This window comes from Nostoc sp. DSM 114159 (assembly GCF_053470285.1).
Genome location: NZ_JBPFEH010000001.1, coordinates 6,623,186 through 6,738,528, shown reverse-complemented (window position 1 = coordinate 6,738,528; position 115,343 = coordinate 6,623,186). Strand labels below are relative to the sequence as shown.

At 42.1% G+C, this 115,343-nt stretch carries 98 protein-coding genes, 2 pseudogenes and 1 CRISPR repeat array (2 of these 101 running past the window's edge); of the genes and pseudogenes, 50 read left to right on the top strand and 50 right to left on the bottom strand.

The annotated features are described in order from the left end of the window. A protein-coding gene (locus ACR5KR_RS28490) for a response regulator (RefSeq protein WP_448268831.1) crosses the window boundary here: on the top strand, window positions 1-155 show its 3' end. 526 nt of this gene lie to the left of the window's left edge; only the last 155 of its 681 coding nucleotides appear in the window; its start codon lies off the left edge, out of view; the stop codon is at window positions 153-155. 2 nt (window positions 156-157) lie between these two features. On the opposite strand, the gene ACR5KR_RS28485 is transcribed toward ACR5KR_RS28490, so the two are convergent. Together ACR5KR_RS28485 and ACR5KR_RS28480 are read right to left on the bottom strand one after the other, a co-directional pair. After that, complete coding sequence (locus tag ACR5KR_RS28485; protein ID WP_448268830.1) at window positions 158-451, bottom strand: hypothetical protein; 294 nt, start codon at window positions 449-451, stop codon at window positions 158-160. Window positions 452-485: 34 nt separating this feature from the next. Further along, complete coding sequence (locus ACR5KR_RS28480; RefSeq protein ID WP_448268828.1) at window positions 486-620, bottom strand: hypothetical protein; 135 nt, start codon at window positions 618-620, stop codon at window positions 486-488. Between the two features lie 828 nt (window positions 621-1,448). Between ACR5KR_RS28480 and ACR5KR_RS28475 the strand changes: the two genes are divergently transcribed. The 4 genes from ACR5KR_RS28475 to ACR5KR_RS28460 all read left to right on the top strand — a co-directional run bounded on the left by ACR5KR_RS28475 (window position 1,449) and on the right by ACR5KR_RS28460 (window position 3,751). Continuing rightward, window positions 1,449-2,264, top strand: coding sequence for a WecB/TagA/CpsF family glycosyltransferase (locus ACR5KR_RS28475; protein ID WP_445628578.1), 816 nt, complete (start codon window positions 1,449-1,451; stop codon window positions 2,262-2,264). A gap of 118 nt (window positions 2,265-2,382) precedes the next feature. After that, the gene (locus ACR5KR_RS28470; protein WP_445628577.1) at window positions 2,383-3,057 is read left to right on the top strand and encodes a sugar transferase; all 675 of its coding nucleotides are present in this window, start codon (window positions 2,383-2,385) and stop codon (window positions 3,055-3,057) included. A 20-nt stretch (window positions 3,058-3,077) separates the two neighbouring features. Continuing rightward, complete coding sequence (locus tag ACR5KR_RS28465) at window positions 3,078-3,200, top strand: hypothetical protein (RefSeq protein ID WP_448268827.1); 123 nt, start codon at window positions 3,078-3,080, stop codon at window positions 3,198-3,200. 80 nt (window positions 3,201-3,280) lie between these two features. Further along, the gene (locus ACR5KR_RS28460; protein ID WP_448268826.1) at window positions 3,281-3,751 is read left to right on the top strand and encodes a GNAT family N-acetyltransferase; all 471 of its coding nucleotides are present in this window, start codon (window positions 3,281-3,283) and stop codon (window positions 3,749-3,751) included. A 155-nt stretch (window positions 3,752-3,906) separates the two neighbouring features. Here the strand turns inward: ACR5KR_RS28460 and ACR5KR_RS28455 are convergent, their stop codons facing one another. Then, window positions 3,907-4,704 carry a hypothetical protein gene (locus tag ACR5KR_RS28455; protein ID WP_094352776.1) on the bottom strand — a complete coding sequence of 266 codons (798 nt, stop codon included), beginning with the start codon at window positions 4,702-4,704 and terminating at the stop codon, window positions 3,907-3,909. A 357-nt stretch (window positions 4,705-5,061) separates the two neighbouring features. On the opposite strand from ACR5KR_RS28455, the gene ACR5KR_RS28450 reads away from it, so the two are divergent. Next, a complete protein-coding gene (locus ACR5KR_RS28450; protein ID WP_445628574.1) occupies window positions 5,062-5,508 on the top strand; it encodes a TOBE domain-containing protein in 447 nt (148 codons plus the stop codon). A 365-nt stretch (window positions 5,509-5,873) separates the two neighbouring features. Here the strand turns inward: ACR5KR_RS28450 and ACR5KR_RS28445 are convergent, their stop codons facing one another. The 3 genes from ACR5KR_RS28445 to shc form a co-directional block, all read right to left on the bottom strand. Beyond that, the gene (locus tag ACR5KR_RS28445) at window positions 5,874-8,972 is read right to left on the bottom strand and encodes a beta strand repeat-containing protein (protein WP_445628573.1); all 3,099 of its coding nucleotides are present in this window, start codon (window positions 8,970-8,972) and stop codon (window positions 5,874-5,876) included. 396 nt (window positions 8,973-9,368) lie between these two features. Then, a complete protein-coding gene (locus ACR5KR_RS28440) occupies window positions 9,369-9,572 on the bottom strand; it encodes a hypothetical protein (protein WP_448268825.1) in 204 nt (67 codons plus the stop codon). 114 nt (window positions 9,573-9,686) lie between these two features. After that, window positions 9,687-11,603 (bottom strand): squalene--hopene cyclase, encoded by a 1,917-nt coding sequence (shc, locus tag ACR5KR_RS28435; RefSeq protein WP_448268824.1) that lies wholly within the window; start codon window positions 11,601-11,603, stop codon window positions 9,687-9,689. A gap of 124 nt (window positions 11,604-11,727) precedes the next feature. On the opposite strand from shc, the gene ACR5KR_RS28430 reads away from it, so the two are divergent. After that, the gene (locus ACR5KR_RS28430; RefSeq protein WP_448268823.1) at window positions 11,728-12,963 is read left to right on the top strand and encodes a glycosyltransferase; all 1,236 of its coding nucleotides are present in this window, start codon (window positions 11,728-11,730) and stop codon (window positions 12,961-12,963) included. Between the two features lie 157 nt (window positions 12,964-13,120). Here the strand turns inward: ACR5KR_RS28430 and ACR5KR_RS28425 are convergent, their stop codons facing one another. Next, entirely contained in the window at window positions 13,121-13,735 is a 615-nt protein-coding gene (locus ACR5KR_RS28425; RefSeq protein WP_448268822.1) for a pentapeptide repeat-containing protein, read from the bottom strand. A 129-nt stretch (window positions 13,736-13,864) separates the two neighbouring features. Here ACR5KR_RS28425 and ACR5KR_RS28420 point away from each other — a divergent pair, with 129 nt between their 5' ends. Together ACR5KR_RS28420 and ACR5KR_RS28415 are read left to right on the top strand one after the other, a co-directional pair. Then, window positions 13,865-14,101 carry a hypothetical protein gene (locus ACR5KR_RS28420; protein WP_448268821.1) on the top strand — a complete coding sequence of 79 codons (237 nt, stop codon included), beginning with the start codon at window positions 13,865-13,867 and terminating at the stop codon, window positions 14,099-14,101. Beyond that, window positions 14,098-14,673, top strand: coding sequence for a nucleotidyl transferase AbiEii/AbiGii toxin family protein (locus ACR5KR_RS28415; protein ID WP_448268820.1), 576 nt, complete (start codon window positions 14,098-14,100; stop codon window positions 14,671-14,673). The genes ACR5KR_RS28420 and ACR5KR_RS28415 overlap by 4 nt, the downstream gene beginning before the upstream one ends. A 248-nt stretch (window positions 14,674-14,921) precedes the next feature. Here ACR5KR_RS28415 and ACR5KR_RS28410 read toward each other — a convergent pair whose 3' ends face one another. Next, window positions 14,922-15,272, bottom strand: a complete 351-nt coding sequence (locus ACR5KR_RS28410; RefSeq protein ID WP_094352782.1) for an ArsR/SmtB family transcription factor — start codon at window positions 15,270-15,272, stop codon at window positions 14,922-14,924. 80 nt (window positions 15,273-15,352) lie between these two features. On the opposite strand from ACR5KR_RS28410, the gene trxA reads away from it, so the two are divergent. From trxA to ACR5KR_RS28380, 6 genes are all read left to right on the top strand, one after another. Continuing rightward, window positions 15,353-15,676 (top strand): thioredoxin, encoded by a 324-nt coding sequence (trxA, locus tag ACR5KR_RS28405; protein ID WP_292829099.1) that lies wholly within the window; start codon window positions 15,353-15,355, stop codon window positions 15,674-15,676. Window positions 15,677-15,897: 221 nt separating this feature from the next. Further along, a complete protein-coding gene (locus ACR5KR_RS28400) occupies window positions 15,898-16,692 on the top strand; it encodes an SDR family NAD(P)-dependent oxidoreductase (protein ID WP_445628566.1) in 795 nt (264 codons plus the stop codon). Window positions 16,693-16,989: 297 nt separating this feature from the next. Beyond that, window positions 16,990-18,102, top strand: coding sequence for an alkene reductase (locus tag ACR5KR_RS28395; RefSeq protein ID WP_448268819.1), 1,113 nt, complete (start codon window positions 16,990-16,992; stop codon window positions 18,100-18,102). A 124-nt stretch (window positions 18,103-18,226) separates the two neighbouring features. Continuing rightward, window positions 18,227-18,658, top strand: a complete 432-nt coding sequence (locus tag ACR5KR_RS28390; protein ID WP_445628564.1) for a YybH family protein — start codon at window positions 18,227-18,229, stop codon at window positions 18,656-18,658. Between the two features lie 98 nt (window positions 18,659-18,756). After that, window positions 18,757-19,422, top strand: a complete 666-nt coding sequence (locus tag ACR5KR_RS28385; RefSeq protein WP_445628563.1) for a nitroreductase family protein — start codon at window positions 18,757-18,759, stop codon at window positions 19,420-19,422. Window positions 19,423-19,585: 163 nt separating this feature from the next. Then, entirely contained in the window at window positions 19,586-20,875 is a 1,290-nt protein-coding gene (locus ACR5KR_RS28380) for an MFS transporter (protein ID WP_448268818.1), read from the top strand. 15 nt (window positions 20,876-20,890) lie between these two features. Here ACR5KR_RS28380 and ACR5KR_RS28375 read toward each other — a convergent pair whose 3' ends face one another. After that, window positions 20,891-21,787, bottom strand: a complete 897-nt coding sequence (locus ACR5KR_RS28375) for an ATP adenylyltransferase family protein (protein ID WP_448270360.1) — start codon at window positions 21,785-21,787, stop codon at window positions 20,891-20,893. 324 nt (window positions 21,788-22,111) lie between these two features. Here ACR5KR_RS28375 and ACR5KR_RS28370 point away from each other — a divergent pair, with 324 nt between their 5' ends. Further along, window positions 22,112-23,374: an HhoA/HhoB/HtrA family serine endopeptidase gene (locus ACR5KR_RS28370; RefSeq protein WP_445628557.1), complete on the top strand. Its 1,263-nt coding sequence runs from the start codon at window positions 22,112-22,114 to the stop codon at window positions 23,372-23,374. 356 nt (window positions 23,375-23,730) lie between these two features. Continuing rightward, window positions 23,731-23,982, top strand: a complete 252-nt coding sequence (locus ACR5KR_RS28365; protein ID WP_445628556.1) for a hypothetical protein — start codon at window positions 23,731-23,733, stop codon at window positions 23,980-23,982. A 389-nt stretch (window positions 23,983-24,371) separates the two neighbouring features. On the opposite strand, the gene aroF (ACR5KR_RS28360) is transcribed toward ACR5KR_RS28365, so the two are convergent. The 3 genes from aroF (ACR5KR_RS28360) to rpsO form a co-directional block, all read right to left on the bottom strand. After that, on the bottom strand, window positions 24,372-25,430 hold the full coding sequence (gene aroF, locus ACR5KR_RS28360) for a 3-deoxy-7-phosphoheptulonate synthase (RefSeq protein ID WP_445628555.1): 1,059 nt from the start codon (window positions 25,428-25,430) through the stop codon (window positions 24,372-24,374). Between the two features lie 286 nt (window positions 25,431-25,716). Continuing rightward, entirely contained in the window at window positions 25,717-26,187 is a 471-nt protein-coding gene (locus ACR5KR_RS28355) for a photosystem II biosynthesis protein (protein WP_448268817.1), read from the bottom strand. Between the two features lie 11 nt (window positions 26,188-26,198). After that, window positions 26,199-26,468, bottom strand: coding sequence for a 30S ribosomal protein S15 (gene rpsO, locus ACR5KR_RS28350; protein WP_322693329.1), 270 nt, complete (start codon window positions 26,466-26,468; stop codon window positions 26,199-26,201). Between the two features lie 394 nt (window positions 26,469-26,862). On the opposite strand from rpsO, the gene ACR5KR_RS28345 reads away from it, so the two are divergent. Further along, window positions 26,863-27,645 (top strand): hypothetical protein, encoded by a 783-nt coding sequence (locus ACR5KR_RS28345; protein WP_445628554.1) that lies wholly within the window; start codon window positions 26,863-26,865, stop codon window positions 27,643-27,645. 164 nt (window positions 27,646-27,809) lie between these two features. Further along, a CRISPR array of direct repeats spans window positions 27,810-30,093; the repeat unit is 37 nt; unit sequence GTTTCAATCCCTAATAGGGATTTTAGTTGATTGCAAT. 357 nt (window positions 30,094-30,450) lie between these two features. Here the strand turns inward: ACR5KR_RS28345 and ACR5KR_RS28340 are convergent. The 4 genes from ACR5KR_RS28340 to ldpA form a co-directional block, all read right to left on the bottom strand. Next, window positions 30,451-30,774, bottom strand: coding sequence for a hypothetical protein (locus tag ACR5KR_RS28340; RefSeq protein ID WP_194046858.1), 324 nt, complete (start codon window positions 30,772-30,774; stop codon window positions 30,451-30,453). A 179-nt stretch (window positions 30,775-30,953) separates the two neighbouring features. Continuing rightward, window positions 30,954-31,133, bottom strand: coding sequence for a chlorophyll a/b-binding protein (locus tag ACR5KR_RS28335; protein ID WP_322693332.1), 180 nt, complete (start codon window positions 31,131-31,133; stop codon window positions 30,954-30,956). A 426-nt stretch (window positions 31,134-31,559) separates the two neighbouring features. After that, the gene (locus tag ACR5KR_RS28330) at window positions 31,560-33,293 is read right to left on the bottom strand and encodes a R3H domain-containing nucleic acid-binding protein (RefSeq protein WP_322693385.1); all 1,734 of its coding nucleotides are present in this window, start codon (window positions 33,291-33,293) and stop codon (window positions 31,560-31,562) included. 83 nt (window positions 33,294-33,376) lie between these two features. Next, window positions 33,377-34,537: a circadian clock protein LdpA gene (ldpA, locus tag ACR5KR_RS28325; RefSeq protein ID WP_448268814.1), complete on the bottom strand. Its 1,161-nt coding sequence runs from the start codon at window positions 34,535-34,537 to the stop codon at window positions 33,377-33,379. A gap of 344 nt (window positions 34,538-34,881) precedes the next feature. Between ldpA and ACR5KR_RS28320 the strand changes: the two genes are divergently transcribed. The 3 genes from ACR5KR_RS28320 to ACR5KR_RS28310 all read left to right on the top strand — a co-directional run bounded on the left by ACR5KR_RS28320 (window position 34,882) and on the right by ACR5KR_RS28310 (window position 41,747). Continuing rightward, on the top strand, window positions 34,882-39,612 hold the full coding sequence (locus ACR5KR_RS28320) for a PAS domain S-box protein (RefSeq protein ID WP_448268812.1): 4,731 nt from the start codon (window positions 34,882-34,884) through the stop codon (window positions 39,610-39,612). Next, complete coding sequence (locus ACR5KR_RS28315; RefSeq protein WP_448268810.1) at window positions 39,609-41,234, top strand: response regulator; 1,626 nt, start codon at window positions 39,609-39,611, stop codon at window positions 41,232-41,234. The genes ACR5KR_RS28320 and ACR5KR_RS28315 overlap by 4 nt, the downstream gene beginning before the upstream one ends. Window positions 41,235-41,387: 153 nt before the next feature. Then, entirely contained in the window at window positions 41,388-41,747 is a 360-nt protein-coding gene (locus ACR5KR_RS28310) for a VOC family protein (protein ID WP_448268809.1), read from the top strand. A 323-nt stretch (window positions 41,748-42,070) separates the two neighbouring features. On the opposite strand, the gene ACR5KR_RS28305 is transcribed toward ACR5KR_RS28310, so the two are convergent. The 3 genes from ACR5KR_RS28305 to ACR5KR_RS28295 all read right to left on the bottom strand — a co-directional run bounded on the left by ACR5KR_RS28305 (window position 42,071) and on the right by ACR5KR_RS28295 (window position 44,998). Further along, on the bottom strand, window positions 42,071-43,264 hold the full coding sequence (locus ACR5KR_RS28305) for a Coenzyme F420 hydrogenase/dehydrogenase, beta subunit C-terminal domain (protein ID WP_448268807.1): 1,194 nt from the start codon (window positions 43,262-43,264) through the stop codon (window positions 42,071-42,073). A 209-nt stretch (window positions 43,265-43,473) separates the two neighbouring features. Further along, complete coding sequence (locus tag ACR5KR_RS28300) at window positions 43,474-44,448, bottom strand: DNA polymerase III subunit delta' (protein WP_448270358.1); 975 nt, start codon at window positions 44,446-44,448, stop codon at window positions 43,474-43,476. A gap of 136 nt (window positions 44,449-44,584) precedes the next feature. After that, window positions 44,585-44,998: a hypothetical protein gene (locus ACR5KR_RS28295; protein WP_445628548.1), complete on the bottom strand. Its 414-nt coding sequence runs from the start codon at window positions 44,996-44,998 to the stop codon at window positions 44,585-44,587. A gap of 406 nt (window positions 44,999-45,404) precedes the next feature. Between ACR5KR_RS28295 and ACR5KR_RS28290 the strand changes: the two are divergent. From ACR5KR_RS28290 to ACR5KR_RS28265, 6 genes and pseudogenes are all read left to right on the top strand, one after another. Next, window positions 45,405-45,938: pseudogene (locus ACR5KR_RS28290) on the top strand (PadR family transcriptional regulator); the annotation flags it as partial. Window positions 45,939-46,063: 125 nt separating this feature from the next. Beyond that, a complete protein-coding gene (locus tag ACR5KR_RS28285) occupies window positions 46,064-46,921 on the top strand; it encodes a sugar kinase (RefSeq protein ID WP_448268805.1) in 858 nt (285 codons plus the stop codon). 82 nt (window positions 46,922-47,003) lie between these two features. Further along, the gene (locus tag ACR5KR_RS28280) at window positions 47,004-47,864 is read left to right on the top strand and encodes a 3'(2'),5'-bisphosphate nucleotidase CysQ family protein (RefSeq protein ID WP_445628546.1); all 861 of its coding nucleotides are present in this window, start codon (window positions 47,004-47,006) and stop codon (window positions 47,862-47,864) included. 405 nt (window positions 47,865-48,269) lie between these two features. After that, window positions 48,270-48,584 (top strand): RNA recognition motif domain-containing protein, encoded by a 315-nt coding sequence (locus ACR5KR_RS28275; RefSeq protein ID WP_194047264.1) that lies wholly within the window; start codon window positions 48,270-48,272, stop codon window positions 48,582-48,584. Between the two features lie 123 nt (window positions 48,585-48,707). After that, the gene (rpsU, locus tag ACR5KR_RS28270; protein WP_292717212.1) at window positions 48,708-48,902 is read left to right on the top strand and encodes a 30S ribosomal protein S21; all 195 of its coding nucleotides are present in this window, start codon (window positions 48,708-48,710) and stop codon (window positions 48,900-48,902) included. A gap of 711 nt (window positions 48,903-49,613) precedes the next feature. Beyond that, on the top strand, window positions 49,614-50,543 hold the full coding sequence (locus tag ACR5KR_RS28265) for a polysaccharide deacetylase family protein (RefSeq protein ID WP_445628545.1): 930 nt from the start codon (window positions 49,614-49,616) through the stop codon (window positions 50,541-50,543). A 385-nt stretch (window positions 50,544-50,928) separates the two neighbouring features. Here the strand turns inward: ACR5KR_RS28265 and ACR5KR_RS28260 are convergent, their stop codons facing one another. Beyond that, a complete protein-coding gene (locus ACR5KR_RS28260; protein WP_448268803.1) occupies window positions 50,929-56,379 on the bottom strand; it encodes a translocation/assembly module TamB domain-containing protein in 5,451 nt (1,816 codons plus the stop codon). A gap of 784 nt (window positions 56,380-57,163) precedes the next feature. Between ACR5KR_RS28260 and ACR5KR_RS28255 the strand changes: the two genes are divergently transcribed. Further along, a complete protein-coding gene (locus ACR5KR_RS28255; protein WP_448270096.1) occupies window positions 57,164-58,492 on the top strand; it encodes an IS4 family transposase in 1,329 nt (442 codons plus the stop codon). A gap of 282 nt (window positions 58,493-58,774) precedes the next feature. Here the strand turns inward: ACR5KR_RS28255 and ACR5KR_RS28250 are convergent, their stop codons facing one another. Next, window positions 58,775-58,975 (bottom strand): hypothetical protein, encoded by a 201-nt coding sequence (locus ACR5KR_RS28250; protein WP_335007072.1) that lies wholly within the window; start codon window positions 58,973-58,975, stop codon window positions 58,775-58,777. A gap of 652 nt (window positions 58,976-59,627) precedes the next feature. Here ACR5KR_RS28250 and ACR5KR_RS28245 point away from each other — a divergent pair. Further along, window positions 59,628-60,884 (top strand): DUF4912 domain-containing protein, encoded by a 1,257-nt coding sequence (locus ACR5KR_RS28245; protein WP_448268801.1) that lies wholly within the window; start codon window positions 59,628-59,630, stop codon window positions 60,882-60,884. Window positions 60,885-60,968: 84 nt separating this feature from the next. Beyond that, a complete protein-coding gene (locus ACR5KR_RS28240; protein WP_448268799.1) occupies window positions 60,969-61,895 on the top strand; it encodes a phosphodiester glycosidase family protein in 927 nt (308 codons plus the stop codon). 265 nt (window positions 61,896-62,160) lie between these two features. Here ACR5KR_RS28240 and crtR read toward each other — a convergent pair whose 3' ends face one another. Together crtR and ACR5KR_RS28230 are read right to left on the bottom strand one after the other, a co-directional pair. Next, the gene (gene crtR, locus ACR5KR_RS28235; protein ID WP_448268797.1) at window positions 62,161-63,210 is read right to left on the bottom strand and encodes a beta-carotene hydroxylase; all 1,050 of its coding nucleotides are present in this window, start codon (window positions 63,208-63,210) and stop codon (window positions 62,161-62,163) included. Between the two features lie 547 nt (window positions 63,211-63,757). Continuing rightward, window positions 63,758-63,892 carry a hypothetical protein gene (locus ACR5KR_RS28230; protein ID WP_445628540.1) on the bottom strand — a complete coding sequence of 45 codons (135 nt, stop codon included), beginning with the start codon at window positions 63,890-63,892 and terminating at the stop codon, window positions 63,758-63,760. A gap of 80 nt (window positions 63,893-63,972) precedes the next feature. On the opposite strand from ACR5KR_RS28230, the gene ACR5KR_RS28225 reads away from it, so the two are divergent. Next, window positions 63,973-64,395, top strand: a complete 423-nt coding sequence (locus ACR5KR_RS28225; protein ID WP_445628539.1) for a lysozyme inhibitor LprI family protein — start codon at window positions 63,973-63,975, stop codon at window positions 64,393-64,395. Between the two features lie 438 nt (window positions 64,396-64,833). Here ACR5KR_RS28225 and ACR5KR_RS28220 read toward each other — a convergent pair whose 3' ends face one another. The 4 genes from ACR5KR_RS28220 to ACR5KR_RS28205 form a co-directional block, all read right to left on the bottom strand. Further along, entirely contained in the window at window positions 64,834-65,541 is a 708-nt protein-coding gene (locus tag ACR5KR_RS28220; RefSeq protein WP_322710812.1) for an actin-binding WH2 domain-containing protein, read from the bottom strand. Window positions 65,542-65,583: 42 nt separating this feature from the next. Beyond that, complete coding sequence (locus ACR5KR_RS28215) at window positions 65,584-66,288, bottom strand: actin-binding WH2 domain-containing protein (protein ID WP_322691306.1); 705 nt, start codon at window positions 66,286-66,288, stop codon at window positions 65,584-65,586. 23 nt (window positions 66,289-66,311) lie between these two features. After that, window positions 66,312-67,859 carry an FAD-dependent oxidoreductase gene (locus tag ACR5KR_RS28210; protein WP_448268796.1) on the bottom strand — a complete coding sequence of 516 codons (1,548 nt, stop codon included), beginning with the start codon at window positions 67,857-67,859 and terminating at the stop codon, window positions 66,312-66,314. 474 nt (window positions 67,860-68,333) lie between these two features. Continuing rightward, window positions 68,334-68,762 carry a hypothetical protein gene (locus ACR5KR_RS28205; RefSeq protein ID WP_448268795.1) on the bottom strand — a complete coding sequence of 143 codons (429 nt, stop codon included), beginning with the start codon at window positions 68,760-68,762 and terminating at the stop codon, window positions 68,334-68,336. A gap of 208 nt (window positions 68,763-68,970) precedes the next feature. On the opposite strand from ACR5KR_RS28205, the gene ACR5KR_RS28200 reads away from it, so the two are divergent. Further along, on the top strand, window positions 68,971-69,144 hold the full coding sequence (locus tag ACR5KR_RS28200; protein WP_448268794.1) for a hypothetical protein: 174 nt from the start codon (window positions 68,971-68,973) through the stop codon (window positions 69,142-69,144). Window positions 69,145-69,191: 47 nt separating this feature from the next. On the opposite strand, the gene ACR5KR_RS28195 is transcribed toward ACR5KR_RS28200, so the two are convergent. From ACR5KR_RS28195 to ACR5KR_RS28185, 3 genes are all read right to left on the bottom strand, one after another. Continuing rightward, window positions 69,192-69,725, bottom strand: coding sequence for a hypothetical protein (locus ACR5KR_RS28195; protein ID WP_448268793.1), 534 nt, complete (start codon window positions 69,723-69,725; stop codon window positions 69,192-69,194). Window positions 69,726-69,895: 170 nt separating this feature from the next. Continuing rightward, window positions 69,896-71,785, bottom strand: coding sequence for a pentapeptide repeat-containing protein (locus tag ACR5KR_RS28190; RefSeq protein WP_448268792.1), 1,890 nt, complete (start codon window positions 71,783-71,785; stop codon window positions 69,896-69,898). A 75-nt stretch (window positions 71,786-71,860) separates the two neighbouring features. Further along, window positions 71,861-72,106 carry a hypothetical protein gene (locus tag ACR5KR_RS28185; RefSeq protein ID WP_448268791.1) on the bottom strand — a complete coding sequence of 82 codons (246 nt, stop codon included), beginning with the start codon at window positions 72,104-72,106 and terminating at the stop codon, window positions 71,861-71,863. Window positions 72,107-72,893: 787 nt separating this feature from the next. Between ACR5KR_RS28185 and ACR5KR_RS28180 the strand changes: the two genes are divergently transcribed. The 5 genes from ACR5KR_RS28180 (at window position 72,894) to ACR5KR_RS28160 (ending at window position 79,378) form a co-directional block, all read left to right on the top strand. Continuing rightward, window positions 72,894-73,079, top strand: a complete 186-nt coding sequence (locus ACR5KR_RS28180) for a hypothetical protein (RefSeq protein WP_322674485.1) — start codon at window positions 72,894-72,896, stop codon at window positions 73,077-73,079. Window positions 73,080-73,448: 369 nt separating this feature from the next. Then, window positions 73,449-75,326: an NAD(P)H-quinone oxidoreductase subunit F gene (locus ACR5KR_RS28175; protein WP_445628529.1), complete on the top strand. Its 1,878-nt coding sequence runs from the start codon at window positions 73,449-73,451 to the stop codon at window positions 75,324-75,326. Window positions 75,327-75,377: 51 nt separating this feature from the next. Beyond that, complete coding sequence (locus ACR5KR_RS28170) at window positions 75,378-76,091, top strand: carbonic anhydrase (protein ID WP_448268790.1); 714 nt, start codon at window positions 75,378-75,380, stop codon at window positions 76,089-76,091. 356 nt (window positions 76,092-76,447) lie between these two features. After that, window positions 76,448-77,944, top strand: a complete 1,497-nt coding sequence (locus tag ACR5KR_RS28165; RefSeq protein WP_448268789.1) for an NADH-quinone oxidoreductase subunit M — start codon at window positions 76,448-76,450, stop codon at window positions 77,942-77,944. A gap of 126 nt (window positions 77,945-78,070) precedes the next feature. Then, window positions 78,071-79,378, top strand: a complete 1,308-nt coding sequence (locus ACR5KR_RS28160; RefSeq protein WP_445632223.1) for a CO2 hydration protein — start codon at window positions 78,071-78,073, stop codon at window positions 79,376-79,378. Window positions 79,379-79,621: 243 nt separating this feature from the next. Here the strand turns inward: ACR5KR_RS28160 and chrA are convergent, their stop codons facing one another. The 3 genes from chrA to ACR5KR_RS28145 all read right to left on the bottom strand — a co-directional run bounded on the left by chrA (window position 79,622) and on the right by ACR5KR_RS28145 (window position 82,936). Further along, window positions 79,622-80,842, bottom strand: coding sequence for a chromate efflux transporter (gene chrA, locus ACR5KR_RS28155; protein WP_448268788.1), 1,221 nt, complete (start codon window positions 80,840-80,842; stop codon window positions 79,622-79,624). Beyond that, a complete protein-coding gene (locus ACR5KR_RS28150; protein ID WP_445628525.1) occupies window positions 80,839-81,279 on the bottom strand; it encodes a beta-lactamase hydrolase domain-containing protein in 441 nt (146 codons plus the stop codon). Before ACR5KR_RS28150 ends, chrA begins: the two co-directional genes overlap by 4 nt. Before the next feature lie 403 nt (window positions 81,280-81,682). Then, window positions 81,683-82,936, bottom strand: a complete 1,254-nt coding sequence (locus ACR5KR_RS28145) for an RNA polymerase sigma factor (protein WP_448268787.1) — start codon at window positions 82,934-82,936, stop codon at window positions 81,683-81,685. 258 nt (window positions 82,937-83,194) lie between these two features. Between ACR5KR_RS28145 and ACR5KR_RS28140 the strand changes: the two genes are divergently transcribed. The 4 genes from ACR5KR_RS28140 to ACR5KR_RS28125 all read left to right on the top strand — a co-directional run bounded on the left by ACR5KR_RS28140 (window position 83,195) and on the right by ACR5KR_RS28125 (window position 84,969). Continuing rightward, the gene (locus tag ACR5KR_RS28140) at window positions 83,195-83,554 is read left to right on the top strand and encodes a YciI family protein (protein WP_448268785.1); all 360 of its coding nucleotides are present in this window, start codon (window positions 83,195-83,197) and stop codon (window positions 83,552-83,554) included. Window positions 83,555-83,589: 35 nt separating this feature from the next. Next, window positions 83,590-84,033 carry a YybH family protein gene (locus tag ACR5KR_RS28135; protein WP_448268784.1) on the top strand — a complete coding sequence of 148 codons (444 nt, stop codon included), beginning with the start codon at window positions 83,590-83,592 and terminating at the stop codon, window positions 84,031-84,033. Window positions 84,034-84,055: 22 nt separating this feature from the next. Continuing rightward, on the top strand, window positions 84,056-84,466 hold the full coding sequence (locus tag ACR5KR_RS28130) for a VOC family protein (protein ID WP_448268782.1): 411 nt from the start codon (window positions 84,056-84,058) through the stop codon (window positions 84,464-84,466). 95 nt (window positions 84,467-84,561) lie between these two features. After that, entirely contained in the window at window positions 84,562-84,969 is a 408-nt protein-coding gene (locus ACR5KR_RS28125; protein ID WP_445628519.1) for a VOC family protein, read from the top strand. A 357-nt stretch (window positions 84,970-85,326) separates the two neighbouring features. Here the strand turns inward: ACR5KR_RS28125 and ACR5KR_RS28120 are convergent, their stop codons facing one another. The 3 genes from ACR5KR_RS28120 to ACR5KR_RS28110 all read right to left on the bottom strand — a co-directional run bounded on the left by ACR5KR_RS28120 (window position 85,327) and on the right by ACR5KR_RS28110 (window position 87,155). Beyond that, window positions 85,327-85,767, bottom strand: a complete 441-nt coding sequence (locus tag ACR5KR_RS28120) for a hypothetical protein (protein WP_448268781.1) — start codon at window positions 85,765-85,767, stop codon at window positions 85,327-85,329. A gap of 63 nt (window positions 85,768-85,830) precedes the next feature. Then, window positions 85,831-86,706 (bottom strand): DUF72 domain-containing protein, encoded by an 876-nt coding sequence (locus ACR5KR_RS28115; RefSeq protein ID WP_448268780.1) that lies wholly within the window; start codon window positions 86,704-86,706, stop codon window positions 85,831-85,833. A gap of 95 nt (window positions 86,707-86,801) precedes the next feature. Further along, window positions 86,802-87,155 carry a hypothetical protein gene (locus tag ACR5KR_RS28110; protein WP_445628516.1) on the bottom strand — a complete coding sequence of 118 codons (354 nt, stop codon included), beginning with the start codon at window positions 87,153-87,155 and terminating at the stop codon, window positions 86,802-86,804. A gap of 327 nt (window positions 87,156-87,482) precedes the next feature. Here ACR5KR_RS28110 and ACR5KR_RS28105 point away from each other — a divergent pair, with 327 nt between their 5' ends. Continuing rightward, window positions 87,483-89,150 (top strand): IS1634 family transposase, encoded by a 1,668-nt coding sequence (locus ACR5KR_RS28105; protein ID WP_448270067.1) that lies wholly within the window; start codon window positions 87,483-87,485, stop codon window positions 89,148-89,150. Window positions 89,151-89,529: 379 nt separating this feature from the next. Here the strand turns inward: ACR5KR_RS28105 and ACR5KR_RS28100 are convergent, their stop codons facing one another. Beyond that, complete coding sequence (locus tag ACR5KR_RS28100) at window positions 89,530-90,186, bottom strand: pentapeptide repeat-containing protein (protein ID WP_448268779.1); 657 nt, start codon at window positions 90,184-90,186, stop codon at window positions 89,530-89,532. Window positions 90,187-90,216: 30 nt separating this feature from the next. Here ACR5KR_RS28100 and ACR5KR_RS28095 point away from each other — a divergent pair, with 30 nt between their 5' ends. Then, window positions 90,217-90,342: a hypothetical protein gene (locus ACR5KR_RS28095; RefSeq protein ID WP_448268777.1), complete on the top strand. Its 126-nt coding sequence runs from the start codon at window positions 90,217-90,219 to the stop codon at window positions 90,340-90,342. A 161-nt stretch (window positions 90,343-90,503) separates the two neighbouring features. On the opposite strand, the gene ACR5KR_RS28090 is transcribed toward ACR5KR_RS28095, so the two are convergent. Beyond that, entirely contained in the window at window positions 90,504-90,998 is a 495-nt protein-coding gene (locus ACR5KR_RS28090; RefSeq protein WP_094347731.1) for a hypothetical protein, read from the bottom strand. Between the two features lie 1,091 nt (window positions 90,999-92,089). Here ACR5KR_RS28090 and aroF (ACR5KR_RS28085) point away from each other — a divergent pair. After that, complete coding sequence (gene aroF / locus ACR5KR_RS28085; protein ID WP_448268775.1) at window positions 92,090-92,959, top strand: 3-deoxy-7-phosphoheptulonate synthase; 870 nt, start codon at window positions 92,090-92,092, stop codon at window positions 92,957-92,959. Between the two features lie 357 nt (window positions 92,960-93,316). Continuing rightward, a complete protein-coding gene (locus ACR5KR_RS28080; RefSeq protein ID WP_448268773.1) occupies window positions 93,317-93,625 on the top strand; it encodes a hypothetical protein in 309 nt (102 codons plus the stop codon). A gap of 145 nt (window positions 93,626-93,770) precedes the next feature. On the opposite strand, the gene ACR5KR_RS28075 is transcribed toward ACR5KR_RS28080, so the two are convergent. The 3 genes from ACR5KR_RS28075 to ACR5KR_RS28065 all read right to left on the bottom strand — a co-directional run bounded on the left by ACR5KR_RS28075 (window position 93,771) and on the right by ACR5KR_RS28065 (window position 98,532). Further along, window positions 93,771-94,529 carry a sterol desaturase family protein gene (locus tag ACR5KR_RS28075; protein WP_448268772.1) on the bottom strand — a complete coding sequence of 253 codons (759 nt, stop codon included), beginning with the start codon at window positions 94,527-94,529 and terminating at the stop codon, window positions 93,771-93,773. 543 nt (window positions 94,530-95,072) lie between these two features. Then, a complete protein-coding gene (locus tag ACR5KR_RS28070; protein WP_448268771.1) occupies window positions 95,073-95,459 on the bottom strand; it encodes a response regulator in 387 nt (128 codons plus the stop codon). Continuing rightward, window positions 95,431-98,532 carry a response regulator gene (locus ACR5KR_RS28065; RefSeq protein ID WP_448268770.1) on the bottom strand — a complete coding sequence of 1,034 codons (3,102 nt, stop codon included), beginning with the start codon at window positions 98,530-98,532 and terminating at the stop codon, window positions 95,431-95,433. Before ACR5KR_RS28065 ends, ACR5KR_RS28070 begins: the two co-directional genes overlap by 29 nt. Window positions 98,533-99,069: 537 nt before the next feature. Here ACR5KR_RS28065 and ACR5KR_RS28060 point away from each other — a divergent pair. Further along, the gene (locus ACR5KR_RS28060; protein ID WP_094347724.1) at window positions 99,070-99,474 is read left to right on the top strand and encodes an NIL domain-containing protein; all 405 of its coding nucleotides are present in this window, start codon (window positions 99,070-99,072) and stop codon (window positions 99,472-99,474) included. 30 nt (window positions 99,475-99,504) lie between these two features. Here ACR5KR_RS28060 and ACR5KR_RS28055 read toward each other — a convergent pair whose 3' ends face one another. After that, the gene (locus tag ACR5KR_RS28055; protein WP_445628509.1) at window positions 99,505-100,572 is read right to left on the bottom strand and encodes a DUF3616 domain-containing protein; all 1,068 of its coding nucleotides are present in this window, start codon (window positions 100,570-100,572) and stop codon (window positions 99,505-99,507) included. 287 nt (window positions 100,573-100,859) lie between these two features. On the opposite strand from ACR5KR_RS28055, the gene ACR5KR_RS28050 reads away from it, so the two are divergent. Continuing rightward, entirely contained in the window at window positions 100,860-101,843 is a 984-nt protein-coding gene (locus tag ACR5KR_RS28050; protein WP_448268769.1) for a CHAD domain-containing protein, read from the top strand. Window positions 101,844-102,390: 547 nt separating this feature from the next. Here the strand turns inward: ACR5KR_RS28050 and ACR5KR_RS28045 are convergent. Next, window positions 102,391-103,530, bottom strand: a complete 1,140-nt coding sequence (locus tag ACR5KR_RS28045) for a phosphatase PAP2 family protein (protein WP_448268768.1) — start codon at window positions 103,528-103,530, stop codon at window positions 102,391-102,393. Between the two features lie 131 nt (window positions 103,531-103,661). Then, window positions 103,662-104,303 carry an HMA2 domain-containing protein gene (locus tag ACR5KR_RS28040; RefSeq protein ID WP_445628506.1) on the bottom strand — a complete coding sequence of 214 codons (642 nt, stop codon included), beginning with the start codon at window positions 104,301-104,303 and terminating at the stop codon, window positions 103,662-103,664. Between the two features lie 344 nt (window positions 104,304-104,647). Here ACR5KR_RS28040 and ACR5KR_RS28035 point away from each other — a divergent pair, with 344 nt between their 5' ends. Next, window positions 104,648-106,993, top strand: coding sequence for a WD40 repeat domain-containing protein (locus tag ACR5KR_RS28035; protein WP_448268767.1), 2,346 nt, complete (start codon window positions 104,648-104,650; stop codon window positions 106,991-106,993). A gap of 9 nt (window positions 106,994-107,002) precedes the next feature. Here ACR5KR_RS28035 and ACR5KR_RS28030 read toward each other — a convergent pair whose 3' ends face one another. The 6 genes and pseudogenes from ACR5KR_RS28030 to ACR5KR_RS28005 form a co-directional block, all read right to left on the bottom strand. Next, on the bottom strand, window positions 107,003-107,548 hold the full coding sequence (locus tag ACR5KR_RS28030) for an HMA2 domain-containing protein (protein WP_448268766.1): 546 nt from the start codon (window positions 107,546-107,548) through the stop codon (window positions 107,003-107,005). A gap of 331 nt (window positions 107,549-107,879) precedes the next feature. Then, complete coding sequence (locus tag ACR5KR_RS28025) at window positions 107,880-108,188, bottom strand: DUF5132 domain-containing protein (protein WP_445628503.1); 309 nt, start codon at window positions 108,186-108,188, stop codon at window positions 107,880-107,882. A gap of 68 nt (window positions 108,189-108,256) precedes the next feature. After that, window positions 108,257-110,509, bottom strand: coding sequence for a heavy metal translocating P-type ATPase (locus tag ACR5KR_RS28020; protein WP_448268765.1), 2,253 nt, complete (start codon window positions 110,507-110,509; stop codon window positions 108,257-108,259). A gap of 296 nt (window positions 110,510-110,805) precedes the next feature. Next, window positions 110,806-111,909, bottom strand: coding sequence for an HMA2 domain-containing protein (locus ACR5KR_RS28015; RefSeq protein WP_448268764.1), 1,104 nt, complete (start codon window positions 111,907-111,909; stop codon window positions 110,806-110,808). Window positions 111,910-112,219: 310 nt separating this feature from the next. Then, a pseudogene (locus tag ACR5KR_RS28010) lies at window positions 112,220-112,333 on the bottom strand (IS982 family transposase); the annotation flags it as partial. A gap of 472 nt (window positions 112,334-112,805) precedes the next feature. Beyond that, the gene (locus ACR5KR_RS28005; protein ID WP_448268763.1) at window positions 112,806-112,982 is read right to left on the bottom strand and encodes a hypothetical protein; all 177 of its coding nucleotides are present in this window, start codon (window positions 112,980-112,982) and stop codon (window positions 112,806-112,808) included. A gap of 145 nt (window positions 112,983-113,127) precedes the next feature. Between ACR5KR_RS28005 and ACR5KR_RS28000 the strand changes: the two genes are divergently transcribed. Then, a complete protein-coding gene (locus ACR5KR_RS28000; RefSeq protein ID WP_448268762.1) occupies window positions 113,128-114,492 on the top strand; it encodes an LLM class flavin-dependent oxidoreductase in 1,365 nt (454 codons plus the stop codon). Between the two features lie 287 nt (window positions 114,493-114,779). After that, a protein-coding gene (locus ACR5KR_RS27995; RefSeq protein ID WP_448268761.1) for an amidohydrolase family protein crosses the window boundary here: on the top strand, window positions 114,780-115,343 show its 5' portion. The gene runs 975 nt beyond the window's last position; the window shows 564 of its 1,539 coding nt (coding positions 1-564); its start codon is at window positions 114,780-114,782; its stop codon lies beyond the right edge, outside the window.

The following is a 115,343-nucleotide window of genomic DNA, read 5'->3' as shown; positions in this document are numbered from 1 at the left end:
TTATTGCACAGGGGCGCTCAAACCAGCAGATTGCAAACCAACTCTACCTCTCACTCGGAACCGTTAAGTCTTATGTACGTATGATTCTCAACAAACTTAGCGTTGACGATCGCGTTCAAGCAGCAGCTTTAGCTGTACGCCAAGGGCTGATTTAAGCTTAGAGGAATTTATGTAAACAGTCAGATAATTCTGTCAAAGTGGTAGCCAGTGGTGAGATGTTATTCACAAGTTGTTCTGACCACAAAATGTAAGGCTGAAGTAGTTGATGCTGGAAGTGCTCAGGTATGGGTAGACATAGTACTAATACATGAGGTTTAAACAAAGCGATCTCTTCCGGCGTGGGAATACAATAATATGGAAAAACTTCTGCATTTTGTTTGAGGCAATGACTGCTGACGCGTTGCACGGTCATAACATTTTTACCAATAACCATAATTCGGTGTCTTTTCATATATCTACACTTATCTGCAAATGGAAAATTCCTACTAGAAAATGGTTTTAGCGATCGCAAAGGAAGTGCGATGGCGTAACCGTCCAGCGTAGCCGATCGTCAGCGTTGAATAAACGTAACAATAAGGCTTTGGGCGAATAAGTTGAGCTAAATCATCAGTTAAGAGCAAAAAGATAGAAAGAAGAAAGATTTATTTTTCTCAAAGAGGCTCAAGTCATTAACAGATAAGAAGCATAAGCAATTAAATGGCAATCTTACAACTTTACAGACTGCCATTATTACTTGACTATGGCAATGACAAGATAAACAAAACTTCTCACTCATTACTGGAAATATTTTCACTCAACATATCATCTGTTTAACATCAATTCTGTGTGGCAATAATTGTTGGTTATTTTATTTCTTTACTTGTCAAAGCTCTGATTTTTTTGGTTTTTATGTCCTGTAGTCAGTCAATCGGCGTTAAAAAACAAAGCTATGTAAAGAAATGTAACTTCACCGAATAGCTTAGAAATTGGTTATTGTATAGGTTTGAAAAAATTAAACATACCTTTGCTTTATTGTACCTACTTACCTGATTATGAAATTTAGATTATCTGTACGCCACAGCCAAACGGATAGTTAGCTGGATAATTTTATTCCTCATTAGGACACTGTATAAAAAATAATTTAAGTAGCCATCAGATAGTATTTTGCATCGGTATTTGCGTACGAAAGTATACGTAGGTTTCGCGAGGTTTTGACTCAACCTTGTGAATAAACTCTCAATTCGGATCGAATGTTTTATGGTACTTACACATTAAAAAGTTAAGTATCTCAAAAGGCCTAATCGATCAAAAGTTTCAGTTTTGTTGCAGGTAATGTTCGCTTAGCAGCAGTCATAATTCTTTGTGTCAATTAATGTATAACCTGTCAGTAAATTTCCGGTGAGCAGAAAATATGGGCAATGCTCTGAATTCTACTATTTTGCAACTCTAGATGGCGAGCATTAAATTATATGGCAGACCGAGTTAATTTTCTCGATACTGATTTTGATCGTATGCCTTTATATGAGGCAATTGAACTATTACTGATGCAGTTGCTGAAGCGGCAGGGTGGTCGAGTGTATTATGCTAACGCCCACACGATGGTAACTGCTGCCAAAAACCCAGCATTGGCAAAAGCCTTAGAGCAGAGTGATTTGTTGTTGGCAGATGGGAGCGGAGTTCGTTGGGGTAGCGCTTTGTTGGGTACACCATTGGTGCATAATCTCAATGGCACTGATTTAGTTCCGGCTTTGTGCAAAGAAGGGGCAGCAAAAGGTTTATCAGTTTATTTTCTCGGTGGTAAGCCAGGTGTCGCTGAAGAAGCGGCAGCTAACCTCAAGAAAGCCTATTCTGGGTTGATAATTGCCGGAACTCAGCACGGCTATTTTCCTGAATCACAAACGCAGCAAGTATTAGAAGCTATTCGGATAGCCCGCCCCCACCTGCTGTTAGTGGCGATGGGCGTACCCCTACAGGAAATTTGGATTAACCAATACGCTAGTCAATTGCCTCGTATCACTTGTATGGGTGTGGGGGGTCTGTTCGATTTTATGGCTGAACGTGTGGCCCGTGCCCCCTATCCAATTCGTTCTGTTGGTATGGAGTGGCTGTGGCGACTGGCAATGGAACCGACTCGACTTTGGCAGCGCTATCTTCTAGGCAACTTTATCTTTTTACGTTTAGTACTAACCTACGCGTTTGCTCGACGCCAAAGTGAAGAACAAAGTAGCCAAATCACATTAGCTACAAGAAATAAGTCTGGATTTGAAAACGATTTGAACTTTTAATTCATCACCAAGACTGATTAAAAGTTGCTTGTAACACTACTCTTTGGGTGATTCATCTAGTCAAAGTAAATTTTATAAATAGTTCAAGCTTAACCGCTTTACTTAAGGGGGTTTTGATATGCAAGTTGATATGCAAGTTTTAGATGATATCCATACTCTTCCTAAAGTTAAAGTTCCAGTTCATCCTTCTGTAATCAGTAAAGCCAAGCGAATGATTGACATCTTAGGTGCTGTTATTGGGCTATCGATTACACTATTCTTAGCAATTCCGATTGCGATCGCGATTAAGTTAGATAGCCCAGGCTCTATATTTTACAGTCAAATTCGCTGTGGTTTGAATGGGCATCACTTCCGAATTTGGAAGTTCCGTTCGATGTCAGTTGGAGCTGACCAACTTAAGCATCTAGTTAAGAATGAAGCTCAAAGCGATCGGATATTCAAAAATGAGAATGATCCCCGCATTACCTGTGTAGGAAAGTTTCTTCGCCGCACTAGCTTAGATGAACTTCCTCAGTTTTGGAACGTGCTGCTGGGGGAAATGAGTCTAGTCGGTACCCGCCCTCCTACTCCTAATGAAGTAATACACTACTCAAAGCACCACTGGGAACGTTTGAATGTCAAGCCGGGTATGACTGGTGAATGGCAGGCTCATGGTCGCTCCAGTATTAAAGACTTTGAAGATATTGTTCACATGGACTTAGACTACCAACGTAAGTGGTCTATCGTTTATGATATTAGTTTAATCTTCAAAACTTTAAAAGTTGTGTCATCAAATAAGAGCAGTGCTTGCTAACGTACTGCGATCTACTTCTAGTGCTAAATAAAAACTTACTTCTTGTGATTGATGAGGCGATGCGGCTGCTGTCATTATTAAAAGAGAGCGATCGCACCTGGGCAATTAAACGACGTTTGACAGCAGATTGTGACTTTTCCTGATGGCGAGAGGCTGTTGGTCAATAACGAGAAGAAGTATACTTTTAGCAGAAGGTACAGGATGAGCGGTTGGGAGTATGTCAATGCACTTTTGCTTTGAACCGATGAATGCGGCTGAGGCAGAAAAACTTACTCGCTGGCATTATCAGCCACCTTACCAAAGGTATAACAGTACATCTGATGAAACACTAATTGGGTCGTTTATAGACCCTGAAAACGCTTACTATAGCATTCTTGACAATGGGGAACTGGTTGGTTTTTGCTGCTTTGGTAAGGAGGCTGAAGTCCCAGGAGGTGATTATGCAAAGGACTCACTCGACTTTGGTTTGGGAGTGCGCCCCGACCTCACGGGTCAGGGAAGGGGACAGATGTATATTGCAGATGTCCTCAATTTTGCACGTTCAAAGTTTAATCCCACCCTATTTCGCATTACAGTGGCAGCATTTAATAAACGTGCGATCAAAGCATGGAAAAAAGCCGGATTCCGACAGGTACAATCATTTCAAGCACTAGATGATAAGGAACTATTTATTATACTGGTGCGGCATATTTGAGAAGTCTACTGTAGAACGACGAATTATTTGACCAGAATGGCAGATTGTTTGTCATCAATCTAAATTTTTCTAGGTTTCTTGTTCCAGCAATTTCTATAACTTCATGCCAGAAATCCTAAAAATTAGATACTGAATGCTTACGCGACTTGACTACTTTACTCAACTTCCTCACAATGAATTAACAGCTTTTCCATCGCTTCTGCTAGAGAAATCAATTCTGTCCAAGAGGAACCACTAACTAAACTTTGGGCGTGAGCTAATCGGTTTCGCAACTGTTCAGCAGACTTGAGGAAACGTTCTCCAAACCGTTTTGATTTTAGTCCTAGTTGCTGAAGAAGTTCTGGTTGATTTAAAATCAACTCTCGCTTATCACAGAATTGCAGATAATCTAACAAATCGGTGGCTTCGTTTCTTTCCTGACTCTCTCGCCATAATCGTTGAGCAACTTCTAAGCGTTCAGGTTTAAGGACTTTTTGCCAAGAATCTTGAGGATAGTAAATCCGCACCAGCCGCAGCAAATTCATTTCTAGCAGCGTTACTAAGCCAAACAGTAGCATTCGCACGGGTGCTTTCTGCAAATCACCACAGGTAACAATACCACTTACTTGATTGCAATCCAAGACAAACAATCGCGGAGTTTGCTGCAAAATGGGTAGCAACTTGATCAGTGGAGTGGAAATGGCAATTAGTTCTTTGGGATGAAACACCCGTTGATAGTCGCTACATTTACCTTTTTTGCCTGGGATCAAACTAGAGCGTTCTACATAACCGCTAATAATATCTCCCGTCTCCACGCCGATAACATCAAAATTTTGTGCTTGCATCCAATGCAGCACTTCTTTCGCCTCCGCATCAGCTGGCATAGCTTTTAGGGGTTCTGCTACGTATTCAATGGTGATATTGTTCTCAAATAAACTCCGCAGGTCTTGAGAACGTGATTTTAGGTGTTTCATCCCCCAGCTGTGAACTCAGGTTAAATAATCCTACGACACTCACGCGATGTCTGCGACGGGCTACGCCTACGCCAGTGGAATTTTCTGTTAGATTATCCTTGCGTAAGCGTAGCTACCCCAACAAATACCATCTTAGTTGGTATCATTTTAGTGATGATTTAGACAATCTCAAGTAACAAAATATTTCGCATCTAGAAAAAAATAAATATATATGTAGTTAACTATATGAGAATAGTTGATTAATTGCGGTAAAAATGCCGAAAATCCCGACAAAAAAATGTTATTACTAAAACGACGTATCGAATTGATACTTGATAGAATTTTACCAAGATAACCAAAATTGATAATAATATTATTATGCCAAGAAAAGAACAAGGATGGGTTACATTTCAAACCTCAGAGGACGAGCGGAAGATTCTAGAGGAGTTCTGCGAACAGTCTCAACGCACTAAGACTGAGATTCTGCGGGAACTGGTGCGTAGTCTCACTCAGCAAAGCTTGGTACCAATATCACCACCAACTCACCAAGAACAACAGGAAGATATCTACTACACTCAAAAGCCTGACATAGAAAGTAGTATTCAAAAGAAATCACTAAAAGTTAGCTCTCGCAATATTCTTAAAGGTGTAATTAAACGAGTTGTTTATGGAGCAGTTAATAGTGAGGTTACTCTGGAGATTATTCACAAAGTAGAATTAACTTCGATTATCACCAGAGCTTCCGCAGAAGAGTTGGAATTATCTGAGGGAAAAGAAGCTTATGCAGTTATTAAATCTAACGATATTGTCATTGCTAGGGAATAGAAATACATTGATTATGGGTGTTATATCAGGTTTGGTTAAACACTTATAATATCTGTATGTTGGGTTTCGTTCTTCAACCCAACATTAATTGTTTCGTTATTTATGTTGGGTTTCACTGTCGTACCCCTACGGAGAAGCAAGCTACAGCCCAACCTACATTGATAGGTTTTATTATAACTAATCACCCAAACTTGATATTAGATATTAAGAGAATAAGCTTTATTCACTAAGATTTTAAAGAATTGAGTATATATAGTTGATGCGATCGCTGATGTAATAGCTCTTTTTGTGTAAATGTAATACAGCATAGGGTAGCACAGTTATTCTACCCTACTGAAGTTGACACTGATAACAGATGTGCCATCCTACCCTTGCACCACGAAATCTGATGCACTGAGAGTTGGCGCACTAGTCAGAGTTGCAAATAGACCGCCATTGCCAAAACCAGCCGCACTACCATTTTGGTTGTAGAACAACTGCCCACTCACAGCGTCGTAGATAATTTTTGCTGTGCTGGTCGCGACTGAAGAAGTAATTTTAAAATCACTGGCATGACTAAAACCCGTTCCTGCAGTTGAAGCGATCGCACTAAAAGTAGTTTTATCTAGAATAATCTTATCGCCTTGGGAATGCTTGAAATCAGCGATCGCATCTACACCAACAGCAACACTGGCAAAAGCAGCATTGGTGTTGTACAGGAAAGAGTCGGCACCCGCACCACCTGTAAGAATATCATCGCCAGCACCACCGATGAGAATATCATCGCCAGCACCACCCCGCAGCAAGTCGTTGCCACTCAAGCCGTCGATAGTGTCGTTACCCCCCTGAGCATTAATCACATCAGCGGAGTTGTCAAAACCCGTGATGTTATTGTTAAGGTCATTGAGGAATGTCACACTGTTGCTGTTAAAGATACTACTAAAATTCCAGTTGGCATTGAAGACATCATAACTGTCCCTGATAAAAACTTCTTCGTCAAACGATATATTACCAATGCCTACTAATATTCTAGGAGATTCGGGCGGAAGATTTTCCAAGTTTTCCAACTGAAAGTTTTCCAGGGTGACTTTGGTATTTGCAACGTCTTCAAAGGTGAGTTCCAAGTTATTACCATTTTGAGTTAGTTGCAGATTCCGGGCAGTTAAGCCAGCGCCGATAAATTGCAACGTGTCTGAAGAGGCAGTCATCAACAGTGACCCAGTGCCCACACCACCAAAGTCAGTGATGGTCTTATTGCCATCGCCGACTCGGACAACAAAAGAATCATTGTCAGTACCACCAACAAGAGTATCATCGCCAGTACCACCAACAAGAGTGTCATAGCCACTACCACCAACAAGAGTGTCATCACCAGTACCACCCCGCAGCAGGTCGTTGCCACTCAAGCCGTCGATGCTGTCATTACCTCCTTGGGCATTAATCACATCATTGGAATCGTCAAAACCTGTAATGTTGTTATTCAAGTCATTGAGGAAAGTGACGGTGTTTTTGTTGAATAACGTAGTTTGAGTGGAATTAGCATTAATCACATCAAAGCTGTCGTGGATAAATGGTTGTTCGTCAAATTCCCCAAATAGAATATTACCGATAGCAGGTCTTGCTGTCGATGCAGGTAGGTTATCCAGGTTTTGTAGCTGAAAGTTTTGCAGAATGACTTTGGTATTTGCTACACCCTCAAAGGTGAGTTCTAAGTTGTTGCCATTTTGAGTTAGTTGCAGATTGCTGACGCTCAAGTCAAGATACCCAGAAAATTGCAACCTGTCTAATTCGCCAATCACCGACGCTGATGGGTTTGCTCCAGTACCAATACCATCAAAATCAGTAATGATGTCAATGCCATCTCCTTCCCGAATAATAAAGTTGTCATTTCCACCGTTACCTGTCAAGGTATCATTACCAGCTAGTCCGTTAAAAGTTTCGTTGTTGGGAGTACCGATGAGGTTATCGTTTTGATCGGTGCCGTTGAAGTCAAGGGTAGGGGTAGCACTGCCATAGATGACATAGCTTTGTCCAGCTTGGAGGTTGCCGTTAGGAGAGGACAGCCATGCTCCAATAATCAAGTCGCCAATGCCATCACCGTTAATATCCCCCGCATTGCTAACCGATCTGCCTGCCTCACGAATGCCACTAATGGCGCCATTGATGGCGAAGCCGTTAGTACCATTCAGAGAAGAGAGGTCGAAAGTGCCGCCACTACCCACATTTTTCCCCCCATACACCACGTAGCTTTGCGAAGCACCAATTGCTCCAATAATTAAGTCGTCAATGCCATCATCGTTAATATCTCCCGCATTGCTGACTGAAAAACCTGAATAGCTTGATGAATTAATGCCATTGATGGCGAAGCCGTTAGTACCATTCAAAGAAGAGAGGTTGAAAATCCCGCCACTGTCCACATTCGTCCCCCCAAATACCACATAGGTTTGTCCAACTTCATTTATGAAGTTGCGGGAGGCCAGCCATGCGCCAATAATCAGGTCGTCAATGCCATCACCGTTAATATCTTCTGCATTGCTGACTGAGATGCCTAATTCATCACCACGATCAATTCCAGTGATAGTAAAGCCATTGGTGCCATTTAGGTCAGAGAGGTTAAGAGTGCCGCCACTACTCACATTTGTCCCTCCGTACACCACATAGGCTTGCCCAGCATACTGTTTGCCGTTGGGTGAGGCATGATATGCTCCAATAATTAGGTCATTAATGCCATCGTTGTTGATATCCCCTGCATTGCTAACTGAGTAGCCTGAGAAGTCATCCGCAGCAATACCGTTAATGGCAAAGCCATTAGTACCATTGAGGTCAGAAAGGTTTAGAATGCCCCCACTTGCTACATTCGTTCCCCCAAACACTACATAGCTTTGCCCAGCACCAGAGTTGCCGTTAGGGGAGGCATTAAATGCCCCAATAATCAGGTCGTCAATACCATCATTGTTGATATCCCCCGCATTGCTGACCGACGAGCCTAAGTAGTCACGCGCATGAATCCCGTTGATGGCAAAGCCATTAGTGCCATTCAAGTTAGAGAGGTCGAAAGTGCCAGTACTTCCTACATTTGTCCCCCCAAAAACTACATAGCTTTGTTCAGCATGAGAGTTGCCGTTGGGGGAGGCATAGGATGCCCCAATAATCAGGTCGTCAATACCATCATCGTTAATGTCCCCTGCATTGCTAACTGAGGTGCCGTTAATTAAAAAGCCATTAGTGCCATCTAAAGAAGAGAGATTGAAGGTGCCGCTTCTGGCTACATTCGTTCCCCCAAACACTACATAGCTTTGCCCAGAAAAATCGTTGCCATTGGGAGCAGCACCAGATGCCTCAATAATCAGGTCGTCAAAGCCATCATTATTGATGTCTCCTGCATTGCTAACCGACGAGCCTAACTGATCTTCAACAGCAATGCCGTTGATGGCGAAACCGTTGTTGCCATTCAAGGAAGAAAGAGTAAATGATGAAATAGCCATAATTTTCTCCTATAGTCAGGGAGTAAACTTTAAAGGTCTAAACTAGAAATCCCGTGTTCTAAACTGAAAGTATTGTTATAAAGTGCCACAATTATAAATCAGCAAAACAACGCGCTTTTAATATGGGATTTCTTAATCAGGATAACTGCGATGTCTACGACAGGCTGTGACGCTCCTACGTCGCTAACGCTACGCTATCGGTGACGCTAATTATCTACTAGCTATATTTTCGCTGATTAGTCTATATCGCTTTTCCAACTGTTACAATCAGCTTATTCATAACTTTATGAAAACAATATACATTATCTATACAAAAAACATTCTGTAATAATACCAGTTCAAAAATGTTTGCGACAGATACCCCACCTGCGCTAACACGCACCCTCCTTTTAGCAACTACGGTTTACAACACACAAATCTCTTGACCTGTAATGGCATTGCATCGCATAACAATGGCATTGCATCGCATAACAATGGCATTGCATCGCATAACAATGGCATTGCATTGACTGACAATGGCATTGCATTGACTAACAATGGCATTGCATTGACTGACAATGGCATTGCATTGACTAACAATGCTATTTCTCTCGTTTCCATGCTTTGTATGAGAACGAGTCAAGCCTTATCAAGCTAGATTTTTATAACTTTTGCGTTAACCGTAGCCCTGACCAAGGGGAGGATTCGGGAGGTAGGGCAAACGCATAATTACTCTTAACCTTTTTGAATCGCTGCTTGATAGCGACCTAGCGCAATTAAAGGAAAGTATTGTTGATACAGATGATACTTGAGATAAAAATGGCAAGGGAAGCCAGTACCTGTAAAGTCAGCCTCAAACCAAGTACCATCGGGCTTTTGAGTTGCCACCAAATAGCCAATTCCCCGTTCAACGGACTCAAGAGCTAATTTACCTGTTGCTTCCCCTGCTGCTATTAAGCCTATTATTGCCCAAGCAGTTTGAGATGCAGTACTATTTCCTTGGCCTTTGAGACTGGGATCGTTGTAACTACGGCAAGTCTCGCCCCAACCACCATCTGGATTTTGACATCCAACTAACCAAGCTGCTCCCCGATCTATACTGAGTTTGTGTCTTTGAGGATCGATTAACGCCAAAGCTGACAAAACGCCACTGGTGCCGTAGATATAATTTACACCCCAACGACCAAACCAACAGCCTTCAGTTTCTTGTTCGCGTAAAAGATAAGTAAGCGATCGCTCCAAATTATCACTATCAATTGTCAAATCACAAGCACCCAGCATTTCTAGTACCCTAGCCGTAACATCTGCGGTGTTTGGATCGATCATGGCTTTCAAATCGCCATAAGGGATGGAATTAAGCCAATCTTGGTCATTATCCAAATCAAAAGCAGCCCAACCGCCTGGTTTACATTGCATAGATGCAATCCAGTTTAACGCCCGAGCGATCGCAGCCTGCTTGATTTTTTCATTGGGGAGTTTTACCAAATGTAGTGCCATCACCACCACCGCCGAGTCGTCTACATCGGGATAAAAGCGATTTTCAAACTCAAACGCCCAAGCCCCTGGTTTTCCTTGGCGATTTTTGACAGCCCAATCTCCGTAATCTAAAATTTGTTTTTGCAGCAACCATTCTCCAGCCTTTACTACAGCCGAACGATCTGGTGCAAAACCAGATTCTATCAAAGCACGCATCGCCCAAGCTGTATCCCAGATGGGTGAAATACAAGGCTGAATTCGATAACTATCCTCTGTTTCAATCGCAAAGTTATCAATTGCTTGCAAACCGCGTTCCACAATCGGATCGCTTCGGTCATAATCTAGACAGCGCAAAGCTAGCATTGAATTCAACATCGCCGGAATAATGCCGCCCCAGTCACCTGTAGCTTCTTGGCGCTCTAAAATCCATTTTTCGGCAGCTTTGATGCCTTCTTCACGAAAGGGTACTAAATTCAGACTTTCTGCCAACTTGAACCCTTTATCAAGAGTGAGGAATAAATCCGTCCAATCGCCACTTTCAGGTAATTCCCACCGGACTCGATCGATACCTTCAGCGTATAACTCATCTAGGTTGATAGCTGAGTCAGTCAGAAAAACAGGTTTGCGATCGCATACAATCAGTAATGGTACTGTACTAGAACGTGCCCAGCTAGACATCTCGTAGATATTGACAGGGAAAGCTTCGGGCAACAACATTATCCAAGGTGGTAACGAGGGAATACCGCGCCAGTTGTAGCAACCAATCAAGGCTAGGTGCAACTTGGTAAAAATCCGAGTTTTGCCGATCCCACCTTGTTGGAGAATAAAAGCTTGCGCCCGAATCATCGCCGGATCGGTTGCTGGTACGCCTAGCAATCTTAGAGCCATGTAAGCTTCAACCGAAGTGCTAAGTTCTCCGCCATCACCATAGTAAAGTTCCCAGCCGCCATGCTCTCGTTGCTCTTGACGCAAATATGCTTCAACTTTGTGCAAAGGTCTGGTTTGGTCTGTTCCCCAAATTTTATGCAAGAGGACGACTTCAGCAGTGATGGTGACATTAGATTCTAACTCAGCCCACCAGTACCCTGCCGGATTTTGAATCGAAAGCAGATATTCTTGGCTAGCTGCGATCGCATCTGCGACTTGATTGACTTTTACCCTGTCTTGTGTCTGCATCAAAAACTATTTAACCTCAACACCCAACACTAAATATGAACGCGGTATTACAGCGAAAAAATTTTTTTTCCTCTATCAATAGACATAGTATTCTGTCTGAGTCACTGATAATTTGCAATAGGTCATGGATGTAATTGTATTAGGATTGATGCTCTTATCGTTGACAATTTGGTTAGTATTACTGGGTTTTTGGGGACAGTTTTGGCAAACAGACCAGCAATTAGAGGTTACAGAAACTCAGCTAAAATCATTACCTGTGGTTTGTGCGGTCGTTCCAGCGCGTAACGAAGCTGAGTTAATACCAACTAGTTTGCGATCGCTCTTACTTCAAGATTATCCTGGTTCTTTCAACGTATTTTTGGTAGACGATCGCAGCACAGACCGGACAGCAAATTTTGCCGAAGGGGTTGCACACGCTGTTGGGAAACCCCAACAACTGCATATTATCTCTGGCGCTTCACTACCTCCTGGTTGGTCGGGTAAACTTTGGGCAGTTGAGCAAGGTATAAAAAGTGCGAGTTTATTCGCACCTGACTATTTTTTGTTGACTGACGCAGATATCGAACACGATCCTAGTAATCTCCGCCGACTTGTGAACAAAGCTATGCAGGAAGATTTAGACTTGGTTTCGGTAATGGTGCGACTCAGGTGTGAGAGCTTTTGGGAAAAACTTTTGATTCCAGCTTTTGTCTTTTTCTTCCAAAAACTCTATCCTTTTCGCTGGGTGAATAATCCCAACAATTCCACAGCCGCCGCCGCCGGGGGATCTATTTTGATTCGTAGAGAAGCTTTAGAGCGAATCGGGGGAATTCAAGTGATTCGTCAAGCTTTAATTGACGATTGCGCCCTGGCTAAAGCTGTTAAGAAGAGTGGGGGACAAGGGGACAAGGGGACAAGGGGACAAGGGGACAGGAAGATTAACTCAATGCCCAGTCACGGGCGTATCTGGCTGGGATTGAGTAGCTTGACTCGTAGTTTGCGTCCATATAACTCGCTAGCGACGATTTGGGATATGGTTGCTCGTACTGCCTATACCCAACTGAATTATTCACCATTAATACTATTGGGAACTTTGGTGGGAATGCCTCTAATTTATTTAACTCCACCTGTATGTGTGATTCTCGGTGCAGTTTGGAGTAATTGGGCGATCGCACTTACAGGTATATTAGGATGGCTATTAATGACTTTCGCTTACTACCCGACAATCCGCTTTTATAAATGTTCTGTCTGGTTCGCTTTTAGTTTACCTGCGATCGCTTTTCTCTATACTTTAATGACTCTAGACTCAGCACTCCGTCACTGGCAAGGGCGCGGCGGCGCTTGGAAAGGAAGAGTTTATCCCAACTCAAATAATTTATAACTGGGATAAAATTAGATTTAGAAATTTGAATTAAGAAGCAAGAAACCTTATTCAAAATAAGATGGCTTTACGTGTTGATAATAAAAACAAGCCAATTGATTCACCTCCAAAATCATCTTTACTAGCTGAAACTTCAATGACTGAGGATTTGGTACATTCAGGGATTTCTGTAGTATGGACCTTGGATGATCTCACCATCTGGAAACGAGGTTTCCAAGAACAGAGCGCCTCTGCTACTGGGGAAGAGCATTCCAGTTTGTTCCAAGGGTGGAATACCCAGTTTCTTGGCTCCCCGGAAATCAGTATTGGTCAGGATAGTCCAATCCAAATTAATCCCAGCGAACTCAACATTAGTCAAATTAGCACTGTCCAAAACAGCCCCCGTAAAATCAGCATTGGTCAGGTTAGCGCCATCCAAGGAGGAGCAAGCCAAATTAGCACATCTCAAATTAGCGCTGGTCAAGTTGGCATTAGACAAAATTGCTCCTCTCAAATCGACACCTCGCAAATTGGCGTAACTCAAATTGGCACGCATCAACCTAGCATCCTCAAGATTGGCACCGATCAAGTCAGCCCCTTCCAAGTTGGCATCCTCCAGAAAAATATATGCCAAATTAGCTTCTCTCAAACTAGCTCTAGCCAAATTAGCTCCTCTCAACTTGGCTTCACTCAAATTAGCTCTAACCAAGTTAGCTCCTTCCAAGTCAACTCCACTAAAATCTCTCTCCCCAGCAGCATATTGCTGAAGCAACTCCTCAGCAGTTGTCCTCATCTATAGACCTCCGCAGGAAATTCTGGAATGAACTATATTTGGATTCCAGTAACATTAACATTTCTTAAGTTTACTCAATTCCTTATAGCTAAAATTAAAGTAAGCTGGAAGTGATTGATTCAAAAAATTATGACAACGGCAATACCAACAAATAATCCTGTTATTGTCCCTAAAAAGCTGCCTTTTTTGGAATCAATTTGTTGGCAGACAGCCGATGTATATAGGTTTACTCCAGAAGAAATGCTGAGTCGCTATGAGCGTGGTTGGCAATATCGCAACCTATTTAATAATCTTGAGGCTGAAGAACTCAATTTTCTTCAAGAACTTGCCAGACGCTATAAATCCTGGTTGCAAGTTTATTTATGACCTCCAGATTTGAACACCACAATAAAATTCTCACAGTTCTTGAATCTTTAGATTCGGACATACTTAGGAAGGGTTCTGCTTACTTCGGTGGCGGAACCCTTCTGGCATTTGAGTTTGAAGAATATCGCTGGAGTCAGGACGTTGATTTTATCGCTTCTGTTGGTACAGAAGGTTACAAATACCTGCGGACAGTGGTATTTGAGGGTGGGCATGAAGCATTATTTCGTGATTTAAGTAAAATCCAAGTTGGACGTAGCACAACTGACCAATATGGAATTCGGATGATCGTTTTTGTCGATGATATGCCGATTAAAACGGAAATTATTGCCGAAACTCGTTTTCAACTAGACCCACCAAGATATCTAAAGTGGTCACTCGTTCCCTGCTTAAGCTTTAATGACTGTTTTACCTCTAAGCTGCTGTCAAATTCTGACCGTTACGCAGATGACAGCGTTGAAGCAAGAGATTTAATCGATCTAGCTGTTCTCAGGCTGCGATCGCCAATCCCTCAAGCATCAATTGAGAAAGCTGAAAAAGCATATCAGGTTATCCGCCCTTTGAAAAGAGCGTAGGCGTAGCCCGTCGTAGACATCGCACTTTTTCAAGAAAGACCAGATTACAGGGAGAAATGCTTTCTCGGTCTACAAGTCGATCGAGCTCAAATACCCAAAATTATTATCGATGGAATTGATTTGCTATCTACAGATTTAGGTTTATCTCACACTCCAAGGACTTTTCGAGAACAACATGATGTCTTTGCCGATCTAGAAACACAAATTGAAAAACGAGCAGATTCTTAAACAGGTCATGCCCAATACCCCTAAATCCTTGAGGCTGTTTGTTTAGTACTGGCGGGTTCAACAGGTAATGGTTGAGCCGCTTTCAATACCACATCCAACAACCCTGGAAACAGCACCTCTAAATCTTCACGCCGCAGGATGTTAATATGATGTGTCCCTTCTTTGCGTGTCAAGACTATCCCCGACTCCCGCAAAATCTTGAAGTGGTTGGACATAGTTGATTTAGCGATCGCAAAATCAAATTTGGCACAGCATTGTTCCCCCTCAGTCGCTAACAGTCGCACAATCTCTAGCCGCACCGGATCGCCCAATGCATACAACACGCCCGGTAAAGAAATATTTTTTCTATCTGGATGATAAAGGAATCTCATAGTTGCATTATCTCATCAAGTGGCATATATTTTTATTATTCGATATTATCGAATAATAGAATTAAGTAGGAAGGCAATTTATGTCATCCATTACAAACGTCACAGAAGCCACATTCAAGCAAGAAGTCTTGGAAAGTGAAATTCCGGTATTAGTAGACTTTTGGGCACCGTGGTGCGGCCCTTGCCGGATGGTGGGCCCAGTCGTCGATGAAGTTGCTGTTGAATACGAAGGACAGGTGAAATTTGTGAAGTTGAACACAGATCAAAATCCTACTGTCGCTAGCCACTATGGAATTCGCAGCATTCCGACATTGATGGTTTTTAAAGGAGGTCGCCAGGTCGATACTGTCGTAGGGGCGGTTCCAAAAACTACCTTGAATAAGACCTTAGCACAGCATCTTTAATCTAGTAGTCTGCCAACCCAAAATTGTTAGGTGGAGATTGGGTAAAGGTTAAAGGGAAAAGGGTAAGAGGGAAAGGGAAAAGGAATAAAAAAACCTTTCTCCTTTGACCTTTCCCCTTTTCCCGCCTCTTGCAAAAGTAACTTTTGCAAGAGGTCTATTAGACTCCTGACTCCTGACTTCTGACTTTTGAATTCTGTTTCAAATAACGGGGAAAGAGCGAAATGGACTTGAAATTGCATGGTAAATCCGCACTGGTGAGTGGCTCAACTGCTGGTATTGGTTTGGCGATCGCTCTTGGGCTAGCTCAAGAGGGTGCATCAGTAATTGTCAATGGTCGTTCTGAAGAACGAGTAGCTCAAGCGATCGCTAAAATTAAGCATTCTACACCCGACGCAAAAGTTTCTGGTGTTGTTGCTGACACAGCCACTGCATCAGGAATAGAGAAACTCATTCAAGAGGTTCCTCACGTTGATATACTCATAAACAATGTGGGTATTTATGAGGTAAAAACCTTCTTTGATATTACTGATGAAGACTGGTTAAAGATATTTGAGGTTAACGTCCTCAGTGGAGTCCGTTTGAGTCGGCAATATCTGCAAAAGCAGCTAGAGCAAAACTGGGGGCGGATAATTTTCATCTCCAGCGAATCTGCTATTCAGATCCCAGTGGAAATGATTCACTACGGCACAACAAAGACAGCGCAGCTAGCCATTGCCAGAGGTTTAGCAGAAATGACTGTGGGGACTGGAGTTACAGTAAACTCTGTCCTTCCAGGGCCAACTCGTTCTGAAGGAGTTGAAGAGTTTATCACCAACCTGGCACAGGAACGCGGTATTACTCGCGCTGACGTTGAGGCGGAGTTTTTTCAAAATGTGCGTCCAAGTTCCTTAATCAAACGCTTTGCAACAAATGAAGAAGTAGCAGCGATCGTCGTTTACCTTTCTAGTCCTGTAGCATCAGCAACTAATGGCGCAGCTTTGCGGGTAGATGGTGGCGTTATTCGATCGATTGTCTAGTATTTCAACCACAACCGCATAGTCTATTTACCTGAAATAGCTATAATGCGCCGCACGCAAAATTTAAATCTCGTTTCCAGTCTGAGGCTGGAAATGCACTTCAATTGGGCTGCTTGCTGCCGCGAGTTCGGGAGGCGGAGCCTCAACGACGAGCATTCCCTCGGAGACTGGGAACGAGGCAAATGACAAATACTTCGGCTTACCTCGGCTCCACTACCTCGACTTCGCTCGGCACAAGTCGGTACGAGTCGCTCAGTACAAGTGACAAATGACTAAAATAATTTGGAGATATAACCAATGACTACTGAGATCGACTTATTCTCTCCTTACCAATTAGGAAATCTGGAACTGCCTAACCGGATAGTGATGGCACCCTTAACCCGAAACCGCGCAGGTGAGGGAAACGTACCACACCAACTGAATGCTACTTACTACGTCCAACGTGCTTCCGCCGGACTAATTATTTCTGAAGCAACACAGGTAACTCCTGAAGGACAAGGCTATCCCGCGACACCAGGAATTCATTCATCAGAACAGGTGGAGGGATGGAAGTTAGTAACCGATGCCGTACATCAGCACGGCGGCAGAATTTTTCTGCAACTATGGCACGTAGGCAGAATTTCTCACCCTGATTTACAACCGAATGGAGTTTTACCTGTGGCACCTTCTGCCATTACTCCTAAAGGTGAGGCTGCAACTTATGAGGGGCCAAAACCCTTTGTTACTCCTCGTGCTTTAGAAACTTCAGAAATACCGCAGATAGTCGAACAGTACCGTCAGGGAGCGGCAAATGCCCTAGCGGCTGGGTTTGATGGGGTGGAAATTCATGCAGCTAATGGTTATTTAATAGATCAGTTTCTGCGCGATCGCACGAATCAACGCACAGATAAATATGGGGGTTCGATTGAGAATCGCGCTCGATTTCTGTTAGAAGTGACAGAGGCGGTAACTAGTGTGTGGGATTCTAACCGAGTTGGGGTACGTTTCTCTCCCAGTGGGACTTTTAACGATATGCATGACTCCAATCCTCTGGAGACATTCGGTTATGCCACTCAAGCGTTGAACCAGTTTAATTTGGCATATCTGCATATTTATGAGGCAACAGAAGCAGATATTAGACATGGTGGGATAATAGTACCCACTAGTCATATACGCGACCGCTTTACAGGTACACTGATCGTCAATGGCGGTTATACTCGTGAAAAAGGCGATGCAGTACTGGCAAATAAAGCAGCAGATTTAGTTGCCTTTGGCACATTATTTATATCAAATCCCGATTTACCCCGACGCTTCGCTTTGAATGCACCACTAAATGAACCAAATCAAGCCAGCTTTTATGGCGGCGGTGAAAAAGGATATACAGACTATCCATTTTGGTCGGCGGCTAACGAGCAGGTGGTCAATGCCTAATTCTTCTCATCTAAATAATTAAAACCTACTTGCCGCACTCTAAAGTATCAAATCAAACTGAGGATTTTTAGATTTTTCCCAGATACAACATCAGTAAAATGATTGTAAAAATTGGTTTTGAACTATGAAAGATACTTTAGATGCAGCAAAAATCAAAGAACGCGTTAACGATTGGCTAGCTGCGTTTAGTCCAGGCAACAAACCCTTTGATTTCTCTCTCCTAAACAATCTCTACTGGCAAGATGAACAATTCCTCGCCTTCGATACCCTCTCACCGCAGACCACTCGAATTCAAGGATGGCAATCCTATGAGAAGATATGGAAGCCCTTCATGACAGCAATAACCCAGTGGCAAGTTAAATTAGTTGGGGATATTCAGATATTTCCAGGCGATCGCATTACCGTCTCTGCTTTGCTCTTCCACAGTACGGCAACCACCATCGGGAATGAGGCGGTTGGAATTACGGCTCATGCGACGCTTGTATGGGAGAAGCGAGAAGGACAATGGCGCATTATCCACGAGCATATCTCTAACCCAGTTAACATTGCCAATTAGAGAGGAATATATTTGGATTGCCCTGCTCTTTAACGCTTTTAATCACTTTAGATATAAAATCCGAAACCCTTTCATAATCTAGCTATCAGGAGAATATCATGAGTTCCATCATCCAAACTCAACCTTTAGATGTACCCAGTGCGATCGCTAAACGTCGTGCCATCAAAACTTTTAAAACAGACCCCATCACCCCAGAACTGCTCAAGCAATTGGTAGAGTTAACCGTAGCTGCACCCAGTAGCTATAATCTCCAAGACTGGCAAATTATTCTTGTGCAAGATGAAGCGCAAAAGGCAGCACTGTCAGCGGCATCTTTTAATCAACAGCAAATTGTTCAAGCACCTGTAACCTTTGTCTTTGCCGCCGATCCTAACGCAGGCGAAAAAAACTTGGCCCCAATTCTAGAGCAGGGACTCGAAACTGGGGCATGGAATGAAGGCACAGTAAACTACTTTAAAACCGCCGTTCCGCAATTTCAATCAACGCTAGGCGACAAGCGACGCGAATATGCGATCAAAGATGCCATTATTGCCGCTACCCATTTGGTGTTAGCGGCAGAAAGTCTAGGATTGTCCACTTGTTTTATGAACGGTTGGATTGAGGATCGGGTAAAACAAGTGATTGGTGCAGGAGATAATCCAGATTTAGCGATCGCTGTTTTAGTTCCTGTGGGTTATGCAGCCGAACCACGCTTAAATCCAGGTCGTTTGCCATTTTCCTCGAACGTCTCTGTAGACAGAATCGGTAATCCTTATGCAGGGTAGCTTTCCCTAAATTGGGAATGGGGCATTGTAAGGGGCAGAGACAAGGTAGACAAGGAAGAGGGGGGAGACTTGGGAGAGACTTGCTCAATAATTTCCCCTTGTCCCCCTTGTCCCCCTTGTCCCCCTTGTCCCCCTGCCCCCTGCCCCCTACCCCCTCCACACCATGTCCTTACCCTCCTTCCTAGCGCGTCGTTCGTTCCACTATGCTTGGATCGTCGCGGGTCTAACATTCCTAGCCTTGCTGGTGGCAGCCGGAATCCGCTCTGCTCCTGGAGTTTTTATAGTTCCTCTCGAACACGAGTTTGGCTGGAGTAGAGCAACTATATCTTTGGCAATCTCCATTAACTTAATACTCTACGGATTAATTGGCCCTTTTGCTGCCACAGTCATGGAGCGAATCGGCATTCGTCGGATGATGGTATTATCACTTGCTGTCATTGCGCTTGGTGTCGGTTTAACCACTTTAATGTCAGCTTCCTGGCAGCTAGTTTTGCTGTGGGGTGTAGTTGTCGGTTGTGGTAGCGGAGTCATTGCCCTAGTTTTGGGTGCTATTGTCGTCAATCGCTGGTTTTTGGAAAAGCGGGGTTTAGTTCTGGGGATCTTAACCGCCAGTACAGCCACGGGACAACTAGTGTTTCTGCCGATGCTGGCCTCAATAGCCGATCGCTTTGGCTGGCGAACTGCGGCTCTGGCTCTGACTGGTGCAGCACTTCTAATTATTCCAGCGATCGCAGTCTTTATGCGCGATCGTCCGGCGGATGTCGGTTTGCGAGCCTTTGGCGACAACAGCGAAACTGTAGAAGTGTTACAGCCTAAAGTCAATTCCATCGCCTCCACTCTTAACGCCCTCTGGCTAGGAATGCGTAATCGAGACTTCTGGCTGTTATTTGGTAGCTTTTTTATCTGTGGCGCAAGCACAAATGGGTTAATTGGAACTCATCTAATTCCTGCTTGTATTGACCACGGTATCCCTGAAGTCAAGGCTGCTGGGCTTTTGGCAATCATGGGACTATTCGATTTTTTTGGAACTACTATGTCCGGTTGGCTATCTGACCGTTGGAATAATCGCTACTTATTGTTTTGGTACTACGGACTGCGGGGTTTATCTTTGATTTTCTTGCCCTTCAGTTTCAACTTTTCCTTTTATGGACTTTCCATTTTTGCCGTCTTCTATGGACTTGATTGGATTGCCACCGTACCACCAACAGTCCGTCTTGTTGCCAACGCCTTCGGTAAAGAAAATGTCGGCGTGATGTTCGGTTGGATTGTCGCCGGACATCAGCTTGGTGCAGCGACAGCAGCATTCGGAGCCGGAGTCTTGAGAACTTGGACGGGTAGTTATTTACAAGCGTTTATTTTATCAGGTATTCTCTGCCTGATTGCCGCAGTTTGTGTGCTGCAAATTGGTCAAACTCCCACTAAGGATAATTATCTCGTAGAGAAGAATTCGTAATGTGTGCGTAAGTATTTAGGATACAGCAACATTTTTGAGGATAGTCATCGGCCCTTGGGTTTTGAGAATCTCCATTTCTGCTGCATTTTTCACCAGCAGCGCACCAGCAAATCCTAATGAATTCACAGAGATAGATTGGAAATGCTCTTGCGATCGCGGTACGATTAACATCCATTCTCGTGTCGCTAGCAGATTGTAAGCACCAGACTGCTTGTCATCTAAACCTACAGCGTGACGCAAATTGTGATAAACTTCCAATGTTGCTTGGCCCCCTGCAAATGGCGATCGCACCCAATTGGAATTTAGTGATGCGAAAGCGTGTACAAAAGGAAGTTTTGCTGAAGTTGGGTTCGAGTTTTGAAATTGTGCTGATGTTAGTAAAGCTTCAATCGGTATTTGCAACCCTGAAGGAGCAAGTGGTAGGGGTACTAATTGTAAGTGCTTGTGTCGCTGACTAGCACCTGCGGTTTTGCTACTGTTGTAAAATGCTAAACCATCGAAATCCGCCAAACACGCCCACATAGCCGTAAAATCTTCCAGGGTGAGTAAGCTTTCTTGTTCCTCGAAACCACGGGTAATGATTAGCAGATGATCGTCTACAACATTGAATTTATTTAAAATACATACATGGGTATCGGAGATATCCGCCACAAATAAATCCTCTTCGTAGGGCAAAAAAGGATTAAACTCTTCACCAGAAGTAACAGATTGTTTTTTCTGTTTATCCTTCGCTGCTTTTTTGCGATTCAGGTTAGACAAAATCCGTACCAAAAAGCGCACGCCATCCTGTTCAACAAATTCAAATTCTGTTGGAATCGAGAGTAGCGCCCCGCATTGCAAAGCATATTCAGTTCGTTCTTTAACACTTGTCCATAAAGTGTCAGGTTTAAGTAAGATTTTCCCCTGTGCCATTTTTATTCCTTCAGGCATGATGAAGAGTAGACTTCTTGGCATTTGTCGGGAAAAGTGGAAGAGTTAAAGGGGAAAGGATGGAATTTTCCCTTCCCCTTTAACCTTTAACCTTTCCCCAACATCTTGGCATTTGTTACTTTTGTAAGATGTCTAGTGCTAAGTTTGGTAAAGAGTACGCAGCGATGTACGTCTCTACGAATGACTATATTCCAATACGGTTCAATAAAATACCAAAGCTTTCACAACAACGCAATACCTTTGCAACAAAACTGTCATAAATCATATCTACATTAGTAATACATCTAAATATCCTTCCAGACAGCAATGCAAAACGAATCTCGCGACAGAGAACACCCATCAAATAGCATTTTACATAACACTGCTGATGCCAAATATTATAAACCCTGGCGAAAAGCTGCCGCCTCTCTATCGCTGGTGCTGCTGGGATCGGGGATGACATTGGCAGGCGGCTATCTAGCTGGACACTCTCAGCAGGTGTCTGAAAATGCATCTAATTTGGCAGTAAGTCGAGTAAATGCTGCTCCTCCAATCCCAGCAGGCACAGATCCTAACTTTGTTACTCAGGTGGTGCAAAAGGTAGGGCCTGCTGTAGTGCGAATTGACTCTTCCCGAACCGTAAAAACCCAGTTACCAGATGAATTTAACGATCCACTCTTCCAACGCTTTTTTGGTTCTCAAATACCAGAACAACAGGATCGTGTAGAAAGAGGTACTGGTTCAGGTTTTATTATTAGTGCTGATGGTCGTATTCTTACCAACGCCCACGTAGTTGATGGTGCTGATACCGTAACAGTAACACTCAAGGATGGGCGTAGCTTTAAAGGAAAGGTGTTAGGAAAAGACGAGTTGACCGATGTTGCTGTTGTGAAGATTCAGGCAGACAATCTCCCGTTAGTAGCCTTGGGTAATTCAGATCAACTGCAACCCGGAGAATGGGCGATCGCGATCGGCAATCCCCTTGGATTAGATAATACAGTAACTACCGGAATCATCAGTGCCACTGGACGCAGTAGCAATCTCATCGGCGCTCCCGATAAGCGAGTAGAATATATTCAAACCGACGCCGCAATTAACCCCGGTAACTCCGGCGGGCCTTTGCTAAATTCTCGCGGCCAGGTAATTGCCATGAATACAGCCATTATTCAAGGGGCACAAGGATTAGGCTTTGCTATTCCGATCAACACAGCACAACGCATTTCCAGTCAACTAATAGCTACAGGTAAAGTAGAACATCCTTACTTGGGAATTCAAATGGTGGGGTTAACACCTCAGCTAAAACAAAGTATCAACTCAGATCCCAATAGCGGTTTGAGTGTGAATGAAGATAAAGGTGTATTAGTTGTAAAAGTTGTACCAAATTCACCAGCCGCTAAAGCAGGGATACGTGCTGGTGATGTAATCCAAACCCTTGGAGGTCAAGCAGTCACAGATGCCAGCAGTGTCCAAAGGGCAGTAGAAAATAGCCAAGTCGGAAGCGATTTACGTATGGAATTACGTCGCAATGGGCAGAATCTTAACATAGCTGTGCAACCTGGTGCTTTCCCCACCCAAACCCAAGTGCAATAAAAGTTTTGCTAGTCAATTAAGTAAAAGGGAATTTTCTGGGATGGGTATTTTACCCGTCCCTTTTTTTCAGGTGGCAAAATTGAATTGCAGTAATTGTATTGCCGTCAGATAGGCACTGCTTCAAACATCAAAATCACAATTTTCGGTATTAACAGTTCTACCTTGTAAAAATCGTTTTATTCAATAGCAGAGTCATGTTTATAATTTTTATCCATGACATTAGTCACGGTTCAACTAATGACCTTTCTCACTAGTAAATAGCTCTTTCCAACCCTAATATTTATTTGTCAAAGAGATTAATATTTGGGCAATTATTAATCTCTTTGATGTCAATATCATAAAAGGGAAGTTTGCGAATGAGTATTAAAAGAATGCTTGCTAGTGCAGCCCTGATTTTACCAATTGCTGTTACCTTTATTCCTTTTCAAGCCGACGCTCAGATCAGACGACCAGTTAGGCGATCGGTTCCAGCTAGAATAATCAGAAGACCAGTGCGATTTAGAGTTCATACCCCTGCTCAAGCAAGAAGGAGAATAGTGATTCCTGGACGTTGGGTGCAAACAAATCGTGGTCGCCGCTGGATACCTGCTCGCTATGTATATCGATAAGAAGTCTTACAATTGCAAAAAAATATTGTCCATCAATATTGATTGCAGATTTATTTTTTCATAGCTTTAGTTAACGTGAGTTCGATGAACCTCTCCCCAACCCCTCTCCGAGGCGGAGAGGGACAGAAATATTCTTAGTTGACAACAAAAAAATTAGGGTTTCAAAGCCTCTCTCCCTGTGGGGGAGAGGTTTGGAGAGGGGTTTTTAGAGCCGTCGAACTCACGTTTAGTTAGTGTTTAAAAATCCCCTTTAGAAATCATCTAAAGGGGCATTATTTCGTATTTAACATGGTTCGACGAGTGCTATTTTGACCTCTCCCTTTGGAAGAAGACCGCGCTAACTCACTACAAACCTTAATTTATGGCTAGCAATAAGTTGCAATTGAATTTTAAGCTAGAGCCACTGCTGGTTGCTTCCAGCGCCCCACCGCCTTACCAATTACTGCCAATTCTTGCATCAAGTTATCGAAACCATCTGGTGTCAGAGATTGGGGCCCGTCGGATAAAGCTTTGGCAGGATTAGGGTGAACCTCTATCATCAGGGAATCTGTACCAGCTGCGATCGCAGCCATTGCCATTGAAGGCACAAACTCAGACCAACCTACACCGTGGCTGGGGTCAATCATGATTGGCAGGTGAGTCAGCTTTCGCAACACTGGCACTACCGATAAATCCAGTGTATTTCGCGTATACTGACGGTCAAAGGTGCGTATTCCCCTTTCACACAAAATTACATTGGGATTGCCAGATGCCAGAATATACTCGGCTGCCATCAACCAATCTTCAATAGTAGCTGCCATTCCCCGCTTCAACAGAACTGGTTTCGGCTGCGCTCCCACTTTTTTGAGCAAGGAGAAATTTTGCATATTTCTTGCTCCCACCTGAATTACGTCAGCAACTTCGGCAATTTTTTCGAGGTCTACCGCATCCATCACTTCTGTAATAATACCTAGTCCGCTAACTTCCCGCGCCTTCGCTAATAAATCCAAAGCACTCTCGCCGTGTCCTTGGAAAGCATAAGGTGAAGTCCGGGGTTTGTATGCCCCTCCGCGCAAAAATGCGGCTCCAGCAGCCTTGACGCGCCGCGCTGTCTCCACAATCATTTCTTCATTTTCTACGGAGCAGGGGCCAGCAACGACTACCAAAGGCTGATGTTCGCCAAATACTACTGCTCCATCAGGAGTATTAACTACCACATCCGAAGCTTCGCCGTGGCGGTACTGACGGCTAGCTCGTTTGTAAGGCTGCTCTACCCGTAACACCTGCTCAATCCAGGGGCTAAGTTCCTGAATTTGTAGCGGATCTAAGCTGGCGGTTTCACCTACTAGACCAATAACTACTTTGTGTTGACCAACAATTTTTTCTGGAGTTAGCCCCCAGCTACTAAGTTCCTCATCAATGCGGTTTATTTCCGCCTCTGGGGAACCACTTTTCATTACTATAATCATCTGAAAGTTCCTGATTAATTAATTGAGTAAAATTTTCTGTAAATAGGCTAACTTTATTGTTGCCTATTGGCCTAATTACAAATAGTTAAAAATAAAATTTGTTTACAAAATAAACAGATAAAATGCAGCGCTCAGTCAGTATTTTTACTGCTAATTAACTAGATATTGTGTATAAAAATGGTTGTAGGATTTTAACTAGCAATGTTGAAGCGATCGAATTTCAACTTCAACATTAACTTTTTCATTTACCCAATATCACAGTTACTCAATACCTGAGCGCCGTTCATCATAAGTTTTTTTGCCGAGTTTCGCGCCAAGCTGCCACCATTCGTCCCAAATTGGTGTTGAACTCACCCAAACCCAGAAAACTTCCGACTTTTTCTTCATCCCAAGAGGCAGAGAGAACGCCATAAGTTATCCCTAAAACCCCCAAACCAAATAATCCCATGTTTACCAATAACACGGCGATGGGAGGTAGTCGGATATCAGAGTAGGCAGCAAGCAGATAGCTAACAACCAAGGCGCTAATGCCCAAAGCTGTTGGTACACCAGAGAACCCAGCTACCCGTCGGATCATCCGTTGGCTGACTACTTGGGGAATTGCCATCTCTTGTTTGGTATAAACCACTTTTTTATCAGCCTTTTTGACGGATTCTTGGGGCTGTGCTGCTGGTTTACTTTGAGCTTTTGCGGGTTTTTGGCGCTTTTTGTTCGGTTCAAAAGGCAAACGACTGCGTTCAGATTCTTCAGCAGACATAAGCGGTAGTCCTATCCACGAATACCGAGACGAGCAATCAAAGCTTGATATTTTTCCCGGCTTTCCTGCGATATGTAAGCTAGAAGACGCTTACGCTGTCCGATTAGCTTCAACAGTCCTCTTCGGGAAGAATGGTCTTTTTTATTTGCTTGGAGATGTTCGCTGAGGCGGTTAATGCGCTCAGTTAGCATAGCAACTTGGACATCGGCCGAGCCAGTGTCAGTTTCGTGAACTTGGTAGTTGGAGATTATTTCTTGTTTCCGCTGTTGCGTGAGGGCCATGGTCGATTCAGTTTCTAGTTTTTCTAAAATGTATGCAGCAGTCTCCTATAATATCACAGCCCTCAAGCTGGATGTGGAATGACCTTTATAAGAATATTTGTAATTTTTGACACCAAATGGTTAGAGGCTAACTCTCAGTATAATTAGTTTTAATCCTTAATAGGAGACTTCTAGAAAACAAATTATACCATTAAAATAATGATAATCATTTTAAGAAAGTGTGTGAAGGGGCTGCCGTCGGCAATTCCTTCACACTCTTTTTGTAGTAATTAAAATAATGACTGATTTTTGATAAATATCTAACTGAAAGTAATACTTTGGGATGGAACCTTCCCACTTTTTTTGTAGTAATTTAAATAATGAATGACTGATTATTGAATATGGTGTGAGCAGCATGAACTTCCAGCAATTTGCTAAACAAGGCTACTCGATCCTGAGACAAAACTATCTTGACACAACCTTGGAATCCACTGAATTGGAGAGGTTTCACCAAAATATAGTCTTCTTCCGTGAAGCAATGAAGAAGTTTTTTGAGCAACCAATCCCAGAAAGACTTTTGTTTAAATCCGATCAACCTAAAGATTTAAGAGTATCAGGGTATCGTTGTGGCTATTGGCCTAAAGGTGTATATCAGGATAAATATGAAGGCAAAAATTTTCCACTTGAGTACTATCACTCCCGAAATTTCTCTTCTAGTGAACACGATAACTTCTTGATTCCTGAAAATGGATTAGAGCCTAGCTGGAGAGATAACGTCGATCGGTTGCCTCATCAACAAGGCTATGAAATAGCTGGGTTTATAGATCGCCATATCCTTAAACCACTTCTGGAAAACTTAGTTATCTATTTACAACCTAACTTGCTGCCATCCTTGATTCTTCAGGTTGGATCGACATATTATCGAGATCGGGTAGTGCTAAATATACATCGAGACAAAGGCTTTCTCCAAATTATTATTGGACCTGCATCGGGGTTAAGAATTCAACCTAGTGATAGTGCTAACCCTCAACCATTAACTCTTGATATTGGAGAAATACTTATTTATACAGGTTTTCAGTTTCAGGATTATTTTGGGGGAGTTCCTGCTCTTGCCAAGGTTGAACCCCTTTTGCATGAAGTTATAGCTACTGAAGACAAAAGAATGAGTATTGTAGCTGCGGCCTTTTTGAAGATATGACGATCGCTCCTCCTATGCATAGTCTGATTTTTCACGGGAAGTCCTCAAGCCTTGAAAAAGCATGGCTTTTTCCACAGGCTAATTTTCAATAGTCCTAAATTAATGAAAATAGCTGAGGAAAAAATCAGATTAGTAAAGGTAATTGATCGGGTGGTGGTAGTGTTGTTTCAATCCCTAATAGGGATTTTAGTTGATTGCAATGCTGTGATTTATCGAGCAGTTGTTTGGAAATTCATTGAGTTTCAATCCCTAATAGGGATTTTAGTTGATTGCAATACCCATTTTTCTTGTAATCTACCCTCCCCTATTAAGTTTCAATCCCTAATAGGGATTTTAGTTGATTGCAATATCAAAGTTGACTCAACACTTACTTTTGCTGTTAGTTTCAATCCCTAATAGGGATTTTAGTTGATTGCAATTTTGGATCTCTCGCTGTAGTTCGGTTAATCGATTATTTGTTTCAATCCCTAATAGGGATTTTAGTTGATTGCAATTTTTCGGTGGGTCATTACTATCGGCTGGATTATCTGTTTCAATCCCTAATAGGGATTTTAGTTGATTGCAATCCTAACTTTTCTGCAAACAGAAATATTAATTGGGGTTTCAATCCCTAATAGGGATTTTAGTTGATTGCAATTGAATAACTCTTCTACTTGCTTGTAGACTCGTGTGTTTCAATCCCTAATAGGGATTTTAGTTGATTGCAATAATATAAGTTTCTTCGCGAACTTGAAGCTACTCGCAGTTTCAATCCCTAATAGGGATTTTAGTTGATTGCAATGCTACAGTTCCATCTGTATCCATCAACCCTTGCGTTTCAATCCCTAATAGGGATTTTAGTTGATTGCAATGCAGTCTTGGTAGATGGGCGATCGCTTTTTAATTGGTTTCAATCCCTAATAGGGATTTTAGTTGATTGCAATGCTTGCTCTAAAGCTTGCTCTTGTGCAAAGTTATTATTTGAGTTTCAATCCCTAATAGGGATTTTAGTTGATTGCAATTTTAAAGTTGCTATTTGTGCATTGATAGCATCAATGTTTCAATCCCTAATAGGGATTTTAGTTGATTGCAATCTTTGGGAAACGCCGCCGTCAATATCTAAAGCTAAGTTTCAATCCCTAATAGGGATTTTAGTTGATTGCAATGCTAACTAGTGAAGTTTTAAAGACTGCAATTTTAGCTACTCGTTTCAATCCCTAATAGGGATTTTAGTTGATTGCAATGTGCAGTTCGGAATGCTGCAACAGCGAATGAGAACGCGTTTCAATCCCTAATAGGGATTTTAGTTGATTGCAATTCAAAGGAAGAGTCCGAAGAAGTAATGCAACGGCTTATGTTTCAATCCCTAATAGGGATTTTAGTTGATTGCAATACTACCTCGCTCCCACGGTTAACAGGGAGGAGGTAGGTTTCAATCCCTAATAGGGATTTTAGTTGATTGCAATGCTAAAGTTTGGCTCGAAATAAAGGCGGAAATGTTTCAATCCCTAATAGGGATTTTAGTTGATTGCAATAATATAACTATTGAGAAATTAGTTATATGAAGTTTGTTTCAATCCCTAATAGGGATTTTAGTTGATTGCAATTCCAGATCAATCAGTAACAATCACTGACAGCAACGTTTCAATCCCTAATAGGGATTTTAGTTGATTGCAATCTAAATGAAGTCCGCGAGATTGGGGCAATCATAGTCGTTTCAATCCCTAATAGGGATTTTAGTTGATTGCAATGTGTGTACGAGTGCCAAACCGGGAATAATTCACCTGTTTCAATCCCTAATAGGGATTTTAGTTGATTGCAATTGCTAGTCCATCCTCCTGGTTGCAATGGATTAGTGTTTCAATCCCTAATAGGGATTTTAGTTGATTGCAATGATAACCTCTCCCCGCTGGTACGAGATGAGCACCGTCTTGGGTTTCAATCCCTAATAGGGATTTTAGTTGATTGCAATTGCTAATTTCGTGGCCGGTACAGATTTTGGAGAGGTTTCAATCCCTAATAGGGATTTTAGTTGATTGCAATTATTCCTCAAGCTTGGAAAGACCATTTTCCTTTTGTTTCAATCCCTAATAGGGATTTTAGTTGATTGCAATAGTATTAGGAAGCAAGAACGCACAAAATGCGGTAAGTTTCAATCCCTAATAGGGATTTTAGTTGATTGCAATGATAACCAAACTCCAGTTTCTTAATCACACGTTTCAATCCCTAATAGGGATTTTAGTTGATTGCAATCAAGTTACAAGCGATACTCAAAAATCTGCCCCCCGTTTCAATCCCTAATAGGGATTTTAGTTGATTGCAATTCCTCTCATCGTAAAGGTCTTCGGCTTTTTGTCCGTTTCAATCCCTAATAGGGATTTTAGTTGATTGCAATCCCATTAGGTTTACTCCTGGGAATAAGTGCTAATCTCGTTTCAATCCCTAATAGGGATTTTAGTTGATTGCAATAGCAGGCGTCTGAAAGACTTGTGTTATTTGGTTTTCAAGGTTCAATAGCGCGAATGCAAAAATCATAACATAAGGAGTGGCAATTGTGCTAAATGTAAATAGCTGAAACTCAGTCTACATAAGGTGCGCGGATGGTTTGAAGATGCTACAGCCCTCAAAACCTTGCATATAGGGCAATTCAGCTATTTTTGTATTCCCCCCTTCTCCAACACCTACCCATCCGCGCATTTAGTTAAAAAACTAATCCGATTGAAAAGCTGTTTACTATAGATATCCCAAGATATCCCACTCAACTAGGTCAGATGGCTTTAAGATGATGCCTATACTTAGGCAATTCCAGCATCCCCATAACTAAGCTTATTTGGCAACGTCTTCAAAGTCTGTTATCGCATAAGCAAATTCTCTAAAAGCTGTTTTAATCAGAACCTCTTTTGTTCCTCTTTCTAGGGAAGAGTTGCGGATGAGGTCTGTTAATTCTATGAACAATAGAGAAAACATAAAACGATCTTGGCGGTCAACTTGTTTCAAGCAAGACGATATAAACTGATAAAGCTCTGTTTTTCTGGGTTTGGTTTGTTCATCCCATATTTGCAAACCAAGCCGAAAAGTTCTCAAGCGGATTTCATTGGTGTTGAAGGACGCGTCTTTGTAGCGGACTGATACGCGTTGGGGTAGTTCCATGAGTTTTAGCTATACATATTCAATGTAAAGTAATTATTCACTTATATTTTGGCTCAACCGGAAAAATCTGATATTTTGCACCAATTGCAACAGCCACCATCGGTTAGAAACGAATGACTGGCGTAGAATATATGAAATTTTGTAGGGTAGTACAGCAGTTCTACCCTACGATCGCCAATTTAGAGGATACCCCAGAAATGGAGTAGCCCTTGACCAGAAAAAGCTTCAATCAAAATCGCAGAGACAAAACCAATCATTGCAAGCCGACCGTTCCAATTTTCACTCTGAGGAGTGAAGCCAAAACGCACAGCATTAGGATCTTCTGAAACAATAGACGCAGAATTCTTCAAATCTGACATGAGCATAACTCCAAAATTCAAGTGTTGTAGCAGTTATAACTGTCTGTAAAGTAATGTAACAGATGTTCAAAAAAATGCAAGATTGAGTGAATTAGGACTTACTCACTCTCTATGAATTCTTTGTCTATGAGACGCTGCGTGATGTTGATGATAACAGCGAATTAGTGCAAGAAAATTGGACTATTAGCTTGAGTATAGATAATGATTTTGGCGATTTTTGATGGTTAAAGCGCTTTTCAAATGGATCGATTTTTCTCCTAAAGGACTTCCAAAAAATAAATTATCCATTTTGTGGGGTGGGCAACATGAGCGCCCTAAATTTGGGACGGGTGGGGACACCCATCCCACAAGAAAATTTGGGATGTTTTTTTATTTGGAAGTCCGCCCCTACTATGGGATATTTTTTTAACTGGAAGTCCCTTAAAGTTACGCTGGATAAATCCGTAATCTTCTATTTGGTTCTTCGCCAAAACTATGCGACTTGAGGCGATAATGTTCTACCAACTCATGTTGCATTTTGCGAACTTGGGGAGAACGTGGCAATAACTCGACTGGCTGTCCTTTAGGAATCACAATTTGCTCAACGGCAAGTCTAGCTTCTTCAAGAGCATCCATCTCATCATCGCTACCATTGTGCAAAAACAATTGTAGTTCTCGATCGTCGGCCATCTCTGGGTCGTCAATATTCAGCAACCGCCGCAAACCACGGGTAATTTGCGGAATGGTGCTGGACTTAATCATGTGAATGGGTACATGACGAGCTTTGGCCATTTGGCGTAATTTGGCGTGGTTTTTGACGTGCGATCGCAGTGCTAAAATTGCATCAGCACTATCTATATCTTTTGTCAATACTACGGGCAAAGTTAGCACGCTAATCACCTGTTCCAGTTGGTGGCGGCTCACCCCATAAGGGTAAACGTGCAATGGCAAATCTTCACCATTCGGCCCTGGGTGTCTAGTAACAGCATCGAAATCAATGCTCTCAGAATAGTTGAAGGATTCATCCAGCAAACGGTCAAACTCACTGCGCCCAGTTACCCGCTCTACAGGCAATTGGGGTAGTGCAACCATTTGTCCAGATGAACGCCAGCCATTAGACGGTCGCGCCGGTGGGAAAGAATCCTCCACTGTTCCTAGCTGTCCACCACGACCGTTGACAACAGCTAACTGACGTGTAACTGCAATTTTGCCGTGGTCATCAACGGTTCTGGTTTGTGGAGTAGGTTGACGCCCCCGCAACAGATTATCCACGGTGTCAGCAACACTTTCGTGTACTGTCCAGCGTTGGCGTTCCAACATTTCCACCGCAATTTCAAAGGTAGGTGGGGCTTTGCGCTCCAAAACAGTCTTTTGAGAGCCTCGCCGTCTGGCTTCATCGTCTCCCAAGGTCACAGCTTGGATACCCCCAACTAAATCAGCCAGGGTGGGGTTTTTAATCAGGTTTTCGATCTGATTACCGTGGGCAGTACCTACCAACTGTACGCCCCGTTCCGCAATGGTACGAGCTGCTAAAGCTTCCAGTTCCGTGCCAATTTCATCAATGACAATGACTTCTGGCATGTGGTTTTCTACTGCCTCAATCATCACCTGATGCTGTTCGTTTGGATGAGCTACTTGCATCCGTCGAGCGCGACCAATGGCGGGGTGGGCAACATCACCATCCCCAGCGATTTCGTTGGAAGTGTCAATAATCACTACTCGCTTTTGCAAATCGTCCGCTAAAACACGGGCAATTTCCCGTAAGGCGGTAGTTTTACCCACGCCTGGACGCCCCAGCATGAGAATCGATTTACCAGTTTCTACCAAATCGCGGATCATGCCAATGGTTCCGAATACGGCTCGACCAACGCGACAGGTCAAGCCAATAATCTTACCAGTGCGGTTGCGAATAGCGCTGATCCGATGCAAAGTTTGCTCAATTCCTGCCCGATTATCTCCGCCAAAGATTCCGACTCGTTGAATGCAATCATCTATTTGTTCTTGAGTAACGGGTACTTCGCTCAAATACTCAGCTTGATTAGGAAAGCGAGCCTCTGGGCGACGACCCAAATCCAAGACCACTTCTACTAAACTATCTCGTTTGGGATGACTCTCTAGTACTTGTTGCAGGTCTTGGGGCAAAATGTCTAATAACTTTTGGAGATCGTCTGTAATCGTCATGCGTTCTATGGTGACGTTTTTAGAGATAGCGAGGACATTTGCGTGCAGGAGAACCCGTCCTGGGTATATTTCCGAACGAGCGATTAATGCTCCTGCTGTGACTTGATCTGGGAAACGAGAGAATGGGCAAGTTCTACAGCTTGCCAAAGCAATACTTCATCTTCTTCTAGGCGAACAGTCGCCTTCATATTGGTGTTACTTACCTCCTTATTCTCTAACTGTTCGAGAATTGGTGACAGCAGTACGCGGGCGTAGCTACCGTAGGCGACCCCGGCAATGGAGGCAGGGGAGCAGGGAGCAGGGAGCAAGGGGGAAAACTTTTCTCCTCTGCCCCCTGCCCCTTGCCCCTCTGCCTCTTTAAGTAGTCCCATTGCCTTTAACTTAGCAACGGTATACTTATTTGTGCCGCCTGCTAACTGCACATATCCTGGTAACTTAGCTGCCAAAACTTTTTGCCCTAATTTCACTGCGGCTATTGTGGTGCCATCGCCAATATCACCACTCATCGGACGACCATCGGTTTGCCAAATTAAAGCACCCTTGAGTGGGGCAATCCTTTCGTAGAGCGTTCTTAAGTAGTCAATCATCCCTTCACCATCAGGACAGCTGATGGCTAGTAACTTTAGTTTATCGACCCACGGTGAAATTGCTTGCCATAATCGCTCAAATTCTGCCAATCGCCCGACTTTTGTATGGATTTCTACGGCATCTACTCCCGTTGACATTACCAATGGCGCGATCGCTCCTGGCGTTGTCACGTATGAAGCTGTATAAATTATACCATAAGGGCAAACTGGAATGCAACGACCGCAGCCATAACACTTTTTCGATACTACTCCTGAAAAGTCTTTTTTGATACTGTCAAACACAATCGCTTGTGCCGGACAAATCCGTTCGCAGGGTCTAGGGCAGTCTGGAGGACACTCATAAGGATTAAATTCTGCTTTGCGAAAATGGGGGTCTTCTCCATCGTTTAGGCTGACCATCAAAAACGGTAAATTGCCTTTGTAGTCAAAGCCTCGCTTTTGGGCATCCTGAGCCAGAGATTTGGCTGCTTGTAGCCCTGATTGCGCTGCTGCAATTACTGCTGGATCAGCTGCAACATCTATGCAGTCAGCGCCCGCCAAAGTATAGGCTAACGTTAAACTTCTGACTGCCGGCAAATGCTGGAAGCTGGCTCCGCAGATCAGCTTGAACCAGTCACCTTGTTTGAGAGATTGTAAAGGTACGAACAGATCAGTCACTATTCTATTATGCGTTTATGCGACTAAAAATAGTAGTCTGCGATCGAGAAAAAGTCCGAATTTGCTAACTTAGGGTTTATCGAATTGGGTATGGGGCACAAGAGGCAGAGGGGCATTGGGCATTGGGCACTTGTACTGAGCGAAGTCGAAGTATTGGGCATTGAGAAGAGACAAGGTAGACAAGGAAGATAAGGGAGAGACTTGTTCAATAATTCCCCCTTGTCCCCCTTGTCCCCCTTGTCCCCCTTGTCCCCCTTGTCCCCCTTGTCTCCCTTGTCTCCCTCATCTCCCTGCCCCCTGCCCCCTGCTCCCCACTCCCACAGCTGTCTTAGGAGGCCGACAACATGACAACTGTATTTTTTGTAGAAGACTCTGCTGAAGATAGAGCTTTGTATCGACGCTTCCTAAAGCGGGACGATCGCTACACTTATGATATTTACGAATTTGAGTCTGGCAATCAGGCGCTACAAGCTTGTCAAGGGAAAATACCAGATGTGATTTTGTTGGACTATCGATTACCAGATTTAGACGGGCTGGAATTTCTCACTCAGCTACAGAGACAAACTTCTCACATTATAATTTCAGTAATTATACTGACGGGACAGGGAGACGAAACGATCGCAGTCCAAGCAATCAAGAGTGGGGCGCAAGATTATCTAGTCAAGGGAAAACTGACTTCTGATAATTTACGTCGAGCGGTTCATGGGGCGATCGAGCAGATGCAGCTAATGCGGCAGCTAAAACAACAACAAGAACAACAAAAGTTAGTAGGTGCGATCGCTCTTAATATCCGCCAATCGTTGAGACTTCAAGATATCCTTGCCACGAGTGCTCAAGAAGTCCGCAAGTTACTAAGCGCCGATCGAGTACTGCTGTATCAATTTACGCCTCAAATGCGAGGTAACATCGTCGCGGAGTCAGTATTACCCCAATGGACATCAATCTTCGGACTGGAGATTGAAGATACCTGTTTTCAGGAAAATCTGGGGGGAGAATATCGCCGAGGAAAAATTTGGGCAGTTACAAACATCTACGAAGCGGGTTTAAGTGATTGCCATATTCAACTTTTGGAACAATTTCAGGTGAAGGCGAATTTAGTTGTCCCGATTTTGTTAGAAAGCAAGGGGACTCAAGCAGTTGAACTTTGGGGGCTATTTATCGTACATCAATGTTTTGCCCCGCGACAATGGCAGACATTTGAGGTGGAATTGCTCTCTTCACTGACGGTGCAACTAGCGATCGCTATCCAACAAGCCGAACTCTACCACAATCTCCAAATCCTCAACACTGAATTAGAAGCTAAGGTACAAGAACGCACTGCCAAATTGCACCAAAGCGATCGCCGTTTCCGTGCCATCTTCAATAATACTTTCCAGTTCATCGGACTGCTAACGCCAGCTGGCATTTTACTGGAAGCGAACCAGACGGCGCTAAGTTTTGCCGGACTGAAACTAGAAGATGTCATCAATCGCCCTTTTTGGGAAGCACACTGGTGGACAATTTCACCGCAAACTCAAGCAGAATTAAAACAAGCGATCGCTCGTGCAGCCCAAGGAGAGTTTATTCGCTATGAAGTTGACGTTCTTGGTGCAAATAATCGGGTAGCAACAATCGATTTTTCACTCCGTCCGCTTTTAGATGAGACAGGTCAAATTGTTTTGTTGATTCCAGAAGGGCGAGATATTACCGAACTCAAACAGGCTAAAGAAAAGCTCCAACAAAGTGAAGCACTGCTAGCTACTACTCAACAAATCGCCCATGTAGGCAGTTGGGAATTGAATTTAGAAACGAAAAAGCGCTCCTGGTCAATGGAAACCTTTCGCATCTCTGGTCTAAATCCCACTCAAGGCGAACCCGACCAGACGGAACTTCTCCAAATAATTCATCCAGACGATCGCGCCTTGGTCAAAGCCCAACTCGAAAAGATGATGTCTACAACGGGCTATGCCTTTGCTCAACAAGCCCCTTTCAATCTTGAGTATCGAATTATCCGACCTGATGGTTCGGTGCGCTACGTTGAATCAAAAGCAGAGATAGCTTATGACGCTCAAGGACAGCCAGTTAAACTGTTGGGAGCGGTTATAGATATTACAGAACGTAAACAAAATGAGTTAGAAATCATCCGTAGTCGTGACCTGCTAGAAGCTGTTTATAACGAATCCGCTGATGCACTTTTTTTGGTAGATGTTGAAACATTACTGATCGCTGACTGTAACGATCGAGCAGTGGAGCTATTTGCAGCCTCTAGTAAAGCTGAACTGATTAATATTGAAAGTAATACTCTACAAAAACAACCCTTTACTTCCGATGAAATCGCCACTTTTATGGAAGAAATTAAACAGCAAGGGTTTTGGAGTCGAGAAGTTGAATATATTACTAAGCAGGGCAAACCCTTTTGGGGAAATATCGCCGCCAAGCAAATCACAGTCGCTGGTACTGTGATGCAACTGGTACGAATCACGGATATTACTGCCCGGAAGTATGGTGAAAAAGAGCAGCAACGAGCAGAAATAGCTCTCCGAGAAAGCGAGGAACGACTACAATTAGCCCTTGAGGCTTCTGGAGATGCTTTGTGGGACTGGCATATTTTGACTAAAGAGGTGTATTACAGCCCTGGCTATTTAGAAATGCTCGGATACCGCTTTGATGAACTCCCACAGAATTTGAGTACTTGGCAGCGATTAGTTCATCCAGACGATCTACCTTGGGTGGAGAAAATCTTGGCAGCTCACCTCAAGGACAGTTCAATACCGTACAAATTTGACTATCGGCTTTGCACTAAGTCAGGGGAATACAAATGGATTGCCAACTACGGCAAGGTTGTGATGCGAGATGCAGATGGTAATCCTCTGCGAATGACTGGTACTCATCGGGATATCAGCGATCGACAAGCCGCGCTACGCGAACACAAACAAGCCGAAGCAGCCTTAGCCAAAAGTGAAGAACAACTGAGACTAACGTTGGAATTTAATCACATCGGTCTTTGGGATTGGAATGTTCAAACAGGCGAAGTTATCTGGAACGACAACCATTTTCGTTTGTTAGGTTTAGAGCCAGAAATATCAGCAGCCAGCTATCAATTATGGCGCGATCGCGTGCATCCAGAGGATGTTGACCGAATCGAACAGGCTGTATCAAATGCACTGGCACAACATATTAATTTTCAAGGTGAATATCGAGTGATTTTTCCCGATGGCAGGGTTCGCTGGCTCACGGGGAAAGGGCGTGCTGCTTACAACGAAGCAGGCGAACCTGTACGGATGTTAGGAGTAATTATTGATGTCAGCGAACAAAAGCAAGCAGAAGCAGCTTTGCAAGAAAGTGAAGCTCGATTCCAGGCATTTATGAACAACAGCCCAGTGCTAGCTTGCATCACTGATACAGATGGGCGTGTACTTTACTTAAATCAAACATACCTGCGGACATTTAAATTACTACCCGAACAGGTAATTGGGCAATCTATTTTTGACCTCTACCCAGATGAAATTGCTCGGCAGCATTTCGATCGCATTCGCACAGTCATAGAGACAAATCAGGCAATTGAGGTGATTGAATTTGCTCCTCGACCAGACGGTTCCCTCGGTGAGTTCTTGGTATACAAATTCCCGATTCTCGGATTGTCTGCACAAAAGCTAGTGGGTAGAGTGGCGATTGATATCACAGAACGCAAAATTCTAGAGCGAGAACTAGCCCACAAGCAAAAGTTATTGGATACCTTCATCAATAATGCACCTGTTGGGATAACCATTCTCGATCGGGAACTGCGTTATTCATTGATTAATGAAGCATTAGCAGAAATTAATGGCATTCCCGCAGCAGAGCATATTGGCAAGACAACGTGGGAGATTGTCCCTGATATAGCACGGAACCAAGATCAAGTCTTTCGACAGGTCTTAACAACGGGTGAACCGATTTTAGATTTGGAAGTTAGGGGAGAAACCCCAAAATTTCCAGGTGTAATCAGGACTTGGCTAGCTTCCTATTTTCCGATTCAGTCTGAAGCTGATGAACCTATGAGCATGGGCATTGTGGTAGTTGAAATCAGCGATCGCAAACGCGCTGAACAAATGTTAGAGTTGCAGGCAGTCATTACCCGCAACATGGCGGAGGGAATTTGCTTAGTTCGTGCTACAGATAGCGTGTTTGTCTACGCCAATCCTAAATTCGAGCAGATGTTTGGTTATGAATCTGGTGAATTAATTGGTCAGCACGTATCGATTGTTAACTATGGCGATGAAAATAATACACCTGAAGATATTAATCAGGCGATTAGCACTGCTATTTTAGAACACCGTGAAGCAATTTATGAAGTCCATAATATTAAAAAAGATGGCACTCCATTCTGGTGTAGCGCTACCGCTTCTGTTTTTGAACATCCTGAGTATGGAAGTGTCCTTGTGGCTATCCAACAAGATATCACCGAGCAAAAGCAAGCGGAAGAAAAAATCAAAGCCTCTCTAAAAGAAAAGGAAGTATTACTCAAAGAAATTCATCATCGTGTTAAGAACAATTTAGGAATTGTCAGCAGTTTGTTGCAAATGCAATGCAGACGAACACAAGATCCTATGGTGACAGCTATTTTGCGCGATAGCCAAAACCGCATTGCTTCCATTGCCCTAGTTCATGAAAAACTATACCGTTCTGAAGACCTCGCTGATATTGATTTTGCTCAATACATTCCAGATTTAACAACTCATTTATTTGATTCTTATAATGTCAGTTCCAGCCAGATTCAACTACATATTCAAGTTGATAATGCTAGCCTTGACATCGAAACCGCCATTCCTTGTGGCTTAATTATCAACGAACTGGTTTCTAATGCTTTAAAATACGCTTTTGTTGGTAATCGCGGAGGAAAAATTGAGGTTAAGTTTTATCAAGAATCCGCATCTACTTTGACACTCATTATTAGAGATAATGGTGTTGGCTTACCTGAAAACTTTGATAGTAAGAAAACTAAAACACTAGGTTTAACCCTTGTACAGGGTTTAGTCAAGCAACTAAGAGGAAAACTTGAAATTGACTCTCAACAGGGTACAGAGTTCAAAATTACTTTTACAAACAGCCGGACATGAACATAATTGACATCTCATCAAACACACAGATAAAAGAAGCAGTTCGAGTCCTTGTTGTTGAAGATGAATATATCCTTGCTATCAACTTACAAGAAACTTTAGAGTCTTTAGGATATGTTGTTTTAGATATTGCCGATTCTGCCGAAGAGGCAATTGCAAAAGCAACTGAATTACGCCCAAACTTGATTTTAATGGATATCAGATTACGCGGTGAAATAGATGGTATCCAGGCATCAGAGCAAATTTGGCATCATTTGCAAATTCCGATTATTTACGTCACCGGGCACTCTGATAAAAGTACAGTCGAACGAGCAACGCTGACATCCCCCTTTGGATACATTCTCAAACCTATTAAAGAGCAAGAACTTTATGTTGCCATTCAAACAGCATTAAATCGCTACGATCGCGAGCAATTTTTGAGTTCTGTACTTCGAGGAATGGGCGATGGGGTAATTGTAGTCGATACTCAATTAAATATTAAATATATCAATCAGGTAGCTGAAGCTTTAACAGGGTGGCAATGGAATGAAGCTAAAGACAAGACGTTAACTGAAGTTATCAAAATCATTGATGAACAAACTCAGTTGCCGATAGAAAATCCAATTATTGCAGCCCTCCAACAAGAAACTATTATATATTTAGGCAGTGGTGTTCTACTAGTTGCTAGAAACGGGACAATTATACCAATAGCTGATAGCGCTACTCCCCTGAGAAATAACAATGGTGTAATTACCGGAGCCGTATTTGTTTTTCGGGATGACACGCGACGACGGTTAACCGAAGAACGCAATCTCGCAGCTGAACGCGCTCAACAACTAGAAGTTAGAGTGGCAGAACTGCAACGCCTGAACCAATTAAAAGAGGATTTTCTGGCAACCACTTCTCATGAAATGCGAACGCCTTTGTCAAACATCAAAATGGCAATCTCTGTGCTAGAAAATATTCTCGATCGCCAGGGTATCTTAAATTCAAACACACTTCCCCCATCTGAATCTGTAGACCGCTATTTACGTATTGTGCGCGAACAGTGCGAACAAGAACTGGATTTGGTAGATAATTTACTGCATCTACGAATGATTGATGCAGATGTCTATCCATTGGAATTAACATCAATTCAACTTCAAAACTGGCTGCCTCACGTTGCCGAGTATTTTCAAGAACGCGCTCAAGCTAGAGAACAGTCTTTGCAAGTTAGTGTTTCTCCAGATTTACCACCTTTAGTTTCAGACTTGGCTAGCCTGACTGAAATTGTCTCAGAATTACTCAACAATGCTTGTAAATACACTCCACCTGATGGACAGATTGTGTTAAACGTTCAGCTAATATATATCACAAAAAGTCCGCTTGATGAGGATGCTAAATCTGGTGTATTAGATAATTTTCAAGTTCCTTATTTTCAAATCACAATTAGCAATTCTGGGGTGATAATTCCGAAAAAAGAACAATCTCGAATTTTTGAGCCGTTTTACCGGATTCCTGAAAGCGAACGCTGGCAAGAAAGCGGCACAGGATTAGGTTTAACATTGGTTAAGAAGTTAGTAGAATATCTCCAAGGCACGATTGAAGTTACCAGTTCTCAGGGCTGGACAACGTTTACAGTTCAGCTGCCTTTAAGTTTGTGATGGTATTTGGCATTTGTCATTTGTCATTTGTCCTTTGTCATTAGGTGTTGGTTATTAATTCTTCTTATCCTGCCTCCCTCGCTCTCCGAAAGAGTTCAAACTACGCCAAAATCTAAATAAACGCGATCGCGTCTTACTAACATCTTACCGACAATGCAGATTACCCAAAGTCTCCATACAGCGATTCTTGTGACTGACTTAGAACGCTCTGAACATTTTTATGGCAAAGTATTGGGATTATCCAAAATCGATCGTTCCCTAAACTACCCTGGTGCATGGTATCAAGTCGGTAACTATCAAATTCACCTGATAGTTGCAACCACTGTCCCCACGGAAAACCCAAACGAAAAATGGGGACGTAATCCCCATGTCGCCTTCACAGTAGTTGACTTAGACGCCGCCAAACAAGAATTCCTCAATCAGAATTATCCCATTCAAGCTAGCGCCTCCGGTCGCGCTGCCCTGTTCACTCAAGACCCGGATGGGAATATTATCGAGTTGAGTCAGCAGTGAGCCGGAGTGGGGAGCAGGGGAGCAGGGGAGCAGGGGAGCAGGGGGCAGGGGGCAGGGAGATGAGCTTTCTGGGGCAGGTTTTTTTGATTAGACAAATTTTTGGGATTTTAAAACCAAAACCATTGTCTGAGAACTTAAAACTACGTTCAATAATTGAGAACATTCTCAACTATTTATCGAAAGCCTAAAAGCCTGCCCTTGAAAGAGGGAGATGAGGGGGACAAGGGGGAATTATTGAACAAGTCTCTCCCTTATCTCCCCCCTCTTCCTTGTCTACCTTGTCTCTTCTCAATGCCCAATGCCCAATGCCCAATACCCCACTTCTATTCTGGTAATTTATATTGCCCAACAATACGTTTGGCAAACTCTGGAACGTGTGCGTCTAATTTCTCTGGATGATTGCGCTTCACATACAAATAATTCCGAGTAAAGTGAGAATCAATGGAAAATCGCGCATACTCTAGACCCTTGGGGCCGATTTTTTCGATTACCACACCCATCAGTTTTGCTGCCCACATCGGCAGGGTAACGCCTTTATCGTAAGCGGGAATACTTTGTTGTACGGCTTCTTTCCGGTTGCCTTTAGACGTTACTGGTTGAGTGTCTAACTGGTCTTTCACTAAATCCAGCATTTCCTTACCAGTGTCATTTCTAACTACAATCCATTGCCAACCGAAGGGTGCGCCCATATAACCAACAACTAAGTCGGCTAGGGAATTAACATAATCAAAGCAACTCATACAGGATGGTGCAAAGACATCTTTGAGTTTGTTGGTCTTCAAGCCAAAGAAAGGCACTGTTTCTGATGAGCCATCCTCATGTTTGAAGTGAACCCGGAAGTCTTGCATAAATTCGTAATGTACAACTGTATCAGGCGATCGGCTGGTGGTTTCTAAGAATTTTTGCAGTCCGGCGCGGTTAACATTATCTACGCAGGGCGTACCCAAAACATACAGCTTTTCTAAACCAAGTTCTTTTTCTACGGCTCGTAATGCCTGGATTTGGCAACCAACACCAATTACCAACAGCCGTTTCATCCCCGATTTTTCTATCTGTTCCAATATGGAAAGGTTCGGGGAAAGTGTTGGTTTATTTACTCGTGCTGCTAGTATTTCTTCTGGAGTCCGGGCGATGACGGGCATGGGTTGGAAGCGGTCTTCTTTGGTGTTTTGCACGCAGACTACACCTTCAACTAAGCCGCGATTCAGCATTTCAATGGCAATGCTGCTCACAATACCCGTCCATTGTGCGCCTTCGATGGGCTGCTGTTTCTTCGCCGCTATCATGTCTTGATGAACACCAAAGTAGAGTTCATCGGGGTTTTCGAGATGGCGCGATCGCGTGTGTGTTTCTTCTTCAAGTTCGCCTATTTGCTGATTAATAAAAGCGCAAGCTTCCTTGACATAGTGAATATAATATGTATCGCATAGCCCGCACTCGCTACAGAGTTCTTTGGCTGGGCGGCGGCTGGTAGGTTTTAAGGCTCTGGCTTTTTTGTGAGGAGAAACTGAGGTCATATAAACTTTTTGTTTTATCCAGGAATCGCTTTTATTACAATACCTTCACTCGCTATGAACTTGACGATAGACGATAAAGAAGACATTGTAATATTTTGAAACGCAAAGAGACGCAAAGTAATGCAGAGTTTTGCCTAATTTATTTCGCTACGAATTAATTAAATATTCTACTGAGGCTTTGATGAGGAACTATAGAAATACAATCGCACTCAGCGATAAGTAGGAGAAATAAAATTTGATTTTTGATACACAGATAAAAGCAGACATTCCCAAACTAGCCGTGGTTGAGCGTAAGAAAGTAAGTATTTTCGAGATTCTTCCAGATGGTTAATGATACTAGGTTGATGCCACTGCTGCCAGTAAAATTGCTGAAGATAATCAACTAACCACAATTGTGCTTCTGTATCTAAATCCTTATCAATTTTTTTGGCTAACTCTAAGGCATTACGGTAAGATTTAGGCGCTTTTTTCAAGTCTTGGAGTAACTCATCGGGAATAGCTTGTAATTGCTCATAAGATGCGATCGCACTTCCTGCACTACCAGCTGCTATGCTCAATACTGCCTGATTTGACAAAATTTCTTGATGACCTGTTTGTGTGAGTACAACAGCTAAAGACTGTGGATCTAAGCGATAAAAAGGAATGCGTTGACAGCGTGATACCAAAGTCGGCAACACAGATTCAAGTGTCGGTGCAATTAAAATTAATGTCGCCTGTCCCGGTTCTTCTAAGGTTTTAAGTAAAGCATTGGCTGCGGCTTCAGCCATTGTTTGCGCTTCTTCTAGCACTACCACATTTCTCGGCGCTTCTAAAGGGGGACGACTTAAAAACTCGGTAATTTCCCGAATTTGCTCTAGTCGAATTATAGGAGGGGCTTTACGCTTGAGTCCTTTTTCGGCTGCTTCTGCTGTTGTTAATCGTTGTCCCTGGTATTGGTACGTTGGTTCCACCCACAATAAAGCTGGATGGTTGCCCTGACGCAAACGGTTTTGTAAAGATGCAGTAACTCCCATCCCATTAGAAAATAGCAATTCCACAAAGCATCTGGCTGCTAAACTCCTGCCTACACCATCTGGCCCCACAAATAAGTAGGCTGGAGAAACCCGGTTTTGTCTGACAGCCTGAGTGAGTAACTCTATAGCTTGCTGTTGTCCGATAACTGGTGCAAATGGATCGTTAGTCATTAATCGACGTGACAGGACAATCGATATGGCATAAAGCTGAAATACCTCAGCCTTTGGTGGCAGTTGGTTGATGAGTGCCCAAGTGCTGAGTACGATTCTTACTTTTGTACTCAGCACTGTTTGGGTAAATTAGCAATCAAACCTTAGACGTGAGAAATCTGGATATCTCCGCGTGTGCCAACACAGCACCAGGTTCGCGCTGGAGAGCGTTGTAATACTTTCTCTCGAAGGTATTACCCGTCTCTAACGGTACAATGAGTGTACGGACATCAGCAATCAATTTTTGGAAATCTTCCAGCAATATCGGTTCATCTGCTTGGAGCATTTCATCAACTTGCACAACCATCTCAGAAATGCGATGTAGCCAAGCAAATTGTTCGTGAGCTATGACTAGCTGAAGAAGTTCTCCACTTGATACTCGTCCACTAATCTGTTCGTAGGCAATGCGTTCTGTCTCCAGCAACATCTTGTGAAGGTGGAGTAATTTGTTTCGTAAATCGCGCAGATATTGATGCTGACGTATTCTTTCTGTAAGTGTGTTAGAAGTCAATGTTACTTATCCTCTCGTTACAATAGTCTTCAATGGCTTAAGTAATTTCTAAGCATTGAGAATTGGGCATTGGGATTGGGGAAGAGGTGACAGGTAACAGGCGATCGCGATCTGTACCCTGTAACCTTTAACCTTGCTTTGATTTAGGTTTAGATGTCGATCCAGAAATACACGCGATCGCGATCTGTACCCTGTAACCTTTAACCTATTCCCTTGTTCTTCCCCATGCCTTGATGAATGGAGTTTTTTATCTATTTGGTTTCCTTGCTAAGAAGCATTATAATGAACATATCTTTTTATAACCGTTATGTCTTATATCTGATTAATCATATATTAGCATAAAATTATAAGCAGAACACAGTGTAGAACCGAGCGAGAAAATATCAATTATGGGAAAACCATCTTCATGTCGCTAGCAAATGTAATTTTAGGTCTTCTTCAGCAGCAAGAAATGACGGGCTACGACCTCAAAACGAGCTGCTTCGATCAATGCATTGCCCATTTATGGCCAGCAGATCAGGCACAAATTTACAGAACTCTCGATAAGCTAGTTGAGCAAGGCTGGATTACCTGTAACATTGAGATTCAACACGATCGCCCCAACCGCAAAGTCTACAGTGTGACGGAGCTAGGGAAAGCGGAATTTAGGCGATGGCTAGGGATTCATCAGCCCTTACCGACTATCAGAGAACCTTTACTCGTCCAGTTGCATTTTGCAGATCAGTTGTCGAATGAAACCATCATTGATCTACTGGAGCAACAATTAGCGGCTCGAAGCAAAAAGCTGGCTGAATGTGAAACCATTGATTTGCCATCAATCGGTGATGAATCTGCCAACCGCCAGCAGGTGATGCAAAGGCTGGTGCTGGAGTTGATAATCCGAAGAGAAGAAATTTATATTGATTGGTTAAAGACAGTAATCGAAGTTGTCAGTCGCCAAGAGCCATATCCATTTACCAAGAAAGAATTCAGGAGCCAGGAGGTCACTGAGCGACTTGCCTTGAGCGAAGTCGAAAGGAGTCGAAGTGAGCCAGAATCAGAATTGAATTTTGAACGAAACAGCAGATGAATCGTGGATTATTTGTAGGTTTAGTAACTTTAGATTTGATTTACCTTGCTGACTCAGCCCCTAAGAATAATCAGAAGATTGTCGCTACTGACTATACTGTAGCGGCAGGGGGCCCAGCAACAAACGCGGCTGTAACTTTCAATTATTTAGGAAATCAGGCTACAGTCTTAGGTGTAGTGGGTTCTCACCCAATGACGCAGCTCATTCGAGATGACTTGACAAATTACAAAGTTGCGATCGCAGACCTTGAGCCTAACACTGATTTAGTACCGCCTGTATCTTCGATTATTGTCACTCAAGCCACAGGTGAACGCGCTGTGGTTTCGATCAATGCTGTGAAAACTCAAGCTAGCAACGCATCTATTCCGCCAGATATTTTGCAGAATGTCGATATCATACTGATTGATGGACATCAGATGGCGGTTGGTGATTCCATAGCTCAAATGGCTAAAGCCAATAATATCCCAGTAGCGATCGATGGTGGTAGTTGGAAGCCTGGATTTGAACAAATTCTACCGTTCGTAGATTATGCTATCTGTTCAGCTAATTTTTATCCCCCCAACTGCCAGACTGGAGAAGACGTTTTTAGCTATCTCAGTGGATTTGACATTCCTCATATCGCCATTACTCACGGACAAAAACCAATTGAATACTTGAGTGGCACTAAAACTGGTATCGTAGATGTGCCGCAGATTCAAGCGGTTGATACGTTAGGGGCTGGAGATATTTTCCACGGTGCTTTCTGTCATTACATTTTAAGGGAAAGCTTTACTGATGCACTGACATTTGCAGCTAATATTGCTGCTGATTCCTGTAAATTTTTTGGTACTCGGCGTTGGATGGATTTAAGATAATTCGTAATTCGTAATTAGTTAGACTAAGTATCGCTGTGCGCCCCTAATCAACGTTATACATATTTTTAAATAGGCTAAATTAATGAAAGATTTACAAGAAATATTAGCGATCGCTCGTGAGGTAGGTTGGGGCGCAGCAGATATACTGCGATCGTATTACCACGGCACAGCAAAAGACCCTAATTTAGAAGTCCAATATAAGCAGAATGAGCCTGTCACTGTTGCCGATGTCGCTGTGAGTCAATACATTTTACAGAGGCTACAAGCAACTTTGGGTAATGAAGATTTTGCTTACATCAGCGAAGAAACTTATCAATCGTCAAGTAGTGGTAGACAGGCTTCTGCCCCTTGGGTATGGATAATTGACCCTTTGGATGGCACGCGAGATTTTATCGAAAAAACTGGCGACTATGCAGTTCACATTGCTTTAGTCAAAGAAACACGCCCAGTGTTGGCAGTGGTAGTAATACCAGAGGCTCATAAGTTATATTACGCTACCAAAGGCGGGGGTACATTTGTAGAAACCCGTAACGAATCTGTTCCTATACAAGTGTCTTCAGGTAAACAAATTGAAGATTTAACCTTAGTCGTTAGTCGCTCTCACCGCAACCAACGGTTAGATCGCCTGCTACAAAATTTACCCTGTCAAAATCAGAAATCTGTGGGTAGTGTAGGCTGCAAAATCGCCACCATTGTTGAGCAACAGGCAGATATCTACATTTCCCTTTCCGGCAAGTCTGCGCCCAAAGACTGGGATATAGCCGCTCCAGAATTGATTTTAACAGAAGCCGGTGGTCAGTTTACTCACTTCGATGGCACGCCGTTGCAGTATAACACTGGTGATATCAATCAATGGGGAGGTTTGCTAGCTAGTAATGGTGAATATCACGAATTACTATGTAAAAAAGCAGAAGGTATCTTAGCGCAGTTTGACCATAGCTAACGGGATACTGGATGATGAATATTTTTTAATTTGCTTTAATTTGCTTTTAAGACTGTCGATCGTGGTATGATTAATCGTATTACCAATAATAATCTTTACCTCTTAGTCCACAGGTTAATTTTGAAAACACTAAATATCTAGGCGATCGCGAGTTAATTACGATTTCCGATTAAAAGTGTAACTTGATATAGTACAAGCAAAAAAAGCCAGTCTTTAGAAAGTCTGCAAACCGTCTTTAAAGGTTTGATTTGTGAATAAAATTCACTATCAGACAATATTCAAAGACTGAATGCTGTGCTACACTCATGGACATAAAGATTATTTTCGGTTGAGTAACTCGTTTTGATTTCTAAAAACCGTCTCTCCGAATTTAACTCTCTACACTCCCTGAATTCGGAGATTTCTATGTCAATTTACGTCGGAAACCTGTCCTATCAGGTTACAGAAGAGGACCTAAAGCAGGCTTTTGCAGAATACGGAACAGTAAACCGTGTTCAACTACCCACAGATCGGGAAACAGGCCGGCCGCGTGGGTTCGCTTTTGTGGAAATGGAATCAGACACACAAGAACAAGCTGCCATTGATGCACTTGATGGTGCTGAGTGGATGGGACGTGATTTGAAAGTGAACAAAGCTAAACCCCGTGAGGAAAGAAGCAACTCCTCTCGCGGTAGCTGGGGTGGCGGTAATAATGCCCGCCGCAACAATAATCGCTACTAAGTCAATTCCTGAAAATTTCACATTTAGAGTCTCCAGCAGATAAAGCCAAAGGCTCCATTCTGCTGGAATATTTTATTTGGTATCTAGTCTTGAACTATTCATCCATATTAAGGAGGAATGAGAATGACACAAGTAGTTCTAGGAGAGAATGAAGGTATTGAATCAGCCTTGAGAAGATTTAAACGGGAAGTTTCTAAAGCAGGAATTTTCCAAGATATGAGAAAAAAGCGTCACTTTGAGACGCCGATAGAAAAAGAGAAGCGTAAAGCAATTGCTAGGCACAAACAACGTCGTCAACAACGTTCTCGCTTCAGTTAAAAGTCCAAGCAAATTTGCCCTTCGATTTGACATCTAGCCAACATCTCTTCATTGTTGTCAGTAATTAGCATACATCAATCGATAAACAACACTGTTCGTAGAATCGCTGTATTGGCTTTCGGCGCTACTGAATTATACATGTTTTCAGTTGCGTGAAGTATGGGCTTACAGCTAGCTATGCGCCCTTAACTAATATCGTGTCCGGTGAAAGACTTATAATTAAGACCACAGTTCTTGCTGGGAACTTCTTAGCTGCGGGAAAGAGGGTTTTCCCGTTTCTGCATAGATTACAGGAATTCTAACTAATTAACCGGACATGATATTACTCATCTTCGCACTCACTACTTTTATCGTAAGCGATTATCCGGACATGATATAACGATTACCTAGCATTTCTCCAGGTTACGGTTATACTGCTATCATTGCTGGCTCTACTGGTCAGCTAAATTTACTGAGTATTATTTTATTCAGTGTAACAAGGGTAGCAAATTAGTACTAACAAAATTGAGACATCCTTTCGCTGGAATGTTTCAAGGTATTTTATTGTTTTCTTTTTTCTTTCAGCAGTAGATATATTAATTACAACAGCCTAGAAATAATATCAAGTCCGGGTAATTCCAGTTTAATAAGTAATCACGCGGACATGATATAACGTATGGGAACATCAGGGAGAAACCAATCCCCAATAACTAATATTTGAGGAGATTTAATGTGTCTAGTCGTAAATTATCTTTATTACTGAAAATAATATTTGTTACATTGGTTACTAGTGCTAGTAGTTTAGGTATCAGCTTGCTTTTAACCACAAGCGGATTTGAGCATTTGTTGGGAATTCTCAAGCCAAAAAGCGAGAATGCTAAAGCGAGTCACAACAAGCTGATGAGTGCAGATGCACAGAATATAAATCCAGTCACAGACCAGATAAATGAACTGCCAAAGGCATTTCAGGGAGCAATCGTATATCAAGGGAAACTAAAACCGAATGAGAAAGTTATTGCCCTAACTTTTGATGATGGCCCCAGCCCCAAAAATACGGCACAGATTTTAGAAATCTTGAAGAAAAATGATATAAAAGCCACATTCTTCATGATCGGGGAAATGGTGAAATATTTTCCTCAAGTTGCCAAGCAAGTGGCTGCTGATGGTCACATAATTGGTAATCACACATGGCATCATTGGTATCGCCACATGGACTTAGCTACTGCGGCTAGTGAAATCGATCGTACAGCAGAAATTATCTACAAGACTACTGGAGAGAAAACTACTCTATTTCGTCCTCCTGGGGGTTTTCTGAACAATGGGCTAGCCGAATATGCCAAAAACGAGAAATATGCTGTCATGATGTGGTCAGAACAATCGGGAGATGCTGAACGTCATTCGCCTCAAGTTCCAGGGCTGGTTAAAAATGTGCTGAAATATGCAAAACCCGGTGCAATTGTACTGTTGCACGATGGGGGTGGCAACCGTTCCAAATCTGTCAAGGCTTTACCAGAAATGATCGCAGGTTTAAAAGCCCAAGGCTATAGATTTGTGACGATTCCCCAACTACTGGAAATACAAGCTCAAGAAAAAAGTGTGGAGACAGCAGCATCACCCGTAACAAATCAAGAACATCCAAACCAACAACTTAATCATCAGTGATATCATGTCCGGTCAAAGACTTATCATTAAGGCAGCAGAGGGGCAGGGGGGCAGCACTTCGGCTCATTTCGGCTACGCTCAATGACCAACGCTCAGTGACCGAGGGGCAGAGGGGCAGAGGAGAAGGGTTTTTGGGTTTTTGCATAGATTCGGGAATCATAACTAATTAGCCGGACTTGATATGATATCCCAATACGGTTCGGTTAAGGTTTTTTGATGAAAATTATTGCTCGTCAAAGACGCGATAAATCGCCGTCTCTACAAAAGCGATTCATCGCGTCTCTTGCCTTGACCAAACAGTATTGAGTGATATCCTGTCCAGGTAATTAGTTAGTTTATTGGCCAGCAATGCGATTGTGTCGGCTGACAATGCTAATACAGCAATCTAAAATCGAGTTTCATACTCAACTTGAAGTTGATTATCATCCCCCACATCAGTTGAGCCTCGCATCAGAATTTCGTCATTGACTCGATAGAGGACATTGAAACGGAAAGAGTCATCGCTAGAAAGAGCGCGTGATAAAGAGGCAGAGAAATTTTTATTAATATCAAACACACCTTCCGCTGATAAATTAAGAATTGAAGTTCTTGATGTTTTTGATTCGTCATTATTAATAGATGGAGTCGGAAATATCCGAAATTCACTGAAACCAACAGCCTGTCCGATCGCAGTGATAGTTCCTTGTAAACTACCTAAAATGGTAGAACTAGCGAAATTAGTTAGCCCTTGGCCTGCATCTGCTTGTTGACCGAAAGAACCCAGAATTGAGCCACCTAGCAAAGCAACTATTTCTCCCTTACTACGGCTAGGTTCGCTCGTCAGTTCTAGATTCTCACCCAATTTACTAGCTGGCCCGTTCACCCTCGCTTGAACGGTAACGCTACGTAAAGTCCCAAAGTTGTTTACAGAAACATCACTGACTTCAGAAGACAATGGTGATTCCAAAGTTTGAGTGTTCCTTGCTGATGCTTCCGGCACAATTGCCGTCAGTCGGACATCCAAAGTCGGGTCAAGTCCTTGACTTGGAGTAAACCGCGCAGTTTGTTCATAGCCCCGCGCCAAGGTAAACTCAGTAGAAAATAAGCTGAGTCGTCCTCCTGTCAAACGAATGACTCCTTGAGGAAGCGGTTTGGCTAATGTACCATTAATGGTCAAGTCGCCTGTTGCGTCAAACCTCAATAGGGGCTGACTTAATGCCGCTCCTCCTGGTACAAAGCTGAGTAGGGACTGAGTTGCAACCCGAATATCTTTGCCTAAAATCAACTTTAAATCTGCAAACTCTACAGGTAAATTGGGTGGAGTTGCGGCGCTAGTGCTTGTGTCTGCTGTCGCCACTGGGTTAGTGCTTCCATCCACTGTAACCACTGGGTTAGTGCTTCCGTCCACTGTAGCTACTGGGTTAGCGTTATTCTCTGCTGTTGGTGTGGCGTTAGGGTTAACTTGGTTAACTTGTTGTCTATCTAGATTTATGACTTTAGTGTTAGACTCTGCTGTAGCTGCTGATTTTTTTGCCGTAGTAGGCGAGTTGCCAATAATTACCTGACCATCACTCAGTTGAATCTCTCCACCAATTACAGGTTTTAAGGCTGTGCCGCGAATCACGACATCGCCACCAACACCACCTTCATACAGTCCTGCAAGCTTAAAGTTGAGTTTGTCTGCTATTGATACTGTTAAGGGATTCGCTGCGGCTTGTTGAGCATCAAAAATTGGCAAGATACCTGATGCAGTTACTTGCCCTTGATTGTAATTACCTTGGATATTTTCAACGCTTACCGTACTACCATTAAATTGTGCTGTTCCTGTGACATTCGTGAGAGGATCGGATAAGGCTTGAGCGCTAAAGGTAGCATTATTAAATGTGGCATTTCCGTTAATAATTGGTTCGGTTAAAGTACCTCGAACATTTAAATCTACTTTTCCTTGACCGTCTACCCAAGCGACTTGATTGTTGGTCAACAGATTTAACAGTGCCAATCCTTCATTTTGCACATTGGCGTCGATGTTGATTTGATTGCTATCAGGTTGCACTTTGGCAAAAGGCAAAGGAGCAGGTACGCTACCTGTAATGGCAACTGGCTGCGTTCCTGTCACGAGTAAGGTACTATCAAAATTCAAGCGAGCGTTGTTGTAATCAAAGTTCACTTGTCCTGTTTGTACGGGTTGTTTGTTAAGGGTCGCATTCGCTAGCGCCACTTTTCCTTGAACTCTGGGGTCTTGCAAACTACCTGCTAAAGTGGCATCAGCATTTACATTACCAGTGATATCTACGGGGTATTTTTCGATAAAAGGTTCTAAAAGTGATAAGGGCAGACTGGCTACATTCAATTTTCCAGATAGTTGATCGGTTCCTAACTGCCCTGAAAACGACACTAGTCCTCGATCGATCCCCACACTCAAGGGTGAAAGGGTGACGATACCATCGGCGAAAGTGCCTTGAGCAACGACTGGATTGATGGAATAATTACCCCATTGCCAGTTAGCACCTTGAAAATTAAAGCCAACATTCAACCCAGATTTTAACGAGCCATTGGCTGTAATTGCTCCGCTTAAAGCACCTGTTAATTCTGCAAGGCTGGGTAAAGATGCGGCTTGTTTTGTTTCAGCTTGCTGTTCTTTTGCTAGTGCTGTGGTAATATTCGAGAAGTATGCTAACTGTGTTTTCAAATCTGCATTCGGCAAGCTAACAGGCTCAGTTTCCAGTGCTTCTGCACCAGCTAACGTCGGAGGCTGCAACCCAGTACTAAGGTCTTTAAAGTCAAAGATATTAAACGCTTGTAAAAGTCTCTGGATATTAGCTTGGGCAAAATTAGCTTGGAATTGAAATTGCGGGTCATTCCCTGCTTGCACATTGCCACTGAGAGCAATGTTGCTACCTCCAATCAGCAATTGACCGTTAGCCAAGCTAGCAGTACCATCGGCATAATTGATGCTGCCGCGAAATTCATCGGCTGCAACTCTGGCAACACGAGGCGCTGCGATCGCCACATCTCCCGCAATGGCATAATTATTCAGATTCACAACTAAATTACCCGATAGTTGCCCCCCCAGTGGTTTCAATTGATTGTTAGGTAAAAAGCCGCCAACCAGAGCGATGGGAAACTGTTGGGCGTTAATTATCAAGTTATCTCCCTCAGTTCTACCTGTAGTAACTGCCTCATCGCGTTTAACTAAAAATGAAGTGGGACGATAATCTGCACCTAAGTTAAGGGCAATCCGATCTTGTTTTCCAGCTAGTCGCAGACTTCCTCCTTGTCCGCCTTGAAAATTCACATTTCCGGTTAAAAGTCGGTCAAATGCTAAGTTACTGACATTGAAATTCCGCAACCGGATATTGCCATTAGCTTGCGGCACATCTGGAGTGCCTGTAACTTTTCCATTAAAATCAAGTCGCCCTGCTATTGCTACGTCCCCAGGAACTTTAAAGCCAGTATTTTGTAAGTTGAAATTCTGTGCCAGTACATTTAAATCAAATCCGGCAATTTGAGGTGCGCCAGTTGAGGGAGACTGAATAGCGATCGCACCATTAGCACTAAATCCTGAGGTACTTGCGTTTTCAACGATAATCTGCTGTCCATTCCACTGAAATCTTGCAGTCAGCGGTTTTGCCAGCTGCGCTACTCCTTGGGGAAGGCTGATTTGTCCGGCGGCACGAATATCCGCAAGCTGGAAAGATTGGGTTGTACCTGCTAACTGAATATTGCTATTTAGCCGTCCTCGCAGTTGCGGTGAGAAACGGTTGAGTTGAATTCGAGAAGTTTTGACAACTCCTTGCCAGCGTTGTTGTGCAAGTTGACCTTGAGCTGTGATTGTCCCACCTGCGACGTTCACAACCGCATCGGGAAAGACGATATTCTCTCCCTGTTTGGTAACAACAACTCGTCCGGTAGTGGGATAGGTAGCTTTAGGCGCTTGCACGCGCGCGACTGTTTGCAAATTGCTCAGAGTGCCGGAAATATCAGCATTTGCCGAGACATTCCCAATGGTAATGGAGGGTGAGGAATTGTAGGCTTTGGCGATCGCATCTCCTGGTATATTTTTTGCTTGCACATTCAACGCTATCCTACCTTGAGGTGCAAGCTGAACTCGTCCGCTAGCTGTTACTTGCCCTCCCACATCTGGATTTGCTTGAACGCGAGAAACGTTGACGTTTAACGGTGTACCCAGAGAACCAGAAATTTTCGCGTTCGCAGATATACCACCAACATTAATGGGAGTTGAAATGCCGTAACCTTGAGCGATCGCATTTCCGGGAATACCTTGAGCTTGAATATCTACGCCTACCTGACCTTGGGGAGCGAGTTGAATTTGACCATTGGCTGTGATTTCTCCCCCGGCTGGTGGCGTTATCTGAACACTAGAAACATCAAGTTTCAAAGGCTGTTTGCGAAGTGAGCCAGAAATTTGAGCTTTTGCTGAAACATTCCCCACTGCGATCGGTAGAGTAACGCCATAACTTTTTGCTAGTATATCTCCTGATATTCCATCAGCTTGAGCATTAAATATTACCCCATCTTTGGTTCCCAAATTAGCTTGACCGCCGCCGATAATTTGACCGCCAGCTGCGGGGACTATTTTCAGATTAGAGACAGTAAGTTGAGATGCAGTTTTGGATGCATTCAAGCGAAAATCAGTGTTGATGGTATTAAATTGAATGCGGTCAACTTGAATTGGTTTAGTGTTACTTACTGTACCGCTGACTACTGGTTGCTCAAGTGCGCCGCCTACCTGAATTTTTGCCTGAATTTCGCCACTAGCTGGGACTGACGAATTTACTTTTAATGTATCTAAGATATTTTTCGCAGTAACAGGTTTTATCTGAGCAGAAACATTAAAACCTGTTTGAGTATTAATTGTTCCATTAGCGAGAATGGGAACTTTGCCAAAGTTCGTACTCAGATTATCTAAAGTAACTGTCTGACCTTGAAATAGAAATTTCCCATTAAAATTAGAAATTGGCTGAGGAAGATTTTGAATTTTAGCGGTGACTTGATTAGCTGTAGCTGTTCCCGTAATTGCGATGTCTGAAAGTTTGGGGGGAATCTGAACCCCTAAGTCAGCATTTAAATATCCTGCTTGCAGCGCGATGGGTAACTGAATTAATCGAGTGATATCGGATGCTTGTAAATTTTGGGCTGAAAGTTGCAGGTTAGTTTGTTGAGCTTTTACTTGGGTTTCGCCAACAATTTTAGCAGCGCCTCCCCTAGTGAATTGAGTATTGAAGTCATAACCGATCCTTTGATTTTGATCGGAAAATCGGGCAATACCACCAACTCGATCTAATATGACTGAGCCTTTCGGTTTAGTCGGTGCGGCGAATGGCATCAACTCTATATTGCCATCTTGAATTTGAAGTGACTGCAACTCAGTTTGAATAAAACCTTTTCCTTCCCCAGCCTTAACTTGGGCTGTCACCCAACGACCATCTTTATCTTGTTGAATGTAGACATTGGGTTGAACTAACGTGACATCTAATACCAGTTTTCGGGTAAGGAGGAGTTGCAACGGCGAGAACTGCACATCCAAAGCTTTTGCTACCACCCGATCTGCATCGTTGGGAGTTGCTGGTATCGATAGAGAGCTAAATCTCAGACTAGAAAGCGAAAAACGTTCAACGTTCCCAACTTTTACTGGACGCCCCAGCAATTGCTCAAGATTTTGCTGTACTAACGGTGCTAAATCTTTATATACATAGTTTCTAGCCCACCAAGCACCAACTATAATTCCAACTAGTAAAACCCCACCCAGAGCCAAACTGGTACGTCCTAAAAGCAGGAGCCATAGACGACGATTAGATGGTTCCTGATTGTTTTCTGAATTTGGCGATCGCGTCATGATTGTTATTACTACCAGTAATTTTTCTGGAGTGAGGCTAGAGACAAATTAATTAGTTCTATCAGCAAGTTACAATTTATGGTTTCACAATATCAGGACTTACGCAAGAACTTTGTGGCAAGCTGCTTGTATTTTCGAGGAGAGGCTACGCCAATAAGACGCATTTGCGGTGCGTCTATGTTATTTCCTGATTTTGTCTAATTCCTGAATTTATTTCGATTAATAATTTTTCACCAGACGTTAGTTTTGTTCGTTTTGAGATTTGGAAACTTTGCTGGTATTAGGAACATTATTTAGAATATTATGTGCATCTTCAAAAGAATTGGTATAGATATTATCTTTCACCAAGTCAGTAATTTTTTATTAACTGACTTTATAACCGCTCCTGTATATACGACTCTGGTTATAACCTTTAACTTTCCAGAATCTAACTTAGTATAGATGACAATGATGATTTAGCCTTCCATTATTCAGGAGGCAAATGTATCTGCGAACACACTTACAAAATATCTATGAATAAAGCTTAGAGGATGTTTGAAAACTGGTAGTGTTAATCGAATTATTACCCCCCTCAATCCCCCCGATATATTGGGGAAAAAACAAATTTAGTTCCCTCTCCTTTTAGGCTACGGTGTACACACAAGTCCAAGTAAAGTAATAAGGGAAGGAGTTGTGGGGAGAAAAAGGTGATGGAAAATCCAATCAAAAGACACGCGCAAGCAGTTGAGGGAAAAGCATTTGGAGACCCGCGACTCTCTAAAAGGGGGCAGCATTGTACGAAGCTTTGGGAAAAAATCAATCAGTGAGCATTCGCCAAATAAGTAAAAATAGAGCCGAACAAGTAGGATACTATCGGTTTTTGGAGAATGAGAATGTGACAGTAGGGGAATTAGTGCGAAGCCTATCAGACGAATGCGTAACTCATGTAGAAGGAAAGCATATATTAGCTATCAGTGATACAAGCGAAATTAACTTGCAGTCTCATGTAGGCAGGTTGAAAGCAAAGGGTGTCGGTGTAGTCGGAAACAACACGGATGTAGGATTTTATATTCATCCAACACTAGTATTAGATGCAGCAAATGGATTTCCCTTGGGGATAAGTACAGTACAACTGTGGACGAGAGATATTAACCATCAGGATAAGCATGAGCGCAATTACAGCCGATTACCAATAGAAAAGAAAGAATCATACAAGTGGCTACGTTCTGCCGAAGAAACGCAAAGATGTTTAACTATTGGCAATGCCAAAATAGTGACTCACATCGCCGACCGCGAAAGCGATATGTATGAGGAATTTGCTACAGTCCCAAATCAAGACAATCATGTGTTGGTGAGAGCGCGCATTGACCGTCGCCTTGTGGGAAAAACCCAATCACTTTATACATACTTAAATGAACAGCCCAGTGAGGGTACTTATACAGTCAATGTGCCGTCAGATGCACGCCAAAGTAGAACAGCAAGGGAGGCATTATTAATTGTTCGCCGTGCGGTAGTGAAAATTCAACGTCCAGATAAGTTGAATGGGCAAGATTATCCCCCTAGTGTGACACTTTACGCAGTGGAAGCAGTTGAAGTCAACCCACCATCAGGTCAAGCACCGATTCATTGGCGATTACTCACTACCCACCAAGTCGTTTGTTTAGAACAAGCACTACAGGTGATTCGATGGTACACATGGCGATGGCGAATTGAACAACTGTTTGCCACACTCAAAACTGCCGGATTAAATCTCGAAGCCACCCAATTAGAGTCGGTTACCGCCATTCAACGATTAACTATATTAGCCTTGTCTGTTGCTGTGCGAATTTTACAACTGATTGGTGGACGGGATCATCCTGATTTACCGGCAAATATTGCTTTTTCTCATGAGCAACAGCAATATTTATCTACTATTGCTCCTACTTTAGAAGGTAAAACTCGACTGCAACAAAATCCCTATCCTCCTTCAACTCTTGCTTGGGCGACTTGGATTATCGCTCGGCTTGGTGGTTGGTCTGGTTACAAATCCCAAAAACCTCCCGGTATTACTACTTTGAGCCGCGGACTTGAGCAATTTGAATCCACCTTTTTTGGCTGGAAGCTCGCTCTGGGCAAACTTGTGTGTACACCGTAGCCTTGCAAAGGGGAGGGTTAGGGTGGGGTAAAAAATATTTTATACATCAATCATGACTTTTCAAACATCCTCTTAGGTTTACCCCAACTTATCAAATAATTTTATCCAGGAATTTATCAAGTTAAATTTGATACTCAGGCTGTGCTATTAGACATCAACACGCCGGAAATATATAGCGAATAACTACATAATCTTGAATAGCAACAAATTACTAACAAGATTCGCTACTTGTGTAGAGAAGTAGCGAATCTAAGCTTTTCGATTACTGTTTTACAAACTTAATCAATCATTATCAGATGGATCGTCAATCATTTCTGGTACTAAAGCTGGGTTACTTCTACGTTCTTCTGGTGATTGCTCTCGAATAACATCGTCTATTCTCGCAGGGTGTTTGATTTTGTCCAAAACCTCTGGACTTAATTGTGATGGATCGCCTTCTGGATTAGACTTTTCAGCTTGACTAGGAACTGTTTCCTTATTCATAACTCTTTCCTTAAACCCTAAACTTATATGCCAAGCTTAAGTTCTTCTATGGTGGGCTACACACTATCTTGGGACTTAATTTCACATCATAGTGGGTGAGAAAGGCGATCGCTTAACGAAACAGCAATATTGGCGTCAGTCACCAGAAATCAGTTGGGTATTTTGAACGAAAGAGTTGATAGTGCAGCGTCTTTGGCTTTGCTTTTAAATTCTGACTTCTGAATTCTTCTTCAAGAATTGGGGTTTTTGGCTAACCCAGAAATAAATGTCATGAAAACTTGACATTGTATTCGTTACTAAACACCTAGATTGCCCAAATTATCATGATTTCATGACAATAAGATCCCAGAAGGGCTGATAAATTCGTGAAACAGGCAAAAAACCTACTTATGACCCCTTGATCCCTAGATATGCTTAGTGGTTAATATAGACTTAACAAATAGAAATCCTCCGATCCCAAAGAAATGCTAATTTTGGCATCATGAGGAATTGAAAGGATGTTGGCTCAATTTAAAAACAGATTAAAAAACTTAAAAACTGGGCAAAACCAGGAGTCAGGAATAAGAAATTCATCTGGAATGGATGAGATTTTACATAGCATTCTTTAACCAGGGGAAATCATTTACCGCTTAAACTACTGGAGGCCAAATTAATGGCAAAAGAACGCCCGCCACTAGAGGAGATGACCTTACGCCAACTACGCAAAGTTGCTAGCGAATATAGCATCTCTCGCTATAGCCGAATGCGTAAATCACAACTGCTGACATCAATACAAGAAGTCCAGCGTAGCAAAAACTTACTCAGTCCATCTCGTTCATTGGAGGCACAAGAAACCGTGGAAGCTGCAAAGTTTGAATTAGGTCAGGAAGATCGTACTGGCGGATCTTTGGCTGATGTTGATGAAGGACTCGCAGATTTGCCCTCTGGCTATGGTGAAAGCCGGATTGTACTCTTACCGCGCGATCCTCAATGGGCTTACACTTACTGGGATGTTCCCAATGAACACAAAGAGGAACTGCGTCGGCAAGGTGGACAACAATTGGCACTACGGATTTATGATGTCACCGACATCGATATCGAATACCAAAGCCCACATAGCATTCAAGAATATCCCGCTGATGAACTAGCTAGAGAATGGTATCTACCAGTTCCAGTTAGCGATCGCGATTATATAATCGATATCGGCTATCGTGCTGCTGATGGTCGCTGGTTAGTACTAGCTCGTTCTAGTAAAGTACACATTCCTCCCGTCTATCCTTCTGACTGGATTGAGGATGTCTTCATCACTGTCAATTTTGAAGAAGATTTACGTGGCAAAACTCAGTACGAACTAGTTCCCCCTGCCAAGAAGGTTGCAGCTACCGCCAATGGTAATGTTGGTAATGCTGTGAATGGCAGCAACCCCATCTACGACGAAATATTTGGTTTAGCAGAATCTGCCGAAGCACTACGGGTTGCTGGTTCTATCTTCGGCTCCCAACAAGGTGCAGCGCGTCCCGAACAAGCTATTAGCTCCTACATTTTCCCATCTGGTGTAGGTCTGTGGGCAACTCCTACCGTGTCTGGCTTAACCGCTTCCGGTGCAGGTATGTCAGGTGTTGGCTTCTCGGCTTCCGCCGTACCAGTGCGTCCGCGCAAGTTCTGGTTAATTGCCGATGCTGAGTTGATAGTCTACGGTGCAACCGAACCCGATGCTAATGTAACTATTGGTGGCCGTCCAATTAAGCTGAATCCAGATGGAACATTCCGCTTCCAGATGTCCTTCCAGGATGGTTTAATTGACTACCCAATTTTGGCTGTAGCTGCTGATGGCGAGCAAACCCGCTCGATTCAAATGAAATTTAACCGTGAGACACCATCTCGAAATACTAACACTAAAGAAGAAGCTGTCTTAGAATGGTTCTCTTAAGTTTTGGTTCTGAGATTGACTCCAAACTGAAATTTTAAATTATTCACCGCTATAGTAATTCTGTAGCGGTTTTTTTGTATTATTATGTCTCCAAGAAAATTATTTTTGTTATTTATCTTGATAATTAGTGCAAGCTTATTATCAGGTTGTCAAAAGATGGAAGCAAATTTAGTCCCAAAAGCGTCTAAAAGTTGCCCTGGCAAAGATGCCAAGTTTAGTATTGATTTTTTTAAAACCAATAATCAAGGTAAAAAAAATCCTAAAGGTATTAACAATGTAATTATTTTTAATCCCAAATCAGCAGAATTAGATTTTAAAGTTAATGTTGGTCTATCTCATAAACTTTACGCCAAAGATAGTAGAGGGAAACTGCGTAAAGAATATGTAGCAAAACAGTTTCATGAACTCATCGCTGATGAAAATGCCAAATTAAACGGACAGCTACCCATTGCTGCAATTAATGCCGACTATATAGATACTGAAGATAAACCCCAAGGCTTAAATATTTCTCGTGGCGTAGAGTATTCAGGAGCATTTAAAAATAAACGTTCTTCCTTTGGGATATCAGGAGGTACACCCCAGCAGCGACAGGCTACTATTCAAACTGGCAGAAGAACGAACGATATTCTCAATTATAATTTAGTGGGCGGTAATGGCAGATTCTATCGTCAGGGTAAATTTAAAGATATTTGTCAAGATTTGGGAGAATTTGCTTGTAAAAATGCAACTAATCGCTCTTTGGCAGCTATCACGAATCAAGGCTATGTAATCTTATTAGTTAATGACTTGAAAGCTGATTCTAAAATTGAATTATCACAACTTAATCAAGAGTTACTGCCAGATATGTTTGATAATGTCTTAGAAGGTATTGCTAGCAATAACTGTTTAGGTAAGATACAAGAAGGGATTTTATTTGATGGAGGTATGTCTCCAGGATTGTATTACAACCAGAAAACTTATGTAGAAAACCTTGGGCCGATTGGTTCAGTTTTTTTGATTTACAAAAAATAAAATAGTTATAATTCCCAGAGTTATTGCAGCCCTCCCCGATGCTTTGGTGGGGAGGGGTGATTCGTGTTTAATACAATAGGGTTCAGGTTTTTGAGACGCGATAAATCGCCGTCTCTACAAATATTTTCCCTCGTTCCCAGTCGGAGACTGGGAATGCATTCATTGAGTCTCTGACTCAATTCCAGGCTGGAGGCAGAGCCTCAACGAGGGCATTCCCATGCTCTGCATGGGAACGAGATACGAAATAGAATGCTTATTTACGACTTTATGATTCATCTTGATTTTTAGTTTTTTGATGAGAAAAGCGAATTCCGACAAAGATATCGTAAATAAACTCTAAAAAGTCTTTCTTTTGTAGTAACCCTGAAGTTTGATAACAGCCTTTTTCATCTAACAAAGGCTTCATTAGATAGTATGTAGACTGATATTTGTACCAAGGAATACAAGTCCATAAATGATGAATTAAATGGTAGTTCTGACCTAAAATTAGGATGTTAAGAATTGGGCTAGGGTATACACGAGCATTTTTCCAGCGATCGCGTTCAACAAAAGGACGATGGGGCAAATAATCAAAAAACAAACCCAGTATTAATCCCACTATACCAGAAGGTACAACCCAAAAATTGAGAACGTACATTAAAAAATGATATTGAACTGAGATATAAAAAATTGCAACAACAATTAAGCGGCTAATTAACCATTCCCATAGCTCATATTTGCGCCACAGTCGCCGTCGAAAGAAAAACACCTCATGGGACAAGAATCGAAATGCAATCATCCATAGCGGCCCACCTGTAGAAACAAAATGATCTGGGTCATCTTTGGGATGGTTGACATGAGCATGATGCTGCAAATGTACTCGTGTAAACACTGGAAAAACGAACCCTAGCATCAGGGCGCTACCATGCCCTAGTATGGCATTAATGACTCGATTGCGGTGAGCAGATTGGTGACAAGCATCATGAATTACAGTTCCAGCACAATGCAAAGCAATAGTGTTAGAAATAAAACACAGCCAGTCTGGCCATTGCCAAAGCCAGTAACCGCAATGAGATGACACCAGTACTGTCACAGATGCAAAAAACAGTTGTAGTGTAGGATTGAAATCACCAGGAGGTACTAACAATTCTTTTGGTGGAGCTTTCAGTATTTTTTCTGCTTTTGAAGTTACCGTTATTACTTCTGGATCTACTACGTCTTTAAAGATGACTTCCAAGTTGTTGCCATTTAGCTTTTTATAGTCATCAACGGCTGGGTCGATGATGATTAGGCTTTTGTCCGGGATGTCAAAAAAATTAGGATCTAAAGAGGTCATAATTTTCCTGGTCGTGATTCGTTGATAAAATGAGTTTTAAATCCCAAACTCAGCCAGCACAGAATAGATTTCTTGCCCCGATTAAAGAGATGAAAAGATTGAAAGTTTAACCAATACTCTTCTCTATTCAAATTAGGTATGGACTGTAAGAGATAGGGAATAGTAAAAATTTTTGAATTTTTTGCTACATTACATGCATAAACAAAATATTTGATTTTTCATTTTGAGAGTTGCTCCTGTTACTCAATAATGCCAGCAACAACAGCATACATAGATTTTGGTTTGATATCGACATTTATCGATTTGCCCAGTCAATGTTTTTTGCGATGTGCTGAAATTGTGCTTTGTTATTGCTTTTGTGAAAAGCAATTTTCAACAATATAAAGAATACAGTTATTTTAACGATCGATGCAAGAGTTTTATCAGAATTTGACGTATAATAAAAATATTTTAGACACAAATATCATACTTCTAACAAAAATATATATTTTATTTGCTTACATAAAAATTTCATCCCTGGCTCTGGATGATGCAATAAGTATATATACTAGCGATCGCTTATCCTCTTTCGATTCCATGCAGTTTTGCTGTCTTCTTCTTTTAACCAAAAATCCATCGCTGGATACTGGTAGCCAGAATAAGCAAAGGTTCGTGCAAACCATGACACTTCTTTGTGGAGCATACCACTTTCTACTCTGATTCTGAGTTCGAGACCACCAAAAAGATCAAATTTCTATATTATTTAAGAACAAAGATTTTGCTATGCGTCAATTATTACTAGTTTTGTCCAGTATACTAACTCTCAGCAGTTTAAATCCCCTCGCCATGACAATAGCAGGCACAACGCCTGATTTATCTGAGATGCGCTTAGTTCAAAAGCTCAACTGCAATAATCCTCAAACTCAAGCGGCAATTAATGAATGTACAAAGTTGTCTTATCAGAATGCAGATAAAAAACTGAATCAGGTTTATCAACAATTGATATCTTCATTAGAAAGGCCTAGAAAACAAAAATTGATTGCTGCACAACTAGCATGGATCAAGTTTCGAGATACCAATTGTGAGTTTGAAAGAAGTAGATATGAGGGCGGAAGTATTGCCTCTAGCATTTATTTTGGTTGTTTGGAAGATACTACAAAACTGCGTACCCAACAATTACAAGAATATCTGAAAACTGACCCTTAAGCTGAAAGCAGGTTAGAAGAAGCTTTTAGAGATTATATTTGTTGCATGAATTTAAAGTCCTCACCCTAAATCTCTCTCCCAGGCTCTACCGTGTATACACAAGTCTCAAGTAGTTGATAAATCTTGGTTTTACCCCACCCTAACCCTCCCCTTATAAAAGGGCTACGGTGTACACACAAGTTATCGAATTACCCCACCCTAACCCTCCCCGTATGTATTGGGGAGGGAACTAGATTTTCTTGTTTCCCCCCTTGGAAAGGGGGGATTAAGGGGGGTAATTTGACTTGTGTATACACCGTAGCTTCAGGCTTGGGAGAGGGACTTTTAAATTTGCATTTGTGCAAGAGGTTTATTGAGTCAGAGACTCAATGAATGCATTCCCAGGCGGCAGCCTGGGAACGAGGAAATGGAAACTAGAGTAATTATCTTTTTTTGAGATTAACGCAAACCTAAAATTTCGGAAATCGCCGCTACAATATCTAAATAAAAATTGCCTTTCACCGCCCGAAATAACTCAAATTTAGAGTCAGGGGCACCAAAAAACGGTCTGAGAAACCATCCCAATTGCATACCAACAAAGGCATAAAGCAATAACCAGGATCTTAAAATAGTGGTGCGGGTTTTTTTACCAACTTCATCTTGTTGAGAAAGTAATTGCATTCCTTCATACAGGAATTTAACGCCAAATATGCCTGTAATACCAAAAATGAACACATTCAGCAGTTTAAAAAATTGATAAGAATCGGGTGTAGTTATTAGAAAAAATAGCGTCACGGGTGCCAAGCTAAATAAAAGTACGCTAATCACTGACACAGATGTGAGTAATACAACGAAATGCTGTAGAATACTGCTCCGAGAACCAAACAAAACATTAAAAAAGAATAACGTCGGGAAACAAATAATCAGTGTGATTAAATAGAATACCGGAAGTTTAATAGCACCAGATAATGCCTGTGCCCAACTGTGGGATGCACCGATAATTGCTCCATAAAGGGCAAAGAAAATGGAACTAGATACGAATAGAGAAGTTATTTTATTTTGTAATCGCACTCCCTGACGAATTTCTTCTAAGAACGACTGGCGATCGCGCAGTAAATTAACTAAAACTCCAAACTGTTGAATTCCGCGATTTTGCTTTTTCAGCATATTTTTTTAGTTTGTATATTTTGTGTAATTGCTAACGAATAATTAACGGAATCCAAAGAGATAGCTAAGAGATTTAATCACGCTTAAATAGAAATTACCTTCTCTTTCGCGAAATAGTTCAAAGACAGAACCAGGTGTGCCAAAAAATGGTCTGAGAGTCCATCCTAGCTGACTGCCGACAAAAGCGTAAAGAAATAGCCAAAATTGTAAAATTTTCTGGCGGGTTTTACTGCCTTCATTATCTTGTTCTAAAACTAAACTCGTGGCTTGATATAAAGACGAAACACCAATAAATCCAGTGATGGCAAAGATAAAGACATTTAACAGAATTAAAAACTGGTAATTATTGGTGGTAATTAAGAAAAACAATGTGATTGGAGCAAAGCTAAATAAAAGTACGCTGGTGACTGAAACCGCAGTTAAGACTAATGCTAAATGCTGGGCAAAACTCCGTTTGGAACCAAAAATAATGTTGGCAAAGAACAACGTCGGGATACAAATCAAAAGTGTGATTAAATAAAGGGCTGGGAGTTTAATGGCAGAAGACAAAGCTTGCATCCAGCTATGGTATGCACCAATGATTCCGCCATAAGCAGCGATAAATAAAGAACTGCAAACTAGCAGCGAAATGATTTTATTTGGTAATCTCGTACCTTGGCGAATTTCCTCTAGAAATCCTTGGCGATCGCGCAGGAATCCAATCAGCACTGCAAAGTATTTGATTCCTGATGATTTCCGTTCAATCATGTTATCCTCACACTGATAAAATACTAAGTTTCATCTGAGTAATCACCGCCAGAACCATACTTCCAAGCATCAATTAAACGATGCCAATAATATTGTTGTTCTTTTGGTTGATTCTTAATCCACGTTTCTAGCATTGGACTTAGCGAAAACAAGGCAGTGTATACACCTAAATTACTGTAATGTAACATCCAATCTAACAAACTTGCCAAACCTACTTGTGGAATTATCTTGACAACTAATAGAGGATGATATAAACCAGTTTTTAACAGTGTTTGCGTTAATGCCGAAAATTGCACTATATCTTGTAAAAATGGTTTTAGCACTGGCGTACCCAACTGTTGCATTTCTTGAAATACTGCTGAGAGTAATTGGTTAATTTGATCTGGGGCAATTTTCTGATTTACACCAACACTCATCGCCCTTTGAAACAACCAAGTAACAGTCAAACTTGGCTGATAAGGTTGCAGCAGTGTTAACGCTTTTGCAGATAATTGTTCTGTTTCTAGCGCTTCCTTGATGCCATAAGTTAAACGCTTCAGGTGACGCACCATCGCCCCAAAACCACCAAAACTTAAGGGAGATTGACTACCACTGCTATCTCCGGCTGGGAGAATGCGATTCCAAGGGGTTTTTAACGGACTTTGGCGATAGGTGGGAAAGAAACCAAACAACGCTCGCTGAAATTTCAGCTTGCTCAACTCCACTCCCTGATATTCTGGTAACAGACGCAGATATTCCTCAAATAGAGCTTCTAAACTCAAACGTTGAGGTTCTGCATCCATGTAGGTAAACAAGTAAGTGGTTCTGCCATCCCTGGCTGGAAAGGCTTCCCAGAAGTACTGGCATTGATTTTGCAACTCAGTGAATGATAATAATAAATCGCCTGAGTTATTTTCTGGAAAACCTTGAGCGCAACTTCCCACAACCAAGCATAAAGCATCTGGTTTTTTGCCTTGGCGTGCTTGTTGGGTGATGGGTGAAAAATGTCCCATCGCGTCGATTAATAAGCGAGTTTTGAATTGGTTATTTACCATCACCCCGTCGGGATGAACCACTGCTTCGGTAAAGGGTGTGTTTTCTAACAACTTTCCTCCGGCGGCGAGAAATCGGGTTTTTAAGGTAGCGAGTAGATAAACTGGATCTACACCGATATTCAAGACATCCTCTACCCAAACTTCTGTACCGCCAGCAAAACTAACTCGCGCTGGGTTATATTGAGTGGCGATCGCACTTGCTAATTCATCCTCAGTTAGCAAGTTCAATTCCACAAACACATCTAATTCTTTGCGAGAAATATTCCATTCTTGTTCCCTCCCCCGCAAAATACCCCGTTCCAGCAACGCCACCCGCAACCCCTTCACCGCCAAGGCGCAACCAATTAAAATGCCCAAAGTGCCACCGCAGATTAGCACATCGAAGTCTGTATCGCCTAAAAGCTGTTGACTTTCTTTAACTAACGTTGGTACTGGTGCGGAGTTTTCACGCACAGATGTTAAGATGCGATCGCCTTGGCGCAATCCTTTTAAAACATCGCCGGGTAATTGGGAAAGAATTTCTTCAGTTAAAGACATTTTGGAAAAATTCAACTCTACATTCCAAAACTACCTGAGAATGAAGAAAGTAGATACGATATTATTTTTGGAGAGCTACAAGCGTGGTCAACCACGATGCTAGGCTTGTAGCCTCAATGTTAGTCAACAGGCTAACTCACATCTTGCATCTGCCAGTGAAAATAATGGATATGCTGCAATAAAGTTCTAAAAATCACATATCTATTTGTCTCTGTATTTAGTCCATTTATAATGGACTTTTGCTATTAGACAGGGATTTACAATCCCTGGCGGATATCTTTCAACGTTAGGGACTTTAACCGCTACGCTTCTGAAGTCATCCCTATGAACCCAACTAGCTTGACACCACCATCTTCTTAGAGCTAATTAGGTTGTCACCTTGCACTCTTTCTTCTATTCTTTAATATCTGCTTTCTCGGAATCCGGTGAATCAGGTAACTGATTGATTTCAAGGGTTGAGACAAATGGAGTAAATCAGTTCACTTTTTTCAAAGTACCAGTAATTACTGAACCTGGATCAGTTTGGATAAGAAAGATTTCTTTGCCTCCATCAACAATAATACCGCTTAAAGAACCATCACCATATATCAGCACCGTACAATCTTGTTTAACACTATAGAGTCCTGATACTGCCTTGTTTGTAGATATAGTACCGTTAGTGCTCTGAGCAACTGTTCCTTGAAAACTTCCCGTTCCATTAAACTTGTAGAAACCAACTTCAGCTAAAGGTGTTGCTGCAAACGTCCCAGTGAAGTTAATTCCATAGCTACCTGTTATGGTTGCATTATTACAAGAAGGCGCAGGTTCGGCATTCACCTTTTGAGAGATAGCGTCTGCAATGGTCAATGCTGACACAGTACCAATTATTAACGTCGTAAAAAAGCTTTGGATTTTAAAGTTCATTAGATTCATGGAATCAAGACACCTTTGCATAAATATTGAGATAAGACTTATGCACTATACAAATTAATCATGGTATGAATTTACCACAATAGGTAATTTCAATCTTTGATTAATTATTTTTGGACGCCTAAAGACTGTTAATTTTCTTTAACTAACTGTGGTGTGGGTGCGGAGTTTTCGCGCACAGATGTAATATCAAGCGTGAAAAATGATTGCGACAGATGGAAAACTGAAACATTTATCCAATGGATGTTTCACAATCCAAAATCGTTCGACTGAGCGACTTGCCTTGAGCGAAGTCGAAAGGAGCCGAAGTCTAAAATCTAAAATCCAAAATGGTATAAGGATGCAAGAGTACGATCGCCATCCTCTAAGAAAATAGGCAAGCGATCGCACTAATAACGCTATATATTAAGTTAACTTCTCATCTTATTTAGCAGTTACAAGCTGACCTGTAAAGAAGAATGACCCACCATTTTGTCCATTACCTTGTAGTGGATTCCCTTGTAGAGGAAACAGACGAAGCTCAATTGTCCCTTCTACTGTTTGAGTTATCGGATTAAAAGTAGCTTTATAATCATTTCTTGCAATACCGCTACCGCCCTTGTTTGAAAGACTAAAGTTGAGTGCCCTACCTATAATCGCCTTCTTTCCATTACACGCCCAAGTACCCACAGATGTGGTAAAAGGATCAAACTGACCCGTAACACCACCTTGATTTGAGTCACTACTAATCAAGTTGCCTTCTTCAGTAAGAGCGATCAGCGCGCGTGAAGCAAACTTTCCTGTTTTATCTTTAATTGTCACGAGGTATGTACCAGCGACAAATTTGCTGCAAACTTTCAGTTCAGAATTGGTATCGACAGAGCCAGCCTTGACTTTTTGAATGCTCCAGATATCCAAAATGCTCGCTGTGCAAAGTACACCAATTGTTAATCCAAGCAAAGTTTTACGAATTTTCATGAGAAACAGTAGTAAAGAATTTATGAAACCTACTTAGAAACATATACAGAAACAAGAAACATTTTTGGTAAATTTTGGTTAACGCCTGATTAAAAAAGGCGATGTCTGCGACGGGCTACTCGGCGTCGCGTGTCTTGCCAATGAGAGCTAAATTGTAAACTCACGTTAAATTATCCCAAACCGAACAGTTTAGAAATCGCAGGCAATAATTTATTACCCGCTTCCACCAGAGAAGCAACAGCAGGTAAGCCTGTAAATATTCCTTTCAACATGGTGATTGCAGTTTTCGCCGTCTTCTGCTTAGTGGATTCTTGAGGATTTTTCCCCGCTTCTGCTAAAGCTTTCACCTGTTCTAGCGCTTCGGCTTTCTCTTCTTCTGGTAAATATGTGGATTGGATAATTGCATCTTGCAATTGCGATAATAATTCTTTGATTCCTGGTTTCTCGGCATCGCTTGCATCAGGTAACTCATTGAGGGCAATACTCACGTTACCGCTAATGGTTCCTAGATTAGCAATAGAATTATTGCCAGCGATACCGCTAACATTACTGCTGCCTTGAATACTGATGCCGCTGATATCTGACATATTTGTATCTCCTTGAGTATAAAATTTTGGCTGCTTGAGAGCAGTTTCTACCATATTTTCTAAACTAATAATGCGCTTATCTTTTTCTACCAGTAATAATTGCTGACTCTGCGATAAGGCTTTGAGTTGATTATAGTCATCAAAATATTCGGCACTCAGTTGAGATTTATCGCTACCTGGGGCGGTTTTGGCTCTGAGCAAGATTTTATCATCGCCGCGTTTCTCCATTGCGACGATTTCTAACTGAGCTTCGGGATGGTTTTCGGCAAGGTTTTTGAAAGCAATGGCAATAGCGCGGGGGTCAACGCCTTGATTGTGGTAAAGGTCGAGGGTATCAAAAATTGGCTTGATAAAGTCGGCAAACTCGCCGTCTGCAAATACCTCTTGTTTATGATCGGGTTTGCGGAGGGGGTCGGGGTCTTCTTTGATGGGTAAGCGCATGAAGACATATTCACACCTCACCCCATGCAATTTAGTTGTATTTGTAATGCCCCAATCTTCAATGTACGCGCCGGTGAGGGTTGCACCTGTTAAATCTGTGTCGTCTAGTTGCGTTTGCTTCAGTTTTGCTCTTGACAAATCGGCATCTTGCAGGTTGGCTTCACTGAGGTCAGCGCCAATAAAGCTGGCATCTGCTAGGTTAGCTTTTTGTAAGTTCACACCTCGCAGGTTTTGACGGTCAAAGTTTTTGTTCTGTCCTTGTCTTGTAATTACTAGCTTGCGTACTTGTGGTTTTTCAAGATAAGTTGCACTAACATGAGCACGATCAAGTCTTTTAGCTTGAAACCAGCAAGTATTAGTTACATTAGCATATGCAAAATTAGTGTTTTTCAGCGTTGCCGCAGTAAAATTAGCATTTGTTAGATCAGCTTTGCCAAAACTTGTACCACCCGTGTTAGTAATAGCAGTCTTTAAACACTCGTCAGCTATTGCTATGGAAAAAGGCACAATACCAGCTTCAACACTAGCTCTAGCTGTAGATATAATTGCGCCTCTAGAGCCAACTACAGCTAAGTATATAAACCCTAAAAACGCTAAAACAACTGGCACACTCCCAGCAAAAACAACATCAAATATAGATATAGAGCCAGTTACAATTGCTGAGATAATCAAAGCCAAAACGAAAGCTATAGAACCAGCTATAGTTAAAACCAGATTTGCAGTCAGAGCAACAGCCCAGTTATATCTAGAAGCAACCATAGCTATGCTGATAACTACCAGTGAAGCTATTAGTAAAGCTATAATTACAGATTTTGATAGTGCGGATAAAACCAATAAGCCTGTTACTAATACTGCACCAATTGCCCAACGGCGTTGCAGTCCAGCTTTGGCATGGCTGAAATTCGCCCCTCTCAAATTAGCGTTGGTGAAGTTTGCCCCTCGGATGTCGGCATAGCTAAAGTTTGCACCCGCAAGGTCTTGTCCTTTGAAGTTGCGTCCTCGGAGATTTTGACCGGAGTAGTCTAAAGCCATGTTCCACTTTACGGAGGTGAGCAAATTTTACTACACGCTCACCCCTGTAAATTCAGGAATGGTTAGATATATTTGTTAGTTGAGCTTCAAAGGTGCAACTTCGAGGATAAAAGGTGCAATTTCGAGGATAAAAGCCGCAACTTCGAGGCTTAGAAGGTCAACATTGAGCCTCAGAAGGTCAACATTGAGCCTCAGAAGGTCAACGTCGAGGCTCAGAAGGTCAACGTCGAGGCTCAGAAGGTCAACTTCGAGGCTCAGAAGGTCAACTTCGAGGCTCAGAAGGTCAACATTGAGGCTCAGAAGGTCAACATTGAGCTTCAAAGGCTCATTTATTGCACTTTTTTATTAAAGTGCGATGTGCAACTTAATATTTTGACCTCTCTCCAAACCTCTCTCCTAAAAGGAGAGAGGCTTTGATTTTTGCTCTCCAACGCTAGTCTACGGTGTACACACAAGTTTGAAATAGCTGATAAATCTGGGTTTTACCCCACCCTAACCCTCACGCCACTTGACGGCAGTTGCTCCACTTGGGGAGACCCCAAGACCGCACTGCCTCCTCCACTTGGGGAAACCCCAAGACCGCAGTGGCTCCCCTTAGAAAGGGGAGGGAACTAGATTTTCTTGTTTCCCCCCAATATATCGCTACGGTGTATACACAAGTCCTAAAAACCTAGCTTGATAAGACTTTCCTCGTTCCCAGTCTTCGACTGGGAATGCATTCATTGAGTCTCTGACTCAATATCTGACTGGAGGCAGAGCCTCAACGAGAAGCATTGTCATGCAGAGCATGAGAACGAGACAAACGAAAGAACAATGGAAAATCAAACTTTTTTTGACTTGTGTATACACGGTAGCCTTTTTAAGGGGGGCTAGGGGGATCAAGCGAAATATTTAATACTTCTTATACATCCTCTTAGGTGCTGCTCTGGCAGTTGTTCTATTGCGTCAAAGATAGCTTGTTTCGTTGTCATGGCGATCGCTCAATGTCGCTTTCAGGTTGTTAATATTTTATCTGCGAAACTGCGGTTCGCTCACGCCCAGAAACAATAGCCAAGTTTATTATGTGGATATAGGCACTGCATAATAACTTGCATTACAGGAAATACTGATGGAACGTTCAAAATTAATTGCTATTCTTACAGGTGCGATTTCGGTCATTTTAGCGATCGCCTACCTCATCGTAGTCCAATTGCTAGACTACCGAGATATGAAACCCGCCCCCATCAGCCAAGTTGACTCACCACCTGCCATTACTATCTCTCACTGGCAGGTTGACAAAATCACCAAAATATAAATTACATTTAGTCGATTCGTAGAGACGCGATTGATTGCGTCTCTTGTCATTTATATAAATTGATAAAACTAATGATAACTATTGATTGATCCCTCATGCGATGCATAGATAAGAATAAATACCTATTTTTCCTTGTTGAAATAGTTGCTTATATAAGAAATAATTAGAGTTATTATCTTAAATTTATTTAATTAACTAATTCCCTTTTGACAGATATAACGGTAAGCTGTTTTTAACAAAATTAAATAAACATAAATTTGTATGTTCTGCGTAGGCGTCGTCCATCGTAGATCATCGCTGGATTAACTGGGATCAACGCCAGTTGACTAAAAACCCATAATTTTTGATCTAAATCTTAGAGGTGAGTTAATGGCTCAGTTTCTACTAGAGACTGTTTGGCTTGTTCCGTGCTATGCCTTAATAGGTGGCTTGTTAGCCGTGCCTTGGTCGCCAGGGATCATTCGGAAAACAGGGCCAAGACCGGCGGGTTATGTAAACTTGGTGATGACATTTTTGGCGTTTGTACATAGTGCGATCGCCTTACAAGCAACTTGGAATTATCCAGCCCAAGAAGTATTTATTCCTTGGTTATCTACGGCTGGTTTAGACTTAACCATTGCTTTGGATATATCCTCAGTCAGTATCAGCGCTTTGGTTGTGATTACTGGCATGAACTTGCTGGCGCAAATTTATGCGATCGGCTACATGGAAATGGATTGGGGTTGGGGACGTTTCTATTCGTTGTTGGGATTATTTGAAGCGGGATTATGTGCCCTTGCTTTGTGTAATAACTTGTTCTTCAGCTATGTAATTCTGGAAATCTTGACGCTGGGAACTTATTTACTAGTCGGCTTATGGTTTAGCCAGCCTTTGGTAGTTTCCGGTGCAAGAGACGCGTTTTTAACCAAGCGGGTGGGAGACTTATTCTTGCTGATGGGCGTGTTGGCATTATGGCCTTTAGCTGGAACTTGGAATTATACAGAATTAGCCCAATGGGCGGCTACTGCTAACGTCAACCCGACAACTATGGCGCTGGTAAGTTTAGCTTTAATTGCTGGGCCGATGGGTAAATGTGCCCAATTTCCCCTGCATTTATGGCTAGATGAAGCGATGGAAGGCCCGGTTCCCAGTACGATTTTGCGGAACTCGGTAGTAGTAGCTAGTGGTGCATGGGTGCTGATTAAATTGCAACCGGTGTTAACCATCTCGCCCATAGCTTCCTCAGCGATGGTTGCCATTGGTGCGGTGACAGCGCTGGGTGCTTCTTTAATTGCGATCGCTCAAATCGATATGAAACGCTGCCAATCCTATTCTGTCAGCGCATACATGGGTTTAATATTCATCGCCGTGGGAGTGCAACAAGACGAAGCAGCACTATTATTAGTTCTCACCCACGCCATATCCGCAGCACTATTGGTAATGAGTACCGGCGGAATTATCTGGAATAGCATCACCCAAGACGTAACCCAAATGGGTGGACTGTGGAAACGTCGCCCAATGTCTGGAATTGCTTTTATTGTCGGCAGTTTGGGGTTAATTGGTTTTCCACCACTGGGTAGCTTTTGGGCACTGATGGAATTAGCAGATGGGTTATGGGAAACTCAACCTTGGTTAGTCGGAATCATCATCGTGGTAAATGCTTTGACAGCTGTGAGTTTAACCAGAGAATTCGTTTTAGTTTTTGGCGGGAAAGCTACACAAATGACAGAGCGATCGCCTGAAGCTCACTGGCCGATGGTTCTGCCGATGATGATTCTACTTGGCTTTAGTCTCAATCTGCCTTTCATCTTGCAAAATTTATCACTTTTACCAGATTGGGCAAGCCTAAATAAAGATGTCGCACTACTTTTAAATTGGTCAAGTATTTTCGGTTGCAGTATCACTGGTGTGATTTATTTCAGCAAGATTCCCAAACCGATTCGTCTGCCTTGGAAAGGGTTACAAGACTTAATCGCATACGATTTTTATACGCCCAATATCTATCGAATGACGATTATTTTCAGCGTTGCCAAAATTTCCCAACTTGCCGATATGATTGACCGCTTCGTAGTTGATGGCATCGTTAACTTCGTTGGTTTATTTTCGCTATTAGGTGGTGAAGGTCTAAAATACAGCAACTCTGGACAAACCCAATTTTATGCATTTACTGTGCTTCTAGGAGTGAGTCTTTTAGGAATGTGGGTAACTTGGCAATTTTGGGGAATGCAGTTTTTAAATTTGGTTTTTCAAATCTCGACAATTGGATAGCAGTTACTATCCTACTAAAAGTCGGCAGTTTAATATGGTGAGGAGAATTTCATGAGCAGACAATATCCCCAAATCAATGTTTCTAGAAGAGGTTTATTGAAGTTTGGTGCAGGTGCGATCGGTACAGGTGTATTGACAGCCGGACTGGGTTCCAACTTACTTGCAGCCGAAACTAAATCAGCACCAGAGGATCTTACACCTGACAAAGTATTGCAAGAGTTATTAGATGGAAACGATCGGTTTGTTAAAGCAAGACGGCGCAATCCTAACCAAACTAAATCACGTTTAGTCGAAATTGCCAAAGGTCAAAAGCCCTTTGCTTCTATTCTAGGTTGTGCAGATTCACGGGTTCCTTCAGAGATTGTTTTTGACCAAGGACTTGGAGATTTATTTGTCTGCCGGATAGCTGGTAATATTGCCACAACACAGCAAATTGGTAGTTTAGAATTTGGTAGCTTAGTATTAGGTACCAAAGTCATTATGGTCGTGGGGCATGAAAGATGCGGTGCAGTAGAGGCGGCAATTAAAGGTGCTTCAGTACCAGGGCGAATTGGAAGTTTGCTTGAAGCTATTAAACCGAGTGTAGAAAGCTCAAAAGATAAATCAGGAGATAAGTTAGAAAATGCTTGTAAAGCAAATATTTTGGCACAAGTTGAAAAGTTGAAATCATCGACAGTTTTATCTGAGTTAATCAAGGCAGAAAAACTGAAAATAGTCGGTGGTTATTACGATTTAGATACTGGAAGAATCAGTTTAGTAAGTTAGCTTTTTTGTCCTTTGTCCTTTGTCATTAGTCATTAGTCATTAGTCATTGGCTAAGAGTAAATCATAAAGCAATACACTTCAGTTAAGCCTGAAAATTCTACTGATGTATCTTGGATTGAACAACTTAGCTTGCTTCCTATTTGCGTAGGTCTCTAAAAAAGAAAAGTAAACCAACATTTATCGAGACTTTAGTTGGGTAACGCATAGGCTCAATCCAACCTACTATTCTCTTAACTGAAACGTATTGAGTCACAAAGGACAAAGGACAAAGGACAAAGGACAAATGACAAATGACAAATGACAAATACTTCGACTTTGCTCAGTACAAGTGACAAAGAACAAAGGACAAAATTCCCATGTTAAGTGTCTTGATTTGGCTGCCGATTTTTGTTGCTATTATCATAGCAATATTACCTGGAAGTATACCGAAGCATCGCATTCGTTTAATAGCATTAATATTTTCGGGAATAGTTCTATTCTGGAACCTGTTTATCCTACTAAAATTTGATATCAGCAATCCAGGAATGCAATTTAAAGAGTATTTACCTTGGAATGAAACCCTTGGGTTGAGCTATCAAATAGGTGTTGATGGGCTTTCTATCTTGATGTTGGTGTTAAATAGCCTGCTCACCTGGATTGCTATTTACAGCAGTAGTCAAGAAACTGAACGTCCCCGGCTATTCTACTCCATGATTTTATTAGTTAGTGGAGGAGTCGCAGGTGCTTTTTTAGCAGAGAATTTGTTGCTATTTTTCCTATTTTACGAACTAGAATTAATCCCCTTCTATTTGCTAATTTCCATTTGGGGAGGGGCAAAACGGGCTTATGCTGGAATGAAATTCCTGATTTATACTGCTGTTTCGGGAGCCTTAATTCTGGCAACATTCTTGGGTATGGTATGGCTTAGTGGTTCTACCAATTTTGCTTTTGATGCAGTCTCTACAGAAAACCTCTCAACAACAAAGCAAATCCTTTTACTAGCAGGAATAGTATTAGGTTTTGGGATTAAAATTCCCTTAATTCCTTTCCATACTTGGCTACCCGATGCTTACGTTGAAGCTTCAGCACCAATTGCCATTCTTCTCGGTGGCGTGTTAGCAAAGCTGGGAACTTATGGATTGTTGCGATTTGGGTTGGGTATGTTTCCTCATGCTTGGAGCATTATTGCACCGACTTTAGCAATTTGGGGAGCAATCAGCGCCATCTATGGGGCAGTAATTGCGATCGCTCAAAAAGATATCAAGCGCATGGTAGCATACAGTTCCGTTGGTCACATGGGCTATATCTTGCTAGCTGGTGCCGCTAGTACTCCCTTAGCACTTGTGGGTGCAGTCGCCCAAATGTTCAGCCACGGTATTATTTTGGCGATTCTCTTCCACTTGGTAGGAGTTGTAGAAGCCAAAGTCGGTACACGCGAGTTAGATAAACTCAACGGTTTAATGAGTCCTATACGCGGTATACCCTTAATTAGCGCTTTATTAGTTTTAAGCGGAATGGCTAGCGCAGGTATTCCCGGTTTAACAGGATTTATTGCCGAATTTCTCGTCTTTCAAGGTAGTTTCTCTATCTTTCCCATCCCGACAATTTTGTGTGTAGTCGCTAGTGGATTAACCGCAGTTTATTTTGTCATCCTCCTCAACCGCACTTGTTTTGGCAGACTCGATAACTTCGCTTACTATCCCAAAGTTCTGTGGCCTGAAAAAATCCCCGCTTTAATTTTGGCAGTTTTCATCATCTTTTTAGGAGTACAACCCACTTGGTTAGTGCGTTGGAGTGAATCCACAACTACAACAATGGTGGCTGCAATTCCCCCCTTGGAAAAAACCGTAATCTCTGATGTCGCCCTGAAATAAAAAATACATCGAAACACTTGTAGAGACGGCGATTTATCGCGTCTCAAAATCTATCCCCCTAAACGCGAGAAATTGCGTTTCAAAACCTATCCCCCAGACGCGATAAATCGCGTCTCTATCAATACCATGACAGCAATTAAAACAGCGATTAAATTACCTCCTTCTACACATGAATTTGCCGAAGTAATTCACCGCTTAGAAGCTGGCGGTGCAATGTTACCCGATACTCCAGAAAATTTGATGCAAATCATCGGTTTATACAAAGCTTATGCTGTACCGATGGATTTCTACTGGCGCGACCTACTTTATATTGCCGAACGCGAATTTTTAAACCCGCTTCCCTTTTTTAAATACTTCTTACCCAAAGAGTATTTAGAACGGCATAATCATTATGCTGGTGATGATGCCGATTTACGAATTTGGCGCGGCGAAGCCACTGCACATCCAGAACTTTTGGCATTTCTGGAAAAGGGTGAAACTTTCAAAATGCCAAAGTTGTTGCATCACTTGTTGCACGATCGCATTAACATGGAATTTGCGGAAGCTTGTATGCGGGCGATGTTGTGGCACAGAGGGATGGGTGGACAATTTGACCCTTACCTCGATTCAGACGAATACAAAGCCAACGCCGATAGAGCAATTAAAGCTTACTTCCAAGGGAACCCCGTGATGCTGGGGCTTTACAAGCTGTTCCCCGATATGTTTTTGGAACAGTGCCGCCAGATGTCATACTACGCTAATCTGGGCTTATTCTGGGAAATCATGGCCCCAGTATTCTTTGAAATGTCCGATCGCTATGACGAAGGTACCATTAGCAGCGTCCCAGAGGCGATGAGCTTCATAGTTAATGGTATATTTGCGATCGCAGGTCGTCCCATTTACCATCACGTTTATATTCGTGGTGAATGCTACGAAATTATCCCCAAATCTAAGGGTTTCATGTGGCTATACGAAGCTGCATTACCTTATGTAGAAGCAGTTTTCTACCGCACTGCACCCTTTAGAGGCACAAAATCTTATAATGCTCAAGCGGGTCAAGTGCCGGCAGACCAAAAAGATTTTCACTATGGTATTCTTTACGCTGATGTATTCCCAGTGGGTACTGCTGGCATTCCCCCGACATTATTAATGCAAGATATGCTGCATTTTTTACCACCATATCTTGTTGATTACTACAGCCAACATTGCCGCGGTGAAGAAGATATGTTGATTCAGTTGGGAGTGAGTTTTCAACGCTCAATGTACTGTGTCACTTCTGCCGTAATTCAAGCTTTGCGAACTGCACTTTTATATCCATTAGATGACCAAAATCCCAAGCATTTACAAGCTAATCGAGACTTTTTTGAAATGCAGCTAAATCGCTTTACCCGTGCTGACTACAATATTCGTGATGCTGCTCGTTTAAGGAGCATTCAAAGTCAAGATTATCGCTAAAATATCTCCATCTAAAACCTTTGTAGAGACGTATCACTGCTACGTCTCTACATTCTTTTATCCCAGGTGTATAATAGACCTCTTGCAAAAATATGTTTTTGCACTTTTAGGGTAAAGGGTAAAGGTTAAAGGGAAAGGATTTTGAGTTTCTTTACCCTTTTCCCCCTTGCCCTTTACCCCGACAAATGCCAAGAAGTCTAAAGTAAAGCTAATAGCTATGAGTAATTTCAAATACTTACAATTTCATCGAGTGTAGCCCAAGAGGGAAGCAACCCAGCCAATGAAGGCGCTACCAAAGACTAACCATGCAGCATTGATGCGAAAGTGAATGGCTAAAATGGCTGAGACGATCGCGATCGCCAAACCGAGAAAATCTACAAATGGGGCTTGTGGTAATGTTAAAGTCGCTGTCCCCAGTTGCAGAGTAGTCACAACCATTAACGCTACAGCACTAACATTCACAGCATCCAAAAATGCTCTAGTCCAAGAAGAAGCTCGTAAGCGTGGAATTAGGGGATTTAGGGCAGCAACGAAAACAAAGGAAGGTAGAAAAATTCCGATTGTGGCAACAATTGCGCCAGGTATGCCAGCAATCACATAACCGATAAACGTCGCAGTGGAAAGTACTGGCCCAGGGGTAAATTGACCAATTGCGATCGCATCTAATAACTGCTGTTGTGTCAGCCAGCCGTATTCTTGAACTAATCCCCCTTGCAGAAAAGCCACCAAAAGGTAGCCACCACCAAACAAGACACTACCAACTTTCAGAAAAAACCAACCCAACTGCCATAAAGAAACGTTGGCGACAGTTGATGCAGTAGCTACCGATGTAGCAAGTACAGCAGATGCTTTCAAAGTCGCACCTGTGCTAAGACTAGCAATGAGAAAATTGGCTTTATCTCCTGGTTTATCGTGTTTATCGCCAGAATGTAACCAAACCATCCCCAGCAATCCCCCAATTAATAGGGCAATTACTTCATTTAATTTGAATAACAATGTCAGCAATGCCACAGCGAAAGCGATTACTAGTAATTGGCGAGTTTTCACAGCCTTTTTGGCCAAGCCCCACAGGGCATTGATGATGATTGCTAAAACAGCTGGTTTAATCCCATAAAGTAAAGGAGCAATTTGGGGTAGACTACCGTAGGCAACATAAACCCCAGCAAACCCACCAGTAATTAAAACCGCAGGTAAGACAAAACAGACGCCTGACACAATCAGCCCCAGCCATCCTGCATAAATGTATCCTATGTGGATAGCCATTTCTGTGGAATTTGGCCCAGGAATTAGGTTAGTTGCGCCCAGCAAATCTAGAAAATGCTCCCTTGTCAACCATTGACGCCGCTTAACCACTTCATCTTCAATCATGGCAATATGAGCAACCGGGCCCCCAAAGCCGATGACGCCCAATTTAAAAAACAGGTTGGCGAGTTCACCCAAACGACTTGGTGCTGAGTTAGTCATTTTTGCTTGGCAATATACTTTTCAAGTAAGAATTGCTTGAGGTGGGGTTGTTCTAAATTTAAACCAAGCTCTTGCGCTTTCTGACTAATTTCCTCATAAGTCAAACCTTCACTAATAGCATTGGCAATCAAGGCGATACCACTAGCCCTTGCTCCAGCAGCACAGTGAATTAAAATTGGTTTGGGTAAGTTCTCAATCTCCTGAATTGCTAACTCTGTTTGCTCTTGATTTGCTTCTGAAGGCTTTAATGGCACATTAGCATATTGCAGTCCAGCCGCTTCAGCTTGCTGCTGCTCGTCACTGAGAAAACCAGCTTCATCGGGATAACGCAGGTTCAGCACTGACTTAAATCCCTCTTGGGCTGCCTGTTTTAACTCTTCAGAAGTTAGTTGGGGAGCAGCGCTCAAGTCGTGACTAACTTTTTTAGTGTTGCTCATAATCTTTAAACACACTATTTTCGATAGCTTTATCGTAGTTTATTATGTAGATTATTTATAGAGCAATTTTTGTAGGGTGCTTTAGCCTAAAATACAAATGCCTTGACTACTATATATATAATTGATCGCTTCAACGAAATAATCAGACTCAAAAGGCTGCGATCGCTCTACTTAAATTTAAAAAGCCCTGATAAAAGTTCAGGGCTTTGCTTTATATGCGGTTTATTAAATGCCAGCCTAAAATTTGTGCTAGCGCTTTTCTATATAATTAATTATCCCTGAATCGCTTGCTTAAAGATAGCGGAGAACTACCCAATTTTTACCTGGGTAGCTATTTAATAAAGTCTTTAGATTTGTATGTATCTTCACTGTGCGCTCGCTTCTTGGTAAAATTCCCCTGTCCTTAAGGCTGAACTTGGCGCAGTCGGCGCTCCAGAAAGCGGCGTTCGCTGTCATTTGTAACCAGCATAAGCGCGATCGCGTAACTCTCTGCGGCTGACGCTGAAGCTCCGATGCGGCGCAGCATCTCGGCACGGGTGGCGTGAAATAGATGATAGTCATGAAGTTGGGGAGCAAGCCGATCAATGAGTTCGAGGGTTGTCTGAGGACTTTCTATCATTGAGATCGCCACCGCCCGATTCAGCGACACAATCGGCGAGGGCTGCAAGCTCTCAAGCAAATCATAGAGGCGGACAATTTGTAACCAGTCCGTTTCTTCTGCTTGTGCTGCTTGACAATGTAGTGCCGCGATCGCTGCTTGCACTGCAAACGAACCAATATCGCCCCGCAATGCCTCTTCCACGAGCGGTAGCGCCTCAGCAATCTGCTGTTGATTCCAGCGACTGCGATCCTGATCTTCGAGCAACACCAGATCGCCTGCCTCATCCAAACGGGCATCGCGTCGGGAGTCGTGCAGCAACATCAGCGCCAAGAGTGCAGTCACTTCTGAGGGCGGTTGCGGTGCCATCAACGTCCTTACGAGGCGAGCCAGCCGAATCGCTTCTGTACAGAGGTCAGCCCTCATCATCGTCTCGCCCCTAGTCGTCGCGTAGCCCTCATTGAAAATCAGATAGATCGCCGTCAGTACTGCGTCTACCCGCACAGACAGATCGGTTGTGTCCGGCACTTTATAGGGAATACCTGCATCCCGAATCTTGCGTTTGGCGCGTACCAGTCGTTGCGCCATCGTTGTCGTGGGCACGAGAAACGCCCGCGCAATTTCGTCTGTTTCAAGTCCGCCCAGCAGCCGCAGCGTCAAAGCAACCTGCGCCTCGATCGCCAGTGCTGGGTGGCAGCAAGTAAAGATCAGCCGCAGCCGATCGTCTGGAATTTCGTCTGTATCGTAAGTTGGCTCCTCGCGGGTTGGGATTAACCCAGAGGCGGCGTACCATTCCAATTTTTCCGTCAGCCGTGTCCGCCGTCGGAGGCGATCGATGGCTTTGTATCGGGCTGTTTTGACGATCCACGCACGGGGGAGATCGGGCACGCCGCTCGATTGCCATTGATTCACGGCGGCGATAAAGGCTTCCTGTACCGCTTCTTCAGCTACATCGAAATCCCCCACCAAACGGATGAGGATGGCGACGATCCGCCCCCATTCAGCCCGGTAAAGGGAGGCGATCGCTTGTTTTACGTCTGTTTTTGCGTTTGGGATCATACCTGAATTGAAGGAGGCAGGGGGCAGGGGGCAAGGGGCAGGGGGCAGGGGGCGGTTTTTCTCTTTTCTTCGATAAAAATTTTTGGCGAGGTGTCGATTTGAGTTAGCGCCGTTCGACTTACTAACAAAGGGAAACAAGGGAGGTATACCCAGATCGTACTAAAGGATAAAAATTTTTGGCGGAGTGTCGATTTGAGTCAGCACCGTTCGACTTATTAACAAAGGGAAGTAACAACGGGAAATAAAGGAGGCAACCCGATGAAATATTTGCTGCTGATTTACCTGGAGGAAAATGCCCTGAGCCAAACCGAACGGGAACATTGTTATGTTGAATCCGCGCAGCTGGCACAACAACTCAACTCGAAGGGGCAATATCTTGCAACCGCCCCACTCCACCCTGTGGCAACTGCAACCAGCGTTCGGGTGCGCGACGGCAAACCACTAATAACTGACGGGCCGTTTGCAGAAACTCGCGAACAATTGGGCGGTTTTTTTCTGATTAATGCTCAGGATCTCGACGAAGCGATCGCGATCGCTTCGCGGATTCCAGGCGCGCACGTCGGCACCGTTGAAATTCGACCTGTGATTGAAGTTGCAGGCTTGCCAGAAAATTCGTAACTGCACTCAACCTCAACCCAAAAGGAGAGATGACAATGACAACTAAAAACGCGATCGCCACTAACGAAGTTCAGATTCGCCAACTAATTGCCGAGCAACAACGCGCCATCTGCGCCAAGGATGTTGAGCAAATCATGTCTCACTATGCCAACGAGATTATCGTCTTCGATGTTAAACCTCCTTTCCAAACCCAAGGAAAAGATGCTTGGAGTCAAGTGTGGAAAGAATGTTTGCCTTACTTCCCCGACACCTTTGAGATTGAAACACGAGACCTGAAGATTACCGCTAGTGAAGACCTTGCGGTTGCACACTGGCTATTTCGCTTCACAGGAAGCCAAGACCATCCGGCAATGCAGACCTGGATGCGCGTCACCTCTGTCTGCCAGAAAAATCAAGGCGAATGGCAGATATTACACGAACATCTCTCGGTTCCATTCGATCCAGAGACTTCTCAAGCTGTATTCACCTTAAACCCATAGCCCAATCTACTGAGCCAAGGCAATGAAACTCAATCCTTATCTCATGTTCAACGGCAACTGTGAGGCAGCGTTCAAGTTATATGAACACTGTCTTGGCGGCAAAATTGTCATGATGATGACCCACAAAGATGCGCCCTCAGCCGAGCATATACCTGCCGAATGGCATGACAAAATCATGCACGTCTGCCTCGATCTGGGCGATCGCCTCTTGATGGGGTCTGACAGTCCGCCTGGATATTTTGAAACACCCCAAGGCTTTTACGTGCAAATCAGCGTTGACGAGCCAGGGGAGGCAGAACGCATCTTTCATATCCTGGCAGAAAACGGAAAAGTGAAAATGCCGATCGATCAAACCTTTTGGTCTGTCCGCTTTGGGATGTTGGTCGATCAATTCGGTATTCCGTGGATGGTCAATTGCCAGAAAACTGCTTGACTTGTGGGGAGGCGCTTATAGGCGTCTTCCCTAGAGTAAAACCTCAGCACTTTTTCGCCAATCCTTTACTGTGCAATAATTCAAAAGAAGAACCCATGAGTACTCAAATTTTCGTTAATCTGCCAGTCAAAAACCTCAATCAATCGATCGAGTTCTTTACTCAACTCGGCTTTGAGTTTAATTCTCAATTCACTGACGAAACTACCACCTGTATGATTGTGTCCGAAAACATTTTCGTCATGCTCTTAAACCATGAAAAGTTTAAGACGTTTACTCCCAAAGAAATTTGTGATGCCACAAAAAGCACAGAAGTGCTTGTGTGTTTATCTTGTGATAGCCGAGAACAAGTTGATGAAATGATTCGCAAAGCTGTCGCCGCTGGTGGAACAACCTACAATGAACCGCAAGATCACGGTTTTATGTATGGACATGGATTTGCTGACTTAGATGGCCACATTTGGGAAATTATCTATATGGAGCCAAGCGCAATAAATCAAGGTTGATTGCAGACATCTAAATCATATCATGTCCGGTTGAAGACTTATCATTTAAAGGGCAGTTCTTGCAGGGGGCAGGGGGCAGGGGGAAAGAGACTTTTGGGATTTTTGCACAGATACGGTAATCATAAGTGATTAGCCGGACATGATATAATACTGCAAGTAAATAGGGCACGCGGTAGGGACGCAAGGCCTTGTGCCCCTACGATAGGTGTGGTTCAAAGATAGCCGTAGTCACACAAGTTAGAACATTTAGAAAGAGTGAATGCGAGAGTTAGCAATAGTTTTACCTCCAGCAAGAACTGCCTTCTGCTATACACGAATAACTGCTGTAATACACAAATGCAAATATTCCTACCTTCTTCAACTAGCTCTTTGCCGCAGATGTCGCCCATCAAAGCCTTGCTTAATCCAATCCAAACATTCATATTCAGATTTGAATAACTTTGGAGCTGCAATATTATTTAATAGCTCTGGTGGATAATGGTCATAAAAATATTTGTCTCCTTCTTGGAAGATGATAATCAAATTGTTCCGATAAACATAGCGAGACTTAAAACTATCCCCCCGATGAACAAACTCGGAATTTCGATCGATATGCTCTTTAGCAATATCAATGATGTTACTAACGTCACTTCCATAGATTTCTGCTGGATTTTCTGCTTTATGAAATTTGCTTCTGTGCCCAATTTCAGATAGCATTTTATACGAATAAATTTCGTAATTATCGGCTTTGCCAAAAACAAATGGAATTATGAGATATCCTTTATATGAGACTGAATTTTCATAAAGAAGACGACTCATCTCAACCTCCTTTGGTAGAACTGCTCTGAAAAAATTTTTCTTTAACAGAAAAGTATTACAACCCTAATTATCTACTAAATACGATCGCCATAAACTGAGTTGATTAGGGGGATACTCAAGGTTATTCCAAGGTAAGGGGGGAACTGGTGTACCGCTCTGTTCTAATAGCTGTTGGAAGTGACGGGCTGTATTGGGCGATCGCGCTTCTATTGGACAATGGACAAAGAAATAAATTCGCACTCCCATCTGTAACCATTGCTGAATCTGCCTTACCCACTCTTCCATAAATGGCTGATTCACTGATAAATTCGGATGAGAAATAAACCGAATCAGAGCAAAAGGTGCTGTCACACTCAATTGCAACGGTAATTTCGGTTTACGCCGTTCCGATTGCAACTGGGGGTCATCATCTCCAGTGTAAATCGGGCGCGAGTCTAACAATACTCGTCCGACACCTAAATTTTCTAAAAGCGCTGTCAAATTACTAGCATGGGGTTCCTTGAACCAGTCGGGATGCCGAACTTCCACTGCTAGGGGTGCTTCTGTACGTGGCCAAGCTTCTAGAAAGTTGGACAAATCATCAAGTAATGCAGGTGCATAGCCCGGTGGTAACTGGGCAAAAATTGGGCCAAGATGCTTACCTAAAGGGCGCATCGCCTCCAGAAATTTTAAAGCAGCTGGAATATAAGGTTTCAGCAATCCTTGATGGGTAATATCTCGTGGTAATTTTAGACAAAATTCAAAACCTGTTGGTGTTTCGGCAGCCCAACGAGTTACAGTTTCTTGCTTAGGCACGGCATAAAAGGTCGTGTTACCTTCTACAGTGGTGAAGCGACGGCTGTAGAGATGGAGAAAATCAGCAGTGGGAGTACCTTGGGGATAGAGTTCGCCTACCCAACCTTTATATGCCCAAACAGCACAACCGATAAAAAAGTTCACAATGCCTAAAAGCCTCGATGTATCATATTTAATTCTACACGCAGATTGTAGGGATAGATAAAGCTAGGTCAGATTCCCGACTTGTGAAAAAAAAATCACAGATTTTTTATCAAAATGCTTGATTGCTTTCTCATTTCAGTAGATTTAGCAAGCAAAAAGGCACATTGCTTTCTCAAAATGCTTGATTGCTTTCTCATTTCGGTAAATTCAGCAAGCAAAAAGGCATATTGCTTTCTCAAAATGCTTGATTGCTTTCTCATTTCGGTAGATTCAGCAAGCAAAAAGGCATATTGCTTTCTCAAAATGCTTGATTGCTTTCTCATTTCGGTAAATTCAGCAAGCAAAAAGACATATTGCTTTCTCAAAATGCTTGATTGCTTTCTCATTTCGGTAGATTCAGCAAGCAAAAAGGCATATTGCTTTCTTATTTCGGTAGATCGCGTACTCATTGTAGTGTTTTAGGCAAGCAAACAGGCATATAGCAGTTTTCAATTGGATTGCATAGGAGTCATTTATGCACCAATACGTTTCAGTTAAGGGTTATACCAATTTGAAAAAAGAATGCGACAAATAGATCCCACATTCCGCACCCAAAAGTGGCACACAGAGAAAGCAGTAAGTAAATCAAGAATCTTAGTAAAAATTGAGACAATTAATATCCAGGAGCAAAGTTAGTAGCCAGAATCAGGGTAAAAGTCAAAAAATAAATAAAATTAGCACTCCATAAGCTTCCCAGAATGAAAAACTAAAAATAGTTGATGGAATGTAGTGTGAAAATGAATTTGCCCTTGAATATTGAGGTAAAAAATCTAGATCACCTGGGGATAGTAGCAGGAATCATCGATGAAATAGGGCTGGTATCCCAAATAAATAAAATACTCGGACAGCACCCACAAGAAAAGGTAAGTGGGGGTCAGGCGGTTAAAGCAATGATATTAAATGGGTTAGGTTTTGTATCAGGAACGTTATATATGTTTCCTAAATATATGGATGGCTACGCCTGTGAACATCTGTTAGGAGAAGGGATATTACCAGAATATTTAAACGATGACAGATTAGGAAGAGTATTAGACCAATTATATTTGAAGGGATTAAGTGAAATCTTCACTCTAATAGCGTTAGCAGCAGTAAAAAAATATGGAGTAGAGTTGTCATCATTGCACTTGGATTCAAGTTCAATGCACCTACATGGAGAATATGAAACAGGCTTACCAGAAGTAGTGTTTGAAAAAAATACAATCACAGAGAATGAAAATAGAGAAATAGAAGTAGCACCACAACCAATAAGTATTACCTATGGTTATTCAAGAGATCATAGACCAGACTTAAAACAATTTATTATAGAGTTAATCTGTAGTAGTGATGGGGATATTCCCATCTTTTTAAAAGCAGCGTCAGGAAATCAATCAGATACGAAAACTTTTGCGAAGACTCTCGTGAATTTTCGAGAAAATATTGATATAGATGCGTTAATGGTAGCAGACAGCGCATTATATAGTGCCGAAAACCTGAATTTGATGAAAAACCTCAAATGGTTATGCAGAGTACCATTGACAGTGGGGTTAGCTAAGCAAATACTATTAGAAATAGACTCCAAAAATTTCATCCAAAGTGAAATAACAGGTTATTCATATATAGTCAAGTCTAGTAACTATGCTGGTATCGAACAAAGATGGCTGATAGTTGAAAGTCAAGAACGCAAAAAAGCAGATTCTAAACAGCTGATGCGCCGTGTTCAGCAAGCTCAAATAAATGGTCATCAAAAGCTCACGAAATTATGTAATGAAGAATTTGCTTGTCATCGAGATGCGAAAAAAGCGGCATTACATCTATCAGAGCAATTAAAATATCATTGTTTGACTGAAATTAAAATATCTAAAAAACAGTTAAAGCCTCAAATTAAGAGCAAAAATAACTCTCAGACTGATTGGAAATATTGCTATCAAATTTCAGCGCAGCTAGAAGAGGATAAAGAGGCAATCGAAATAGAAAATCGCGCTTCGGGAAAATTTATTTTAGCAACTAATGTTATCCATGAATCCCAACTCAGCCACTCAGACATGATTAAAGAATATAAAGCTCAACAATCATGTGAGAGAGGATTTGCGTTTCTCAAAGACCCTTTATTCTTGACAGACAGCATATTTCTTAAGTCAAGGGAGCGCATTGAGGCATTATCAATGATTATGGGGTTATGTTTGTTAATTTATACTTTAGGTCAAAGACAGTTACGTGAAAGTTTATTAGCTCAAAATCAAAAAATAAAAAACCAATTAGGTAAACTCACATACCGCCCGACTCTCAGATGGATATTTCAATGTTTTCAAGGTATTCATTTATTAATTATTAATGGGGCCTCACAAATATTAAACCTCTGTGATGAAAGATTATCGATATTACAATTCTTTCCTAACGCTTGTCAGCGCTACTATTTGTTAATTTGATTTTCATTTTAATCAAGCATAATTTTTATCAATTTTTGTGAGTTACTCAATGATAGTACTCTACTTTTTTCTGCCGGATTTTTTATACTGATTTATTTTACTCCTCACTCCGGCTTAATTTTTAACTTTTCATCCTTCACAGTTTGGTTTTGAGTCAAAAACTGGCTACAAAATTTACGTCTCATTTCTTTTGTGACAGTTCTGGTGCGGAATGTGGGATAGATCATTTGTAGAAACGCGATTTATCGCGTCTTTAGCCAAGGATATGTTGCAATCATTAATTGAATTGGTATTATTAGTCTGGATAACTGGTTTTTTAAGACGCGATCGATAAATCGCGTCTCTACATAAGGGTTTTGGTGTTATGGCGCAACCTCAGTTATTGATAAATTGAGCCATCAGGCATAATTGCCCCTGCTAAATTAGTTCCAACTAATTTAACCAGAAGCCGCTCACCAGAGCGAATCCGCGCTCCCGTCAAGTCGGCTCCTCGCAAGTCGGCTCCACTGAGATCCGCTCCAATCAAATTAGCAGCGCGTAAATTCGCCTCCCTGAGATCGGCTAAAAGTAGATTTGCCCGAAATAAATTTGCTTCAGATAAATTTGCACCTCTGAGGTTGACTTTGTGCATAAAAGTATCGCTGAGATTAGCACCGCTCAAATTGGCATAACTCAGATTTCTGCCAGATAAGTCTTTATTACTCAAATTTGCCCGACTGTAGTCTTTGCCACTCAAGTCTGGGTTTTGCTTTGGTGGCCGCTGGATTGTTTGAGATGATTTTTCCTGTTGAGGTGGCGGTGAGTTAGGTGAGTTAAATGTAGTTTGAGGTTTGGTTTTTAGAGAGCGCAACTTTTCACGAGCTTCATTTATAGCTTTTAGCTTGTCTTGCGCTTTCTGCTGTAAACGGAGATTGTCTTTGGGAATGCGATCGGGATGCCAAACAAAAACTAAATCTTTGTAAGCCTGGTTCACTTCTTCAAGTGTAGCCCCAGGCTCTAATTCCAAAATTCTATAGTACCGCTCCAGATCGCTCATACGATATTTTGGTGGACAATCAACTTAATTATGAGTGATGGAGTCATTTATACGCTGCATCATTTGTTATGGATTATGGGGCATTGGGCATGGGGCATTGGGCATTGGGCATGGGGCATGGGGCATTGGGCGTTAGGAGTGCTGAGTAATGAGTAATGAGTAATGAGTTAGGAGTAATGAGTTAGGAGTTAGGAGTAATGAGTAATGAGTTAGGAGTTTTGTTTATCTCCTTGTCCCCTCACTCCCTCACTCCCTCACTCCCTCACTCCCTCACTCCCTCACTCCCTGCTCCCCTGCTTTCCTGCTCCCCTGCTCCCTCATCTCCCCATCTCTCCATTTCTCCATCGAGCGATCGCTCGAAAATATGCTGCAACTGGAATCTGATAGACTTCAATATAAATCCAAACAATAATTGATAAATGTGATAAGAAGGTTAATATTGTCCAAATATATGGCATCCAGGTAATGGGTTCTTTCAGATTAGCAGGAAAATAGTAAGCTACTATACCAATTAGAGTAGTGGGAAGAATTATAAAAACTGCTGCTGCTAATCCATAACCCCAACCTAATTCCACGCCTTCCAACTGGCCTTCTGTCCAACTAAACCCATTCCAACGCCAAGTTAAAGGTGGTTGCCTAGAAGGCATCTTGATTTGCTGTTGCTCTAAGTTGACTGTAAAAATCTCTTGACAAAAGTCACAAGCCATAGCTTCCATCAATGGCATGTGAGAAATCTTACCTATTCGACAGACTGGGCAGGGGTAAGCTCCATAATAGTCGAAAGATTGGGTTAAGATTTTGGAACTGGGCATAATGAGACAGATGATCCTAAAAAATTGATCTGGTGAATGAGAACTTGGTCAATAATGTATGGCGGTTGTCAATTCCCTGCAATAAGCTTTCGTAAGATGAAGTCTGGAGAATTATATATTTTAACTTTTCAATCCTGGCTTTTTCTTCTGAGGTTATATAACTATTGCGATCTTTAATGACAAGCCCTTCTCTACGAGAGGCTGCACTTCGACTCATTTCGGCTACGCGGTAGTTGAGCGCAGTCGAAACTCAATGACCAACGCTCTGTTACCACGCCAACGGGTTCGGAGGTGACGCTCGAAGACTCGCTTGCCGCCGACGCTATCGCAAGATGCTCGCAAGCTCGCTTGCCGCCGGCGCTAACGACGGGAATCGCCATCGCTCTTAGCGTCTCCCCTTCTCCCAAAGGGAGAGGCTAGCGCCAAGGGAGAAGACTGCGACCCCCTCACCGCTTTTTTCGTCTACGCAAATAAGCAACTAGTACAATTAGAACAGAGCGTGATTTTGAATTGTGCAAAGCGTTATTAGTCTTAATCCCCAGAGTTGTACTGAGTCTATCGTTTTTTTATAGTTTGTGCAGGTCTTGACAAAGCCCACTCTTCCTGCTAAGTTTACGTTAGATAGGTATATTTCTGAAGTTTCCCAGCAAAAAGCCCGCAAATGCTTAACACAAATTCCTACTTTTATTTTTGGTTTAGGGTGGTTCACCGGGGGTGAATTAAGTTTCCTAATGGAAACCGCCCGGTGAACCGCAGAGCAAACTCTGCGGTTTTTGTTTTTTTAAGGAGAATTTCATTGTCATGACTTATTTCATTAGCTGGTTTTATGGCTTTTACTTTTGGCCCAGAATAAATTCCGGGTAAATAGCGTCATGCCAATGAATCAGAACGCGCCCGGAACCTTGGTTTCGGGCTTTTTTGTTGTTATTTGAGAATGCAAAAGAAAGGCGCAAGGGAGAAATCAATTCAAACATTTTAGAACTTCTGCCTCCTGCCTGGTTGTTGAGTTTCGACTACGCTCAATTGCCGCGTAGTCGAAACACTGCCCCTTGCCTCTTTCCCAATACTTAATTTTTCAGGAAAATATAACCATGATTAATGCCAAACTTGCTGCACAAGCCCATCTCAACCACCAGACAATCGTTAAAATCTCGAAAGAAGTCGCTTTCGGCGGTAAAGAACTGGTAATTATCGGCGGGCCCTGCACTGTTGAAAGCTTAGAACAAATGGAGATAGTCGCCCAAAGGCTATCTACTGCATCAGTACAGGGGTTGCGTGGCGGTGTCTACAAACCTCGCACATCTCCCTACGCTTTCCAAGGTATGGGAGAGTCAGGATTAGAGATTTTAGCTAGGGTGCGATCGCATTACAATATGCCAGTTGTTACGGAGGTGATGTCAATTTCTCAAATTGAAGTAGTCGCCGCCCACGTTGATATGCTGCAAGTTGGTAGCCGCAATATGCAAAACTTTGATTTGCTCAAAGCTTTGGGACAAGCTGGTAAACCAATACTACTCAAACGTGGTTTAGCAGCGACTATTGAAGAATTCGTCATGGCTGCTGAATATATCCTCAGCCACGGGAATCCTGATGTGGTGTTGTGCGAAAGAGGTATTCGCAGTTTCGACGATTACACCCGTAACGTCCTAGATTTAGGGGCAGTGGCAGCACTCAAGCAAATAACTCACTTGCCTGTAATTGTAGATCCTTCCCATGCCGTCGGCAAACGGGAGTTAGTCGCACCTGTAGCTAGGGCTGCGATCGCTTGCGGTGCAGATGGATTAATTATTGAATGTCATCCAGAACCAGAAAAATCTGTTTCTGATGCCCGTCAAGCACTTTCTTTAGAAGATATGGTGCATTTAGTTGATAGTTTAAAGCCTGTAGCTACAGCCGTTGGGCGCAGTATATCAGATGTTGGGGCGGGTTTATCACCTGCCCCGATTTTTTGGGCGGCTTAAATTTCAGCTTCAAGCGTTGTTTACCGCCGTAGGCGATCGCTTCAATGTCTCAGCCAAAATATTTCTTTTGGGTTGAGGGCAAACAGCGATCGCTTTCGTAAAATCAACTTGTTACTCCAGCGATTGCATTTGTTCTCATTCTATATATAAATCTAACTTATCGTTTTAACAAATAAGACTATTTGATTTTATTCTCTAAGTCGTTTTATCCTGAAATCAGTAGATATTTTAATTTTTGCTAAATCATCTAAAGAAGTTTTAGTATACCGATCTTTAAACTTTGAAAACCAAAAGAAGGACAATAACTAAATGCTAGAGCAGCAGATTGATTGCCCCATAAAACCTAAGACAAGTGCAATGATTATGAAACTTTTTCAAATCACTCTAGTGGTCTTAGTACTTTTGATTAACTTAGCAGTTGCTTTTCCCTCTTGGGCAGACAGTACGCCTTCTTTAACTAGCAATCCTAACAACTTTCAAGTTGGGCAAAAAGTGATTTGGCTTTACAAGCCGCGCACAGATTCTAGCGATATCCAAAGAATTCCTGCTGAAATAGTCAAGTTAAGTTCCAAGCAAGTGCAAATCAAGATTTACAAACATAACAACGAATTTGTCAATCGTTGGGTGAATCCAAACAAGCTTGAGAATTCGACAAAAATTAAATAGTCAGTAGTCATTTGTCCTACCCTGCGGGTTCGCCCTTGGCGTTCTCGAAGAGTAGCCGCTAGGGCGTCTATGTCATTTGTGATTACAAAGAACAAATGACAGCCAACTCCAAAAATATTTCACAAATGATTTAGGCCTGCTATAGTTAAAACTCCCTTATATGGGTTTCGTTTTCATAATTAGGATCTTCAGTACCGAGCAGTTTGTCCCAGAACGTAAAATACAAACCGTAGTGTACTTTATACTTGCGATGATGTATGGAATGATGCATAGAACCAATAAGCCACTTTTCAATCCAGTAACTTTTAGATGAGGAGGGAAATAGCTCAAATCCAAGATGAGTAAACACTGCCCATACTGTCATAGTTATAAGTGCGGCAACTAAGGTGACGAAATGCAGGGGAACTATGAAGCTTACACCGACAAAAAAAAGTGCTTGTACAATTGCTTCTGGTAAGTCGAAGGCAGAAGAACTCCAGGGTGTTGGCTCTCCTGAACGGTGGTGTCCAAAATGCATCCATCTAAAAATTCTAGGATGGTGAAACATCCGATGGATAAAATAAAAATAAGTATCTTGAAGAATTAGTACTGCAATAAAGCTAACTATTAAATACCACAGTCCGTATTTCCAGATATCAGCGTATAGCAGGGTTGCTCCCAAATTATACTCTGAGATCATAAATGCTCCAGAAATAGCAAAAACTACTGTGGAGATTACTGATAATTCAATATCATTTTTAATGGAACAATTCATCAACGGTTTCAAACGCAAACTCTTGTTGGCAAGAGACTTTCCTAAAACTAAATAAAAGAGCAAGTATGCTCCGCCAGCAATCAGAAAGTATCGGGCAAGAGTGATGCCGAAGAAGAAAAAGCAATAATACCAAAATGAGTGATTCGTCAATTAGACCCATCCGTAAGATTAATTTGGTGAAATGAAAATGCTGATTATGTCCAATTTTTTGGTCTTCATTACCAAAAATAACCAAATTAAGATTTAATTTGTTAATCGACAAAATCCACTGCTTATTTTACAGCATCAAGTAGTTCAAATAATATATATTAACTTTTGTTAATAAAAACTAAACTAATTTTATTGCATATATAAATATAAATTATTAGTATTGATAAAAAAAGGTTCTTAATTGACTGAAATTGTAGTAAATAGCTAATTTGTAACTAAGTTACAATTTATTTAAGTTGTTTGTTTATATTATATATTTCAACAACAATTGAATTGATTTTTAACCATTGTGTTCTTTAACACCTAAAAAAACTTTTAAATCACTTTTCCCTCAATACGCTTGGGTTAAGGGCTAATGGCAAAAATTTTGGGTTTTGGAGACGCGATAAATCGCCGTCTCTACAAGTGTTTTGGTCTTATCTGGACTGTATTGACTTTTGCTTACGTCTACTTTTTATAAATTAATTTGCTATGGATTTTGTTCTACTTTTCTAGACTCCAGCCCAAGGCTACGGCTACTTCCGCAGCTAATTCGAGAGGATTGAATGGTTTAGCGATCGCGCTAATCGTTCCCATCTGATTATAGCGACGGCGATCGGAAGCCTGGATTTTAGCAGTTAACAAAATTACTGGAATCGCTTTGGTTAATGGATTGGCTTGTAACTTTTCAAAGGTAGTGATACCATCCATCTCTGGCATCATCACATCTAGTAAAATTGCATCTGGTTGGTAAGTCTCAGCTTTAATTATGCCTTCTTGGCCAGAACTCGCAGTCATTACTTTCCAGCCTGCGACTGTTTCCAAGCAAATCTTGGCAACTTCTTGAATATACTGCTCGTTATCAACCACTAGAATTTGCTTTGTTGTCATCACTGCTATCCTCTTGTTGGTTCGGGGTAATGCTCTGAAGTAATTTCATCACCCGTTGTTCAAATTCCTTAGTAGTCACACGCCCGTTGCTCAAAAATTCTGCATTTGGACTTAGTTGGCTATTTGTAGTTGGCTCGTAACTACTATGAACTAAGGGAATGTTAGAAGAGTCTTCTAAATCAGGATTTTGGAAAGCCCTAAATAATGGCAGAGTGACGTAAAAAGTGCTACCTTCACCTAATACACTTTCAGCCCAGATGCGTCCGCTGTGTTGTTGCATAATACTCTTGCAAATTGCCAAACCTAAACCAGTGCCATCATGGTTACGTGAATCTGAAGAGTCAACTTGTTGAAAGCGCTCAAAGATACTCTCAAGTTTGTCTGTTGGGATACCGCGGCCGGTATCTTTGACTGTCAACAAAACTTCATTTTCTTGTGGTTGCGCCCCCAACCAAACTGTAGATCCAGCAGACGAGAATTTAATGGCGTTACTCAATAAATTGGTCAATGTTTGGACAATGCGATCGCAATCTGCCAATACTTGGCCAGATATAGCAGAAACAGATACTTTCACTCCTGCTTTGTCAGCCAGAGGCTGCATGACATTTACTGCTTGAACGATCAAATCAACAATATTGCAGATTTCTGGTTCCATCTTCGCCTTACCCGACTCGATGCGCTCAATGTCTAGGATGTCGTTGATTAAACGTACTAGGCGTTCGCTGCTATCAGTCGCAATTTGCAGTAGGCGTTTTCCCTGCTCTGAGTTTGTTGCTAGCAAACCACTGGCTAGCATTCCTAGAGAGCCGTGAATCGAAGTTAAAGGTGTGCGGAGTTCATGACTAACAACAGAGACAAATTCATCTTTCATACGTTCAATTAGTTTGCGCTCTGTGATATCTCGTAAAATAACCGTATAAAATATCTCCTCAGCCATCTCTATTTTAGAGATAGAAGCCTCCGCTGGAAATTCAGTACCATCCTTGCGGCGTCCGTAGATTTCACGCCGTTCTCCCATCCGACGGGCAACATTGGGAGATTGTCCAAAGTCAACCACATGTTGACGATGCGCTTGAAAAAAGCGCTGCGGTAAAAGTAAATCAAGTCCTTGTCCAATCACTTCCTGGGCCGAGTAGCCAAAAATCTTCTCTGCTCCTTGATTAAATAAAGTGATGCTTTGGAACCCGTTAATGGAAATAATTGCATCATCAGCAATATCTAAAATTCGTGCAAATCGGGCTTGAGAGAACAGTAATTCTCCCTGTGTCCGTTGACGTTCATCAAGTTGTGACTGCAACTGTTGATTCACCCGAATTAACTCAGCAGTGCGCTCTGCTACTCGCAATTCCAGTTCGTTGATGGCTTGTAAATTGAGAGATGAGGGAGGTGAGGGAGACAAGGGAGATGAGGGAGACAAGGAAGACAAGGGAGAACTAAGTTCTCCTGCTCCCCCTGCCCCCTGCCCCGGTGCCTCCCTGCCTCCCTGCACGACGCGCTGCCGCAATTTCATCCGTTCTAAGCGATTGACGATCCGGGTTACTAGTTCTGGCCCAACAATAGGCTTACTTACAAAGTCATCAGCACCAACACTAAACACTTGATTTACCATCTCGCCATCGCTATGCACAGTCAGGAATAGAATGGGTAATTCACACCAGCGCGAATCGTTGCGTACTAATTGGCAAAGTTCTATACCATTTGTATAAGGTAATTCCACATCCAGAATCAGCATATCTGGCGTAACTATTTCCAAGATTTCCCAGAACTGACGCGGATCTTCAAGAGCGATCGCTTTTAATCCCCAAGGACTAAGTAAGGTTTGTAAAAATGCCTGAATTTGCGGATCGTCATCCACAACCAATATTTTAGTTTCTGCATCGAGGTGATTTTGCAGTGGTTGTGTGACTTTTTCTAAAATTTGTGGGGTTGGTGATGCAGATATTATCGCTGTGTCGTTTCCGTCAATTTCCCGACGCAATAACTTTACCCAACTTTCGAGGTTGCTAATTTCAGATTGACTCAAAGTTTGACCAGAACTCAGTAACAATTCGATATTGCGTGCTAATTTTGAGCCAAGAGGCAAGCCAAAAGTACCTAAAGATCCCGCCAAGGTATGCGCCTCTTTGGCTGCAAGCGATCGCAATTCGAGATTTAAACTATTTTGGTTTAAAGTTGCGATCGCTTCCTCCAGCACCCGCACCTGCTCGTCTACCCGCTTTTGAAATCGTTGCCAAATTTCCGCAACTGCCATTAATGTTTGCTGTTGTGATTTGAGATTAGGAACCAAAGATTTTTCACGCTCTAATTCCCCCTTGCCCCCCTGCTCCTCTGCTCCTCTGCTCCTCTGCCCCTCTGCCCCTCGGTCACTGAGCGTAGCCGAAGTGCTGCCCTTCTCCTCTGCCAGTGATTTCAGCCGATAGCCAATACCGTAAACTGTTTCAACTAAATCACTGGGCGCTCCTACAGCTTTGAGTTTGTGTCGTAACCCTTTGATATGGGTGCGAACAGCTTCTTCTTGTGGAGTGTCTTCATAACACCACAGATGTTCTAAAATCATGCCGCAGCTAAACACCCGGCGAGTATTTCGCAAAAATAGTTCTAAAAGAGCATACTCTTTGGGAGTAAGTGCTAGCAGATTTCCAGCATACATCACTTCACAGCTACTAGGGTCTAGCCGCAACCCACCATACTCCAGCACAGGTTGCGAGGTTACGCCTTTGCGACGCAACAGTGCCCGAACACGAGCAATTAACTCTTCTGCATCAAAGGGTTTAACTACGTAGTCATCTGCGCCTGCATCTAGTCCGATCGCTTTCTCATGACTACTATCGCACCCTGTCAATAACAATATTGGCATTTGCAGACCACTAGACCGAATTTGACGACAAAGACTAATGCCATCCAGTTTGGGCAACACTACATCTAGGAGGATTAAATCATAATCGTAAGTTTGAATAAAATTCCAAGCAGTATCACCATCATTGGCAACTTCAACTGCGTAGTTTTGGTTAGTTAAAACACAGGTGAGTGAATATGCACTTAACTCATCATCTTCAACAACTAAAATTTTCATGTTAAAAGCTTTTCAAGTTAAAATGGATATAACAGATAACAAGTAATCAACTTAAATGGCAAGTCCAATATAATATCAATACTTATTTTTAAAGCATCTTCCAAAAGGTCTATATTTGCAATTTTAAATCATTAACAAATATCAATATTGATTAATTTTAATTGGATTTTCTAGCTACCTGCCCAAGAGCAGATGGTATGGAGAAAAAAACATTTTCCAGAGTATACTACCTTACTTACAAGTTTTTCTAGTACAGAGAGGCTTAGATCCAAAACTTTTTCAAGAAGCCAGGGATCTTTTTGTTGGTAACTCCTGCACGAATTGCTATAGTTTAACGCCATCACACGAAATCCCCGTTATTGTAGGGGCGTACAGCCGATTTATGTGTTGCAAAGATTTTTGGAAATAGTGCTATGTATGTTGAGGTAGGAGCAGTGTCCTTCTCTTGCCTTGCTCGTTCGTTCGTGCAACTTACCACAAGAAAGGACTGATAAAACTCTCAATACGCTACAACAAAAAAAACCCTCTGCTAAACCTGTGAAAAAACGAGTAACACTCACCTTCCCAAAACGCGCCGTGCAAATGCCAGTCACTTACGTACTGGCTAAAGAGTTCAACGTCGCTGCTAATATTATCCGCGCCCAAGTTGCCCCAAATCAAATTGGCAAATTGGTAGTGGAATTATCGGGAGACATCGATCAATTAGATGCAGCGATCGAGTGGATGCGATCGCGTAATGTTAATGTTTCTTCGACGTTAGGCGAAATTGCGATCGACGAGGATGTGTGTGTCCACTGTGGCTTGTGTACTGGGGTTTGTCCTACCGAAGCCCTCACCCTCCAGCCAGAGACATACAAGTTGACATTCACGCGATCGCGCTGTATCGTCTGCGAACAGTGTATCCCTACCTGTCCCGTACAAGCAATTTCTACTAACATTTAATAATCTAAAATCCCAAAACCAAGAGCGAAGTTAGCCCAACTTAAACACATCCGCCATTACACTATCATCACCCACCAGCCTACTTTTTGCTGGAGAATCATAAACTACCAATAGCGAAGGTATACCAGCTACATCCTGAAACAGCGTCATTCCTTCAGCGTGTTCTTCCCGATTCCCATAAGGAATATCTTGCACAAAATCGGGATTGCTGAAAACATTTTCTCGCATATTCACACCATTTACCCAACGATAAACTTGCACGGGGCCATCTAAATCCATCGTTGGCCCAGCTAAAATCAACAAATCTTGCTCATCTACATACAAATCTCGAATTCCCAAACCATTCAACCAGATAAAATGCTTTTTATATAACTCCTGCAATTCCCCAATTTGCTTTAGTTTCATCAATCCAGAGGTAGAATCTTCTAACTCTATTTCCAGCACCACAGCCCAACCTCGCAATACAGGCCCGCGCAAACCCAGAAAGACACGGTTTTGATAAATGCCTATACCTTCAATATCAAAGCCATTATCCTTTCCCGGAATTGCTGCTTGAATAAACGAGCCTAAATGGGCATCATCTGCTAAAGCTGTCATCAGCAAATTACCCTGATTCGTCACCTCTAATTTACTGGCAGTTAATTGCACATCTGGCTTTTCAGGATGTGGGCAAGATGAGAATAGCTTACCGTCTATTAGAGGAATTCGTCCTAAAATGTAACGGTTAGGTTCTGATTCAATTTTTGCTAGCCTTTTAAAATTTTTAGCATCTGTATTTTCGGGGTTGAATTTTTTCCGTTTGTAGCTGTGAGAACCAACAAACCATAAGTAATTATCCGCGTAAGCCAGTCCTTCTATATCAATTTCTTCCTCTTCTGGTGCAGGTAAATCGATAAATTCTGCTACACCAAATTGTTGATGATCTGTAAATTTATCAGTATCAACCAAAGAGAGACGCTCAATAGTTGAAGTTTCATCTGACCCTAACCATAAATACTTCTGATGTGTGAGTAGCAGTGCTGATAAATCTTCTCTATGCTCTTTAAAAGAATCTGCAAAAGTCAATAAAACTTGATTTAGCAAATGTAACTTTGACATTTTAAATTATATTGATATTTACAAATATATTAGCCATGTTATTATAATATATAACTTGATGAGCGAAAAATCGGATTCTCAAAACTATAGCTCATATCAACTTAAGGGGATGAAATATTGTCAACCTTTGATAGATACTGCATATTTATAAAATCAAATGCAACTATCAATAGTCATAGGCATACCTAACAATTCTCATACCTAAAAAACTTTCAAAAGTATATGCAATTTATCAAATAATCTTGTTATTATGCAATAACTTCGTGAGGTAATAATTCAGATAAATTATGAAATTAGCTACACAAACTACAGTAAAAACTCTCGGTGACTACGCCTACCAAGCGATTGAAAAACACTTTAAGAAAACCTTGAAGTGGGAAAAGTCAGTGAAGAAAGATGAAGATCCAGAAGCACTGCACCAAATGCGAGTAGGAATGCGCCGCCTACGGACAGCGGTAACTCGGTTTGGGCTAGCAGTGGATCTGTCGAAACCAGTCAGCGATAAAAATATTGGTAAAATAGCTCGTCGTCTTGGTAATCTGCGAGATTTAGACGTACTTAAAGAAAGTTTGGAAAACAATTATAAACCAAACTTACCCCGCAAAGAACAGGAATCTCTGCAAACAGCTTTTACAGCTTTGGCAAAACAACGTGAAGATGTAGAATCGAGCGTGCAGAAAACATTAAACGATGAATCTTACAAGTCTTTAAAAGATGCATTGGATAAGTGGTTAGAAAAACCTACTTATCAACCTTTGGCATCTATTGCCATTCAGCAAGTATTACCAGACTTACTTTTACCAGAAGTGAGTAACTTCTTATTGCATCCAGGTTGGTTAATTGGGACTGAAATTGTAGAATCAGAAGTGAAGATCCAGAAAAACTGGAAGCCAAAAAAGGTAGAAAAACAATTGACAACAGAAGGTGAAAATCTTCATAGTTTGCGAAAAGAAGCTAAACGTATACGCTATCAAATGGAGTTATTTACTGACTTATATGGTGAGTCTTACGAAGCTTATATTACAGAAGTGAAAAATATCCAAGAAATTTTGGGTACGATGCAAGATAGTGCCGTATTAACTGACTGGCTTGGAGATGTATATAAGTCAGAAATTCACGCTGAGTTGCCCACCCTTGCTAATTTATTAACTGAAAATCGTTACCAGTCGTGGCAGCAATGGCAACCTTTGCAAGAACGGTATCTGAAAACTGAAACCAGACATAGTTTTCATTTAACAATACTGCACCCACTTTCAGGAGTAATCAGTTAAAAGTTACTCTTTGTTGAGAAAAGATTGGACTAACAAACGGCAATGTCAGTAATTACGTTCTTCACCATGCTCCTTGTTCTTCTAAATCAAAGCAAGATTCTGAAACTTTGATTGAGTCAACCTTTGAGCCTCTATTTTCTAATAGTAACTAAAGTTTGTAGCCAAAACCGGAAAATTAAAGCTCTGAGAGTCTTTCAGCGATTGGGTTCTCCCAAAGTGACAAAAGAAAGTTAGTTTGACATCAACTCAACCAGCAACGAATGAGATTTTGGGCAGGAGCTTGGGTAGCGAACTCTTGAGCCTGCGCGATCGCAATATCTCACACAAATCAACAAGTTTTAATCCGGTTTCCGCAAGGGAGCTATTATGACACGACAAAAAAAGCAGATCGTTAGACTTCTTGGCATTTGTCGGGGAAAAGGGGAAGGGTTAAAGGGTAAAGGTATGGAATTTTCCCAAACCCAGTAACCTTTTACCTTTCTCCAACCGGAAAGCAAAAGCTACTTTTGCAAGATGTCTATTGCTTTTGCACAGCAACAAATAAAAGTCACTGTACATCCTCTAAGAGTTGTTTCCTACTGGTCTCCAAGCTAAGAATACAGAAAATCAACCACAGTAAACCTGCGGCATAGCCAGCTGTCACATCAGTTAACCAATGGACTCCAAGATAAAGCCGACTAAAACCAATGGCAGCAATTAAGACTACAGTCAAAGCATAAATCCAAAAGCGCCATTGAGGAAACTGTTTTGCTAGAATATAGCCGATAAAACCGTAAATTACTATTGAGACCATTGCATGGCCGCTGGGGAAACTGTGTTGACCCACATTAATAATATGCTTCCATAGTGCTGGACGCGCTCTACCAAATAATAGTTTCATCAAATAATTTAGTAAGATTGCGCCGACTCCAGCTATGCCCAAGATAGTTGCTTCCCGGCGACGATTATAATATAAAGGACTAATTGCCAGCCCCAAAGAAGATAACAGCATTACTACTGGATCGCCGAGAAAAGTAATACTAACCATGATGCGATCGCGCAGTGGTGTATGCAACTTCTGAATCAAGAGCAAAATGGCTTCGTCAAGATTATATGCATACAACAATCCGGTGCTGCATACAAAGGCGCTAACAACCCCCAATACCGGAATAAATCGATTACTTGTTTGGTGTAATTGTCGCTGCATCCATATTTGAGACAGTACGGCTGAATCAAATATGTTTCGATTTTTCCCCCTCACCAAAGCTATATTTTTTTTAGTGCCAAAGGATTGCAAGTTACTGTCTTCAATGACTGCGGCAGATGATTTTGGAGCCTTGACTGATTGACTTTGTATAGAAGAAGCAAGTGATTTATTGACTTTTTTCCAATAATCTAAAACAATTTCTTGAATAAGCAGCCCGATGGTAAAAGACCCGCCTTGTCCTGCCGGACACGCTTCGCGAAGGGCGATCGCGTTTAAACTCTTATCTGGAGAGAAAATAACAAGCACATTCCCGGTGTAACTATTAGCACGAGCTTCTAAGATTATTTTCTGCTCTAATAATCTCGATTCCAGATATCTTTTGAGAGCTTCTGAATGGTAAAGCCCATTTACCTTATATCTAGCTCTTCCTTTAACAGCAGTATGTATTGCTTGAACCCAATGATTTTCATTGAGAAGTTCATCGAAATGAGCTATACCCATTTTTTTTAATTGATAATAGGGACATTTGGACTGGAGACTAGGAAAGAGAAATTTTCATACGTTCTGGGACGCTGTTGTTCAAAGTTACTTACTCTTAACTATCAATAAGTTAATGGCCACTGTATTGGCAACTACACAACCTTTTCGCTCACAGGTTGCAGTTGTAAAGCCTGGGAGTTCACCCCACCATTACCACGCAATCGCCATCGCTTGTAGGGCAAGATAAATATGGTGGCAGATTTTAGTTTCTTAATTATGTTTCTTGAGGTAGAAAGTATCCGTTCCCAAACATCTGTCCTAAACCTTCGATACACAATAACATTATGTGCTTGGTTGAGTTTGCGCGTACTATCAATTAGATTAATTAAAGCGTCAAAAACAGCACCTACAATTGATTTTGTCGCTACCTCTTTTGGCTCAATCGCTTCACGGGCAGTTTGAATCAGACTAATCAGATGCTGGCGCATTTGATTGTCTGAAATTACACGTACTTGATAATTGATAACGATGGATGTAGCTTCTAAATTAGTACGAACATTTGTAACTCTATTATCAGATTCTATGATCATTTTGAGTTTATTAGCATACTCTGTATCTCTGGCTAACAGAGGAATACGAAAACGAATGCGTCCAGGAATTGCATGGACAATACTATAGAATATTTTTGGAGTTGGTGGTGTTTTATTAGCTGCGCTTTTAACTGCATTTTTTGGTGATAAATGCTGATAAAAATTAGCTTTTTTGTCAGAATGAGACCGATTTCTATTAGTCATAAGATTATATGATGTTTTAGTTTCAAAAGATAAAATAATCTATTAATGTGCTGATATAGCGTTTTATTTAACTGCATTTATTTTACTTTAGTTATACATATTCTTCTGAGTGAAAAAATCTATCCCAGTAGTGAATCTAGCTGTTGCTATCATCAGGTTGATTTATTTCCAGATATTTAAGTATATATAGGTTTGAATGTAAAATTTGTAACTTATGACTGTTGAATTACTATAGTCACAAGTAGTAAGATCGAGAGTATCTATGAATTGACTGGATAAGAGTATTAGCTTGATTTCATACAAGCGTTGCTTATTTATTTTATTTAGTTTTTAGGTATGTGTTTATGCCGCAAGGGTTAGGGTTACTAATTCAACTGGTACTAGAGTTCGCACCTGTTGTTGCAGAGCTAGTACAAAAGAGAAGTCAAGACAGTTTGGCTCTAAGTAAATATAAACCGATTGAAGCAATTCCCGAATTACTCAAAGTTATAAATGCTTCCAATCAAAAAAGCAGTTATTTGGAAGATTTTGAACAAGAAAAAATTCTCCAACAGCAATTAGTAGTTGACAATCAAGAAACAAGATTAAGAATAGCCGCCGAAGAGCGAGAAACAACGCTCAAGTTGCCAGAAGTCAATAAAATTATTGATAGCTGGCCCTTAAGATTATACCCTTCACAAATCTTAGAACAAACCAATTATGGACGCACTCCACTAAAAATTTTTATCGCTCCTCCGCAAGTAAATTTTGATCGATTTGATGATAATCGAGATGAAAAAATTCCCCAAATTGAGTTAATGTTAGCTGAAGGATTACGAGATTTTCTTAACAAGCATTACTCTTTACACAGTCAAGTTAGACCAACAGAGTTGTTAGCAGGAGCTTGGGATAGTAAACGTTTTCACAGTGAATCAAGTATTAAGGCTCTGTTTAGTATGTTGAAAACAGAGCCTATTTTAATTTTGGAATCAGAAAAGGATGGAGATTATTTAAATTTTCGGATTGCCTACTGGGGTTTAGAACCAGGGAATTATTTTTATAAAACAATTGCTCGTCTACCTTATCGAGAGATTTTGGAAGAGTCTGCTAAAAGACGAGCGTTAGAATGGAAAAAAATTAGAGATAAACTGATTGCTTTGGGAGAAGAAAGCGAGGAAATTAATCACATTGGAAAAGAGAATGTGGTTAATTTGACAATTTTAGAAAAGGTAGAAAAATGGAATGAAAAAGGAATTGATATTAGGAAGTTATCTTTACAATATCAAGTCAATCGTCAAGACTTGGAAGAACTTTGCCAGGTTTTGATTACCTATCACTGTTTGGTTGCAGGTTGGATAGCTGATGCTTACCATTTAGTCGATCGCGGTGTACCTCCACTATTACCAGAGTTGCTGCCGAGTTTGCTATCAGATAGTATTGATTTACAATCAATACAGGTTATTGCTTCAGGTTATAAACAACTTTACCAAGCTCTGGAAAATGAGCGTTCTTACTGGATTCCAGAGTTGGCTTTGCAATTAGCCCAAAGTTTATCACATTTAAGTAAGACCTACGGCGGTAAACTACGTACTTGGGCAAACGAACAGCTTGATTATTCTGTGAATACATGGTTACAACTACGCCAAATATCACCACAGAATTTTACTAACCCGCTTCAGGCAATGCAATCAGCAGTCAGCATCAAAGATGAAGAATATATCAAAAAGCTAAAAGAATATTTTGTCGCAGTAGGTGATAGTCAAAGTATTGCTGATGTTGAGTCAATTTTAAATTGCGTCGCCAACCTCAAACATCAAGTTAAACTAGAACATACCGTCCTTAGCCATACTCTAACGGGACATTCCGAAAAGGTGACATCTGTTGTTATTAGTCCCGATGGTGAGACTTTAGTTAGTGGGTGTGCAGATAAAACCATTAAAATATGGAATCTCAACACTGGTAAACTTATCCGCACCACAGAAGATTTAGGCAAAATTTCATCTGTTGCTATTAGTCCTGATGGCAATTTTCTTGCTGTTGGTAGTTCCCAACATCCCAAAAGTAATGTTAGAGTATTAAACGCTAATTCTGGCAAGTTAATCCACACTCTGTTAGGACATCAAAAACCGGTTAACTGCATCGCAATCAGTCCTGACGGACAAATTCTTGCCAGTGGTAGTAATAAAATTAAAATTTGGAATTTGCATAAAGGCGAACGCATTTGTACTCTTTGGCATTCATCGGCAGTTAATGCTGCTGCTATCAGTCCCAATGGTACAATCCTCGCTAGTGCTAGTTCCGATAACAAAATTAGGCTATGGAACCCACGCACAGGAGATCCATTACGCACCATTAACGGACATTCAGGTGAGGTGAAATCAGTAATCATTAGTCCTGATGGAGAAATGCTCTTTAGCGGTAGCGCAGATAAAACCATTAAAATTTGGCATTTAGCTACGGGTAAAGTGCTACACACCTTGAATGGACATTTAGAAGAGGTTAGATCCTTAGCTGTTAGTCCTAATGGAGAAATTCTCTTTAGTGGTAGTGCAGACAAAACTATCAAAATTTGGCATTTGCAAACTGGAGAGTTACTACAAACTATCACAGAACACTCAGGGGCAGTAAACTCTATTGCTATTAGCCAGAATGGTCAATTTCTTGCTAGTGGTAGTTCTGATAAAACTATTAAAATTTGGCAGATTAATTAAACTTTTTAGTTACTCGTTTGTTGATTCTTCTTGGCTAGTTCCATGCAATTTAATAAAGCTATCAAAAGCATACCATGCTAAAACATACCAAGGAATCACTTCTAGTTGTAACCCTTTCTTAAGTAATTGCCGTACTGAAAGACTAGCTAATCCCAAAGGGAAAAGAATCCGCAGATCGAAAGCACCATGCGTTAACTGTTTGACGCGTTGGTTTAAGTCAACAACCGCAGATGATACTCCATCTGCTGCCTCGGTGTTACCTTCGGTAACATCAGCAAAAATTATGCCTAAATCTTTAAGTGTTGCTAGCACATCTTCCAGACTGCCATCATTACCATCGTGATTAATCACAATACTGCCATGAGCAACATTTGTCTTAACTCGATTAATGTGCGAATTTGCTGACAAAGCATTAGCAATGCGTTGCATTTTTTCTGGTTGACGATGGGAATGAGCCACTCTCAACCGCAATCTTCCGGGTGTCGAACTTACAACTTTTGTAGATATCGGTTTTGGCGGGGTTTTGAAAGTAGTTTTGTTTATAATTTCTGACATTTTATTGTAAGTATTATAACCATTTGTCAACATAAAATCGCCTTTTTAACTGAAATTATTCTAGTGGATTATTTTTCGTAAAAGGGCTTATTATATAGCAGTCACAAATTATTTATGAAGTTATTTATTTCTCTTTATTTGCGTCCTGCTCCGTAGGAGTATGCAGTTTGTTAAAAAGAGTCATTCTCACAAATCATGAATGATTTATGAAATTTTCTATTTTCGTAGGGTGGGTTAGGTAAGACACCGTAACACCCCCTACTAATTTGAGATTTTGATAATTGAAAGTCCGAGATCGGGAACAATTTAATTTGCTGATATGTAGATGAAATTACACACCATTATCGGGGACATTATCTGCATGAGTGGCACTAGCTTCAAAGGCTGGGGTTTGTTTTTCCTCAGCAAGTTCTGCTCTAGCTTCAGCTACCATGTCTTCCCAAGTTTCCCCCATTTCTGCAATGGTTCCTTTGCTTCTTTCATAAAGACCAATTCCACCTTTGATCGCTGATTTGATTAAGGGTTTACCAACTCCAGCCACAATGGGCAACAAAACAGGTGCTAAAAGTACTGCACCAATTCCGGCTATTATACCGGGAGCGCCTGCGTCTTCAATAAAATCACTAATTTTAGGTGCCATATTCAAGTTCCTCCTATTAATTAAAAGGTTTGGGAAGCTTTCTAAATTACTCTGTCGGCATAGTTGTATCATCTCGCCGATGGTAGAGTTTTTTGGTGACGACTTTTGAGAATTGGACGCAATCCGTTGATGCCGGCAACTACTGTTGAGCCGTTGTTAACTACCGTTGCAGCTAAGGGGTTAAGACCAAAGAGAACGGCGATCGCTAATGCTGCTAAGTTAGGAACAGCAACAAGTCCTGTGTTTTGTCGAATCAATTGCTTGGCTTGACGAGCGATCGCGATCGCTTCTAATAAACCATGCAAGTCATTCTGCATCAACACTAAGTCTGCTGTCTCACGGGCGATCTCAGAACCGTTGGCAAAGGAAACGGAAACATCGGCGTAGGCTAAAGCTGGCGAATCGTTGATCCCATCGCCTACAAATGCAACTGTCTTACCTTGCTCGTGCAGTTGGCGGACAACTGTTGCCTTTTGTTCTGGAAAAGCTTCGGCGTGAGTATGCGTTGGCAAGATACCAAGTTCAGCAGCAACAGCAGTCGCAGTTCGCTGATTATCGCCGGTTAGCATGTGAATTTCTACACCTTCGACCGTCGAAAGTGCTGCGATTACTTCCCGGCTTTCGGGACGGAGAAGGTCACTATATTTAATAATACCTTGAAGTTGACCGTTGCTGGCTACATAAATCGCTGAATTTGGAGATTTTTGCTGACCGTTTAGCGCTTCGGTATTAACGCCATTGGAGCGCAAAAAGCGATCGCTCCCCACGTAAACTGTCTCTCCATCAATCAAAGCTTGCACGCCTAAACCTAGTTGATAGTCCCACTTACTACGCGGCAAAATTTCCACTTGCTCTGCTTGGGCATAGCGAACAATTGCTTCTGCTACTGGATGAGTTAAACGTTGTTCGGCGGCGGCTGCCAATTCCAACACCCGCAATCTTGAGGTTGCTGGATTGAGACTTTCCACACTAACAACATCGACTTCTCCCTTAGTCAGTGTCCCGGTTTTATCAAAAACTATGGTATCAACTTCTGCTAATTGTTCTAACGCCCGCCCGCTACGGATGAGAATCCCCCGTCGGGCAGCATAAGTTAATGCTGCTAAAACTGTTGTCGGGACTGATACTCGAATCCCTGTAGCAAAATCTAGAGTTAAAACGCTGGCTGCCCGTGAAGGATTGCGGGTTGCGGCAAATACTGCCCCACCAAGTAACAAAGTTGGCACAACAGCTTTTTGAGCAAATTTCGTGGCATAATTCTCCATCCGGGTATCGTGAACAGGTGCTTCTTGCATTAATTTAATGCTCTGTCCGGCGCGGGTATCGTTGCCTATCCGTTCTGTGAGAATATAAATTCGTCCTTCCCGTACCAGCGTTGAGGCGAAAACTGGTTGTCCTTTTTTCTTCAGCACCGGCATCGACTCGCCAGTTAGTTTCTGCTCATCTAGCAGGGCTTTACCTCGCAAAATGCTACCATCAATCGGCACTTGTTCGCCGGGATAAACAATCACTGTATCGCCACGCTGCACATCTTGAATGGGAATTTGTTGCTTGTCGCCATTGCGTTCCACCCAGACGAATTGCCCCAGAGAACTAAGTAAATCTAGAGTTTGTTGAGCAGAAGAACGAGCCGTGCGATCGCGGATATTTTCGCCCACTTCAATTAAACTGAGCATCAGCGATGGTGTGAGAAATTGTCCTTGCAAAGTAGTAATCGCGATCGCCATCAGATCCAAAAAGTCAATATTCAATTTTCGTTCTACCCTAATACCTTCCCAGGCTCGTTGGACGACGGGTAGTGTGGCAATGGCAATGGGAAGCGCCACTATCAAAGGCGGGATCGGTAATCCTAACGGCCCTCCTAGTACTGCTAAAGTAGTGGCAACGGCAGACAGTTGTAAACCTGGCCAAGATGCCTCTTTTTCGGTTTCTGATAAAGATGTAGAGTTTTTGAGAACGACTACCTCACTAGCAGCTTGAATCAAATCGTGAAGGTGCGATCGCATCTTCGCTTCGGAAACTTTATCAGATTTATAAGTAACTGCAACCGACATTGCCGCAGGCTTGACACGGACATTCTTCACCAGCGCATCTGCTGTTAACAACACTTCTAGACGTTTGGCATAATCTGCATCACAGCGTAAGCGAGGTATGCGAAACCGCAGTCTTCCCAAAGTTGTATGGACAATGCTGTAGTTAACATTGGGTAACTCTGCATGAGAGTGTCCATTAGTGTCAATTAAAGAAACTTTTCCATTCCCTTCCAACACAGTGAATTGAGATTTTGGGGGTGATGGTAGTTGCAGTGCTACTTTTGCCATTACTTTTCTTTAATCCAATATTGTTACACTTCGATGAAAATCAGGCTCTTTGCTGGGGTAAAGAGAGCAAATTAGCCACCAATCTTGCGAGATTGATTATTTGCGCTCTTCTGGACTGGTTGGCTAACTTATCGCTGTAGGTAAGCTCATACCAAGCGTGAAAAATGATTGCGACAGATGGAAAACTGAAACACTTATTTAATGGAGATTTCACCATCCAAAATCTAAAATCTAAAATCCAAAATGGTATCAGTTTGTCAGCCACAGGGTTTCAGAATCAGGGCGTTGCAATACGTTTATAAAGGTAAATTCGCCATAAATCCTAAAGAAACACACATCGCAGGGGATTTTAGATTACTCCACACACTGGAGAACTCTGGAGTAGTGTGATTTGCCGTTGTTGTGTGTGTAACTTCATTCGTCTGACTAACTTCTTCTATGGGTTGGTTAGTCGTTGCGATCCCTAGTGTTGGTGGGTTTGTTTCCAACGCTAATTCCATCAGACTCACCCAATAAGATAATGGGATATCACCAGACTGATAAGCGATCGCGATCGATGCTACATCAAAATTCACACGCGCGCTGGTAACTTGAGCATCAGTTTTCACTATTCTCTCAAGCCGCCGCCCATAGGCTCGATCTTGGGCAATTTTTGGCACATTCAACCGAATACGTCCCGGAATTTGATGAACTACGCTGTAGTCAATCTTTGCAGGTGCTACCACCTCACTATTTTCTTGTTGGATAGTAGATTCGGATATGTCGCTTGCGATCGCAGAACTGGTGTGATTACCTTCGTTTTTTTCTGATGTCGGAACTTGAGAGCCAAGATAACCAATTACACCACGGGTTGCATCCGCCGTAATCATATAAACTGGAATCGAAACCCAGCCATGAATTCCTAACCCTCCTGTTACCGCCAAGCCTGTCATCATCGGAATTAAGGAAATACCTTGTTCTTTCCAAAATGAAAGCGATTTCCAAGCTGCAAAGGGATCGGTGTTGCTAGGTGAATCAGAGGAAACTGGCGGCTGTTGAATCTGAAGATCGGATTTTAGCGCCAAAATCTGCGGTAATGACAGTTTATGTTCATCAAAATTAATCACCAAACTGCCCGTTTGCTCATTTACAGAAACTTCCTTCACTCCTTCTATAGAGCGTAAATCTTGGGCTATGTTGTCTAATATCGAGTTAAGACTACTGTCAGTGGTACGGAGTCGCACGCGCCCGGTAGTTACATGAACTATTTGCAAGGCACCTGAAGGCTGTAACTCCGTTGACTCTGCCATCGCTTTAGTTGTATTATGTCTAACTTTATTACTTTGTTGTGTAGAGATTAAGTCAGATGAAATTTTATCCGACAGACTTAATTTTTCGTGATTAATGATACTTTTAGTCATTTCCTCGATTACCCAATAGCTCAATCAAGCAATAGGTTAACAATAGGTTAATAATGGATTAACTGTAACACGTAGCTTTGAGGTTAAATGTATTTCTTGCGGATTATTTTCTATTAAAACTTATTAAGGTTTGCTGTTTATATTCTTGTTTAGTAAATACGTCTAAAGTAAGTAAACCAAAAAGTTTTGTCAGGATTCAGATCGAATAGTTAGGAAGTAGAGACGGGCAAAACTGATAATTAATAGAATCAGCCAGTAGTGCTTGTACAAAGAAATCAATCACAAACCGATCTTGACAGCGATAAGTCTAGAAACGTCTTAATTCTTCTAGTATTCCCTGCAAGCGTCTGGCTCGTTGGTTGAACTGGCTTTGGTCTAACAATTTTGAAAACAGGCTCAAGTAGTTTGCCTTCATAAACCCTATAACTTAGTGTCATTCGGTCAAAGGAACCTAGAGAACTGTGTAATAACCTTTCAATACCATAAATAAACGTGAGTTCGACAGACCTCTCCCGGACAGCCTCCCTCTCTTAAAAGGCGAACGCGAGTGCGTCTTTTAAGAGAGGGAGGAGTAACGAGTAATATCAAGTTCGGCTAATTAGTTATAATTCCCGAATCTATGCAGAAAGCCTGAAAACCCCTCCCCTCTGCTCCTCTGCTCCTCTGCCCCCCTGCGGTCTTAATGATAAGTCTTTAACCGAACACGATATAAGGAGAGTTTTTGCTCCCCTCTCCTAGTAGGAGAGGGGCTGGGGGAGAGGTCAAAATCGCACTCGTCGAACTCACGTTAAATAACTATATACTCAGTAAATAATTAGTTTGCAATACTTAATGTTTGAAAAACTAATTATTAGTTTTTCGTGTTATTGTGATTTCCAGCACATCTTTTTTTGTATTTATTGTGTAGGCTCTATCTGGTAAGTAAAATTACTAGATAAATTTATGGTGATTAAAGCGCCAAGCAGCAGAATTCCTAATTTTGCTGTGGTATTAACCTGACTTACAGTTCGGTTATTTGATTTTTGAGCAATTAGTAGGTAACTCAACGGTAAGTTACTAGAAAAGCTTTGCATGACGACATTGAGTGTCTAGCAAAATGTGAATGCCTACCTTTTGTAGCAGCAGTAATCATAACTGGCGTAGCGCAAATCAGCCATATCGAGCCTAAGCTTTCTCTACGAGACGCTCCGCTAACGCACTATAAGAAAAGAAAAATATATGAGTACAACACGCAAAATTCGTTTAGGTGCATTCATTCAAGCCACCGGACACCATGTTTCTGCTTGGCGACACCCCGATTCACAAGCAGATGCAGGACTGAATTTTGAGCATTATAAGGAAATTACCCAAACCGCCGAACGCGGCTTATTCGATGCAGTTTTCTTGGCAGATAGTCCAGGAGTCTGGGGCGGCGCTCCAGAAACTCAGCATCGCAATGGTAAAATTGCCCATTTTGAGCCTGTTACCCTCTTCTCGGCCTTGTCTTCTGTAACCCAAAAAATCGGCTTTATTTCCACCGCTTCGACCACTTACGAAGAACCCTACACCCTGGCACGTAAGTTTGCATCTCTAGACTACTTGAGTAAAGGCCGGGCCGGGTGGAATGTAGTCACAACAGGCAATGAAAATGCTGCACGTAATTTCGGGCTTGAGCATCACCCAGAACACAGCCAGCGTTATGAACGCGCCGAAGAGTTTGTGGAAGTGGTGAAAGGTCTATGGGATAGTTGGGAAGACGATGCTTTCATCCGTGACAAAGAGTCTGGTGTATATTTCGACCCGGATAAACTGCATACATTGAACCACAAGGGCAAATATTTCTCTGTAAAAGGCCCTTTAAACGTCGGTCGTCCGCCCCAAGGCTACCCCGTGATTGTTCAGGCTGGAGCCTCGGAATCGGGACGGGACTTGGCAGCACGCACTGCTGAGGCGATTTTTACCGCCAATCAAACCCTAGCTGATGCCCAAGAATTTTATGCTGATATCAAAGGTAGGCTAGCACAATATGGGCGATCGCCAGACGATCTCAAAATCATGCCTGGGGCTTTCCCAATCATTGGCCGTACTGAATCAGAAGCTCAAGAAAAATACGAATTTCTGCAATCGTTAATCCATCCCGATGTCGCCTGGGGGATTTTAAAGAACTATTATAAGGGTGTGGATTTGTCGAAATATTCTTTAGATGATGTAGCTCCCGAACTACCCAGCGACACCAACACTAACAAAAGTCGTCTCAAACTGGTCAAAGATTTGGCTACTCGTGGCAGTCTTACGCTGCGTCAATTGTATCTCTCTCTTGCTACTGCACGAGGTCATCGCACCATACTCGGTACTCCCGAAACCATTGCTGACCAACTAGAAGAATGGTTCAACAATGGTGCAGCAGATGGCTTTAATATCATGCCGCCAATCCTTCCCACAGGATTGGATGAATTCGTTAACCTAGTCGTTCCCGTCCTCCAAAAACGCGGACTGTTCCGTACTGAATACGAAGGCAGTACTTTGCGCGAAAACCTGGGATTGCGTCGTCCGGCTAATCGTTTTGCTGCTAAACAACTAGATGAAAGATTGGTGTTGGCGTAAATGATTTTTCATATCTGCACTGTGTTGATAGTGCTGTAGCGTAAATCAATTTTTCACGGATGCTTATGCCATACCTTTTAAATTGCACTTTCTGTAGATCGCCACCTACAGACAATTGTGGAGAGACGCGATTGCACAGAGACACGATTGTAGAGAGACGCAATTGCACAGAGACACGATTGTAGGGAGACGCGATAAATCGGCGTCTCTACAGGAAATGTATTTGTCAATAGCAGCATTGGATGCTGAAAAAACCTGTAATTTTTGTTGTAGGGAAGGAAAAAAACATGACTGAATATAGCCGATTGAAGACCTCACGCTCTGCTGCAATCAGAGCAACCCTTGATTATCCAGTAATCGATACCGATGTTCATACCAATGATTTCACGCCAGCTTTTGAGGATTACATTGCTAAGTACGGCGGTGCGAAACTTGTAGATGAGTTACGCAAGACTGAAGCTTCCCGTCTCAACTCCAAGAGCAACGGTAAAGACTGGTATCAACAAACTCCTGAAGAACGTCAATACAACCGGACAATCCGATCGCCTTGGTGGGCTAGAGTTACCAAAAACACATTGGATCTTGCTACCTACACCCTCCCCGGACTGCTCTATGAGCGTCAAGCAGAACAGGGATCGGACTATTCGGTGCTGTTTCCCAATAATGTCTTAGCACCAGCTGGAGCGAGTCCAGAGAACCGTCAAGCACTGCAACGTGCGGTCAATCACTATCATGCTGATATTTATCGGAAATATAGCGATCGCTTGACACCGGTTGCTGGTATTCCTTTAACTACTCCCCAAGAAGGCATTGAGGAGCTAGAGTTTGCTGTGAAAACACTGGGCTTAAAG

What these genes read in the sequence shown, in the direction of transcription:
- ACR5KR_RS28485 (WP_448268830.1), bottom strand. Translation starts at nt 451, where the DNA reads ATGAAAAGACACCGAATTATGGTTATTGGTAAAAATGTTATGACCGTG.
- ACR5KR_RS28475 (WP_445628578.1), top strand. Translation starts at nt 1,449, where the DNA reads ATGGCAGACCGAGTTAATTTTCTCGATACTGATTTTGATCGTATGCCT.
- ACR5KR_RS28470 (WP_445628577.1), top strand. Translation starts at nt 2,383, where the DNA reads ATGCAAGTTGATATGCAAGTTTTAGATGATATCCATACTCTTCCTAAA.
- ACR5KR_RS28460 (WP_448268826.1), top strand. Translation starts at nt 3,281, where the DNA reads ATGCACTTTTGCTTTGAACCGATGAATGCGGCTGAGGCAGAAAAACTT.
- ACR5KR_RS28455 (WP_094352776.1), bottom strand. Translation starts at nt 4,704, where the DNA reads ATGAAACACCTAAAATCACGTTCTCAAGACCTGCGGAGTTTATTTGAG.
- ACR5KR_RS28450 (WP_445628574.1), top strand. Translation starts at nt 5,062, where the DNA reads ATGCCAAGAAAAGAACAAGGATGGGTTACATTTCAAACCTCAGAGGAC.
- ACR5KR_RS28445 (WP_445628573.1), bottom strand. Translation starts at nt 8,972, where the DNA reads ATGGCTATTTCATCATTTACTCTTTCTTCCTTGAATGGCAACAACGGT.
- ACR5KR_RS28440 (WP_448268825.1), bottom strand. Translation starts at nt 9,572, where the DNA reads ATGGAAACGAGAGAAATAGCATTGTTAGTCAATGCAATGCCATTGTCA.
- shc (WP_448268824.1), bottom strand. Translation starts at nt 11,603, where the DNA reads ATGCAGACACAAGACAGGGTAAAAGTCAATCAAGTCGCAGATGCGATC.
- ACR5KR_RS28430 (WP_448268823.1), top strand. Translation starts at nt 11,728, where the DNA reads ATGGATGTAATTGTATTAGGATTGATGCTCTTATCGTTGACAATTTGG.
- ACR5KR_RS28425 (WP_448268822.1), bottom strand. Translation starts at nt 13,735, where the DNA reads ATGAGGACAACTGCTGAGGAGTTGCTTCAGCAATATGCTGCTGGGGAG.
- ACR5KR_RS28420 (WP_448268821.1), top strand. Translation starts at nt 13,865, where the DNA reads ATGACAACGGCAATACCAACAAATAATCCTGTTATTGTCCCTAAAAAG.
- ACR5KR_RS28415 (WP_448268820.1), top strand. Translation starts at nt 14,098, where the DNA reads ATGACCTCCAGATTTGAACACCACAATAAAATTCTCACAGTTCTTGAA.
- ACR5KR_RS28410 (WP_094352782.1), bottom strand. Translation starts at nt 15,272, where the DNA reads ATGAGATTCCTTTATCATCCAGATAGAAAAAATATTTCTTTACCGGGC.
- trxA (WP_292829099.1), top strand. Translation starts at nt 15,353, where the DNA reads ATGTCATCCATTACAAACGTCACAGAAGCCACATTCAAGCAAGAAGTC.
- ACR5KR_RS28400 (WP_445628566.1), top strand. Translation starts at nt 15,898, where the DNA reads ATGGACTTGAAATTGCATGGTAAATCCGCACTGGTGAGTGGCTCAACT.
- ACR5KR_RS28395 (WP_448268819.1), top strand. Translation starts at nt 16,990, where the DNA reads ATGACTACTGAGATCGACTTATTCTCTCCTTACCAATTAGGAAATCTG.
- ACR5KR_RS28390 (WP_445628564.1), top strand. Translation starts at nt 18,227, where the DNA reads ATGAAAGATACTTTAGATGCAGCAAAAATCAAAGAACGCGTTAACGAT.
- ACR5KR_RS28385 (WP_445628563.1), top strand. Translation starts at nt 18,757, where the DNA reads ATGAGTTCCATCATCCAAACTCAACCTTTAGATGTACCCAGTGCGATC.
- ACR5KR_RS28380 (WP_448268818.1), top strand. Translation starts at nt 19,586, where the DNA reads ATGTCCTTACCCTCCTTCCTAGCGCGTCGTTCGTTCCACTATGCTTGG.
- ACR5KR_RS28375 (WP_448270360.1), bottom strand. Translation starts at nt 21,787, where the DNA reads ATGGCACAGGGGAAAATCTTACTTAAACCTGACACTTTATGGACAAGT.
- ACR5KR_RS28370 (WP_445628557.1), top strand. Translation starts at nt 22,112, where the DNA reads ATGCAAAACGAATCTCGCGACAGAGAACACCCATCAAATAGCATTTTA.
- ACR5KR_RS28365 (WP_445628556.1), top strand. Translation starts at nt 23,731, where the DNA reads ATGAGTATTAAAAGAATGCTTGCTAGTGCAGCCCTGATTTTACCAATT.
- aroF (WP_445628555.1), bottom strand. Translation starts at nt 25,430, where the DNA reads ATGATTATAGTAATGAAAAGTGGTTCCCCAGAGGCGGAAATAAACCGC.
- ACR5KR_RS28355 (WP_448268817.1), bottom strand. Translation starts at nt 26,187, where the DNA reads ATGTCTGCTGAAGAATCTGAACGCAGTCGTTTGCCTTTTGAACCGAAC.
- rpsO (WP_322693329.1), bottom strand. Translation starts at nt 26,468, where the DNA reads ATGGCCCTCACGCAACAGCGGAAACAAGAAATAATCTCCAACTACCAA.
- ACR5KR_RS28345 (WP_445628554.1), top strand. Translation starts at nt 26,863, where the DNA reads ATGAACTTCCAGCAATTTGCTAAACAAGGCTACTCGATCCTGAGACAA.
- ACR5KR_RS28340 (WP_194046858.1), bottom strand. Translation starts at nt 30,774, where the DNA reads ATGGAACTACCCCAACGCGTATCAGTCCGCTACAAAGACGCGTCCTTC.
- ACR5KR_RS28335 (WP_322693332.1), bottom strand. Translation starts at nt 31,133, where the DNA reads ATGTCAGATTTGAAGAATTCTGCGTCTATTGTTTCAGAAGATCCTAAT.
- ACR5KR_RS28330 (WP_322693385.1), bottom strand. Translation starts at nt 33,293, where the DNA reads ATGACGATTACAGACGATCTCCAAAAGTTATTAGACATTTTGCCCCAA.
- ACR5KR_RS28320 (WP_448268812.1), top strand. Translation starts at nt 34,882, where the DNA reads ATGACAACTGTATTTTTTGTAGAAGACTCTGCTGAAGATAGAGCTTTG.
- ACR5KR_RS28315 (WP_448268810.1), top strand. Translation starts at nt 39,609, where the DNA reads ATGAACATAATTGACATCTCATCAAACACACAGATAAAAGAAGCAGTT.
- ACR5KR_RS28310 (WP_448268809.1), top strand. Translation starts at nt 41,388, where the DNA reads ATGCAGATTACCCAAAGTCTCCATACAGCGATTCTTGTGACTGACTTA.
- ACR5KR_RS28305 (WP_448268807.1), bottom strand. Translation starts at nt 43,264, where the DNA reads ATGACCTCAGTTTCTCCTCACAAAAAAGCCAGAGCCTTAAAACCTACC.
- ACR5KR_RS28300 (WP_448270358.1), bottom strand. Translation starts at nt 44,448, where the DNA reads ATGACTAACGATCCATTTGCACCAGTTATCGGACAACAGCAAGCTATA.
- ACR5KR_RS28285 (WP_448268805.1), top strand. Translation starts at nt 46,064, where the DNA reads ATGAATCGTGGATTATTTGTAGGTTTAGTAACTTTAGATTTGATTTAC.
- ACR5KR_RS28280 (WP_445628546.1), top strand. Translation starts at nt 47,004, where the DNA reads ATGAAAGATTTACAAGAAATATTAGCGATCGCTCGTGAGGTAGGTTGG.
- ACR5KR_RS28275 (WP_194047264.1), top strand. Translation starts at nt 48,270, where the DNA reads ATGTCAATTTACGTCGGAAACCTGTCCTATCAGGTTACAGAAGAGGAC.
- rpsU (WP_292717212.1), top strand. Translation starts at nt 48,708, where the DNA reads ATGACACAAGTAGTTCTAGGAGAGAATGAAGGTATTGAATCAGCCTTG.
- ACR5KR_RS28260 (WP_448268803.1), bottom strand. Translation starts at nt 56,379, where the DNA reads ATGACGCGATCGCCAAATTCAGAAAACAATCAGGAACCATCTAATCGT.
- ACR5KR_RS28250 (WP_335007072.1), bottom strand. Translation starts at nt 58,975, where the DNA reads ATGAATAAGGAAACAGTTCCTAGTCAAGCTGAAAAGTCTAATCCAGAA.
- ACR5KR_RS28245 (WP_448268801.1), top strand. Translation starts at nt 59,628, where the DNA reads ATGGCAAAAGAACGCCCGCCACTAGAGGAGATGACCTTACGCCAACTA.
- ACR5KR_RS28240 (WP_448268799.1), top strand. Translation starts at nt 60,969, where the DNA reads ATGTCTCCAAGAAAATTATTTTTGTTATTTATCTTGATAATTAGTGCA.
- crtR (WP_448268797.1), bottom strand. Translation starts at nt 63,210, where the DNA reads ATGACCTCTTTAGATCCTAATTTTTTTGACATCCCGGACAAAAGCCTA.
- ACR5KR_RS28230 (WP_445628540.1), bottom strand. Translation starts at nt 63,892, where the DNA reads ATGCTCCACAAAGAAGTGTCATGGTTTGCACGAACCTTTGCTTATTCT.
- ACR5KR_RS28225 (WP_445628539.1), top strand. Translation starts at nt 63,973, where the DNA reads ATGCGTCAATTATTACTAGTTTTGTCCAGTATACTAACTCTCAGCAGT.
- ACR5KR_RS28220 (WP_322710812.1), bottom strand. Translation starts at nt 65,541, where the DNA reads ATGCTGAAAAAGCAAAATCGCGGAATTCAACAGTTTGGAGTTTTAGTT.
- ACR5KR_RS28215 (WP_322691306.1), bottom strand. Translation starts at nt 66,288, where the DNA reads ATGATTGAACGGAAATCATCAGGAATCAAATACTTTGCAGTGCTGATT.
- ACR5KR_RS28210 (WP_448268796.1), bottom strand. Translation starts at nt 67,859, where the DNA reads ATGTCTTTAACTGAAGAAATTCTTTCCCAATTACCCGGCGATGTTTTA.
- ACR5KR_RS28205 (WP_448268795.1), bottom strand. Translation starts at nt 68,762, where the DNA reads ATGAACTTTAAAATCCAAAGCTTTTTTACGACGTTAATAATTGGTACT.
- ACR5KR_RS28200 (WP_448268794.1), top strand. Translation starts at nt 68,971, where the DNA reads ATGATTGCGACAGATGGAAAACTGAAACATTTATCCAATGGATGTTTC.
- ACR5KR_RS28195 (WP_448268793.1), bottom strand. Translation starts at nt 69,725, where the DNA reads ATGAAAATTCGTAAAACTTTGCTTGGATTAACAATTGGTGTACTTTGC.
- ACR5KR_RS28190 (WP_448268792.1), bottom strand. Translation starts at nt 71,785, where the DNA reads ATGGCTTTAGACTACTCCGGTCAAAATCTCCGAGGACGCAACTTCAAA.
- ACR5KR_RS28180 (WP_322674485.1), top strand. Translation starts at nt 72,894, where the DNA reads ATGGAACGTTCAAAATTAATTGCTATTCTTACAGGTGCGATTTCGGTC.
- ACR5KR_RS28175 (WP_445628529.1), top strand. Translation starts at nt 73,449, where the DNA reads ATGGCTCAGTTTCTACTAGAGACTGTTTGGCTTGTTCCGTGCTATGCC.
- ACR5KR_RS28170 (WP_448268790.1), top strand. Translation starts at nt 75,378, where the DNA reads ATGAGCAGACAATATCCCCAAATCAATGTTTCTAGAAGAGGTTTATTG.
- ACR5KR_RS28165 (WP_448268789.1), top strand. Translation starts at nt 76,448, where the DNA reads ATGTTAAGTGTCTTGATTTGGCTGCCGATTTTTGTTGCTATTATCATA.
- ACR5KR_RS28160 (WP_445632223.1), top strand. Translation starts at nt 78,071, where the DNA reads ATGACAGCAATTAAAACAGCGATTAAATTACCTCCTTCTACACATGAA.
- chrA (WP_448268788.1), bottom strand. Translation starts at nt 80,842, where the DNA reads ATGACTAACTCAGCACCAAGTCGTTTGGGTGAACTCGCCAACCTGTTT.
- ACR5KR_RS28150 (WP_445628525.1), bottom strand. Translation starts at nt 81,279, where the DNA reads ATGAGCAACACTAAAAAAGTTAGTCACGACTTGAGCGCTGCTCCCCAA.
- ACR5KR_RS28145 (WP_448268787.1), bottom strand. Translation starts at nt 82,936, where the DNA reads ATGATCCCAAACGCAAAAACAGACGTAAAACAAGCGATCGCCTCCCTT.
- ACR5KR_RS28140 (WP_448268785.1), top strand. Translation starts at nt 83,195, where the DNA reads ATGAAATATTTGCTGCTGATTTACCTGGAGGAAAATGCCCTGAGCCAA.
- ACR5KR_RS28135 (WP_448268784.1), top strand. Translation starts at nt 83,590, where the DNA reads ATGACAACTAAAAACGCGATCGCCACTAACGAAGTTCAGATTCGCCAA.
- ACR5KR_RS28130 (WP_448268782.1), top strand. Translation starts at nt 84,056, where the DNA reads ATGAAACTCAATCCTTATCTCATGTTCAACGGCAACTGTGAGGCAGCG.
- ACR5KR_RS28125 (WP_445628519.1), top strand. Translation starts at nt 84,562, where the DNA reads ATGAGTACTCAAATTTTCGTTAATCTGCCAGTCAAAAACCTCAATCAA.
- ACR5KR_RS28120 (WP_448268781.1), bottom strand. Translation starts at nt 85,767, where the DNA reads ATGAGTCGTCTTCTTTATGAAAATTCAGTCTCATATAAAGGATATCTC.
- ACR5KR_RS28110 (WP_445628516.1), bottom strand. Translation starts at nt 87,155, where the DNA reads ATGAGTACGCGATCTACCGAAATAAGAAAGCAATATGCCTTTTTGCTT.
- ACR5KR_RS28105 (WP_448270067.1), top strand. Translation starts at nt 87,483, where the DNA reads ATGAATTTGCCCTTGAATATTGAGGTAAAAAATCTAGATCACCTGGGG.
- ACR5KR_RS28100 (WP_448268779.1), bottom strand. Translation starts at nt 90,186, where the DNA reads ATGAGCGATCTGGAGCGGTACTATAGAATTTTGGAATTAGAGCCTGGG.
- ACR5KR_RS28095 (WP_448268777.1), top strand. Translation starts at nt 90,217, where the DNA reads ATGAGTGATGGAGTCATTTATACGCTGCATCATTTGTTATGGATTATG.
- ACR5KR_RS28090 (WP_094347731.1), bottom strand. Translation starts at nt 90,998, where the DNA reads ATGCCCAGTTCCAAAATCTTAACCCAATCTTTCGACTATTATGGAGCT.
- aroF (WP_448268775.1), top strand. Translation starts at nt 92,090, where the DNA reads ATGATTAATGCCAAACTTGCTGCACAAGCCCATCTCAACCACCAGACA.
- ACR5KR_RS28080 (WP_448268773.1), top strand. Translation starts at nt 93,317, where the DNA reads ATGATTATGAAACTTTTTCAAATCACTCTAGTGGTCTTAGTACTTTTG.
- ACR5KR_RS28070 (WP_448268771.1), bottom strand. Translation starts at nt 95,459, where the DNA reads ATGACAACAAAGCAAATTCTAGTGGTTGATAACGAGCAGTATATTCAA.
- ACR5KR_RS28065 (WP_448268770.1), bottom strand. Translation starts at nt 98,532, where the DNA reads ATGAAAATTTTAGTTGTTGAAGATGATGAGTTAAGTGCATATTCACTC.
- ACR5KR_RS28055 (WP_445628509.1), bottom strand. Translation starts at nt 100,572, where the DNA reads ATGTCAAAGTTACATTTGCTAAATCAAGTTTTATTGACTTTTGCAGAT.
- ACR5KR_RS28050 (WP_448268769.1), top strand. Translation starts at nt 100,860, where the DNA reads ATGAAATTAGCTACACAAACTACAGTAAAAACTCTCGGTGACTACGCC.
- ACR5KR_RS28045 (WP_448268768.1), bottom strand. Translation starts at nt 103,530, where the DNA reads ATGGGTATAGCTCATTTCGATGAACTTCTCAATGAAAATCATTGGGTT.
- ACR5KR_RS28040 (WP_445628506.1), bottom strand. Translation starts at nt 104,303, where the DNA reads ATGACTAATAGAAATCGGTCTCATTCTGACAAAAAAGCTAATTTTTAT.
- ACR5KR_RS28035 (WP_448268767.1), top strand. Translation starts at nt 104,648, where the DNA reads ATGCCGCAAGGGTTAGGGTTACTAATTCAACTGGTACTAGAGTTCGCA.
- ACR5KR_RS28030 (WP_448268766.1), bottom strand. Translation starts at nt 107,548, where the DNA reads ATGTCAGAAATTATAAACAAAACTACTTTCAAAACCCCGCCAAAACCG.
- ACR5KR_RS28025 (WP_445628503.1), bottom strand. Translation starts at nt 108,188, where the DNA reads ATGGCACCTAAAATTAGTGATTTTATTGAAGACGCAGGCGCTCCCGGT.
- ACR5KR_RS28020 (WP_448268765.1), bottom strand. Translation starts at nt 110,509, where the DNA reads ATGGCAAAAGTAGCACTGCAACTACCATCACCCCCAAAATCTCAATTC.
- ACR5KR_RS28015 (WP_448268764.1), bottom strand. Translation starts at nt 111,909, where the DNA reads ATGACTAAAAGTATCATTAATCACGAAAAATTAAGTCTGTCGGATAAA.
- ACR5KR_RS28005 (WP_448268763.1), bottom strand. Translation starts at nt 112,982, where the DNA reads ATGCAAAGCTTTTCTAGTAACTTACCGTTGAGTTACCTACTAATTGCT.
- ACR5KR_RS28000 (WP_448268762.1), top strand. Translation starts at nt 113,128, where the DNA reads ATGAGTACAACACGCAAAATTCGTTTAGGTGCATTCATTCAAGCCACC.